Origin of the sequence: Mitsuaria sp. RG, assembly GCF_028369275.1 — a bacterium.
GTDB classification, from domain to species: domain Bacteria; phylum Pseudomonadota; class Gammaproteobacteria; order Pseudomonadales; family Pseudomonadaceae; genus Aquipseudomonas; species Aquipseudomonas peradeniyensis.
In genome coordinates this window covers 1-115343 of sequence record NZ_JAQMYQ010000015.1, presented here as the reverse complement: position 1 = coordinate 115343, position 115343 = coordinate 1, and the positions used below count along the sequence as shown (strand labels likewise).

The 115343-nt window shown below is 65.1% G+C and carries 88 protein-coding genes and 1 pseudogene (1 of these 89 running past the window's edge); 44 read left to right on the top strand and 45 right to left on the bottom strand.

Features of this window, described 5'->3' with window-relative positions; translation table 11 throughout:
- From POF53_RS11235 to pip, 6 genes and pseudogenes are all read right to left on the bottom strand, one after another.
- Nucleotides 1–747: the 5' portion of an amino acid ABC transporter permease gene (locus POF53_RS11235; protein ID WP_254465336.1), read on the bottom strand. The gene continues 216 nt to the left of window position 1, outside the view; 747 of the gene's 963 nt are visible here — the first part of the coding sequence; the start codon lies at nt 745–747; the stop codon falls past the left edge of the window.
- Between the two features lie 237 nt (nt 748–984).
- Entirely contained in the window at nt 985–1785 is an 801-nt protein-coding gene (locus tag POF53_RS11230) for a transporter substrate-binding domain-containing protein (protein ID WP_269806666.1), read from the bottom strand.
- 229 nt (nt 1786–2014) lie between these two features.
- Nucleotides 2015–4582, bottom strand: a complete 2568-nt coding sequence (gene mdoH / locus POF53_RS11225) for a glucans biosynthesis glucosyltransferase MdoH (protein ID WP_475860557.1) — start codon at nt 4580–4582, stop codon at nt 2015–2017.
- A 244-nt stretch (nt 4583–4826) separates the two neighbouring features.
- Nucleotides 4827–6245: pseudogene (locus POF53_RS11220) on the bottom strand (glucan biosynthesis protein G); the annotation flags it as partial.
- A 320-nt stretch (nt 6246–6565) separates the two neighbouring features.
- Nucleotides 6566–7003, bottom strand: a complete 438-nt coding sequence (dtd, locus tag POF53_RS11215) for a D-aminoacyl-tRNA deacylase (protein WP_050707270.1) — start codon at nt 7001–7003, stop codon at nt 6566–6568.
- Nucleotides 7000–7905, bottom strand: a complete 906-nt coding sequence (pip, locus tag POF53_RS11210) for a prolyl aminopeptidase (protein ID WP_498967727.1) — start codon at nt 7903–7905, stop codon at nt 7000–7002. Before pip ends, dtd begins: the two co-directional genes overlap by 4 nt.
- Between pip and POF53_RS11205 the strand changes: the two genes are divergently transcribed.
- The gene (locus POF53_RS11205; protein ID WP_498967721.1) at nt 7849–13728 is read left to right on the top strand and encodes a dermonecrotic toxin domain-containing protein; all 5880 of its coding nucleotides are present in this window, start codon (nt 7849–7851) and stop codon (nt 13726–13728) included. The two genes, pip and POF53_RS11205, sit on opposite strands and share 57 nt — an antisense overlap.
- Nucleotides 13729–13731: 3 nt before the next feature.
- On the opposite strand, the gene hutG is transcribed toward POF53_RS11205, so the two are convergent.
- The 7 genes from hutG to hutC all read right to left on the bottom strand — a co-directional run bounded on the left by hutG (nt 13732) and on the right by hutC (nt 22200).
- Nucleotides 13732–14535, bottom strand: a complete 804-nt coding sequence (gene hutG, locus POF53_RS11200) for an N-formylglutamate deformylase (protein ID WP_498967719.1) — start codon at nt 14533–14535, stop codon at nt 13732–13734.
- Between the two features lie 112 nt (nt 14536–14647).
- Complete coding sequence (hutI, locus tag POF53_RS11195; protein WP_498967717.1) at nt 14648–15853, bottom strand: imidazolonepropionase; 1206 nt, start codon at nt 15851–15853, stop codon at nt 14648–14650.
- A gap of 18 nt (nt 15854–15871) precedes the next feature.
- Nucleotides 15872–17275 (bottom strand): amino acid permease, encoded by a 1404-nt coding sequence (locus POF53_RS11190; RefSeq protein ID WP_498967715.1) that lies wholly within the window; start codon nt 17273–17275, stop codon nt 15872–15874.
- A 150-nt stretch (nt 17276–17425) separates the two neighbouring features.
- Nucleotides 17426–18958 (bottom strand): histidine ammonia-lyase, encoded by a 1533-nt coding sequence (gene hutH, locus POF53_RS11185; RefSeq protein ID WP_498967713.1) that lies wholly within the window; start codon nt 18956–18958, stop codon nt 17426–17428.
- Between the two features lie 87 nt (nt 18959–19045).
- Nucleotides 19046–20719 carry a urocanate hydratase gene (hutU, locus tag POF53_RS11180; protein ID WP_203648367.1) on the bottom strand — a complete coding sequence of 558 codons (1674 nt, stop codon included), beginning with the start codon at nt 20717–20719 and terminating at the stop codon, nt 19046–19048.
- A gap of 201 nt (nt 20720–20920) precedes the next feature.
- The gene (locus tag POF53_RS11175; protein ID WP_498967711.1) at nt 20921–21493 is read right to left on the bottom strand and encodes a HutD/Ves family protein; all 573 of its coding nucleotides are present in this window, start codon (nt 21491–21493) and stop codon (nt 20921–20923) included.
- Nucleotides 21490–22200 (bottom strand): histidine utilization transcriptional repressor HutC, encoded by a 711-nt coding sequence (gene hutC / locus POF53_RS11170; protein ID WP_203652717.1) that lies wholly within the window; start codon nt 22198–22200, stop codon nt 21490–21492. Before hutC ends, POF53_RS11175 begins: the two co-directional genes overlap by 4 nt.
- A gap of 144 nt (nt 22201–22344) precedes the next feature.
- On the opposite strand from hutC, the gene POF53_RS11165 reads away from it, so the two are divergent.
- Nucleotides 22345–23709, top strand: coding sequence for a formimidoylglutamate deiminase (locus POF53_RS11165; RefSeq protein ID WP_498967709.1), 1365 nt, complete (start codon nt 22345–22347; stop codon nt 23707–23709).
- A gap of 146 nt (nt 23710–23855) precedes the next feature.
- Here the strand turns inward: POF53_RS11165 and POF53_RS11160 are convergent, their stop codons facing one another.
- Both POF53_RS11160 and bamE read right to left on the bottom strand, forming a co-directional pair.
- Complete coding sequence (locus POF53_RS11160) at nt 23856–24428, bottom strand: lipocalin family protein (RefSeq protein WP_203648371.1); 573 nt, start codon at nt 24426–24428, stop codon at nt 23856–23858.
- Nucleotides 24425–24679 (bottom strand): outer membrane protein assembly factor BamE domain-containing protein, encoded by a 255-nt coding sequence (gene bamE, locus POF53_RS11155; RefSeq protein WP_028688397.1) that lies wholly within the window; start codon nt 24677–24679, stop codon nt 24425–24427. Before bamE ends, POF53_RS11160 begins: the two co-directional genes overlap by 4 nt.
- A gap of 223 nt (nt 24680–24902) precedes the next feature.
- On the opposite strand from bamE, the gene POF53_RS11150 reads away from it, so the two are divergent.
- On the top strand, nt 24903–26795 hold the full coding sequence (locus POF53_RS11150; RefSeq protein WP_498967706.1) for a methyl-accepting chemotaxis protein: 1893 nt from the start codon (nt 24903–24905) through the stop codon (nt 26793–26795).
- A gap of 122 nt (nt 26796–26917) precedes the next feature.
- Here POF53_RS11150 and POF53_RS11145 read toward each other — a convergent pair whose 3' ends face one another.
- The 3 genes from POF53_RS11145 to POF53_RS11135 form a co-directional block, all read right to left on the bottom strand.
- The gene (locus tag POF53_RS11145) at nt 26918–27514 is read right to left on the bottom strand and encodes a DUF924 family protein (protein WP_110735218.1); all 597 of its coding nucleotides are present in this window, start codon (nt 27512–27514) and stop codon (nt 26918–26920) included.
- Between the two features lie 3 nt (nt 27515–27517).
- Complete coding sequence (locus POF53_RS11140; protein ID WP_203648374.1) at nt 27518–28528, bottom strand: class 1 fructose-bisphosphatase; 1011 nt, start codon at nt 28526–28528, stop codon at nt 27518–27520.
- A gap of 182 nt (nt 28529–28710) precedes the next feature.
- Nucleotides 28711–31176: a glycogen/starch/alpha-glucan phosphorylase gene (locus tag POF53_RS11135; protein WP_498967703.1), complete on the bottom strand. Its 2466-nt coding sequence runs from the start codon at nt 31174–31176 to the stop codon at nt 28711–28713.
- Between the two features lie 198 nt (nt 31177–31374).
- Between POF53_RS11135 and POF53_RS11130 the strand changes: the two genes are divergently transcribed.
- A complete protein-coding gene (locus tag POF53_RS11130) occupies nt 31375–31779 on the top strand; it encodes a YkgJ family cysteine cluster protein (protein ID WP_203648377.1) in 405 nt (134 codons plus the stop codon).
- 200 nt (nt 31780–31979) lie between these two features.
- Here the strand turns inward: POF53_RS11130 and typA are convergent, their stop codons facing one another.
- Nucleotides 31980–33800 carry a translational GTPase TypA gene (gene typA, locus POF53_RS11125; protein WP_203648379.1) on the bottom strand — a complete coding sequence of 607 codons (1821 nt, stop codon included), beginning with the start codon at nt 33798–33800 and terminating at the stop codon, nt 31980–31982.
- A gap of 127 nt (nt 33801–33927) precedes the next feature.
- The gene (thiI, locus tag POF53_RS11120) at nt 33928–35382 is read right to left on the bottom strand and encodes a tRNA uracil 4-sulfurtransferase ThiI (protein ID WP_234562252.1); all 1455 of its coding nucleotides are present in this window, start codon (nt 35380–35382) and stop codon (nt 33928–33930) included.
- A 491-nt stretch (nt 35383–35873) separates the two neighbouring features.
- Here thiI and glnA point away from each other — a divergent pair, with 491 nt between their 5' ends.
- The 3 genes from glnA (at nt 35874) to ntrC (ending at nt 40193) form a co-directional block, all read left to right on the top strand.
- Nucleotides 35874–37280 carry a type I glutamate--ammonia ligase gene (gene glnA / locus POF53_RS11115; RefSeq protein WP_203648383.1) on the top strand — a complete coding sequence of 469 codons (1407 nt, stop codon included), beginning with the start codon at nt 35874–35876 and terminating at the stop codon, nt 37278–37280.
- Nucleotides 37281–37674: 394 nt separating this feature from the next.
- Nucleotides 37675–38760 carry a nitrogen regulation protein NR(II) gene (gene glnL, locus POF53_RS11110; protein WP_110735235.1) on the top strand — a complete coding sequence of 362 codons (1086 nt, stop codon included), beginning with the start codon at nt 37675–37677 and terminating at the stop codon, nt 38758–38760.
- Nucleotides 38757–40193 (top strand): nitrogen regulation protein NR(I), encoded by a 1437-nt coding sequence (ntrC, locus tag POF53_RS11105; RefSeq protein ID WP_232854939.1) that lies wholly within the window; start codon nt 38757–38759, stop codon nt 40191–40193. The genes glnL and ntrC overlap by 4 nt, the downstream gene beginning before the upstream one ends.
- Before the next feature lie 109 nt (nt 40194–40302).
- On the opposite strand, the gene POF53_RS11100 is transcribed toward ntrC, so the two are convergent.
- Nucleotides 40303–41076 carry an RHS repeat-associated core domain-containing protein gene (locus POF53_RS11100; protein WP_232854938.1) on the bottom strand — a complete coding sequence of 258 codons (774 nt, stop codon included), beginning with the start codon at nt 41074–41076 and terminating at the stop codon, nt 40303–40305.
- A 317-nt stretch (nt 41077–41393) separates the two neighbouring features.
- On the bottom strand, nt 41394–41831 hold the full coding sequence (locus POF53_RS11095) for a hypothetical protein (protein ID WP_232854937.1): 438 nt from the start codon (nt 41829–41831) through the stop codon (nt 41394–41396).
- Between POF53_RS11095 and trmL the strand changes: the two genes are divergently transcribed.
- On the top strand, nt 41830–42291 hold the full coding sequence (gene trmL / locus POF53_RS11090; RefSeq protein WP_203648400.1) for a tRNA (uridine(34)/cytosine(34)/5-carboxymethylaminomethyluridine(34)-2'-O)-methyltransferase TrmL: 462 nt from the start codon (nt 41830–41832) through the stop codon (nt 42289–42291). The genes POF53_RS11095 and trmL overlap by 2 nt on opposite strands.
- A gap of 265 nt (nt 42292–42556) precedes the next feature.
- Here trmL and secB read toward each other — a convergent pair whose 3' ends face one another.
- The 3 genes from secB to POF53_RS11075 are packed head-to-tail and all read right to left on the bottom strand — an operon-like array spanning nt 42557 to nt 43748.
- Nucleotides 42557–43039: a protein-export chaperone SecB gene (gene secB, locus POF53_RS11085; protein ID WP_203648402.1), complete on the bottom strand. Its 483-nt coding sequence runs from the start codon at nt 43037–43039 to the stop codon at nt 42557–42559.
- Nucleotides 43040–43078: 39 nt separating this feature from the next.
- Nucleotides 43079–43333 (bottom strand): glutaredoxin 3, encoded by a 255-nt coding sequence (gene grxC, locus POF53_RS11080; protein WP_003249204.1) that lies wholly within the window; start codon nt 43331–43333, stop codon nt 43079–43081.
- A 1-nt stretch (nt 43334) separates the two neighbouring features.
- A complete protein-coding gene (locus tag POF53_RS11075; RefSeq protein WP_028688411.1) occupies nt 43335–43748 on the bottom strand; it encodes a rhodanese-like domain-containing protein in 414 nt (137 codons plus the stop codon).
- Between the two features lie 206 nt (nt 43749–43954).
- On the opposite strand from POF53_RS11075, the gene gpmI reads away from it, so the two are divergent.
- The 5 genes from gpmI to POF53_RS11050 all read left to right on the top strand — a co-directional run bounded on the left by gpmI (nt 43955) and on the right by POF53_RS11050 (nt 50973).
- Nucleotides 43955–45490 carry a 2,3-bisphosphoglycerate-independent phosphoglycerate mutase gene (gene gpmI, locus POF53_RS11070; RefSeq protein ID WP_498967696.1) on the top strand — a complete coding sequence of 512 codons (1536 nt, stop codon included), beginning with the start codon at nt 43955–43957 and terminating at the stop codon, nt 45488–45490.
- Between the two features lie 225 nt (nt 45491–45715).
- Nucleotides 45716–47014 (top strand): murein hydrolase activator EnvC family protein, encoded by a 1299-nt coding sequence (locus tag POF53_RS11065; protein WP_186711971.1) that lies wholly within the window; start codon nt 45716–45718, stop codon nt 47012–47014.
- A gap of 249 nt (nt 47015–47263) precedes the next feature.
- Nucleotides 47264–48592 carry a S41 family peptidase gene (locus tag POF53_RS11060; protein ID WP_062572581.1) on the top strand — a complete coding sequence of 443 codons (1329 nt, stop codon included), beginning with the start codon at nt 47264–47266 and terminating at the stop codon, nt 48590–48592.
- A 9-nt stretch (nt 48593–48601) separates the two neighbouring features.
- On the top strand, nt 48602–49366 hold the full coding sequence (locus POF53_RS11055; RefSeq protein ID WP_203648408.1) for a divergent polysaccharide deacetylase family protein: 765 nt from the start codon (nt 48602–48604) through the stop codon (nt 49364–49366).
- 212 nt (nt 49367–49578) lie between these two features.
- A complete protein-coding gene (locus tag POF53_RS11050; RefSeq protein WP_475860513.1) occupies nt 49579–50973 on the top strand; it encodes a trypsin-like serine peptidase in 1395 nt (464 codons plus the stop codon).
- Between the two features lie 40 nt (nt 50974–51013).
- On the opposite strand, the gene POF53_RS11045 is transcribed toward POF53_RS11050, so the two are convergent.
- The gene (locus tag POF53_RS11045) at nt 51014–55684 is read right to left on the bottom strand and encodes a dermonecrotic toxin domain-containing protein (RefSeq protein WP_498967692.1); all 4671 of its coding nucleotides are present in this window, start codon (nt 55682–55684) and stop codon (nt 51014–51016) included.
- A gap of 135 nt (nt 55685–55819) precedes the next feature.
- Nucleotides 55820–57823, bottom strand: a complete 2004-nt coding sequence (locus tag POF53_RS11040) for a BCCT family transporter (RefSeq protein ID WP_203648412.1) — start codon at nt 57821–57823, stop codon at nt 55820–55822.
- A gap of 478 nt (nt 57824–58301) precedes the next feature.
- Here POF53_RS11040 and betI point away from each other — a divergent pair, with 478 nt between their 5' ends.
- The 7 genes from betI to trxC all read left to right on the top strand — a co-directional run bounded on the left by betI (nt 58302) and on the right by trxC (nt 69769).
- Nucleotides 58302–58958, top strand: coding sequence for a transcriptional regulator BetI (gene betI / locus POF53_RS11035; protein WP_110735256.1), 657 nt, complete (start codon nt 58302–58304; stop codon nt 58956–58958).
- Nucleotides 58959–58996: 38 nt separating this feature from the next.
- On the top strand, nt 58997–60469 hold the full coding sequence (betB, locus tag POF53_RS11030) for a betaine-aldehyde dehydrogenase (RefSeq protein ID WP_046853877.1): 1473 nt from the start codon (nt 58997–58999) through the stop codon (nt 60467–60469).
- A 76-nt stretch (nt 60470–60545) separates the two neighbouring features.
- The gene (betA, locus tag POF53_RS11025) at nt 60546–62243 is read left to right on the top strand and encodes a choline dehydrogenase (protein ID WP_203648422.1); all 1698 of its coding nucleotides are present in this window, start codon (nt 60546–60548) and stop codon (nt 62241–62243) included.
- A gap of 255 nt (nt 62244–62498) precedes the next feature.
- A complete protein-coding gene (locus tag POF53_RS11020; protein ID WP_110735265.1) occupies nt 62499–64241 on the top strand; it encodes a potassium/proton antiporter in 1743 nt (580 codons plus the stop codon).
- Nucleotides 64242–64276: 35 nt separating this feature from the next.
- Nucleotides 64277–67582, top strand: a complete 3306-nt coding sequence (mscK, locus tag POF53_RS11015) for a mechanosensitive channel MscK (protein ID WP_203648424.1) — start codon at nt 64277–64279, stop codon at nt 67580–67582.
- A gap of 135 nt (nt 67583–67717) precedes the next feature.
- Nucleotides 67718–69205 carry a protein adenylyltransferase SelO gene (gene selO, locus POF53_RS11010; RefSeq protein ID WP_498967688.1) on the top strand — a complete coding sequence of 496 codons (1488 nt, stop codon included), beginning with the start codon at nt 67718–67720 and terminating at the stop codon, nt 69203–69205.
- Nucleotides 69206–69334: 129 nt separating this feature from the next.
- Complete coding sequence (gene trxC / locus POF53_RS11005; RefSeq protein WP_254464992.1) at nt 69335–69769, top strand: thioredoxin TrxC; 435 nt, start codon at nt 69335–69337, stop codon at nt 69767–69769.
- Nucleotides 69770–69775: 6 nt separating this feature from the next.
- On the opposite strand, the gene POF53_RS11000 is transcribed toward trxC, so the two are convergent.
- The 3 genes from POF53_RS11000 to POF53_RS10990 all read right to left on the bottom strand — a co-directional run bounded on the left by POF53_RS11000 (nt 69776) and on the right by POF53_RS10990 (nt 71266).
- Nucleotides 69776–70132, bottom strand: a complete 357-nt coding sequence (locus POF53_RS11000; RefSeq protein ID WP_110735277.1) for a helix-turn-helix domain-containing protein — start codon at nt 70130–70132, stop codon at nt 69776–69778.
- Nucleotides 70122–70430 (bottom strand): type II toxin-antitoxin system HigB family toxin, encoded by a 309-nt coding sequence (locus POF53_RS10995; protein ID WP_050707314.1) that lies wholly within the window; start codon nt 70428–70430, stop codon nt 70122–70124. The genes POF53_RS11000 and POF53_RS10995 overlap by 11 nt, the downstream gene beginning before the upstream one ends.
- 62 nt (nt 70431–70492) lie before the next feature.
- Nucleotides 70493–71266 carry a ParA family protein gene (locus POF53_RS10990; protein ID WP_198745742.1) on the bottom strand — a complete coding sequence of 258 codons (774 nt, stop codon included), beginning with the start codon at nt 71264–71266 and terminating at the stop codon, nt 70493–70495.
- A 317-nt stretch (nt 71267–71583) separates the two neighbouring features.
- Between POF53_RS10990 and POF53_RS10985 the strand changes: the two genes are divergently transcribed.
- The 21 genes from POF53_RS10985 to POF53_RS10885 are packed head-to-tail and all read left to right on the top strand — an operon-like array spanning nt 71584 to nt 90080.
- Complete coding sequence (locus POF53_RS10985) at nt 71584–72306, top strand: beta-ketoacyl synthase chain length factor (protein WP_234561600.1); 723 nt, start codon at nt 71584–71586, stop codon at nt 72304–72306.
- Nucleotides 72282–73100, top strand: a complete 819-nt coding sequence (locus POF53_RS10980) for a lysophospholipid acyltransferase family protein (RefSeq protein WP_498967684.1) — start codon at nt 72282–72284, stop codon at nt 73098–73100. Before POF53_RS10985 ends, POF53_RS10980 begins: the two co-directional genes overlap by 25 nt.
- The gene (locus POF53_RS10975) at nt 73069–73341 is read left to right on the top strand and encodes a phosphopantetheine-binding protein (RefSeq protein WP_186711983.1); all 273 of its coding nucleotides are present in this window, start codon (nt 73069–73071) and stop codon (nt 73339–73341) included. The genes POF53_RS10980 and POF53_RS10975 overlap by 32 nt, the downstream gene beginning before the upstream one ends.
- A gap of 9 nt (nt 73342–73350) precedes the next feature.
- Nucleotides 73351–73605: an acyl carrier protein gene (locus POF53_RS10970; protein WP_234561599.1), complete on the top strand. Its 255-nt coding sequence runs from the start codon at nt 73351–73353 to the stop codon at nt 73603–73605.
- Nucleotides 73602–74147, top strand: coding sequence for a COG4648 family protein (locus POF53_RS10965; protein ID WP_203648436.1), 546 nt, complete (start codon nt 73602–73604; stop codon nt 74145–74147). Before POF53_RS10970 ends, POF53_RS10965 begins: the two co-directional genes overlap by 4 nt.
- Complete coding sequence (locus tag POF53_RS10960; protein ID WP_234561598.1) at nt 74144–75814, top strand: ApeI family dehydratase; 1671 nt, start codon at nt 74144–74146, stop codon at nt 75812–75814. The genes POF53_RS10965 and POF53_RS10960 overlap by 4 nt, the downstream gene beginning before the upstream one ends.
- Nucleotides 75807–76541 carry a glycosyltransferase family 2 protein gene (locus tag POF53_RS10955; protein ID WP_498967681.1) on the top strand — a complete coding sequence of 245 codons (735 nt, stop codon included), beginning with the start codon at nt 75807–75809 and terminating at the stop codon, nt 76539–76541. The genes POF53_RS10960 and POF53_RS10955 overlap by 8 nt, the downstream gene beginning before the upstream one ends.
- Entirely contained in the window at nt 76538–77476 is a 939-nt protein-coding gene (locus POF53_RS10950; RefSeq protein ID WP_498967679.1) for a lysophospholipid acyltransferase family protein, read from the top strand. The genes POF53_RS10955 and POF53_RS10950 overlap by 4 nt, the downstream gene beginning before the upstream one ends.
- Nucleotides 77463–79001, top strand: coding sequence for an HAL/PAL/TAL family ammonia-lyase (locus tag POF53_RS10945; RefSeq protein WP_498967724.1), 1539 nt, complete (start codon nt 77463–77465; stop codon nt 78999–79001). The genes POF53_RS10950 and POF53_RS10945 overlap by 14 nt, the downstream gene beginning before the upstream one ends.
- Nucleotides 78994–79419, top strand: coding sequence for an acyl-CoA thioesterase (locus POF53_RS10940; RefSeq protein ID WP_186711988.1), 426 nt, complete (start codon nt 78994–78996; stop codon nt 79417–79419). The genes POF53_RS10945 and POF53_RS10940 overlap by 8 nt, the downstream gene beginning before the upstream one ends.
- Nucleotides 79416–80105 carry an outer membrane lipoprotein carrier protein LolA gene (locus tag POF53_RS10935; protein WP_232854924.1) on the top strand — a complete coding sequence of 230 codons (690 nt, stop codon included), beginning with the start codon at nt 79416–79418 and terminating at the stop codon, nt 80103–80105. The genes POF53_RS10940 and POF53_RS10935 overlap by 4 nt, the downstream gene beginning before the upstream one ends.
- A complete protein-coding gene (locus POF53_RS10930; RefSeq protein WP_498967676.1) occupies nt 80095–82410 on the top strand; it encodes an MMPL family transporter in 2316 nt (771 codons plus the stop codon). Before POF53_RS10935 ends, POF53_RS10930 begins: the two co-directional genes overlap by 11 nt.
- A gap of 2 nt (nt 82411–82412) precedes the next feature.
- A complete protein-coding gene (locus tag POF53_RS10925; protein ID WP_498967674.1) occupies nt 82413–83570 on the top strand; it encodes a cation:proton antiporter in 1158 nt (385 codons plus the stop codon).
- The gene (locus POF53_RS10920; protein ID WP_498967672.1) at nt 83557–84804 is read left to right on the top strand and encodes an NAD(P)/FAD-dependent oxidoreductase; all 1248 of its coding nucleotides are present in this window, start codon (nt 83557–83559) and stop codon (nt 84802–84804) included. Before POF53_RS10925 ends, POF53_RS10920 begins: the two co-directional genes overlap by 14 nt.
- Complete coding sequence (locus tag POF53_RS10915) at nt 84801–85532, top strand: class I SAM-dependent methyltransferase (protein ID WP_050707329.1); 732 nt, start codon at nt 84801–84803, stop codon at nt 85530–85532. Before POF53_RS10920 ends, POF53_RS10915 begins: the two co-directional genes overlap by 4 nt.
- Nucleotides 85529–86014: a hypothetical protein gene (locus POF53_RS10910; protein WP_475860479.1), complete on the top strand. Its 486-nt coding sequence runs from the start codon at nt 85529–85531 to the stop codon at nt 86012–86014. Before POF53_RS10915 ends, POF53_RS10910 begins: the two co-directional genes overlap by 4 nt.
- Nucleotides 86011–87204 (top strand): beta-ketoacyl-[acyl-carrier-protein] synthase family protein, encoded by a 1194-nt coding sequence (locus POF53_RS10905; RefSeq protein ID WP_498967670.1) that lies wholly within the window; start codon nt 86011–86013, stop codon nt 87202–87204. The genes POF53_RS10910 and POF53_RS10905 overlap by 4 nt, the downstream gene beginning before the upstream one ends.
- A complete protein-coding gene (locus POF53_RS10900; RefSeq protein ID WP_203648469.1) occupies nt 87201–87671 on the top strand; it encodes a hotdog family protein in 471 nt (156 codons plus the stop codon). Before POF53_RS10905 ends, POF53_RS10900 begins: the two co-directional genes overlap by 4 nt.
- Nucleotides 87664–88392 carry a 3-oxoacyl-ACP reductase FabG gene (gene fabG / locus POF53_RS10895; RefSeq protein ID WP_203648471.1) on the top strand — a complete coding sequence of 243 codons (729 nt, stop codon included), beginning with the start codon at nt 87664–87666 and terminating at the stop codon, nt 88390–88392. Before POF53_RS10900 ends, fabG begins: the two co-directional genes overlap by 8 nt.
- Nucleotides 88392–89618, top strand: coding sequence for a beta-ketoacyl-ACP synthase (locus POF53_RS10890; protein ID WP_232854917.1), 1227 nt, complete (start codon nt 88392–88394; stop codon nt 89616–89618). Before fabG ends, POF53_RS10890 begins: the two co-directional genes overlap by 1 nt.
- Nucleotides 89619–89645: 27 nt before the next feature.
- Entirely contained in the window at nt 89646–90080 is a 435-nt protein-coding gene (locus tag POF53_RS10885) for a hypothetical protein (protein ID WP_050707335.1), read from the top strand.
- 40 nt (nt 90081–90120) lie between these two features.
- Here the strand turns inward: POF53_RS10885 and POF53_RS10880 are convergent, their stop codons facing one another.
- Nucleotides 90121–91026 carry a LysR family transcriptional regulator gene (locus tag POF53_RS10880; RefSeq protein WP_232854916.1) on the bottom strand — a complete coding sequence of 302 codons (906 nt, stop codon included), beginning with the start codon at nt 91024–91026 and terminating at the stop codon, nt 90121–90123.
- A 206-nt stretch (nt 91027–91232) separates the two neighbouring features.
- On the opposite strand from POF53_RS10880, the gene POF53_RS10875 reads away from it, so the two are divergent.
- Nucleotides 91233–92390, top strand: coding sequence for an MFS transporter (locus tag POF53_RS10875; protein ID WP_498967666.1), 1158 nt, complete (start codon nt 91233–91235; stop codon nt 92388–92390).
- Between the two features lie 80 nt (nt 92391–92470).
- Here POF53_RS10875 and POF53_RS10870 read toward each other — a convergent pair whose 3' ends face one another.
- The 11 genes from POF53_RS10870 to pilM form a co-directional block, all read right to left on the bottom strand.
- Nucleotides 92471–92818, bottom strand: a complete 348-nt coding sequence (locus POF53_RS10870) for a YgiW/YdeI family stress tolerance OB fold protein (RefSeq protein ID WP_028689103.1) — start codon at nt 92816–92818, stop codon at nt 92471–92473.
- A 115-nt stretch (nt 92819–92933) separates the two neighbouring features.
- Nucleotides 92934–93998, bottom strand: a complete 1065-nt coding sequence (gene hemE, locus POF53_RS10865) for a uroporphyrinogen decarboxylase (RefSeq protein WP_110735319.1) — start codon at nt 93996–93998, stop codon at nt 92934–92936.
- A gap of 238 nt (nt 93999–94236) precedes the next feature.
- On the bottom strand, nt 94237–95655 hold the full coding sequence (locus POF53_RS10860; protein ID WP_232854914.1) for an FAD-dependent oxidoreductase: 1419 nt from the start codon (nt 95653–95655) through the stop codon (nt 94237–94239).
- A gap of 105 nt (nt 95656–95760) precedes the next feature.
- A complete protein-coding gene (gltB, locus tag POF53_RS10855) occupies nt 95761–100206 on the bottom strand; it encodes a glutamate synthase large subunit (protein ID WP_475860469.1) in 4446 nt (1481 codons plus the stop codon).
- 374 nt (nt 100207–100580) lie between these two features.
- The gene (locus POF53_RS10850) at nt 100581–102203 is read right to left on the bottom strand and encodes an AAA family ATPase (RefSeq protein WP_232854912.1); all 1623 of its coding nucleotides are present in this window, start codon (nt 102201–102203) and stop codon (nt 100581–100583) included.
- Between the two features lie 15 nt (nt 102204–102218).
- On the bottom strand, nt 102219–103316 hold the full coding sequence (aroB, locus tag POF53_RS10845) for a 3-dehydroquinate synthase (RefSeq protein ID WP_203648491.1): 1098 nt from the start codon (nt 103314–103316) through the stop codon (nt 102219–102221).
- A 94-nt stretch (nt 103317–103410) separates the two neighbouring features.
- On the bottom strand, nt 103411–103902 hold the full coding sequence (aroK, locus tag POF53_RS10840) for a shikimate kinase AroK (protein WP_189656848.1): 492 nt from the start codon (nt 103900–103902) through the stop codon (nt 103411–103413).
- 31 nt (nt 103903–103933) lie between these two features.
- On the bottom strand, nt 103934–105193 hold the full coding sequence (locus tag POF53_RS10835; protein ID WP_498967661.1) for a type IV pilus secretin PilQ: 1260 nt from the start codon (nt 105191–105193) through the stop codon (nt 103934–103936).
- Nucleotides 105114–106130: a pilus assembly protein PilP gene (locus tag POF53_RS10830; protein ID WP_498967659.1), complete on the bottom strand. Its 1017-nt coding sequence runs from the start codon at nt 106128–106130 to the stop codon at nt 105114–105116. The genes POF53_RS10835 and POF53_RS10830 overlap by 80 nt, the downstream gene beginning before the upstream one ends.
- The gene (locus POF53_RS10825) at nt 106127–106594 is read right to left on the bottom strand and encodes a PilN domain-containing protein (RefSeq protein ID WP_498967657.1); all 468 of its coding nucleotides are present in this window, start codon (nt 106592–106594) and stop codon (nt 106127–106129) included. Before POF53_RS10825 ends, POF53_RS10830 begins: the two co-directional genes overlap by 4 nt.
- 68 nt (nt 106595–106662) lie before the next feature.
- Complete coding sequence (gene pilM / locus POF53_RS10820) at nt 106663–107559, bottom strand: type IV pilus biogenesis protein PilM (RefSeq protein WP_498967655.1); 897 nt, start codon at nt 107557–107559, stop codon at nt 106663–106665.
- Between the two features lie 298 nt (nt 107560–107857).
- Here pilM and POF53_RS10815 point away from each other — a divergent pair, with 298 nt between their 5' ends.
- Nucleotides 107858–110179 carry a penicillin-binding protein 1A gene (locus POF53_RS10815; protein ID WP_498967653.1) on the top strand — a complete coding sequence of 774 codons (2322 nt, stop codon included), beginning with the start codon at nt 107858–107860 and terminating at the stop codon, nt 110177–110179.
- A 188-nt stretch (nt 110180–110367) separates the two neighbouring features.
- Here POF53_RS10815 and POF53_RS10810 read toward each other — a convergent pair whose 3' ends face one another.
- From POF53_RS10810 to rpmE, 3 genes are all read right to left on the bottom strand, one after another.
- The gene (locus tag POF53_RS10810; RefSeq protein ID WP_234561580.1) at nt 110368–111636 is read right to left on the bottom strand and encodes a malic enzyme-like NAD(P)-binding protein; all 1269 of its coding nucleotides are present in this window, start codon (nt 111634–111636) and stop codon (nt 110368–110370) included.
- A gap of 179 nt (nt 111637–111815) precedes the next feature.
- Nucleotides 111816–112583: a thermonuclease family protein gene (locus POF53_RS10805; protein ID WP_498967651.1), complete on the bottom strand. Its 768-nt coding sequence runs from the start codon at nt 112581–112583 to the stop codon at nt 111816–111818.
- 56 nt (nt 112584–112639) lie between these two features.
- Complete coding sequence (gene rpmE, locus POF53_RS10800; RefSeq protein WP_110735343.1) at nt 112640–112855, bottom strand: 50S ribosomal protein L31; 216 nt, start codon at nt 112853–112855, stop codon at nt 112640–112642.
- Nucleotides 112856–113024: 169 nt separating this feature from the next.
- Between rpmE and POF53_RS10795 the strand changes: the two genes are divergently transcribed.
- Nucleotides 113025–115244, top strand: coding sequence for a primosomal protein N' (locus POF53_RS10795; RefSeq protein WP_498967649.1), 2220 nt, complete (start codon nt 113025–113027; stop codon nt 115242–115244).
- Nucleotides 115245–115343 lie beyond the last annotated feature (99 nt).

Sequence of the window (115343 nt, the reverse complement as noted above, 5' to 3'; positions counted from 1 at the left end):
TGGCAGCACGCGCTTGAAGGCCTGGGGCAGGATCACATGGCGCATGGACTGGGCGCCATTGAGGCCCAACGAACGTGCCGCCTCGTTCTGGCCTTTGGCGATCGACTGCACGCCGGCACGGACGATCTCGGCCACGTAGGCGCCGGTGAACAGTGCCAGCGCCGCCACCCCGGCGAACTCGCGGGACAGGTTGAGCACGGTGCCGATGAAGAAGTAGAAGATGAAGATCTGCACCAGCAGCGGCGTGCCGCGTACCAGCTCGACATACACCGTGGACAGGTCACGCAGGGTGGGGTTGCTCGACAGCCGGCACAGCCCGGCGAACAGGCCGATCACCAGGCCCAGGGCGCCGGAGATCACCGAGATCCACAGCGTGGTCCACAGGCCCCAGGCCAAGGGGCCAGCGGCCCAGTGGCGGGTGACGCCAATGGCATCGCCCTCGGCGACGTCGTCACCACGGGCCAGCAGCATGCTGTCCTTGGCCACTTCGACGACCTGGGTGTCGCCGCTCTCATCCTTCAGGGTGACCCGGGCGTTGTCGCCGGACACCACGATTTCCTCGACCGTGCCCGGGTTGGTGGCACGCTGGGTTTCCTCGGCCTTGTAGGCGAAGTATTGCGGAACACGGTTCCAGCGCCACTCGTAGGAAATCATCGAGGTGGCCAGGTACAGGCTGATCGCCAGGCCCACCAGGACCAGCGCGGTCAGCCCATGCCAGGGCCACTGTGCTTTCTTGTGTTTGATCACTTGGGGTACTTCCACAAAAAAAGAAACGCGCCGGGTGGAGCTTTAGCGATAGCCCGTGGAGCGTGCGTTGTACTTGCCGGCCTCTTCGCGGGTAAACCCGCTCCCACAGATGTAGCCAAACCCTGTGGGAGCGGGTTTACCCGCGAAGAGGCCAGCGAAAACATCCGCTGTCCTCGATCTACCGCCCTCAGTCCAACCTGCGCGTCGGGATCAAAGTCTAGGCTTTTGGCCCGACCCTTATTCCATTTCCTTCAGCCATTCCTTGCTCTTGAACCACTTGTCGTGAATACGATCGTAGGTCCCGTCATGCTTGATCTGGTGCAGGAAGTTGTTGATGTAGTTGATGCTGTCGTAGTCGCCTTTCTTCAGGCCGAAGGCCAGCGGCTCGTAGGTGAAGGGCTCTTCCAGGAACACCAGCTTGCCGGCGCCGGCCTTCTCCACCGCCACCACGTTGTAGGGCGAGTCATAGACGAAGGCGTCGGCCTTGCCGTTGACCACGTCCATCACCCCTTCCTGCTCGTTGTCGTAGCCGTGGTACTTGGCCTTGCCGATCAGCTTCTTCGCGACCATCTCGCCGGTGGTGCCGAGCTTGGAGGTGAGGCGGTACTTCTCGTTGTTCAGGTCCTTGTACGACTTGATCTCGCCCGCCAGCTCCTTGCGGATCAGCAGGGTCTGGCCGACCACGATAAAGGGTTCGCTGAAGTTCAGGCGCAGGTTGCGCTCCTGGGTCAGGGTCATGCCACTGCCGATGAAGTCGAACTTGTCGGTCATCAGGGCCGGGATGATGCCGTCGTAGGCGGTGGAGACCATCTCCAGCTTGACGCCCATGGACTTGGCCATGGCCTTGAGGATGTCGACTTCGAAGCCGATGATCTCACCGCGCTTGTTGGTCATTTCGAACGGCATGTAGGTCGGGTCCATGCCCACGCGCAGGGTGCCACGCTTGACCGCGTCATCGATGGCGCCGGCCTGGGCGGCGGTCACCGCGATCAGGGCGGTCGCACCTACCAGCAGTCGCGACAGGTATTTCTTAATCATCACCAAGTCCCCTAGCAAGAAGTACGCAGATTTTTCTTGTAAGCACGGTCCGACAGACCGATGCGCAATATCGGGACGGATGCTAACGCATGCGCGGCGCCGGACCTAGAGCCGGGGGGGACTTTGTTGGCCAAAATCGACCAGAAAGCATCGCGGGGCCAGCCCGCTCCCACGCACCGTTGAGATGGCGTGGGAGCGGGCTGGCCCCGCGATTATCCGAGCAACGGACTCAAGCCAGGGCTGGCTGGGCCACGTTCTCCGGGTGCAGCGGCAGCAACGGCGAGTGCGGATCGTTGGCGATGGACGCCCGCCACACATCGATCCACGCCGTGTTGTGCCCGGCCCACACCTGCTCGTGCAGGCGCGACAGCGCCACCGGGTCGCTGAGCAGCGCCAGGCGGGTGTTCAGGTCCAGGCCTTTCGGGCCGACTTCCAGGGCCTTGGCCACGCGCTCGGCGCGCAGCGCCTCGATCGGGGCCGCCTGACCGTGACGCGCCGTGGCCATGGCACAGGCCAGGGCGTTCTGGCGCGGGTCGACCACGGCACGGACGAAACCGTCGTGCAAGGCGTGCCAGCGGTTCTCGTGGGTGTACTGGTCGGTCGCCAGCAGCTCTTGCGGCGTAGCGTATTCCTCGGGGATGAGGAACAGCTTCTCGTCCTTGGCCGCCAGGCCCAGGCGCGTGCGGCTGGAGATCACCGACACCGGGATCGACAGCACCAGCGAGCCGACGATCGGCGCCAGCCACCACAGGAAGCTCGGGTTCAGCCAGGCCACCAGCCCAGCCCAGGCGATACCCAGCAGGGTCTGCGGACCATGGCGACGCACCGCTTCGCTCCACGGCGTGGAGTCGTCGTCACGCTGCGGCGAGTTCCAGGTCGCGGCCCAGCCGAGGAACGCGGCCAGCACGAAGCGGGTGTGGAAGATCATCCGCACCGGTGCCAGCAGCATGGAGAACAGCATCTCCATCAGCATCGACAGGGTGACCTTGATGCGCCCGCCGAACTCGGTGGCGCCCTTGGCCCAGATCAGGATGATGCTGAGCAGCTTGGGCAGGAACAGCAGCACGATGGTGGTGGAGAACAGCGCAATGGCCTTCTCCGGATGCCACTGCGGCCACAGCGGGTAGAGCTGGAACGGCTCGATGAAGTACTGCGGCTCCATCAGGGTGTTGGTTGCCAGCAGCGCCGTCGACAGCACCAGGAACAGGAACCACAGCGGCGCCGACAGGTACGACATCACCCCGGTGAGGAACACCGCGCGGTGCACCGGGTGCATGCCCTTGACCAGGAACAGGCGGAAGTTCATCAGGTTGCCGTGGCACCAGCGACGGTCGCGCTTGAGCTCGTCGAGCAGGTTTGGCGGCAGCTCTTCGTAGCTGCCCGGCAGATCATAGGCGATCCACACGCCCCAACCGGCACGGCGCATCAGCGCGGCTTCGACGAAGTCGTGGGAGAGGATAGCACCGGCGAACGCGCCCTTGCCCGGCAACGGCGCCAGGGCGCAGTGCTCGATGAACGGCTTCATGCGGATGATCGCGTTGTGACCCCAGTAGTGCGACTCGCCCAACTGCCAGAAGTGCAGGCCGGCGGTGAACAGCGGGCCGTACACGCGGGTGGCGAACTGCTGCATGCGCGCATACAGGGTGTCCATGCCCGAGGCTTTCGGTCCGGTCTGGATGATACCGGCGTCCGGGTTGGCCTCCATCAGGCGCACCAGGCTGCTCAGGCACTCGCCGCTCATGACGCTGTCGGCGTCGAGCACGACCATGTACTTGTACTCGCCGCCCCAGCGACGGCAGAAGTCGTCGAGGTTGCCGCTCTTGCGCTTCACCCGGCGCCGACGGCGGCGGTAGAAGATACGGCCAAAGCCTTTGGTTTCACGGCACACGTCGAGCCAGGCCTGTTGTTCGGCGACGGCGATGTCGGTGTCGTTGGTGTCGCTGAGCACGAAGAAGTCGAAGCGGTCGAGGTTGCCACTGGCAGCGACCGACTCGAAGGTGGCGCGCAGGCCGGCGAACACCCGTGGCACGTCTTCGTTGCAGATCGGCATCACCAGCGCGGTGCGCGCCTCGGGCGCGATCGGCTCGTTGCCGGCGCTGCTGCCGGAAATCTTGTACTTGTCACGCCCGGTGAGCAGCTCGAGGAAGCCCATCAGGGCGGTCCAAAAGCCCGCCGACACCCAGCAGAACAGGATGCCGAACAGGACCAGGATCGAGGTCTGCAGCGCATACGGCCACACCTGCACCACCGTGTCCCACAGCGGCTGGCTGAGGATCTCGTCGAAATCGACGAACGACCAGCCCTGGTACGGCAGGATGCCCTTCATGTACCAGCCGGCAACGAGGGTCTGGCCGATCATCAGGGTCAGCAGGATGTAGCGGCGGATCGAGCCGACCGTGCGCCAGCGCGCCGGCGGCAGCTCGCGCTTGGGCGGCTGCGGGGCGTTGGTGCGGCCGGTCATGCGCCGCCACATGCGGATCAGGATGTTGGTGCGCCACGGCTCGGGCACGACCTTGGTGCGCTTGATCGGCGGGGCGATCTTCAGGCACAGCCGCCCACCGGCATCGACGCCGAGCATCTCGGCGTCTTCCAGCTCGGCGGCGCTGCCGACAGTAAGACGGGCGCCCACCGAAGCCTGGGCGGCCTCGGCGGTGCCGGCGGCCGGTTGGGCCGCCAGGTGTTGGTGCAGCTCGCTGAAGGAGGTGCAGCGGGCGAGTTCCGCACGCTGCTCGTCGCTCAGGGGAAGGTGGGCCAGGTACTCGCTCAGCGATTCCGGCCTTGCGCTTGAGTTACTCATCGGCAGGCAACTGATAGCTCCAGGTCTCGGTCAGCACTTTCTCGGTGGTGGCCGGGGTCCCGTTGGTGGATGCCGCATCGGCGGCGGGTTGCTCGGCAGCCTTCTCGGCCTTGGCTTTCTCGGCCTTGGCGTGAGCATGCTTGGCTGCGGCCTTGTCCTGCTTGGCCGGCTTGGGCTGTTCGACCGGTACGTCGCGCAGCAGCGCGGCGCGCATCTCGGTGGATTTCTTCGGATCCTGCACCTTCAGGCGCAGGGTCAGGCGCCAGCCTTTGGTTTCCGGGTTATAGCGCAGGTTGTTCTCGACCACTTCGGCGTTGTCGCCGACGCTGACCTGGCTGCGCACGGCGGTGTCGGCCGGCAGCGTGGCCAGGTTCGGGCCGATGAAGTCGACCAGGAAGGCCACGGTGCCATCGGTCTGACGGATCAGGTTGGACTGCTTGACGTCGCCGGTGGAGCGCAGGGTCTGCTTGACCCAGCCCAGTTCCTGAGAATGCAGTTGGTCTTCCTTGATGGTCCAGCGCAGGCGGTAGTCGTACTCGAACGGCTTGCCCACCTCAGGCAGTTTTTCCGGGCTCCAGAAGGCCACGATGTTGTCGTTGGTCTCGTCGGCGGTCGGGATCTCGACCAGGTCGACGGTGCCCTTGCCCCAGTCGCCCTTCGGCTCGATCCAGGCGCTCGGGCGCTTCTCGTACTCGTCGTCGAGGTCTTCGTAGTCGCTGAAGTCGCGCTGGCGCTGCAGCAGGCCGAAACCACGCGGGTTCTCGACGCTGAAGTTGCTCACGGCCAGGTGTTTCGGGTTGTTCAGCGGACGCCACAGCCACTCGCCGTTGCCCGCGTGGATCGCCAGGCCTTCGGAGTCATGCAGGGCCGGACGGTAGTTCATGACCTTGGATGGCTGGTTGGGGCCGAACAGGTACATGCTGGTCAGCGGGGCGATGCCCAGGCGGCTGACGTTGTCACGCAGGTAGACCCGCGACTTGACGTCGACCAGAGTGTCCTCGCCCGGACGCAGGGTCAGCTTGTAGGCGCCGGTGGAGCGCGGCGAGTCGAGCAGCGCGTAGATCACCAGGTGCTTGTCGTTCGGCTTGGGCTTCTCGATCCAGAATTCGCGGAAGCGCGGGAATTCCTCACCAGACGGCAGCGCGGTGTCGATGGCCAGGCCACGGGCCGACAGGCCGTAGCGGTGGCCCTTGCCGACCACGCGGAAATAGCTGGCGCCAAGCAGGGTCATGATCTCGTCCTGCTTGTCGGCCTTGTTGATCGGGTAGAGCACGCGGAAACCAGCGTAGCCGAGGTTCTTGGTGGCTTCGGCGTCATGCGGCACGTCGCCGAACTCGAAGCGGCTCGGGTCGTACTTGATTTCCTTGACCTTGTTGGCGGTGATCTCGTTGATGGTCACCGGCGTGTCGAAGTGCATGCCCTGGTGGTAGAACGAGAGCTTGAACGGCGTCTTGTCCTTGGCCCACTCGGCCTTTTCCTGCAGGAAGCGGATCTTCTGGTAGTCGGCGTACTTCATGTCGCGGAACACCGGCGGCAGGTTGCTCTTCGGTGCCTCGAACTTCTGACCGGCCAGATCCTTTGCCTTGGCTGCAACGTCGTCCAGATTGAATGCCCACAGCTGGCCCGCGCTCAACAGGCCGACCAGTGCCACGCCGGCCAGCATGGCCTTGCGCAGCCGGGTACCGGGGATTCTAGGTGCAATACAGGGGCTTACAATCACGAGCAATCCTCGCCGAAAACAGATCATGAAACCAACGGCCAGCGACCAATGCCGGGTTGGCGAGCACTGTTCGGACCCCGTGAGGGCGTAATGATTCCCCAAACGGATCCTGACAATGCTCGAGTCAAAGTGAAACGAACCTGCGAACGCAGGTTCATGCAGCGCGCGATTATCCAGCAGGTCGCGTTACAACGCATCAGGCTGAACAAACTATTTATCGTACAAAACCCCTTGTTTTTCGACAAACAAGGGGTTTTTTGACCTCATATTTGTAACATAAATGTTACCGGGCCATCATTGACCAGATGCACCTGCATGTCTGCACCGAAGCGACCACTGGCCACCAGCGGGTGCCGGGCCTGTGCCTGGCGCAGCAGGTAGTCGAACAGCTCGGCGCCGAGGGCCGGTGGCGCCGCCGTGGAAAAGCTCGGGCGCATGCCGTTGCGGGTGTCGGCGGCCAGGGTGAACTGCGACACCAGCAGCAGGCCGCCACCGACATCCTTGAGCGAGCGGTTCATCTTGCCCTGCTCGTCGCTGAACACCCGGTAGTTCAGCAGTTTGTGCAACAGCTTGTCGGCATGCTCGGGCGAATCTTCAGGCTCGACCGCCACCAGCGCCAGCAACCCCTGGTCGATGGCGCCGACAATCTCCCCTGCCACTTCCACCCGCGCGCCACGCACACGCTGGATCAGCCCCTTCATGCTTCTTCCAGGGGCAGGTCGAGCAGCCGCCGGGCCATCTGGTCAGCGGCGCGCACCAGGGCGTCGGTGATGCCGGGCTCGGAGGCGGCGTGGCCGGCGTCGCGGATCACCTTCAGCTCGCTGTTCGGCCAAGCCTGGTGCAGCTCCCAGGCGTTGTCCAACGGGCAGATCACGTCGTAGCGGCCATGCACGATCATCGCCGGCAGGTGAGCGATCTTCGGCATGTCGCGGATCAGCTGGTCTGGCTCGAGGAAAGCGTTGTTGGTGAAGTAATGGCACTCGATGCGAGCGATCGACAGGGCGCGCTGCGGCTCGGAGAAGCGGTCGACCACCAGCGGGTTCGGGCGCAGGGTCGCGGTGCGGCCCTCCCAGGTGGACCAGGCCTTGGCGGCATGCATCTGGGCGATCTGGTCGTTGCCGGTCAGGCGCTTGTGGAAGGCGTTGACCAGGTCGCCGCGTTCCTCCGGCGGGATCGGTGCGATGTAGTCCTGCCAGTAGTCGGGGAACAGGCGGCTGGCGCCTTCCTGGTAGAACCAGTGGATCTCCTGCGGGCGGCACAGGAAGATGCCGCGCAGGATCAGGCCATGCACCCGCTCGGGGTGCTTCTGGGCGTAGGCCAGGGCCAGGGTGGAACCCCAGGAACCGCCGAACAGCACCCACTTGTCGATGCCGAGGTGCTCGCGAATGCGCTCCAGGTCCTCGACCAGGTGCCAGGTAGTGTTGTTCTCCAGGCTCGCGTGCGGCGTGGAGCGGCCGCAGCCGCGCTGGTCGAAGGTGACGATGCGGTACAGGTTGGGGTCGAAGTAGCAGCGGCTCTGGGCATCGCAGCCCGCGCCCGGGCCACCGTGGATGAACACCACGGGCAGACCTTCCGGCGAGCCGCTCTCATCGACATACAGCACATGCGGCGCTTCCACGGCCAGATCGTGCCGGGCGTAGGGTTTGATCTGCGGGTAGAGGGTCTGCATCGCGCACTCCGTGTGAGGATATTGTCTGCCGCCTGGCATCATAAACCTGAATTGCGCTTTGAGCATGCTCTCGTGCTGGGTGCGATGCATGCGGACGGGTTCTACGGCCAGATCATGTTATGTCCTTGGTCGGCGGCACAGTCCATACCATCCGGGCCTCCCTTCCATCGAGGCCCCACCATGAGCGTCAACAACAACGGCGTCGCTGGCGCGCCAGTAACGGACGAACCCATAGGTTCACTGTCGAAGCGGCTGATCGCCGACCAGATGCCTGACTGGCTGAAGCACGTCGCAAAGCCGGCCCATGCCCACATGCGCAATGCCCTGAGCCAACCAAACGCCTGGTTCGACAAGGCTTGCCTGGCGCACCCGGACATCGCCCGACAGCTGGTACAGGAATATGGCACCCATCGACAGACCCAGGATGAGGTGGCCAGGCGGCTCAAGCAGCTACCCGATCTACGGCAGTTCGCCACGCAGCAGCTGACCCAGGCGATCAAGCAGCGCTTCCATCTGCAACTGGACGTGAACAAGACCTATCTGTTTAACGCCCGCCGGGCCGAGGCTTATCAGGACGCCTCCCGCGGCGACCCGATCGTTCAGGCAGCACGGTCGTTCAGACGAGCCACGCAGTCCTTGCTGCACAGCGCCTTGCAGAACTTCGAGGCCGAACAGGCGCTGCCTGGTGGGCTGGATACCGCCAGGCTCAGCTCAAGGGTGCTCGACAGCAATGCGTTCGTGGGCGTGGTGCCCAGCGGCAACCAGGTCGAGATCTCGCCGAGCGAATTCGCGGCATTATCCCGCGAGCTGGATATCGGTGGTCAGTACCAGGCGCTGATCGAAACGGCCTGCCAGGCGGATCCGCAGACGGCCAAGGTATTCGGCGACGCGGAACTGAGCACCCTGCGCCTGGAGCTGCACAGGGCTTATCTGGGCGAAAGGCTCGAACAGCCGCTGTATAAGGCCTTGCTCAAGCTGGTCGAACACGGCGAGGCCGAGTACGAAGGCCGTCCGCTGGGCGCGACCTTCCTGCAGCTGTTCGGCAGCTCGGTAACAGGCGCCTTGATCTTCGGTGTAGAAACGGGCCCCAGCCTGCCGTCGCGCTACCCTGCGTTCCAACTGCCCTTCCAGGGTTGGCTGGTCACCTATCTGCCCGGCGCGCGAATCCCCTTGAAGCATCACGCCACCGCCGAGGCGCTGCAGGCCTACCTGCGCGAACAGCTGGGGTCCATGACCCGCCGGCAACTGCTCGACAGCGTACCGGCACGCGACAGCAATGCCTTTCTCACCCAGTTGCTGGACTGCCTGCAACCGGTGGACTGGAGTACCTCAAAGGTCTTTCCGGGCCAGTACGGCGGTACGGTAAACCGTGTGCGCGATCCAGACGCCCGAGTGACGGTGGCACAGCAGCCCTTCGGGCAAGGCCTGCGCGAGGCGCTGGTCGCGCAGAAACGTCAAAGGTTCAGGGACGATGCCCTGTTCCACGCGGTCCCCACCGCGACGGAGGATCAGATAACCGCGCAGAAACAACTGGCGTACTACACCGGCCTGGCCTTCAACGCCCTGGCCTTGGGCAGCTTCTTCGTACCGGCCCTTGGTCCGGTGATGCTGGGACTGACGGCACTGCAACTGGGGCATGAAGTATACGAAGGGTTCGCCAGCTGGGCGCAGGGCGACAGGCAGCAGGCCCTGGCCTACCTGGTGGACGTGGTTGAAAACGTTGCCCAGTTGGCGGCTCTCGGGGTCTGGGAGGCGAGCAGCGGAAAACCTGCCATCGAGAAAATCACCGCCGAGACGCCTTCATTTGTCGAAGAACTGGAGCCGGTGCGCAGGCCTGACGGCGAGGTCCGCCTCTGGTCCCCGGACCTGAAGCCATTTGCCCATGACATCGTGCTGCCTGCAGGCTTGAAAGCGGATGAGTTCGGCTTGTACCACCACGCAGGCAAGATCTGGTTGGCGCTGGAAGACCGCCTGTTCTCGGTCAAACCCATTGCTGCGCCCCACGCCTACGTCATCGAAAAACCACAAAGTCCCCAAGGCTACCAGCCTCGATTGCGCCACAATGGTGCAGGCGCCTGGCTGCATGAACTGGACCGACCACAGGCATGGCCATTGAAGCAGTTGGCCGGTCGGGCAGGACAACTGACCGCTGGGTTCGACGAAGCCACCCTGACCCGGATCCTCGACGTCAGCGGCACGGATGAGTCCATGTTGCGTCGAACCGTCAGCCAGAACCTGCGCTTGCCGGCGTTGCTGGAAGACACGCTGTCTCGTTTCAAGCTGGATCAGGAACTGCGCACCTCGGTGACGGAGCCAAACATGCTGCGCAAGACGTTCCAGAAGCGCTACGACCTTTTGTACGCCAGGCCCACCGCCCGCGGCGCCACCCTGCGGCAACGTTATCCACAGCTGCCGCTTCCGGTCATCGAAGAGCTGTTGCGCAATGCCAGCCTGGAGGAGCTGCAGGGTCTGGATAAAGGCAGGGTCCACGCCCGCCTTGGTGCAGAGGCTCGCACCTACCAGCAGCAGGTGCGCCTGGCCCGCGCCTATGAAGGGCTATATCTAAACACGGTGCGCAACTGGGACACTGACCGCTTGATCTTGCATACGCTGGAACAGCTTCCCGGCTGGCCCGCCGATACGGTCATCGATCTTGAGCAACACCTGCACTGGCCCGCCGAGCGCACACGAATCGGAGCACAGACCGCCGAGCCCAACGCCACCATTTTCAGCACGACCAATGGATACATCGTTGACGGCAGCAGTGCCCCAGAAGCCTCGGAGAGGCTTCACGACACGCTCTACAGTGCGCTGATGAAAGCCCTGCCGACACCCGCAATCAGCGTACTGGGTAACCTGGGAGTGAGCTACACGCAAGCACTCAAGCGCCTGCTTCGCCAGATGCCTCGACTTTCGCGCGAGGCGTTGCGCAAGGTGTTGCGCATGCAGCCCGTGCGCCAGGGCTTCCACTCGCCGATGCGTCTGGCCGACGGCCGCCTGGGATACCCGATGGGCGGCCATGGCGGCACTGGAGGCGGCTTCACCCGCCACACCCTGCTGCGCATGATCAGGGAAACCGGCCTGCCCGTGCATACGACGCGTACGGCCGACCAGATACTGGCCGACCTGGAAGGCAGCGGACTGAGCCGAAGCGAGATAAACATACGCCTGCAGGCATTGCTGGAGCGGCACACGACCTTGCGCGACACGCTGGCCGCATGGCGACGAGCGACAACCGCCACAGCCGGGCAGGACAGCGAAGCGATCGACACGCTGCATGAGCGGATCATCCAGCACTGGTATGACAATGCCCTGCCTGTGACACCCCACGAGGCGACACCATTGCGTCTGGAGCAGATCGCACTGGACACCTTCCCGTCCGACCTGCCCACGTTCTTTGGCGAAAGTGTCAGGCATCTTCAGCTCATCGACCCGTCCCACGGCAGCGCTTCGAGCCTGGGACGGCGCGAGCGCCAGCTGACCAGTCTGTTCCAACAGTTCCCAGGCTTACGCTCGCTGGAGGTGACCCGACCTTATGTCGACAACGCACCCGCCTCCAACTTCCTGTACGACCTCAGCTCGATCACCCGCCGCCTTCCGGCGCTCGAATCCCTCAGCATCACCAACCTGAACCTGGCATTGTCGAGCAGGGAGATCGAAAGCCTGAGAGCGTTGCCCCACCTTCGGCGCCTCATGCTGGACGGCAATCGGCTGTTATCGCACAGCTACCAGGCCTTCGAAGGCCTGACGCTGGACTACCTGGGCCTCGAACGCATGGACCTCGACCACTGGCCCCAGGGACTGAGGCCACGCCCTTTGACCCGCATCAGGGAGGTCTCGCTACGCGACAACCGTATCCGCTCACTGCCGAGCTTTCTCATGAGCAACGAACCGGACCTTGCCACCCACTCGGTCATTGCCCTGGAAGGCAATCCCATCATCGAGGATCAGCTGCTGCGCATCCTGCTCAATCAACAGGGCCTGGCCGGACGGATCCATGCCGACATTTCATCGTCCCTGAACGCCCGCCTGCGCCGCTACACTCAGCAGCGTGAAGCACTGCGCGACGCCCTCGACAGCTGGGCCAACGCATCAAGTTCGACGGCGCCGCTGAGCCAGGCCGCCATGGCCATGCGCAACCGGATCGGGGTCAGCATCAACAACTTCTGGCGCAACCAGGAACTGGGCATGCGCCAGACCACTCTGCGCCTGGAAAACATCGCCCTGGAGCATTTCCCGTCGCAACTTCCGTCCTTCTTCCACGATCGCGTGCGCAGCCTGTCGCTAGCCCGGATCAGCAGCACGAGCGCCCAGCTGGATGATTTCCTGCGACGCTTCCCCCTGGTGGAAAACCTCAGCCTCGTCGAACACACCCAGCCGAACCAGGCGCTGCCGACAGCACTCCTGCGCCTGCCCCGGCTCGTCTACCTGTCCTTGCGCGACATGGGGCTGATGATCGATGACAACGTGCTCGCCATCTTCGGCGCACTGGGCAACCTCAGCACACTGGAACTGGCCGGCAACCGCCTGGGCACAATCACCCAGGTGCCCGAGACCTTGCGCAACCTGACTCGGCTCGAGCTGAACAACATGGGTATCGAACAGTGGCCCGCCTGGCTGGACAGCCTGCTGCCGCTGGAACTGCTCGACCTGAGCGAGAACCGCTTGACCGAGTTGCCCGATCACATCTTCAGTAACCTCGATCACGACTTCCCCGTGTCGTCGATCGCCCTGTTCGACAACCCATTGAGCCGCAGCACCATGTTCCGTGCGCGCACCTCCTCGGACACCCAGCGCAACTTCACCTTCGCCATGAGCCTGCCCGATGACTTGCTGACCGCGACGTCTTCGGATGAAGAACTGGCGGGGGGGCACCTGCATAATCCAATCCTTCCCCTTGCCGATGACCAGCCACGCCTGGAGGCCTGGCTGCAAGGCGCACAGCTGGAAAACGAAGCACTGCGCGATACCTGGCAGCAACTGGAACAGGCAGGCGATGCGGGCAACCTGCTGTCGCTGGTCGGACGCCTGCAGCAGTCAGCGCCCTTTCGCAATGGCGCCAGCCGGCCGTCCTTCTGCCAGCGCGTGCGCATGGTCCTGATCAAGGCGCTGGTCAGGCCGGAAGAACGCGTACTGTTCAACGCCATTGCGCAGGAGGCACTGGTGCAACCGGACACCGGCAGCCAGACCTGCCACGACGGGGCACTACTGGTGTTCCAGAACATCGAGCTGCTGATCGACAGTCGTAGCCTGCTGAGAACCGCAGGCGATACGGAACACACGCTTTACCAGGAGCTCACGCGCCTCTATCGCCTGTACCGACTGGATGAGATCGCCCGCGACAAAGCCAAGGGCCGGGACGAGGCGGAGGTGCGCCTGGCCTATCGCCGCGGGCTGAATCAGGAGCTGAAACTGGGTGTGCCCGACGACAACATGCTCTACGAGGCCTTTGCCGATGTCAGCCGCAGCGAGCTGACAGCGGCGATGGACCAGGTCCACCGGGATGAGCAGGGTGAGTCGTTCCTGGGGTATGCCGCGAACAATGACCAATGGTGCCGATACCTGCGACTGACCTACGCAGCACGCTTCGACGCCATCGAGCAGCAGTACAGGGCGCAGGTCAGCGCCCTGGACGAGTCCCCGCAAAGCCTCGATGAACTGGCGCCCGAGTACGAAGCGCTGGAGAACGACAAGCAGGCACGGGAACGGCACCTGATCCGTGAACTGACCACACTGGCCAATCCGGATCGCAGTTGAGCGCTAGCGCCCGTATCGCTCCCGGCCCCACGTAAGGACCGTCTCCAGCAACCGTCTCAGGACCGCCTGGGTCGGTTGTGCCAGGTCCTGGCGATAGGCGAACGGCTCGACTTCATTCATGTACGTGCTCTGCGCCAGCTCCAGTTGCACGGCATGGATCTGTCGGGACGGGTCACCGTAGTGGCGGGTGATGTGTCCACCCTTGAAGCGGCCGTTGAGCACATGGCTGTAGTGCGGGAACTCGGCGCACACGCCCTGCAGCCGCTTGGCCAGCTCGGGATCGCAACTGGCGCCGTTGAAGGTACCGAGGTTGAAGTCCGGCAGTTTGCCGTCGAACAGATGCGGGATCAGCGAACGGATCGAATGGGCGTCCCACAGCAGCGCATAGCCGAACTCTGCGCGCAGACGCTCCAGCTCGCGACGAATCGTGTCGTGGTACGGGCGCCAGATCCCTTCCAGGTACGTCGCCCGCTCGTCGGCGCTCGGCACCTGGCCATCCTTGAACAACGGCTCGCCGTCGAACAATGTCGCCGGGTACAGGCCGGTGGTGGCGCCGGCGTACAGCGGCTTGTCGTCGTCCGGGCGGTTCAGGTCGATGACGAAGCGCGAATACTCCGCCGCCACTACACTTGCGCCCAGGTCACGGGCGAAGTCGTACAGGCGTGGAATGTGCCAGTCGGTGTCCGGCAGGCTGCGTGCCTGGTCGACCAAACCGTCACGCACCTTGTCGGTCAGACCCAGCCCGGCGTGGGGCATGCTGATCAGCAATGGCAACCGGCCCTGGTGGAAACTCAATACCTTGTCCATATGACTCCTACAGCGTATCTGATTGACCTTCGTGGGAGCGGGCTTGCCCCGCGATGAAGGGCACCGGCCTCGCCGGTATCGCGGGACAAGCCCGCTCCCACGAAGCTACCCTTCAGTTGGATATTTCATGGCCCAGGCGTACCACGCGCTTGGGCAGGTCGCCGCCGAGCCAGTAGCTGAGGTCGGCCGGGCGTTCGATTTGCCAGGCGATGAAGTCCGCCACCTTGCCCACTTCCAACGAGCCGTGGCTGTCGCCCAGCCCCAGCGCCGTGGCGGCATGCACGGTGACGCCGGCCAGGGTTTCCTCGGGGGTCATGCGGAAACAGGTGCAGCCCATGTTCAGCATCAGACGCAGCGACAGACCCGGCGAAGTGCCGGGGTTGAGGTCACTGGCCAGGGCGATCTTCACGCCGTGTCGGCGCAGGGCGTCCATCGGTGGCAACTGGGTTTCGCGCAGGAAGTAGAACGCCCCTGGCAGCAGCACCGCGACGGTGCCGGCCTCGGCCATGGCGATGGCGTCTTCCTCGGTCATGAACTCCAGGTGATCGGCCGACAGCGCCTGGTAGCGGGCCGCCAGGCTCGAGCCGTGCAGCGACGACAACTGCTCGGCGTGCAGCTTGACCGGCAGCCCCAGCTCACGCGCCTTGATGAACAAGCGCTCGACCTGGACCGGGGAGAACGCCAGGTGTTCGCAGAAGGCGTCCACCGCGTCCACCAGCCCCTCGGCGGCCAACGCCGGGAGCATCTGCTCGCAGATATGGTCGATGTAGTCGTCCGCCCTGCCCGCGTATGCCGGCGGCAGCGCGTGGGCGGCCAGGCAGGTACTGCGCACGGTGACCGGCAGCTCCTCGCCCAGGCGCCGGGCGACGCGCAGCATCTTGCGTTCGTTCTCAAGGTCCAGGCCGTAGCCGGACTTGATCTCGATCGTGGTCACGCCGTCGCGCATCAGCGCCTGAACCCGCTGGCGGGCACTGGCCAGTAGCTCGTCCTCGCTGGCCGCGCGGGTGGCCCGCACGGTGCTGGCGATACCGCCGCCCTGGGCGGCGATTTCGGCATAGCTGACGCCCTGCAGGCGCTGCTCGAACTCGCCGCTGCGGTTGCCGCCGAACACCGCGTGGGTGTGGCAGTCGATCAGCCCGGGGGTGACCCAGGCACCGCCCAGGTCGACGACGCGGTCGGCTTCGACCGGCGGCACATCAGCGCGGGGACCGATCCACTCGATCAGGCCAGCGCTGGTGACGATCGCCGCGTCCTCGATGACCGCGTAGCGGCCCTCGGTCATGGTCGCGGCGTGGCAGTGCTGCCAGAGGGTTCTCATCAGGATCTCCTTGTAAGCTTAACGGTGCAGCTCGGCAGGCTCCCGGAGCGGCTCGCCACCACCCGCGCGCGGCTTGCACCACAGCAGGTAGGACGCCACCAGGAACACCACCCAGATCACCCCGACGATCAACGCCGCCTGGGTATCGGGGAAGTAGCCGAGCACACCGAAGATGAACACCATGAAGGCAATGGCCAGGGCCGGGCCATAGGGCCAGAAGGGTACCGGGAACTTGAGCTGGGCGACCTCCTCGCGGCTCATGCTGCGGCGCATGGCGACCTGGGTGACCAGGATCATCAGCCACACCCACACGGTGGCGAAGGTGGCGATCGAGGCAATCAGCAGGAACACGTTTTCCGGGATCAGGTAGTTGAGCAGCACACCGACCAGCAGCGCCGCGCCCATCACCACCACGGTCATCCATGGCACGCCGTGTTTCGACAGTTTGCCGAAGCCACGCGGTGCCTGGCCATGCTGGGCCAGGCCGTACATCATGCGCCCGGCACCGAAGATGTCGCTGTTGATCGCCGAAATCGCCGCCGAGATCACCACGATATTGAGCACGGCCGCGGCTGAGCCGATCCCCAGGTTGCTGAAGATCTGCACGAACGGGCTGCCCTGGCTGCCAATCTGCGGCCATGGGTACAGGCACATCAGCACGAACAGGGTGAGCACGTAGAACAGCAGGATGCGCAGCGGCACGGCGTTAATTGCCTTGGGGATGACGCGCTGAGGGTCTTTCGCTTCACCTGCGGTGACGCCGATGATCTCGATGCCGCCGAAGGCGAACATCACCACCGCGAACGAGGCGATCAGGCCACTGACGCCATTGGGCATGAAGCCGCCATGGTCGAACAGGTTGCTCACCCCGACCGCGTGCCCGGTGCCCACCTGGCTGAAGCCGAAGGCCATGATGCCAAGGCCCGCGACGATCATCGCGACGATGGCACCGACCTTGAGCAGCGACAGCCAGAACTCCATCTCGCCGAAGACCCGCACGTTGCACAGGTTCAGGCCGCCGATCAGGAACACGATGCCCAGCACCCAGATCCAGCGGGCGACCTCCGGGAACCAGAAGCCCATGTAGATACCGAAGGCGGTGACGTCGGCAATGGCGACGATGACCATCTCGAAGGCGTAGGTCCAGCCGAGGATGAAGCCGGCCATGGGGCCTAGGTAGGTGCTGGCGTAGTGGCCGAAGGAGCCGGCCACCGGGTTGTGCACGGCCATCTCGCCGAGGGCGCGCATGACCATGAACACGGCAGCGCCGCCGATCAGGTAGGCCAACAGCACGGCCGGGCCGGCCATCTGGATGGCCGAAGCCGAACCGTAGAAAAGCCCGGTACCGATTGCCGAACCGAGCGCCATGAAACGGATATGCCGGGCCGATAGCCCGCGCTTGAGACCTTGAGCTTGTTGCATGTCACGTCCTTATTGTTGTTCTGGTCGTGAGAATGAGGGGGGCTGCTGCGCAGCCCATCGCGGCACAAGGCCGCTCCTACAGGGGAACGCATTGCCTGTGTAGGAGCGGCCTTGCACCGCGAAAGGGCCGCAAAGCGGCCCCCGACGGTGTTACAGGCTAGGCAGGACCCCAGCCGGCAGCAGGCCGGTCAAGGTACCTTTGGCCAGCAGCTCGGACGCCACCTCGATATCCGGTGCGAAGAAACGGTCGCGGTCATAGTGCGGCACGTCCTTGCGCAGCGCCTGGCGCGCCTGCTCCAGCTTGACCGAAGTCTTCAGCCCCTTGCGCAGGTCCAGGCCCTGGCAGGCGCCCAGCCATTCGATGGCCAGCACGCCACGGGTGTTCTCGGCCATTTCCCACAGGCGCTTGCCGGCGGCCGGGGCCATCGACACATGGTCTTCCTGGTTGGCCGAGGTTGGCAGGCTGTCAACGCTGTGCGGGTGCGACAAGGCCTTGTTCTCGCTGGCCAACGCGGCGGCGGTGACCTGGGCGATCATGAAGCCGGAGTTGACCCCGCCGTTTTCCACCAGGAACGGCGGCAGCTGGGACATGTGCTTGTCCATCATCAGCGAGATGCGGCGCTCGCTCAGCGAGCCGATCTCGGCGATCGCCAGGGCCAGGTTGTCGGCGGCCATGGCCACAGGCTCGGCGTGGAAGTTGCCGCCAGAGATCACGTCGCCTTCGGCGGCGAACACCAGCGGGTTGTCCGACACGGCGTTGGCTTCGATACCGAGCACTTCGGCGGCCTGGCGGATCTGGGTCAGGCAGGCACCCATGACCTGTGGCTGGCAGCGCAGGGAGTACGGGTCCTGGACCTTGTCGCAGTTCTTGTGCGACAGCGACACTTCGCTGGTGTCGCCCAGCAGGTCGCGGAAGCAGGCGGCGGTGTCGATCTGGCCGCGCTGGCCACGCACTTCATGGATACGTGCATCGAACGGCGAGCGCGAACCCAGTGCCGCTTCCACGGTCAGGCCGCCACAGGCGATGGCTGCGGCATACAGGTCTTCGGCCTGGAACAGGCCGCGCAGGGCGTAGGCGGTGGACGCCTGGGTACCGTTGAGCAGGGCCAGGCCCTCTTTGGCGGCCAGGGTCAGTGGCTCCAGGCCAGCGACGGCCAGGGCCTCGGTGGCAGGCAGCCACTGGCCCTTGTAGCGGGCCTTGCCCTCGCCCAGCAGCACCAGCGACATGTGCGCCAGCGGTGCCAGGTCGCCGGAAGCGCCGACCGAGCCCTTGAGTGGGATGTGTGGATAAACTTCGGCGTTGACCAGGGCGATCAGCGCGTCGATCACCTTGCGACGGATGCCGGAGAAACCGCGGCTGAGGCTGTTGATCTTCAGCACCATGATCAGGCGCACCAGGCTGTCGTCCAGCGGCGCGCCGATACCGGCGGCGTGGGACAGCACCAGCGAGCGCTGCAGATTCTCCAGGTCATGGCTGGCAATGCGGGTCGAGGCCAGCAGGCCGAAACCGGTGTTGATGCCGTAGGCGGTGCGGTCTTCGGCGATGATCTGCTCGACGCAGGCAACGCTGGCGTCGATGGCCGGCGCGGCGCTGGCATCCAGCTGCAGGCGCACGGGGGCGGCATGGATGGCGCGCAGCTGGGCCAGGGTCAGGGTGCCGGGCTTGAGGGTCAATTCGGTCACTTCGCTACTCCAATCGCTTGGGGCCACGCGGGGCCCCTTCTTGTTGTTCAGTATCACCCGTGAAGGGTGCGATCCAAAGCGCGGCGATCAGCCGGTGATCATCGGCAGGTCCAGGCCCTGCTCCTTGGCGCAGTCGATGGCGATCTGGTAACCGGCATCGGCGTGGCGCATCACGCCGGTCCCCGGGTCGTTGGTCAGCACGCGGGCGATACGCTCGGCGGCTTCATCGGTACCGTCGCAGACGATGACCATGCCCGAGTGCTGGGAGAAGCCCATGCCCACGCCACCGCCGTGGTGCAGCGAAACCCAGGTGGCGCCGCCCGCAGTGTTGAGCAGGGCGTTGAGCAGCGGCCAGTCGGAGACCGCGTCGGAGCCGTCGCGCATGGCTTCGGTTTCGCGGTTGGGGCTGGATACCGAGCCCGAGTCCAGGTGGTCGCGACCGATCACCACCGGCGCCGACAGCTCGCCGCTGCGCACCATTTCGTTGAACGCCAGCCCCAGCTTGGCGCGCAGGCCCAGGCCGACCCAGCAGATACGCGCCGGCAGGCCCTGGAAGCTGATGCGCTCGCGGGCCATGTCCAGCCAGCGGTGCAGGTGGGCGTCGTCCGGGATCAGTTCCTTGACCTTGGCGTCGGTCTTGTAGATGTCCTCGGCGTCGCCGGACAGCGCGGCCCAACGGAACGGGCCGACACCGCGGCAGAACAACGGGCGGATGTAGGCCGGTACGAAGCCCGGGAAATCGAAAGCGTTTGCCACGCCTTCTTCCTTGGCCATCTGGCGGATGTTGTTGCCGTAGTCGAAAGTCGGGATGCCTTGCGCCTGGAAGTCGAGCATGGCCTTGACGTGCACGGCCATCGATTGCTTGGCGGCCTTGACCACCGCAGCCGGGTCGGTCTGGGCGCGGTCGCGGTATTGCTCCCAGGTCCAGCCGGCCGGCAGGTAGCCGTTGAGCGGGTCGTGGGCGCTGGTCTGGTCGGTGACCATGTCCGGGCGCACGCCACGCTTGACCAGCTCCGGCAGGATTTCGGCGGCGTTGCCATGCAGGGCGATGGAGATGGCCTTGCCTTCGGCGGTGTACTTGGCGATGCGCGCCAGGGCGTCGTCCAGGTCCTTGGCCTGCTCATCGACGTAGCGGGTTTCCAGGCGGAAATCGATGCGGCTCTGCTGGCACTCGATGTTCAGCGAGCAGGCGCCGGCCAGGGTCGCGGCCAGTGGCTGGGCGCCGCCCATGCCACCGAGGCCCGCGGTCAGTACCCACTTGCCTTTCAGGCTGCCGTTGTAGTGCTGGCGACCGGCCTCGACGAAGGTTTCGTAGGTGCCCTGGACGATGCCCTGGCTGCCGATGTAGATCCAGCTGCCGGCGGTCATCTGGCCGTACATGGCCAGGCCCTTGGCGTCCAGCTCGTTGAAGTGTTCCCAGTTGGCCCAGTGCGGCACCAGGTTGGAGTTGGCGATCAGCACGCGCGGGGCGTTGCTGTGGGTCTTGAACACGCCGACCGGCTTGCCCGACTGCACCAGCAGGGTTTCGTCGTCTTCCAGGCGGGTCAGGGTCTCGACGATCTTGTCGTAGCACTCCCAGTTGCGCGCGGCGCGGCCGATGCCGCCGTACACCACCAGCTCTTTCGGATTTTCGGCAACCTGCGGGTCGAGGTTGTTCATCAGCATGCGCAGCGGGGCTTCGGTCAGCCAGCTCTTGGCGGTCAGCTTGTTGCCACGCGGGGCACGGATTTCTACGTCACGGTATTTGTTGTTGTCAGTCACGGGGATGTCCTCTGCGGTCGTCCGACGGCATGTGTGTGTGTCGTGGCGACTATACAAACACACCTTTACTTGTATGTACAAGCATAGGCAACCAAAAAACCGGACCATTCCTCCGAAAAGCATCGCGGGGCAAGCCCGCTCCCACGCCGGACAAGATCTGGCGTGGGAGCGGGCTTGCCCCGCGATGTACTTGCGACAGAATCAGCTTGGTGTCAGCTCGATCAGGCAGAATCGCCCCTGTACATCCAGCTCCAGCAACCCCTCGTTACCATCGATCCGCAGGCAGTCATACCGCCCAAGCTGCTGCGTGCCCTGCCCAGCCAGCCCCACCTCGACATGATTGCCGGCGGCAAACAGCAACAGCGTCGACGCCGAACTGAATATCTGGTTGCCGCCATCGAACCACTGCAACCGCGCCCGATAGCGCTGCGGCGCATAGATCAGGTTGAAATCGCGAATCGCCCCACCCAGCAGCTTGCAACTGACCTGGCTCTCGCCACTGAAGGCGAACGCATCGAACGGCAACAGCGGCCGGCTGGCCTGGCCGTCGACCAGCAACCGCATGCCGTTGCCCTGCAATACGGTGATGATCCGCTGGTACCCGGCAAAGGTGGAAAAGCCACCGGACTCCTCGATATCGGCAATCGACAGGCGCCAGCCGAAACCGTCCAGGCTGTCGCCGACATCGCGGGTGATCTCTTCGGTGAAGCCACCACCGTTCTTCCAGGGCATGCGCGGATAATCCCGCGCACGCAACAGCTGCAACTGAGTCATTTGCTGAATCGTCCTTCCAGACGGTGACGGGAACCGGGGTGGATCAGGCGCGCGGCGGTCACCGGCTGGCGTCCCGACCAGGTGCGGCGGCGGATCAGCAGGCACGGCTCGCCCCGCTCGATCTGCAACAGCGTGCATTCTTCAGGCTCGGCGAGGATGGCCTCGACCACATGCTCGCCTTCGGTGAGCGGCGCGACCTGCGACAGGTAGGCGTAGGGCGTCTGCCGGGTAAAATCCTGCTTGAGGTAGTCCGGGGCGATGGCGGCGTTGACGTAGCGGTCCTCGATCTGCACCGGCACGCCGTTCTCGTAATGCACGATCAACGAGTGGAACACCCGCTGGCCTTCGCGCATGTCCAGGGCCAGGGCGCGCTCGGAGCCAGCGGCCTCCTCGGCCAGGGTGATCACCTGGCAGCTATGCTGGTGGCCACGGCCGGCGATTTCGTCGGCGATGTTGTTGACCTCGAACAGCGCCGAGCGGGTCTTGGGCTCGGCGACGAAGGTGCCGACACCCTGCATGCGCACCAGCAGGCCCTCGGCGGTCAGCTCGCGCAGGGCGCGGTTAATGGTCATGCGGCTGAAGCCCAGCTCGCTGACCAGTTCGCTCTCCGAGGGCACCCGATGATGAGGCGGCCAGCTGCCGCTCTCGATCTGCTGGATGATCATCTGTTTCACCCGGGCGTAGAGCGGCGCCGGCCCTTCGCCCATCTGGGCAACCAGCGCGGAGACAGGAAGTGTCGGCACGGCGTTGAATCCTTGTGCGGTTGGAGTGAACGGTAGCTTGCCGGAGTTTACCCGGCAGGCAAACGGCTGTATATGTATATACAAGTTAACAATAACAGGATTTCACCGATGTCCGCCTACTTCGCCGAACGCGCCCTGCTGCCCTCGGGCTGGGCCCGCAATGTCCGCCTGGAGGTCGCCGCCGACGGCCGACTGGCCTCAATCGAGGCCGATGCCAGCGCCGATGGCGCCGAGCGCCTGGCCGGGCCGTTGCTGCCGGGCATGCCCAACCTGCACTCGCACGCGTTCCAGCGGGCCATGGCGGGGCTGGCGGAAGTGGCCGGCAACCCCAACGACAGCTTCTGGACCTGGCGCGAGCTGATGTACCGCCTGGTCGGCCGGATCACCCCGGAGCAGTTGCAGGTGATCGCCCGCCAGCTGTACATCGAGATGCTCAAGGCCGGCTACACCTCAGTGGCCGAGTTCCATTATGTCCACCATGACCAGAACGGCCAGGCCTATGCCGACCCTGCCGAGCTGTCACGCCGCATCAGCGCCGCCGCCAGTGCCAGCGGCATCGGCCTGACCTTGCTGCCGGTGCTGTACAGCCATTCCGGCTTCGGCGGCCAGGCCCCCAACGACGGTCAGCGACGCTTCATCAATTCCACCGAGCAGTACCTGCGCCTGCAACAGCAGCTTGTACCCTTGCTGGCGCAACAACCGGCGCAGGCGCTGGGACTGTGCTTCCACTCCCTGCGCGCGGTGACGCCGGGCCAGATCGCCGATGTGCTGGGCGCCAGTGATGCGGCCTGCCCGGTGCATATCCACATTGCCGAGCAGCAGAAGGAGGTCGATGACTGCCTGGCCTGGAGCGGCCGCCGTCCGCTGCAGTGGCTGTATGAGCATGTCGAAGTCGATCAGCGCTGGTGCCTGGTCCACGCCACCCACGCCGAAGCCGACGAAGTTGCCGCCATGGCCCGCAGCGGCGCGGTGGCAGGGCTGTGCCTGACCACCGAGGCGAACCTGGGCGACGGGATCTTCCCGGCGGTGGACTACCTGGCCCGGGGCGGGCGCATGGGCATCGGCTCGGACAGCCATGTGTCGCTCAGCGTGGTCGAGGAGCTGCGCTGGCTGGAGTATGGCCAGCGCCTGCGCGACCAACGGCGCAACCGCCTGTATCGCGCAGACCAGCCGATGGTGGGCCGTACCCTCTACGATGCCGCGCTGACTGGCGGCGCCCAGGCGCTGGGGCAACCGATCGGCGAGCTCGCCGTGGGCAAGCGCGCGGACTGGCTGGTGCTCGATGGACAGGATCCGTATCTGGCCGTGGCGGACGGCGATGCCATCCTCAACCGCTGGTTGTTTGCGGGCGGCGACCGCCAGGTGCGTGATGTGATGGTCAACGGGCAGTGGGTGGTGCGCCAGGGGCGGCATGGGCAGGAAGAGGAAAGCGCGGTGGCGTTTGTGGCAGTCCTGCGTCAGCTTCTGGCCTGAACACGGTCCCTGTAGGAGCGGCCTTGCGCCGCGAAAGGGCCGCGAAGCGGCCCCAGGTTCAGTGTTGACGCAAAGATCGCCGGGGCCGCTTTGCGGCCCTTTAGCGGCGCAAGGCCGCTCCTACAGGGATCGCAACCACCTGGATCTCAATGCCTGGCAACAATCTGCTTGTCGGACACTCGCCAGATCAGCCGATTGGTGTCATACCCCTGCTGCCGCGCCTTGGCCAGCAGGTTCTCGCGCTCCCAGGCCGGCAGCGAAGGCGTACGCGAAAGAATCCACAGGTACTTGCGATCCGGGCTGCCGACAATCGCCGTACGGTAGCGCTCGTCGACGAACAGGATCCAGTAGTCGCCCTTGGCCACGCCCGGCACCAGGCGGGTGAACCAGTTGTCGAACTCCACCCACAGCTTGTCGGTGTGCCCGGCCTCCTGCGGCGTGGCATGGCCTTCGGCGCGCAGCCACTCGTCGCCCATGGTGCGGCAGCGATTGAGCACGCCGACCGTGCCGTCGGGCTTGAGGTTGTAGTGGGCTTCAGATTGGGCACAGCCATCCTGGTACTTCATCGGCAGGCGCGCCAGCTCGAACCATTTGCCCTGGTAACGCTTGAGGTCGACCGCACCTGCGGTCTTCGGCGCCAGCGGGTCGGTGGCCGAGGTGGCGCAGCCACCCAGCAGCATCACCAGGCACACGCCCAGCAGCAGGTGCAGACGCCTCATTTGAGGCCCTGCCCGGAATACATCAGGACCTTGTCCGCCGCGTACTGCACGCTGATGAAGCTCTTCTCGTCACCCCAGGTGCAGCTGCTCATGCCCAGCGCCCCGGAGCACTCCTTGGGCGAGCCGAGCAATTGCTCGACCTCGGCCTTGTTCATGCCGGCCTTGAGCTTGGAATAGTTTTCCTGGTTGATCTTGCTGCAGGCGGTCAGGACGACGCACAAGGACAACAGGGCGAGGGAACGCAACGACATGAAGGGACACTCCTGGAGGTGGATACGCAGGTACGAAGGCCTGCAGGGAGCTTAGAAGGGAAAAAGGCTCCGCGGTTCCCTGGCGGCCCAGGTTTCGTTGTGCGCCGTTGGTCGCCTGGCGCGCAAACGATTAATGTTTTATTCCTGCGCGTCGACATAGAGCGGTGGTATGGCCTTTTGCCGCACCCCTCCCCTTCGTGCCCGTGCGCAGATTCCAAGAAAAATGACCAAGAACCTCAAGTTCAGCCACAAGATCCTGCTGGCCGCCGCCCTCGTGGTGGCCGTCGCCTTCACCTGCTTCGTCCTGTTCAACGACTACAGGCAGCGCCAGTCGCTGCGCAGCGACACTGAATCGACGTTGCAGTCACTGGGCAACCTGACCGCGGGCAACATCCGCACTTGGCTCGACAGCCGCATCCAGCTGGTGAGCTCGGTGGCCCAGCAGATCGCCGTCGACGGCCCGGCCAAGAACAGCCTCGACCGCATCCTGGCGTTGCCGGTGTACAGCGGCAACTTCATCCTCACCTACTTCGGCGGCCAGGACGGCAGCATGCAGTCGGTGCCGGTGGGTAACCGCGCCGCCGACTACGACCCGCGCGTGCGCGGCTGGTACAAGGCGGCCAGCACGGCGGGCCAGACCATCGTCACCGAGCCGTACATCTCGGTCTCGGCCGGCAAGCTGGTGATCACCCTGGCCACCCCGGTGCAACAGGGCGGGCGCATGATCGGCGTGAGCGGTGTCGACACCGACCTGCAGACCATCAGCAACCTGATCAACACCCTCGACTTCGGCGGCCACGGCCATGCCTTCATCGTCAACGGCGAAGGCAAGGTGCTCATCCATCCCAAGGGCGAACTGGCGCTCAAGACCCTGGCCGATGTCTACCCCGGCAGCGACCTGCGCATCGGCAGCGGCCTGAAAGAGGTCGAGGTCGAGGGCCGCCGGCAGTTCATCAGCTTCACCCACGTCGACGGCGTGCCGTCGGCGGACTGGTACGTGGCGCTGGTGCTGGACCAGGACGCGGCCTTCGCCATGCTCGGCGAGCTGCGCACCTCGGCAGTGGTGGCGACGCTGATCGCGGTGGTGGTGATCATCGCCCTGCTCGGCCTGCTGATCCGTGTGCTGATGGAGCCGCTGCACGTCATGGGCCGCGCCATGCGCGACATCGCCGAGGGCGAGGGCGACCTGACCCGGCGCCTGAACATCCACGCCCAGGACGAGTTCGGCAGCCTGGCGCAGTCGTTCAACCGTTTCGTCGAGCGGATCCACGAGTCGATCCGTGAAGTGGCCTCGGCCACCGGCCAGGTGAATGCCGTGGCCAGCCAGGTGGTCAACGCCTCCAACGCCTCGATCCATAACGCCGACCAGCAATCGAGCCGCACCAGCAGCGTGGCCGCGGCGATCAACCAGCTCGGCGCCGCCGCCCAGGAAATCGCCCAGAACGCCGCCCTCGCCTCGCAGCACTCCAGCGCCGCCCGCGGCCTGGCCGAGGAAGGCCAGCAGGTGGTCGGCGAGACCATCGACGTGATGAACCAGCTGTCGGCGCGCATCAGCGACGCCAGCGGCAATATCGAGACGCTGAACAACCACACGGCGAACATCGGCCAGATCCTCGATGTGATCAGCGGCATCTCGCAGCAGACCAACCTGCTGGCGCTCAACGCCGCCATCGAGGCCGCCCGTGCCGGCGAGGCCGGGCGCGGCTTCGCGGTGGTCGCGGACGAGGTGCGCAACCTGGCCCACCGTACCCAGGACTCAGCGCAGCAGGTGCAGCGCCTGATCGAGGAGCTGCAGGCCGGCGCCCAGGTGGCGGTCAGCACCATGAACCAGAGCCAGCAGCACAGCGATCGCAGCGTGGGCATCGCCAACCAGGCCGGCGAGCGCCTGGGCAGCGTTACCCAGCGCATCGGCGAGATCGACGGCATGAACCAGTCGGTGGCCACCGCCACCGAGGAGCAGACGGCCGTGGTCGAGTCGATCAATGTCGACATCAACGAGATCAATACGCTGAATCAGGAAGGGGTGCACAACCTGCAGAGCACGTTGCGTGCCTGCACCGACCTTGAGCATCAGGTCGAGCGGTTGAAGCATCTGGTGGGGAGTTTCAGGATCTGATTCGAAGGCCCTGGGGGCCGCTTTGCGGCCCATCGCGGCACAAGGCCGCTCCTACAGGGGGATGCGATTCCCTGTAGGAGCGGCCTTGTGCCGCGAAAGGCCTGCGCAGCAGGCCCGGCTATTCAGAAGCGGGACCCAGGCTCCAGCAAGAAATCCATCTCCTCGCTGGTACTCGGCCGCTCCAGCACCAGGTTGCGGTGCGGGAAGCGCCCGAACCTGGCAATCACCCGCTGGTGCTGCTCGGCATAGTCGAGGAAGCCTTCGAACAACCGGCGATTGGCCTCGGGCTGTTCAGCCAGCAGCATCTGGTAACGCTCGACACACAGGTTCTGCCAGTCCAGCACCTCGGCGTGCTCCAGCACCAGCAGCACGAACACCCGCTGGATCGGCAGCAACTGGTAGTCCCAGCCCTTTTGCAGGCCCTGCATCGCCACCACCTGCGCCCGCCGGTCGCCCTCGAAGGCGCGCGGCGTGTCGCGGTGGATCATGCGTGGCAACTGATCCAGCAGGATCAGCAGGCCAAGCCAGCCCTGCGGGCTCTGCTGCCACTCGTCGAGCCCGCCCGAGAGGGCCTGCTCGACCAGGTGGCCGAACTGGGCCTGGGCTTCGGCGTCATGGTGCTTGCCGAACCACAGCGTGTTCTTCTCGTCAGCCACGGCCTGGGCACTGCTGCCCCAACCGAACCACCACTCCAGCAACGGCTGCCAAGGTGCGAGCATGACTTACTCCTTGTGATAGGCGGTGACGCGCTCGACCTCTTCCTTCGAGCCGAGGATCACCGACACGCGCTGGTGCAGGCTCTCCGGCTTGATGTCGAGGATGCGCTCGTAACCGTTGGTGGAGGCGCCGCCAGCCTGTTCGATGATGAAGGACATCGGGTTGGCTTCGTACATCAGGCGCAGCTTGCCCGGCTTGCTCGGCTCGCGGGCGTCGCGCGGGTACATGAACAGGCCGCCACGGGTCAGGATGCGGTGCACATCGGCCACCATCGAGGCGATCCAGCGCATGTTGTAGTTCTTCTTCAGCGGACCGGTCTCGCCGGCCAGCAGCTCGCCCACGTAGCGCTGCACCGGGGCTTCCCAGTGACGCTGGTTGGACATGTTGATGGCGAACTCGGCGGTGGTTTCCGGCACGCGGATGTTCTCGTGGGTCAGGACGAAGCTGCCCAGCTCGCGGTCCAGGGTGAAGCCCTTGACGCCGTTGCCCAGGGTCAGGATCAGCATGGTCTGCGGGCCGTAGATGGCGTAACCGGCGGCGACCTGCTCGGTGCCTGGCTGCAGGAACGCTTCTTCGTTCAGGCTTTCGTTCTGGCTCAGGTACTGGTTAGGGCAACGCAGTACCGAGAAGATGGTGCCGACCGAAACGTTGACGTCGATGTTCGACGAGCCGTCCAGCGGGTCGAAGACCAGCAGGTAGGCGCCTTTCGGGTATTTGCCCGGGATCTGGTAGGCGTTGTCCATTTCCTCGGACGCCATGCCGGCCAGGTGGCCGCCCCACTCGTTGGCCTCGAGCAGGATGTCGTTGGAGATCACGTCGAGCTTCTTCTGCACTTCGCCCTGCACGTTTTCGGTGCCCATGCTGCCCAGCACGCCGCCGAGGGCACCCTTGGACACGTGGTGGCTGATCTCCTTGCACGCACGCGCCACCACCTCGATCAGGAAGCGCAGATCGGCAGGGGTATTGTTGCTGCGGGTCTGCTCAATCAGATAGCGACTCAGGGTAACGCGGGACATGTATGGCTCCGAAAGGAATAGGGGGAGAAAATCCCCCGCAGTTTACAGGGAGAGTTGCGGGCTAGCGAGCAAAGAGACTTGCCTGGGCTGTCAGACGGCACATTAGGTCGGTAGTTCAGCCCGCGCCAGGCCGATAGTCGGCATCTGCCTCATTCGCGGGTTTACCCGCGAATGGCCTCACCTCAATCCAGCGCCTTCCAGATCTCGGTCGCATACTCGCGGATGGTCCGGTCCGACGAGAACCAGCCCATCCGCGCGGTATTGAGCACTGCCATGCGCCACCAGTCCTGCGGCGCGTGCCACAGCTCCTCGACCCGCCGCTGGGCGTCCCAGTAGGCATCGAAGTCGGCGCATACCAGGAAGCGGTCATAGGCGATCAGTCCGTCCACCAGCCCGGCGTAGCGCGCCGGGTCGTCCGGCGAAAACACCCCGCTGCGGATCGCCTGCAGCACATCGCCCAACCGATGGGAGGCGGCAATCGCCGCGGCGGCGCCGAAATCGCCGCTGCGCTTGCGCGCCTCCACCTGCTGGGCGGTCAGGCCGAAGATGAACATGTTTTCGGCGCCCACCTGCTCGCACATCTCGACATTGGCGCCATCCAGGGTGCCGATGGTCAGCGCGCCATTGAGGCCGAACTTCATGTTGCTGGTACCGGACGCCTCATAGCCAGCAGTGGAAATCTGCTCGGACAGGTCCGCTGCCGGGATGATGCTCTCGGCCAGGCTGACGTTGTAGTTGGGCAGGAACACCACCTTGAGCTGGTCACGCACCGTGGGGTCGTTGTTGACCACCCGGGCGATGTCGTTGGCCAGCTTGATGATCAGCTTGGCCTGGTGGTAGCTGGCCGCCGCCTTGCCGGCGAAGATCTTCACCCGCGGTACCCAGTCGGTCCCGGGGTCATTGCGCATCGCCTGGTACAGCGCCACCGTATGCAACAGGTTGAGCAGCTGGCGCTTGTACTCGTGGATGCGCTTGACCTGGACGTCGAACAACGCCTGCGGATTGACCGTCACCCCCAGCCGATCCTGGATGATGCTGGCCAGGGCGCGCTTGCTGTGCAGGCGCTGGGCGGCGAACTGCTTGCGGAAGGTGGCCTTGTCGGCGAAAGGCGCCAGCCCCTTGAGCTTGCCCTCCGGGTCGTCCAGCACCTGCGGACCCAACGCCTCGATCAGCATCGCCGTGAGCTGCGGGTTGGACTGGTACAGCCAGCGACGGAAGGTGATGCCGTTGGTCTTGTTGTTGATCCGTTGCGGGTAAAGCTTGTGCAGTTCGGCGAACACCGTGCTCTTCATCAGCTTGCTGTGCAGCGCCGACACGCCGTTGACGCTGTGCGAGCCGAGATACGCCAGGTTGCCCATGCGTACCCGCCGGCCATTGTCCTCCTCGATCAGCGACACCGCGCGCAGCACATCGAAGTCGTGCAGGCCTTTGGCCCGCAGGGCATCGATATGGTAGGCGTTGATCAGGTAGATGATCTGCATGTGCCGCGGCAGCATGCGCTCCATCAGCGCCACCGGCCAGGTTTCCAGGGCCTCGGGCAGCAGGGTATGGTTGGTGTAGGCCAGGGTTCCGACGGTCAGCTCCCAGGCTTTGTCCCAGGGGATTTCGTGCTGGTCCACCAACAGGCGCATCAACTCGGCCACGGCGATCGACGGGTGGGTGTCGTTGAGCTGGATCGCTGCGGCATCCGGCAGGTTGAGCAGGTCTTTATGCATGTTCAGGTGGCGGCGCAACAGGTCCTGCAGCGAGGCCGAGACGAAGAAGTATTCCTGGCGCAGGCGTAGCTCCTGGCCGGCCTCGGTGCTGTCGGCCGGGTACAGCACCCGCGAGATGCTCTCGGCGCGGGCCACCTCGGCCACTGCGCCCAGGTGGTCGCCGGCGTTGAAGCGCTCCAGGTGCAGTTCTTCCAACGCCCGGGCCCTCCATAGGCGCAGGGTGTTGACGCTGGCGCCGCGCCAACCGACCACCGGTGTGTCGTAGGCCACCGCCCGCACCGTCTCGCCCGGCCACCAGACCTGGCGCTGCTGCCCATTGCCCTCGTGCACGGTTTCGACACTGCCGCCGAAGCTGATCGGATAGATCACCTCGGCGCGCTCGAACTCCCAGGGGTTGCCGAAATCCAGCCAGTTCTCGGTCTGCTCCTGCTGCCAGCCATCGACTACCGCCTGGCGGAACAGGCCATGCTCGTAGCGGATGCCGTAACCATGGGCGGCGATGCCCAAAGTCGACATGCTCTCCATGAAGCACGCCGCCAGGCGCCCGAGGCCGCCATTGCCCAGCGCCGCATCGGGCTCGAGCAGGCGGATGCGCTCAAGGTCCACGTCCAACCCCTGCAACGCCTCACGGGCGATCTCCAGGTAGCCGAGGTTGCTCAGGCTGTCGTACAGCAAGCGGCCGATGAGGAATTCGAGGGAGAGGTAATAGACACGCTTCTGGCTGCGTCGGTAGGCCCGCCGGGTATGGTCCATCCAGTGATCGACCATGTGGTCGCGGGCGGCCAGGGCGATGGCCTCGAACCAGTCGTGGTCGAAAGCGTGTTCCGGGTCCTTGCCGACCGCGTAGGTCAGCTTGGCCAGCACGGCGGCGCGAAAGGCCGCCACCTCTGCACTATGGTCCTTTTCGTCACGGGCTTCGGTTTCCTGGGACATGAGGCATCCTCGGGCAAATGGGCGAAAGCGCAGGGAGATTGTTCAGCCTAGACGCTCTGACACGGAGCGACAGCGACGGTTCGCGGTTTTCATCCACCGCTGGCGAAACCGGCAAAAGGTTGTTCACAAATTGAACAACTCCGGTATCATCGCGCGCCCCAAAACCGTGATTTCCCTTGCAAGAATAAAACCGCAACCATGAAACCGACCCTGATCGCCGCCGCCGAAGTCGACCGCCTGGAGACCTGGCAGCGCTATGCCAGCCACATGTGCGGTGGCTGCCACTCGACCTGCTGCACCCTGCCGGTGGAGGTGAAGATCAAGGATCTGATCCGCATCGGCGTGGTGGACGAGTTCGAAAAAGACGAACCCCCGAAAAACGTGGCCAAACGCCTGCAGAAGGAAGGCATCATCGAGCGTTTCAACCAGAAGTCGGGGATCTTCACCCTGACCCGGATGAGCAACGACGACTGCATGTATCTGGACCGCAAGAGCCGGCTGTGCACCATTTATGACAAGCGCCCGGACACCTGCCGTAATCACCCGAAGATCGGGCCGCGGCCGGGGTATTGTGCGTACAAGCCCAAGGTGGCTACCCGCTGATCCTGCTTTACCTTTGAAATTCTGGGGCTGCTTTGCAGCCCATCGCGGCACAAGGCCGCTCCTACAGGGGACCGCGATCTCCTGTAGGAGCGGCCTTGTGCCGCGAAAGGGCCGCAAAGCGGCCCCTGAATTCTGAAGGCAAACAAAAACGCCCCCGGCCTTTCGACCGGGGGCGTTTTCATTCAGCCTGAACTAATGACTCAGTTCTTGGCTTTCTTGGCAGCGCGGGTACGCTCGCCTTCGTCGAGGATCTTCTTGCGCAGACGGATCGACTTCGGCGTGACTTCGCACAGCTCGTCGTCCTGGATGAATTCCAGGGCCTGCTCGAGGGTGTGGCGAACCGGCGGAACCAGGGCGATGACTTCATCCTTGCCCGAAGCACGCATGTTGTCGAGCTTCTTGCCTTTGGTCGGGTTCACGCCCAGGTCGTTGTCACGGCTGTTCAGGCCGATGATCTGACCGTTGTAGATCTCCTGGCCGTGTTCAACGAACAGCTTGCCGCGAGCCTGCAGGGTTTCCAGCGAGTAGGTCAGTGCCTTGCCGGTCTCGACCGAAACCAGGACACCGTTCAGGCGGCCGGACATCTGGCCCGACTTCATGGTGTCGTAGCGATCGAAGATCGAGGTCAGGATGCCTGCACCGTTGGTCAGGGTCAGGAACTGGTTACGGAAACCGATCAGACCACGGGCTGGAATGTTGTATTCCAGGCGCACACGGCCCTTGCCATCCGGAACCATGTTGGTCAGGTCGCCTTTACGCAGGCCCATCTCTTCCATGACCTTGCCCTGGGATTCCTCAGGGATGTCGATGGTGACGTTCTCGAACGGCTCCTGCTTGACGCCGTCGACTTCGCGGATGATCACTTCAGGACGGCCTACGGCCATCTCGAAGCCTTCACGGCGCATGGTTTCGATCAGTACCGACAGGTGCAGCTCACCACGGCCCGATACCTTGAACTTGTCAGGGGAATCGGTTTCCTGAACGCGCAGGGCAACGTTGTACAGCAGCTCCTTGTCCAGACGGTCCTTGATGTTACGGCTGGTGACGAACTTGCCTTCTTTACCGCAGAACGGCGAGTCGTTGACCTGGAAGGTCATCGAAACGGTTGGCTCGTCAACGGTCAGCGGCTTCATCGCTTCTACCGCATCCGGGGCGCACAGGGTGTCGGAGATGAACAGCTCGTCGAAGCCGCTGATGCAGACGATGTCGCCAGCCTGGGCTTCTTCGACGTCCACACGGTGCAGACCGTGGTGACCCATCAGTTTCAGGATACGGCCGTTACGCTTCTTGCCGTTGGTGTCGATGGCGACAACCGGGGTGTTCGGCTTGACGCGACCGCGGGCAATACGGCCAACACCGATAACGCCGAGGAAGCTGTTGTAGTCCAGTGCGGAGATCTGCATCTGGAACGAGCCTTCACGGTCAACGTCCGGCGCCGGTACGTTGTCGACGATCGACTGGTACAGGGCGGTCATGTCTTCGCCCATGGCGGTGTGGTCCAGGCCGGCAATGCCGTTCAGGGCCGAGGCATAGACGACTTTGAAGTCCAGCTGTTCATCGGTGGCGCCGAGGTTGTCGAACAGGTCGAAGATCTGGTCCAGAACCCAGTCAGGACGCGCGCCCGGACGGTCGACCTTGTTGATCACGACGATCGGCTTCAGGCCGGCTTCGAAGGCCTTCTTGGTCACGAAGCGGGTTTGCGGCATCGGGCCGTCTTGCGCGTCGACCAGCAGCAGCACGGAGTCGACCATCGACATTACACGCTCGACCTCGCCACCGAAGTCGGCGTGGCCGGGGGTGTCGACGATGTTGATGTGGTAGCCGTTCCAGTTGATGGCGGTGTTTTTCGCCAGAATGGTAATGCCGCGCTCTTTTTCCTGGTCGTTGGAGTCCATGACGCGCTCGTCGTTGAGCTCGTTACGCTCCAGGGTGCCGGACTGGCGCAGGAGTTTGTCGACCAGGGTGGTTTTACCATGGTCAACGTGGGCAATGATGGCGATGTTACGCAGATTTTCGATCACAACTGTATCTCGATCAGAGGATTCGGTTGCCGCCAGTGTAGGCGGCCAATATGTACTGTTTAAGGCTCAGCGGGCCCGGCGGTCGGGAGGGCGATGGCGGATGCTGCCGCCATACAGCCCTGGCGTCTTATGTCGGACGATAAACACGCACATTGGCATGTCCCTCACTGAGCAGGTGGTGTGCGTGCAGACGGCTCATCACACCCTTGTCGCAATACAGCAAGTACTGGCGCGTGGGATCCAGATGCTTGAACTTGCTGTTGATCGCATAGAACGGCATGGCCTGGACTTCGATACCTTCCAGCGCCAGGGGTTCGTCTTCCTGGGCATCAGGGTGACGAATGTCGATGACGATCTGGCCTGGCAGCGCTTCGGCCACCTCCTCGACTTCGATGTCCTTGCCCAGTTCATCGATCACGTGGTCAATGGAAATGAACCTGGCGCGCTCCAGGGCACGCTCCAGCACTTCCATCTCGAACTGCTTCTCTTCGTGCTCCATGCGGTGACGCTTGGCATGGGTGGTCGGGTTCACCGAGATCACGCCGCAGTACTCGGGCATGTGCTTGGCGAAATCGGCGGTGCCGATCTCGGTAGCCTGGTCGATGATGTCCTGCTTGTGGCTGGCCAGCAGCGGGCGCAGCACCAGCTTGTCAGTGGCCGAGTCGATGATCGACAGGTTCGGCAATGTCTGGCTGGACACTTGGGAAATCGCCTCGCCAGTCACCAGGGCGTCGATCTGCAGGCGGTCGGCCATGCGCGCAGCCGCGCGCAGCATCATGCGCTTGAGCGTGACGCCCATGTAGCTGTTGTCGACCTTGTTGAGGATTTCGCCGACCACTTCCTCGAACGGCACGCTGATGAACAGCACGCGCTGGCTGCTGCCGTACTTCTTCCACAGGAAATGGGCCACTTCCATCACACCCAGTTCGTGGGCGCGACCACCGAGGTTGAAGAAGCAGAAGTGAGTCATCAGGCCCCGGCGCATCATCTGGTAGGCCGCCACGGTGGAGTCGAAGCCACCGGACATCAGCACCAGGGTCTGCTCCAGGGCGCCCAGCGGATAACCACCGATGCCGTTGTGCTGGTTGTGGATCACGTACAGGCGCTGGTCGCGGATCTCGATGCGCACCAGGACTTCCGGCTTCTTCAGCTCGATGCCGGCGGCGCCGCACTGCTGGCGCAGCTGGCTGCCGACGTAGCGGTCGACGTCCATCGAGGTGAAGTCGTGGTGGCCGCCGCGCTTGCAGCGCACGGCGAAGTGCTTGCCGGCCAGCAGGTGGCCGAAGTGGTGCTTGCACTTGGCGACGATGTCGTCGAAGTCGCCCAGCGGGTATTCCTCGACCTGCAGGAAGTGGGTGATACCCGGGGTGCAGGACAGGCGCTCGATCATCTCACGCTGGATCTTCTCGTCCTCGACGCGGGTGACCACCTCGAGATTGTCCCAGACACCGTCAACCGCGAGCTCGGGATCCAGGTCCTTGAGCACGTTGCGGATGTTCTTGGCGAGCTGGCGGATGAAGCGCTTGCGCACCGGCCGGCTCTTGATGGTGATCTCTGGGAAGACTTTGACGATAAGTTTCATTGGTTTAACAGCGCGCGCAGGGCCTGCCAAAAATAGGGGGCGCGAATTATAGCGGAAATCGCTCAAGGTTTGAGCAACTTTTGATCAGAAGCTTTGCGATGAATGCAGCAGGGGGCTTGTGCAGCACCTGTACCGGCCCTTTCGCGGGTAAACCCGCTCCCACAGGGATCGCACAATCATTGAAGCCAGTGAAGATCCTGTGGGAGCGGGTTTACCCGCGAAAGGGCCCACGAAAGCAGCACAAGGCCTCACGCGCGCACCAAAACAGTGCATGGCATTCAAAAAGTGCCTTTTAAGGGTGCGTTCATTCCACCCCGCCACCTCGCAAAAGCCCGCCAACGCCCCCTTTCATCCCGCCCTCGCCATTTTTGGGCACTGGCATGCAATTTGCTCCCTTGTGAGGCAGGTACGCTTGGTCGACTATCCGCGCCCAGCGACACCCTTTTTCCAGGGCAGCGGCCAACTGCGCCCTAGACCATCCGGAGGACAACATGTCGAAGTCGGTTCAACTCATCAAAGATCATGACGTCAAGTGGATTGATCTGCGTTTCACGGACACCAAGGGCGTTCAGCATCACGTGACCATGCCGGCGCGCGATGGCCTGGACGAAGACTTCTTCGAAGTCGGCAAGATGTTCGACGGTTCCTCCATCGCTGGCTGGAAAGGCATCGAAGCCTCCGACATGATCCTGATGCCGGTCGACGACACCGCCGTGCTGGACCCGTTCACCGAAGAGCCGACCCTGATCATCACCTGCGATATCGTCGATCCGTCGAGCATGCAGGGCTACGATCGCGACCCGCGCGGCATCGCCAAGCGCGCCGAAGAGTACCTGAAGAGCACCGGCATCGGTGACACCGTGTTCGCAGGCCCGGAGCCTGAGTTCTTCATCTTCGACGAAGTGAAGTTCCAGTCGGACATCTCTGGCTCGATGTTCAAGATCTTCTCCGAGCAAGGCTCGTGGATGACCGGCGCTGACGTCGAAGGCGGCAACAAAGGCCACCGTCCGGGCGTGAAAGGCGGCTACTTCCCGGTTCCGCCGTTCGACCACGACCACGAAATCCGCACTGCCATGTGCAACGCCCTGGAAGAAATGGGCCAGACCGTCGAAGTCCACCACCACGAAGTGGCGACTGCCGGCCAGAACGAAATCGGCGTCAAGTTCAACACCCTGGTGAAGAAAGCTGACGAAGTACAGGCCCTGAAGTACGTCGTGCACAACGTTGCCGACGCTTACGGCCGTACCGCCACCTTCATGCCCAAGCCTCTGTACGGCGACAACGGCTCGGGCATGCACGTGCACATGTCGATCTGGAAAGACGGCAAGAACACCTTCTCCGGCGAAGGCTATGCCGGCCTGTCCGATACCGCCCTGTACTTCATCGGCGGCATCATCAAGCACGGCAAGGCCCTGAACGGCTTCACCAACCCGTCGACCAACTCCTACAAGCGTCTGGTCCCAGGTTTCGAAGCCCCGGTGATGCTGGCCTACTCGGCGCGCAACCGTTCCGCCTCGATCCGTATTCCTTACGTCGGCAGCCCGAAAGCCCGCCGTATCGAAGCACGCTTCCCGGACCCATCGGCCAACCCGTACCTGGCCTTCGCGGCCTTGCTGATGGCCGGCCTGGACGGCATCCAGAACAAGATCCACCCAGGCGATGCCGCCGACAAGAACCTGTACGACCTGCCGCCTGAAGAGGCCAAGGACATCCCGCAGGTGTGCGGCAGCCTGAAGGAAGCCCTGGAAGAGCTGGACAAGGGCCGTGCGTTCCTGACCAAGGGCGGCGTGTTCTCCGACGACTTCATCGATGCCTTCATCGAACTGAAGAGCGAAGAAGAGATCAAGGTCCGCACCTTCGTGCACCCGCTGGAATACGAGCTGTACTACAGCTGCTGATCTGATCGGCGCCCCGCGTCGATGACATCAGGACGGCCTCCCTCGGGAGGCCGTTTTCATTTCCGGATCGAATCCCTCGCGGGCAAACCGCACGCCCTCTGTGGGAGCGGGTTCACCCGCGCGGAGGCCATTGGCTCCCAGCCAAAATCAAAACCTCACCCTCCGGGCTATGCTCTATATTGGTGCACTATTTTCGGGCATGCCCCGTGATGCACCCCAATATGGTTCAAGTGAAACGTTTAACCTGGACTTTCTGTTCCGAATTTGCGCAATAACAGGTGTTTATCCGGGTTTCTCGCTTCTTTTCGGAGCCTTGGTTTGTTTCTTGCATTTTCACGGTACCAAGCGCACCACCCGCGCCAGCCCATGTGCCAAAAGAGGTCAACGACGCCCCATGACCATCAGCGATGCACAGCACCGTCTGCTTCTGGACAACCTGACCACGGCCACGCTGCTGCTCAATGCCGAACTGCGCCTGGAGTACATGAACCCGGCGGCGGAGATGCTGCTGGCCGTCAGCGGCCAGCGCAGCCACGGGCAGTTCATCAGCGAGCTGTTCACCGAATCGACCGAGGCGCTCAATTCGCTGCGCCAGGCGGTGGAGCAGGCGCACCCGTTCACCAAGCGTGAAGCGCAGCTGACCTCGCTGACCGGCCAGACCATCACCGTCGACTATGCCGTGACCCCCATCCTGCACCTGGGCCAGACCCTGCTGTTGCTGGAGGTGCATCCTCGCGACCGGCTGCTGCGCATCACCAAGGAAGAGGCCCAGCTGAGCAAGCAGGAGACCACCAAGATGCTGGTGCGCGGCCTGGCCCACGAGATCAAGAACCCTCTCGGCGGTATCCGTGGTGCAGCACAACTGCTGGCCCGTGAACTGCCGGAAGAAAGCCTGCGCGACTACACCAACGTGATCATCGAGGAAGCCGACCGCCTGCGTAACCTGGTCGACCGCATGCTCGGCTCGAACAAGCTGCCGTCGCTGGCCATGACCAACATCCACGAAGTGCTCGAGCGCGTGTGCAGCCTGGTCGAGGCCGAGAGCCAGGGCTGCATCACCTTGGTGCGCGACTATGACCCGAGCCTGCCGGACGTGCTGATCGACCGTGAGCAGATGATCCAGGCCGTGCTCAACATCGTGCGCAACGCCATGCAGGCCATCGGCGGGCAGAACGAACTGCGCCTGGGCCGCATCACCCTGCGCAGCCGCGCCGTGCGCCAGTTCACCATCGGCCATGTGCGTCACCGCCTGGTCGCCAGGATCGAGATCGTCGACAACGGCCCCGGCATCCCAGCGGAACTGCAGGACACCCTCTTCTATCCCATGGTCAGCGGCCGTCCGGACGGTACCGGGCTGGGCCTGGCCATCACCCAGAACATCATCAGCCAGCACCAGGGCCTGATCGAGTGCGAGAGCCACCCCGGCCACACCACCTTCTCGATCTACCTGCCCCTGGAACAAGGAGCCACCGCCCCATGAGCCGAAGTGAAACCGTCTGGATCGTCGATGATGATCGTTCCATCCGCTGGGTCCTGGAAAAGGCCCTGCAGCAGGAAGGCATGACCACCCAGAGCTTCGACAGCGCCGACGGAGTCATGGGCCGCCTTGCCCGCCAGCAGCCGGACGTGATCATCTCGGACATCCGCATGCCGGGCGCCAGCGGCCTCGACCTGCTGGCCCAGATCCGCGAGCAGCACCCGGGGTTGCCGGTGATCATCATGACCGCTCACTCCGACCTGGACAGCGCCGTGGCCTCGTACCAGGGCGGCGCCTTCGAGTACCTGCCCAAGCCGTTCGATGTCGACGAGGCGGTGTCGCTGGTCAAGCGCGCCAACCAGCATGCCCAGGAGCAGCAAGCCCTGGAAGTGCCCCAGGCGCTGGCCCGCACGCCCGAGATCATCGGCGAGGCGCCGGCGATGCAGGAGGTATTCCGCGCCATCGGTCGCCTCAGCCACTCCAATATCACCGTGCTGATCAACGGTGAGTCCGGCACGGGTAAAGAGCTGGTGGCCCACGCCTTGCACCGCCACAGCCCGCGTGCGGCATCGCCGTTCATCGCCCTGAACATGGCGGCGATCCCCAAGGACCTGATGGAATCCGAGCTGTTCGGCCATGAGAAAGGCGCCTTCACCGGCGCCGCCAACCTGCGTCGCGGCCGTTTCGAGCAGGCCGACGGCGGCACGCTGTTCCTCGACGAGATCGGCGACATGCCCGCCGACACCCAGACCCGCCTGCTGCGGGTGCTGGCCGATGGCGAGTTCTACCGGGTCGGCGGCCATGTGCCGGTGAAGGTGGATGTACGCATCATCGCCGCCACCCACCAGAACCTCGAGTCGCTGGTGCAGGCCGGCAAGTTCCGTGAAGACCTGTTCCACCGCCTCAACGTGATCCGCATCCATATCCCGCGCCTGGCGGATCGGCGCGAGGACATCCCGGCCCTGGCCCGCCACTTCCTCGGCCGCGCTGCCCAGGAGCTGGCGGTGGAGCCCAAGCTGCTCAAGCCCGAGACCGAGGAGTTCATCCGCAACCTGCCGTGGCCGGGCAACGTGCGCCAGCTGGAGAACACCTGCCGCTGGATCACGGTGATGGCCTCCAGCCGCGAAGTGCTGGTCGGCGACCTGCCGCCGGAGTTGCTCAACCTGCCCCAGGACGCAGCACCCGTGACCAACTGGGAGCAGGCCCTGCGCCAGTGGGCCGACCAGGCCCTGGCCCGCGGCCAGTCGAGCCTGCTCGACAGCGCCGTGCCCAGCTTCGAGCGGATCATGATCGAGACCGCGCTCAAGCATACGGCTGGGCGTCGTCGTGATGCGGCGTTGTTGCTGGGGTGGGGGCGCAATACCTTGACGCGCAAGATCAAGGAATTGGGGATGAAGGTGGATGGGGGGGATGAGGACGAAGGGGACGAGCACTGAGACAGTCAAAAAATATGACCCATGAGGCCGACCATGGCCTCATGAGGCTCACATAGTTATTCCAACTGAAACCTTTCTCATATTATGATTAATTTGTAAAAAAGCAAAACTACGCAAGGTCATCCAAACTCTGCCCTCTAAGTTTATGCGCATCCTCAGTGGGTGCCTGCTGCTTCAAAAGCCCCAAGTTTGTTAGAACCCTCTTAGCCAACTCTGGGTCGTAGAAATTATTCATGAAGGACTTCCACTCCACCTTTAAGTCTGGCCGCCTAAAACCTTCACGATCCTCTGCAAACTTCTTAGCAAACCATAAAGTAAGAGTCGCCGTTGCAGCAATTTGGTCAAATTCTTGCGGCATCTCGCCACCCACCAGACTACTAACCTCCTTGACAGCCGCATGCGCAGCGAAAATAGCCGTGGCACCTTCTAAAGCCGTTATAAGCTTACTGGGCTTATTGACCTGACCTGGGGCAGGGAACATCGTGCTGTCGACCCTATCTACAAAAGTTTTAAGACTCTCTAGAGATGCGAAAGAGGCAAGGAACAGTTTCGCTGCGGTTTCCGCTACCTGCCCATAATTCCGCCCATCAGGATCATGCCTATTTACTGGGTCGTCACCACAATAAACATAGGCATTAATCCCGCCCTTACCAAACGGGCTCAATTGGTCAGACGAAATGAAGCGCCTCAGGCATGGAGAATAATAGCGATGGCCATTACCTAATGGATACAAATCGATCAGCGATTCTTTACGCTGCCCGCAGAAACCAAGGGTCGGCCCCCCTGTACCTGTAAAAGCACCGTAAGGCGTATACACCCTGGAGAAATTGCTACTCCCGAACGGCGATCGCTGGTGATCGAGCATCGGCAAATACACGCTCATGAACAGTCACTCCCGCAAGACCATAAGTCATGAGCCGAAAGCTAACCGAGACTGGCAGTGTCCGATACTGGCAAAATTATCAGGTTCAGCAGGTGCCACCGCGCCTACTTCACCACCCCACATCCTAGATAGAGCCATTTGCACCGTTGCTGTGCTGCGCGCACCAGCAAAAGGCAAATTTGCCTTCAAAAGCCCTCAAAGAATGGCCGGAACACCGCATTCTTGGGCCTATACCAGACCTGGCACGCTCCCTGCTAAGTACTCAGCACCTCCAGTTTTGGGGACCTCGGTACAGGCAGGCCGGGAAATCCCCTCTTTTATTCGTGCAGCCTCACCTGCACCCGCCAGCGCCCCGCCTCCTCCGTCGCGTTCCACTCGCCACGCAGGGGGCGGGCGGCCACCACGGTCAGTACCAGCCCTTCCTCGCTCTTCTGCAGGCGCCAGCCCACCGGTTTGTCCTGCAGCGTCAGCTGACCACGCTGGGTCTTGCCCTGGGCCTCGAACACGATGGCCACGGTGCCCTGGACGTTCTCGCCATGCAGCCTGGGCTCTTCGTTGAACCACAGGTCCAGGCCATCCTGCACCACCTGCACCTGCTCGAGCACCCGTTCTTCCGGGGTGGTCAAACGCCCGATCATCATGCCGACCATCAGCCCGACAAGGGCCAGCGACAGGATCACCCGCGGGAAGGCCTTCGAACGCGGGTCGGGTTCGGGGGTAGAATGCCCGTCATCTTCATGCTTGGAGCCGTGCATGTTTCACGTCATCCTTTTTCAACCAGAAATTCCGCCGAATACCGGCAACATCATCCGCCTGTGCGCCAACAGCGGCTGCGACCTGCACCTGATCGAGCCGATCGGCTTCGAACTGGACGACAAGCGCCTGCGCCGGGCAGGGCTGGACTACCACGAGTATGCCACGCTCAAGCGTCACCAAAGCCTGGCCGACTGCCTGGAAAGCCTGAATCAGCCAAGGCTGTTCGCCTTCACCACCAAGGGCTCGCACCCGTTTCACGAGGTCGAGTACCAGCCTGGCGACGCCTTCCTGTTCGGGCCTGAAAGCCGTGGCCTGCCGGCCGAGGTGCTGGACAGCCTGGCCCCCGAGCAGCGCCTGCGCCTGCCGATGCGGCCGGGGTGCCGGAGCCTGAACCTGTCCAATACCGTGGCGGTGACAGTGTACGAGGCGTGGCGGCAGCAGGGGTTTGCCGGTAGCTGATGCGCTGCCTGTACCGGCCCTTTCGCGGGCAAGCCCGCTCCCACAGGTATTGCGGGGTTGCCAAGAGCAGCACATTACCTGTGGGTGCACAGATATTGTGTGGTTGCTGAGAACAGCACAAATCCTTTGGGAGCACAGGTACTGTGTGATTGCTGAGAGCAGCATAAATCCTGTGGGAGCGGGTTTACCCGCGAAAGGGCCGGGGCAGGCGACACACCATGAAAAAGGCGACCACGAAGGTCGCCTTTATCTTTACCGGCAGCAATCACTGCACAGTTGGCACTTCACCGGCTTCCTGCATGCGCTGCATCTCTTGCGCGTACAGGGCGTCGAAGTTGACCGGCGACAGCATCAGCGCCGGGAACGAGCCACGGGTCACCAGGCTGTCCAGGGTCTCGCGGGCGTACGGGAACAGGATGTTCGGGCAGAACGCGCCGAGGGTGTGGCTCATCGAGGACGCGTCCAGATTGGCGATCAGGAAGATGCCAGCCTGCTGCACTTCGGCGATGAAGGCCACTTCGTCACCATTCTTGACGGTCACCGACAGGGTCAGCACGACTTCGTGGAAGTCGCCTTCCAGGGCTTTCTGACGGGTGTTCAGGTCCAGCGAGACGCTCGGCTCCCACTGCTGGCGGAAGATCTGCGGGCTTTTCGGGGCCTCGAATGACAGATCGCGCACGTAGATGCGCTGCAGGGAGAATTGTGGAGCGGTGGCGTCAGTGGCGCCGTTGGTCTGTTGCTCGGTCATGGCAGATCCTTTTCCTAATGTTCTTGAATGCAGTGCGAATCAGGCCGCCAGCAGCGCGTCGAGCTTGCCCGCGCGCTCCAGGGCATAGAGGTCATCGCATCCACCGACGTGCGTGCTGCCGATCCAGATCTGCGGCACCGAGGTACGGCCGGCCTTCTGGCTCATTTCGGCGCGAACCTGGGGCTTGCCGTCGACCTTGATCTCCTCGAACGCCACGCCCTTGCTCTCGAGCAGGTACTTGGCGCGCATGCAGTAGGGGCAGTAGTCGCTGGAATAGACGATGACGGGCTTCATATCACTTCACCAGGGGCAGGTTATCGGCTTTCCAGCTGGAAACGCCACCGCTGAGCTTGGCGGCGGTGTAACCAGCCTTGAGCAGCTCGCGGCACAGGGTGCCGGACTGCTGGCCCATCGCGTCGACGACGATCAGGGTCTTCTCTTTGTGTTTTTCCAGCTCGCTCATGCGGCCGGCGACTTTGTCCTGGGGAATGTTCAGCGCACCGACGATATGCCCGGCCGAGTATTCCTTGGCGGTACGGATATCGATCACTACGGCCTTGTCGGCGTTGACCAGGGCGGTCAGCTGGCCGTTGCTCAGGCTCTGGCCGCCACGGCGGACTTCATTGATCAGCAGCAGGACCAGCAGGACGACGAAAATGGCCACCAGGATGTAGTGATCTGTCGCGAATTGAATCAGGTGAGCAACCATCAGGGGTGTTCCAGGCGATTGAAAATGGCGGCCAGTATACACAGCGCCCCATGACCGCCAAAGCCCGCTGGGCTGGCGGTAAACGCGTCTTCATGTTGCATGCCCGACCGCGCCTGTCGGGCAAGGGGAGGAATATTCGCCGTCGCTGGCGGATTTGCCCTAAAATGCGTGTCTTTATCATCTTTGAACAACCGTGAGTTTGATTGATGACGAGTACGCCTAAACCCCTGGTCCTGATCATCCTGGATGGCTTCGGTCACAGCGAAAGCCCCGAATACAACGCCATCTTCGCTGCCAACACGCCGGTCTACGACCGCCTGCGCGCCACCCAGCCGCACGGTTTGATCTCCGGTTCCGGCATGGACGTGGGGCTGCCCGACGGGCAGATGGGCAACTCCGAAGTCGGTCACATGAACCTCGGCGCCGGCCGCGTGGTGTACCAGGACTTCACCCGGGTGACCAAGGCCATCCGTGACGGCGAGTTCTTCGAGAACCCCGTGCTCGGCGGCGCGGTGGACAAGGCCGTCGGCGCCGGCAAGGCCGTGCACATCCTCGGCCTGCTCTCCGACGGCGGCGTGCACAGCCACCAGGACCACCTGATCGCCATGGCCGAGCTGGCCGCGCAGCGTGGCGCCGAGAAGATCTACCTGCACGCCTTCCTCGACGGCCGCGACACCCCGCCGCGCAGCGCCCAGTCGTCCATCGAACTGCTCGACGCCACCTTCGCCCGCCTGTGCAAGGGCCGCATCGCCAGCCTGATTGGCCGCTACTACGCCATGGACCGCGACAACCGCTGGGATCGCGTACAAGCCGCCTACAACCTGATCGTCGACAGCACCGCCGAATTCACCGCCGACAGCGCCCTCGCCGGCCTGCAAGCCGCCTACGCCCGCGAGGAGAACGACGAGTTCGTCAAGGCCACGCGCATTGGCGAAGCCGTCAAGGTCGAGGATGGCGACGCGGTCATCTTCATGAACTTCCGCGCCGACCGTGCCCGCGAGCTGTCCCGTGCGTTCGTCGAAGCGGACTTCAGCGAATTCCCACGCGCACGCCTGCCCAAGCTGGCGGCGTACATCGGCCTGACCCAGTATTCGGCGAAAATTCCGGCGCCTGCCGCGTTTGCCCCGTCCAGTCTGGACAATGTCCTGGGCGAATACCTGGCGAAGAACGGCAAGACCCAGCTGCGTATCGCCGAGACCGAGAAGTACGCCCATGTCACCTTCTTCTTCTCCGGTGGTCGCGAAGAGCCGTTCGAAGGCGAAGAACGCATCCTGATCCCGTCGCCGAAGGTCGCCACCTACGACCTGCAGCCGGAAATGAACGCTCCCGAGGTCACCGACCGCATCGTCGAGGCCATCGAGCAGCAGCGTTATGACGTGATCGTGGTCAACTATGCCAACGGCGACATGGTCGGCCATACCGGCGTGTTCGAAGCGGCGGTCAAGGCCGTCGAAGCCCTGGACATCTGCGTCGGCCGTATCGTCGAAGCCCTGGACAAGGTCGGCGGCGAAGCGCTGATCACCGCTGACCACGGCAACGTCGAGCAGATGGAAGACGAGTGCACCGGCCAGGCGCACACCGCCCACACCAGCGAGCCGGTGCCGTTCATCTATGTCGGCAAGCGCCAGGTCAAGGTCCGCGAAGGCGGCGTGCTGGCCGATGTGGCGCCGACCATGCTCAAGCTGCTGGGGCTGGAAAAGCCGGTCGAGATGACCGGCACCTCGATCCTGGTCGATGCTTGATGCTTGTACGGGGCCGCTTTGCGGCCCTTCCGCGGCACAAGGCCGCTCCTACAGGTGATCGCACATAACCTGTAGGAGCGGCCTTGTGCCGCGAAAGGGCTGCGCAGCAGCCCCGAAATACCTGAATTCCAGACCAACGCCCCGCCGCGCATGCCGCGGGGCGTTTTTTTTGCAGGCCCGCAAGGGCATACTAGGCCAGTCTCCATCCCCGGTACGCCAAACCCCATGCTCCGCGCCCTCTTCTTACTAGCCCTGTCATGCCTGCTCACCCCGGCTTTCGCCGACGAGCGCGCACAGACCCAGCAACAGCTGGACGCCACCCGCCAGGACATCGCCGAGCTGAAGAAGATGCTGGGCAAGCTCCAGGAGGAGAAAGCCGGCGTGCAGAAAGACCTCAAGTCCACCGAGACCGACATCGGCACTCTCGAGAAACAGGTGGAGGCACTGCAGCAAGAACTAAAAAAGACCGAGGGCGAGCTGGAGCGCCTTGATCACGAGAAAAAAAAACTCCAGAGCGCCCGCGTTGAACAGCAACGCCTGATTGCCATCCAGGCCCGTTCGGCCTACCAGAACAATGGCCGCGAGGAATACCTCAAGCTGCTGCTGAACCAGCAGAACCCCGAGAAGTTCGCCCGCACCCTCACCTATTACGACTACCTCAGCAAGGCGCGCATGGACCAGTTGCGCGCCTTCAACGAGACCCTGCGCCAGCTGGCCAACGTCGAGCAGGACATCGCCCGCCAGCAGGAACAGCTGCTGACCCAACGCGCCGACCTCGACGGTCGCCGCCAGGCGCTCGTGGCCGAGCGCGACAAGCGCCAGCAGGTGCTGGCCAAGCTCAACAGCGACATGAAAGAGCGCGACCAGAAGCTGCAGAGCCGCGAGCAGGACCAGGCCGACCTGGGCAAGGTGCTCAAGACCATCGAGGAAACCCTGGCCCGCCAGGCCCGCGAGGCCGAAGAGGCGCGCCAGCGCGCCCTGCTGGCCAGGCAGGAAGAAGAGAAACGCCGCAAGGAGCAGGCCCTGGCTGCGGCAGCCCGTGCCCAGGAGCCCGAGGAGGCGCCGAAAAAGGCCCGCACCACCCTCGGCCCGGTGGTTTCCAGCGATGGCGCCAGCTACGGCGGCGCTTTTTCTGCGGCCCGGGGCAAACTTCCATGGCCGGTCAATGGTCGATTGCTGGCACGCTTCGGCGATACCCGCGGCGGCGACGCCCGGGCCAAATGGGACGGAGTGATGATCGGCGCCAGCGCCGGCACCCAGGTGCGCGCCGTGCATGGCGGGCGCGTGGTGTTCGCCGACTGGTTGCGCGGCGCTGGACTTCTGGTCATTCTCGACCATGGCAATGGCTACCTGAGCCTGTACGGCCACAACCAGAGCCTGCTCAAGAGCGCCGGCGATATCGTCAAGGCCGGCGATGCCATCTCCACCGTCGGCGACAGCGGTGGCCAGGACAACGCCGGCCTGTACTTCGCGATTCGCCAGCAGGGCCGGCCCACCGACCCTGCGCAATGGTGCCGAGGCTAGTGTCCTGTCTCGGAAATACGTTCTCTTTTGGCGAGTGGCTTGGGTGTTCGGCCAAGGCGCCGCGACGAGTCATAGCAGGGCTATGGCGAGGAGTGGCAACGCCGGCCGGGCGCCCAAGACGCCGCCAAAAGTGAACAGCTTATTTCCGAGACAGGACACTGGATAATGCTACTTTTACGGCGCCGCCCACGAAACGGCGGCGCCGATGCTCCCGACGGGAGCACCAACAGGATCAGGAGTTCGTTCGACATGCTGCACTCGCCTCGCCTCACCCAGCTGGCCCTGACCATCGCCCTGGTCATCGGCGCGCCCCTGGCCGTTGCTGCCGAGCCGGCCAAGCCAGCGGCCAAGCCGGCTGCGGTGCCGGCCACCGAGGTGACCGCCAAGGCGCCGCTGCCGCTTGAAGAGCTGCGCACCTTTGCCGAGGTCATGGACCGCATCAAGGCCGCCTATGTGGAGCCTGTGGACGACAAGACCCTGCTGGAGAACGCCATCAAGGGCATGCTCAGCAACCTTGACCCACACTCTGCCTACCTCGGCCCCGAGGATTTCCAGGAGCTGCAGGAAAGCACCAGCGGCGAGTTCGGCGGCCTGGGCATCGAAGTGGGCATGGAAGACGGCTTCGTCAAGGTGGTCTCGCCCATCGACGACACCCCGGCCTCCCGCGCCGGCATCGAGGCCGGAGACCTGATCGTCAAGATCAACGGCGCGCCGACCCGTGGCCAGACCATGACCGAGGCCGTGGACAAGATGCGCGGCAAGATCGGCGAGAAGATCACCCTGACCCTGGTGCGCGACGGCGGCACGCCGTTCGACGTGACGCTTGCCCGCGCGGTGATCCAGGTCAAGAGCGTCAAGAGTCAGCTGCTGGAGAACGACTACGGCTACATCCGCATCACCCAGTTCCAGGTCAAGACCGGCGACGAGGTGGGCAAGGCCCTGGCCAAGCTGCGCAAGGACAACGGCAAGAAGCTGCGCGGCGTGGTCCTGGACCTGCGCAACAACCCCGGCGGTGTGTTGCAGTCGGCGGTGGAAGTGGCCGACCATTTCCTCACCAAGGGCCTGATCGTCTACACCAAGGGCCGCATCGCCAACTCCGAGCTGCGCTATTCCGCCGACCCGGCCGACGCCAGCGAAGGCGTGCCGCTGGTGGTGCTGATCAACGGCGGCAGCGCCTCGGCCTCGGAAATCGTCGCCGGCGCCCTGCAGGACCAGAAGCGCGCCGTGCTGATGGGCACCGACAGCTTCGGCAAGGGCTCGGTACAGACCGTGCTGCCGCTGGCCAACGACCGTGCGCTGAAGCTCACCACCGCACTGTATTTCACCCCCAACGGCCGCTCGATCCAGGCCCAGGGCATCGTCCCGGACATCGAGGTGCGTCCGGCCAAGCTTACCGCCGAGGCCGACAACGACAACTTCAAGGAAGCCGACCTGCAGGGCCACCTGGGCAACGGCAACGGCGGTGCCGACCGCCCAAGCGGCAGCAGCAAGCGCAAGGATCGCCCACAGGACAACGACTTCCAGCTCAGCCAGGCCCTCAGCCTGCTCAAGGGCCTGAACATCACCAAGGGCGACTGACCGCTTCCCATGCGTTACCTGCTGTTCACGCTGTTCTGCCTCATGCTCGGTACCGCCCAGGCGGCGCCGGGCAAGGCCTACATGAGCATCATCATCGACGACCTGGGACAGAGCAGCGAGCGTGACAGCCGCACCCTCGCCCTGCCCGGGCCGGTCACCATGGCGATCATGCCCGACACCCCGCACGCCACCGAGTTCGCCCGCCAGGCCCACAAGGCCGGACGCACGGTGATCCTGCACATGCCCATGGACCCGGCTACCGGTCCCTACGCCTGGCACCCCGGCACGCCGATCGAGGAGCTGGCCCGACGCCTGGACGCTGCCTTGGCCAAGGTGCCTTACGTCGCGGGTATCAACAACCACATGGGCAGCCGCATGACCGCCCAGCGCGAACCGATGCGCTGGCTGATGGAAGAGCTGCAACGCCGCCACCTGTTCTTCGTCGACAGCCGCACCAGCGCCGCCACTGTGGCGGCGGCAGAGGCCCAGGCATTGGGCTTGGCCCATGTCTCACGGGATGTGTTCCTCGATGACGTGCGTACCACGGAGGCGATCAGCGGACAATTGCAGCTGGGTATCGCCCAGGCCCGCAAACAAGGCTCTGCGGTACTGATCGGCCACCCCTACCCGCAGACGCTTGAGGTACTGGCCCGTGAAATCCCCCGACTCAAGGCCCAGGGCATCGAGTTGATCGGTCTACCGCAGATGATCGCCGAACGCGGCAATCAGGCCATGCCCGCCCATGGTCACCAGGGTCGCTACAGCAATCGCTGAGGCGTCGCCCGATCCAGACCAACCTGGGAGCGGGCTAGCCCCGCGATCACCGGCTAGGCCGGTGCTGGCAGGGCATCGCGGGCCAAGCCCGCTCCCACGCTGGTGATACCTATGCCGCCACAGCCAACGTACCGCGCATATCCATAAGCACCACCTGGCGCCCCTTCCCCGCAGGCACGCTCGCATCGGTAATCCATACAGGAGCTCAACCGATGTCGACCAAAGCCACCTCTCTGCTTGCCCTGACGATGCTCTGGGCCGCGACCGAAACCCTCGCCGCCACCAGCGACACACCCACACTGCTGAAAAACGCCCAGGGCGAGCACGCCCATTGGAGCGGCATCGGCCGCCTTAACATGGAGCGCGGCCGCCAATGCATCGCCACGCTGATCGACAGCCGCGGCCCCGCATCCACCACGACAGGCCCCGCTTACCTGCTGACCAGCGGCCACTGCCTGGAGACTCGCAATGGCCGGATCATCCACGATCAGCCGGCGCAGGGCAGCATCACCTTCAACTACTTCGCCGACACCCCGGATGCTCGCCCGACATTCGCCCTCAAGCGCACGCTGTGGAGCAGCATGCAAGGCAGCGACCTGGCGCTGCTGGAACTGGACGCCAGCCTCGCTCAGGTGATGGCCGCAGGCATCCAGCCGCTGGCGCTTGGCGTCAGTCCAGCATCAGGCAGCGCGGTGGTGATGGTGGGCGAGGCCGGCAGGCCAGACCTCGGACTGCGCGCGGCCCAATGCACAGAACGGGACCAGGCCAGCGTGACCGAGTTTCCCTGGGTATGGCGCAGGCTCAAGGTCAATGACTGCCCCTCCGGCGGCAAAGGCGCATCAGGCAGCGCGGTGATCGACCAGGTCAGCGGACACTTGGTCAGCGTCGTCAACAGCGTGCCTGTCGGAGCGACGCAAAACAATTACGCCATCCCGGTCCAGCGTGTACTCGGTTGCTTTCACCAAGGCCACGCCGATCTGAGCCTCGAACGCTGCATCCTGCTGCCCGCCTTCCAAATCACTCAGAAAGGGCGGGCCCGCTTGCTCAGGCGGCTCGGCAACGGCTCATCCGCCGCCACCTGGGACCTGGCCCTCGACATCGACACCCCGCGCTACCGCTACAAGCAGGTACGCGATGCACTCGAGTGCGAGGACGCGGCCGGCTACAGCGGCACGATCCCCGCCAGCGAACGGCGCATCGACAACCCGATCGCCAGCGAGCCGGGCCGCTACTACCTGTGTCTGGTCGGCGTGCAATCGCCGGATCAGCGTCCCTACCCGGCCCTGCTGGCCAACGCCCTTAGCCTGCCTGTCGAGGTGATTCCGGCAGGTCTTCCGCAAATCCGCTACACCCTTGATCGCCACGAGCAAGGCCACGTCATGCTCAACTGGCAGACCAGGCAGCCCTACCTGAGCCACTACCTGGTCAAGTACGGCGCCGCGGACCGGATGGACTGCGACAACGCCTTCGGTTACCGCCGCGCCCTGACACCCGCCCAGGTCATCCCGGCCTCACGCCTGCCGGCCACGCTCTGTAGCCGCGCCATCGACATCGACGGACAGGTGGCGTCGACCCACAGCGAACTGCTGCCGGTGCACGGCCATTGATTTCAGGCCCTGCCTGCGCCGCTCAGGCAGGGCCGCCCCCTCAAGCCAAGGGAATGATCCCTGCCACATCGCTGGCAGTCAGGCGCCCCCTGTGCACCCGCTCACCGCTGACGGCCTCGTACTGCCTGCCCAGAAAACGCTGGCTCCAGACCTTCAGGTGCCCATGGGTGAACGCCTCGAGCGGCGCTGCCTGGGAGGCCAGGTGGAAATGCGCCGCCCAGAGGCTGCGCCCCCTGGTTTCCCCCGGGGCTTCCAGGCGGGTGACCCTGAACTCGTCGAACGGGCTGGTAGTGGTCGAGGTATCACGCCTGACGTAGTCCACCTGGATCAACCCCTGAGCATGGAGAAAACGCAGCCCGTGCGCAGAGGGATAGCGGGTCTTGTCGTACAGCTCGGTCAGCAGGCGCTTCATCTGCGCCTGCAGGTCGCTCACCGCGGCATTCAAGGCGTCCACCAGCGCTTCAGCCGCTCCCTGCCCGGCCAGGAGCGCGGCCGTACCTTGCAAGCGGTCGGCCTGGCGGTTGAGCAAGCGCTCCAGCATGCGCCCATTGACGTCATCCTTCACATAGGCCCAGGCGATGGCCAGCACGTCTTCGCTATCCTTCAGCAGCCCCTGCACCAGAGCCTTGGCTTGCTCCGTGCCCTCTTCCTCGGCGCCGGCCTTTGCCCCATCGCCTTCGCGCTCCACCCAGTCACCGTCCTTGAAGTCGAAGACCTGCAGGACCGCCTTGCTGATCGGGTCACGCACCTCGAGCAGTGTCCCCGCCTGCCCCTGCACTTCAGTCCCGATGACCAGCAGGCCTTCACGGGTGCGCACGGCCCGCTGCAACTCCTCGGTGCGCGGATAAGGCACTCGCTTGATCAACCCTGGCGCGCCGTCCTGCTCCGCAAGGGCATCCACCAGACGGCGCCCGGCATCATCCTTGAGCAGTTGCATATGGGTCCGGTAGCGCTGAAGCCGGTCGACTTCCACCAGGTCGCCGCCCGTGCGCTCCAGGTGCAGCGCATTGATGATCGCCGCCGCATAGGCGTCCCACGCTTCCTGGAGAATGCTGATGCGATCGGCCACGCCCAGGTTGGACATCAGCGACTCGCCATGGGCCGTGGCGGCGCTCCTGAGTGTGGTGCCCGCCAGATCGTCGCGGTACCTCAGCAGTTGATGCCGGCCATTTTGCGAGTCCAGGTGCAATGCCAGGTCTGCCAGGTTCAGGGCGTGATGGAAGCGAAGATCGACAACGGTGAAGGTACGCTCGGCTATCAACCGGGCGACCGTTCGCCGGGTTCCGGCAATGCCGAAGTCAAGGTCGTCGGGGACCTCGGCCAGCAACTCATCCAGGCCACCTTGCGCGACCAGCATGCGCTCCTGGAGGTCGACGACCTTCGCCAGCTCCACGCGAAAATGCCGGTACTCGTCGCGCACATGGGCGCCTACACCGTCATCGAACTGCGCCGCCAACTCGGTCATGCGCGGAAAGTTCGCAAGGTGCTGCAGCTCACCCAGGATGAAATCGCTGTTGCGCAGCAGCGCAGCCGTCAGCGTGGCCCGATGCAGGCCGAGGGTCTGTGCGAAGCCCGGCTTGCGGAGGCTGCCGTACTTGGGCTCGAGCATGCTCTGCAGGACACCGCAGTGCTCGCGATCCAGGCGGACCACCGCTTCGGCCTGGGCGACGGCTTGCAGGCGCTTGGCGTCCAGTTCGCCAGCGAGCGCGGCGATGCGCTGATCATAAGACGCCATGATCCGGTCGGAGGCGGCCCTGTCGAACGTGTCATCTTCGTGCTCCTCAGCTGCGAGTCGCCTGCCCCTTTCCTGAATCCTCAACCTTTCCAGATGCTGAAGACGCTCCTGGACCGTGACGACTTCCTGGCTAAAGCGGCCGAACGTTTGCAGCTCCCGGTTTGCCTGATCGGTCAATTTGTGGGTGGCGACTCGCAGCCTGGCGAACTGCCGCTCGAGACGCCCGCCGGGCATGCCACCACCGAGGCGCAGCCGGGTATCGATGCGCCAGGCACCTTGCTCGAAGACCAGCCACGGCCCCGGCTGCCGCGCGCCGTCGACAATCCGGATGTCATCGCCTTCCACACTGACGGCGAAGACCTCCCCCAGCATCGAGACATAGTGCCGCCCGTCGACCGTGTACAGCCCGGCTAGCGAGGGCTGCAAGCCCGCCAGCGGAACACTCGCACGCATGGCCATCAAGGCGTTGCGTTGCTCCGGGGCAAGCCAGTTGAACCCTTGGTTGCCGCGCCAGCTCAGGTCGAGCTGCAAACCCGTGGCGGCACGCGGCAGTGGCCCCGGCATACCCACCTTGCCTTGGGCCGGCTCGACCCTTGCCGCCGCGTAGCCACCGTCCTGGGTGGGAGGCCCTTCGAAACCGGCGGCCTGGAGCAAGCGCCGCGGCACTGCCTGGCGGCCTTTCGGCGGTCGCGCATGCAACAGCGCCATGCCCAGGTTGATGACCAGGTCGACGGCGGCCGTGGAGCGCTCGAACGCGCCACCTTGCGCCAGCGCCTGGCCATCGCCACGCAGGCTATCAAGGGTCTGGATCAACCAGGCAACCGTAGCGATCGGCCCACTCATCAGCACCGTGGCGGTATCGAACAGCAGCCAGGCGCCTTTGCCGAGCACCGCCCAACGGCTTTCGGCAGTGGACGTGCTCTGCTTCTCGGCCAGGTCCAAAAGTAGCGCCCGATTTGCCGCGTACAATTTTTCATCCACATCGTCTAGCCACAGCACCCCGTCCAACCGGGCCGGCTCGGGCCTTTCGGGTAGTTGGAAAGGATCAATACCAAGATGCACGACGTGGGGCTCTGCAAACCCACCCTTGTCGTAGATCGGCCGAGCATGCTCATCCATCCAGGCCAGGATGCTCGCCTGCAGCGGGCCCGATTCGCGGATGGCCGCCATCAGCGCATCGAGGCTGGAGAACTGCCGTAGCGGTTCATCCGCGTACAGCGGGCGGTAGAGCAGCACCACACGGGGCTCGGTCGAAAACAGTACGAACATGCCCTGGACCCGATCATGCCGGCTGGAAGTCGGCTGCCGCTTGAAGGTGAGCGGCATCAGGCCGCTTGCCTTCAAGCTCTTGTCGCCAAGGTCTTTGCACAGATCGATGACACACTGCAGGCCCGCTTCGCTGAGCTTGTGATCGAGTTTCGCCTGCAAGGCGCTGAAACGCAGCGCCTGGCGCCACTCCCGGGCAAAGCGGCGAGTGCGCTCGGGGCGGGCCGCCGGGTCATCCAGGGCGTCGGCCACGTACTTGGGATAACGGCCACCGATATCGACCTTGCGCACCAGTGCCTTCACGTAGTCGATAGTCATCCAGGGCATGATCAGCTGACCGTTGGCATGCCTGATGTTTTGGATGAAGGCATCACCCAGTGAGCTGAGATTGGCGATGGCGAACTCGGTCAGGGTCAGCTCGCCCGCCGACTCCAGCGGTTCGCCACCACCGGTGCCTGCTCCTGCGCCCCCCGGAACTCCGTTGGCGACCTGAAGCGCCAGGATCAGTTCATCGGAGAAATAGTTGGCTTCCAACGGATAGTCCTCGAGCATCTGCATGCGTAGTTGCTGGCGGGCATAAGCCTGCAGGTCGAGTATCCCATCCAGCGCCGCCACGCCCTTTGCGTCAATCTGGTCCAGCGCCATATCCAGCAACGCCGACTGATAGGCGAAGCTGGTGCTGGCCGACGAATCGGCTATGCCTGGCGGTATCGCGGGCGCACCCGTTTCTTCGACGAAGTAGCCCGCCACCAACCACTGCGCGGGGTCGCTCAGCTCGGCGAACAGCGCCTCCATTTGCGCCAGTGTCAGCCCCTGCAGGCGCAGTTGCCCGATGCGCTCGAGCATGTGCCCGAGCAGCAAGGCGCTCCACTGCGCGAATACATCGCCCTCGAGTTCGTGGCGATCCCAGGTCAGGGCAGTGAACCGGTAGCGCAGCGCAAGTTCGTCACGCAGCGCCAGGGCGAAATCGTCCAGCGAATCGAAGGCCCTGACCTGGCCCGACGGCTCGAACCAGAGCACAACCGCTCGCTCGTCCCACTCGGCCGTCACCAGCAAGCCGGGCTGGAGCCGTCTGAATTGCTGCTGATCCGCACGCAGGCTGGCCTGGACGACGAACACCGCAGGCTGATCATCACCTCCCCGAATCAGGCCACGCACACAAGCCTGCTGCTGGTCGTCCAGATCCTGCAGGGGCAGGTTGCGCAGCAACGCCATTTTCAACAGCAACTGCAACCAGCTATCGCGGCGCTTGCCGGATGTACCCAGCCCGTTCCAATAGCTCACCTGAGCCTGGCTGAAGTGCTCGATCAGTCGCGCCAGCAGCCTGTTGAGCACAGGCGTGATGCCCGTCAGACGACGTGTATCCCAGGCACCGCGCGAGCCGGCGAAGCGGTGAGACCCCGCCAGGCCCAGATTGTGATGGCGTTCGCCGATGGCCTCCAGGTCCAACGGCGTACCATCGAGCATCGCCTGCAGCACAACCTCCACCAGCGGGGCGGTCGTCCAGTAGTGGGTGTCTGGATCCGGGCTGTCCAGGATCAACGGATCGGCGGACTCCAGCGCCGGCTCGACGAAGGCCAGCCATGGCAGCTCCCTGAGCAGCACGTGCAGCAGCTGCTCGCTGACCACCTGGCGCAAGGTCGGCCGACTGGCGAATTGCCGGGCGACGGCGTTCTTGAAGTCGAAGATCGGTGTTGAGGTGTTGGTCATGGAAAAGGCCCCGTTCATTGATGAGCCACCACCATGCCCCCGCACCCGCACACCACTGGCACTACATATTACCCCCCGGATACGACAAGGGGCCCGACACTTGCGCGCCGGGCCCCTTGTTCACATCAGCCGTGATCAGCTGTACACACGCCCCAGCAACTGGCGGTGGCTTTCGAACTGATCGAGCACGTCACGCACGATCTGCTCGCGGGTGAAGCCCATCAGGTCGTATTCCTGGCTGCCATCGTGCAGGTACACCTCGGCACGGTAGAAGCGCTGGCGCACTTCCGGCTCGCCTTCGACCGGCGCCTCGCTCGGCGCGGCCATGTAACCGTCCAGGCTGGCTTCGTAGACGAACGGGTTGCCCTCTTCCATCATCACCCGCAGGCCCATCATGTTGCGCGACTGGCCAACACGGGTCTCGACTTCGAAGCCCAGGGTGCGCAGCTGCTCGGCGGCTTCTTTCAGCGCCGGGCTGACCTGCTTGTCCATGAAGCGCTGGACCACGGCCTGGGTCGGCTGCAGGTCCAGCTGGCTGAGGCGCTCGCTGAAGCCGCGACGGCCACGGGCGGCCAGTTCGGCGCGCTCGCTCTCGACCGCGACGTCCTGCTTCATGGCTTTCATCAGGCCGAACATGAACAGCACCAGGACCACCGAGAACGGCAGGCCGGCCAGTACCACCATGGTCTGCATGGCTTCGAAGTTACCGGCGAACAGTAGGCCGATGGTGACCAGGGTGATGACCACCGACCAGAACACCACCATCCAGTGCGGGGCGTCTTCGTCGACCTTGCCGCCTTTGCACGACAGGTTGGCCATCATCACCGCGCCGGAGTCGGCCGGGGTCAGGAACAGCACGAAGCCGACGAACACCGCCACACCGATGACGATCTTGGCGGCCGGGAAGAATTCCAGCAGCTGGTAGATCGACATCGACGGCTGTTCGAGCGCGGTCTTGCCCAGCTCGACGGCGCCCTGGTTGATCACCAGGTCCAGCGCGGTGTTACCGAAGATCGACAGCCAGGCCAGGGTGAAGCCCAGCGGGATCAGCAGCACGCCGCTGACCAGCTGACGCACGGTACGGCCCTTGGAGATACGGGCTATGAACATGCCGACGAACGGGCCCCAGGAGATCCACCAGGCCCAGTAGAACACGGTCCACAGGCCCAGCCAGCGCTCGGACTTGTCGTTGTCGCCTTCATAGACATACAGATCGAAGGTCTTCAGCACGACACCGTTGAGGTAGTCACCGACGTTCTGCACGAAACCGTTGAGCAGGTGCAGGGTGTTGCCGGCCAGCAGCACGAAGATCAGCAGGCCGCTGAACAGCAGGATGTTCAGGTTGGACAGGCGGCGGATGCCGTTCTCCACGCCCGACACCGCGGCCACGGTGGCAACGCCCGCCATGACCAGGATCACCACCAGCAGGTTGGTCTTGCTGTGGTCCATGCCGAACAGGTATTCCAGGCCCGAGGCCACCTGCATCGAACCGATGCCGAGGTTGGTCACCAGGCCCAGCAGGGTAACGAACATGCCGAAGATGTCCACGGCATGGCCCGCGCCGCCCTTGACCCAACGCTCACCGACCAGCGGGTACAACGCCGAACGCAGTGCCAGCGGCTGGTTGTGACGGTAGGCGAAGTAACCCACGGCAAGACCGACCAGGGCGTAGATCGCCCAGCCGTGCAGGCCCCAGTGCAGGAAGGTCAGCTGCAGGCCCTGGCGTGCGGCCTCGAGGCTGGCAGGAGTGCCTTCTGGTGGGTTGAAGTAATGGTCCAGCGGCTCGGAGGCGCCGAAGTACAGCAGCGAGATACCGATGCCCGAGGAAAACAGCATGCCGGCCCAGGCGCCGTAGCTGAAGTCGGGGGTGTCGTCCTTGCCGCCAAGCTTGAGCTTGCCGTAGTCGGAGAAGGCCAGGTAGACGACGAACAGCAGGTAACCGCAGATCACCAGCATGTAGTACCAGCCGAAGGTACGGGTCAGCCATTTCTGGGCGACGCCCAGCGCCTGGCCGGCGGCTTCGGGGACAGCGATCAGCAGGGCAGTCAGAACAAGGATCATCAGCGCCGAGGTGTAGAACACCACGCGGTTGACCCGTACCCGCTCGGCGGGGGGGGTTGTCAGGGAGGCAGAACTCATTGCACGAATGCTCCGGGCAGTGCGGCAGTGGAGGCTATACAGTTATTTCCCGCGCAATTGGTGCAATAGCCCTACTGCGCAAGGTGTTATAAAAGGCACCTGGAAACCGTGATCCCGAATCGAAACGCTGCAAAAAAAACAGACCGGCCGCCTGTCGCCTTGCCACGCACTCAGCAGAAGGTGCGCGCATTCGCCACAGACCACCTGGCCCGCTCCAAGGGCCGACCGCGCAGTCCATGACCGCTCGGCAGAATCTGTCCTTTGCATCGCTCATGCCCGTCAACGCCTTGTATTCCGGGGGTTACACGATTTCCTGGGGTGTCGATTCGTGTCCTCTTGACCGTCCTGAAAACTGTCAATGGCACAAATTGTCGCAGAGCTTATTCTTTATTGATTGAACGTTCAATCAAAACAAAATAGACTGGCCTCGCCGAGGTAGCCGCTTGTCGTCTGCCCGCAGGCCTGAGGAGATAGCAAGATGCCCAAGGTCGGTATGCAACCCATCCGCCGCCAGCAGTTGATCGAAGCCACATTGCAGGCAGTCGATCAGGTCGGACTGGGCGATGCCAGCATTGCGCTGATTGCCCGTTTGGCCGGTGTGTCGAACGGCATCATCAGTCACTACTTTCAGGACAAGAACGGCCTGATCGCAGCGACGATGCGCTACATCATGAACATGCTCAACGAGGGTGTGATCGCGCGTCGTCAGGCACTCACGGACGACAGCCCGCGTGCCCACCTGAAGGTGATCATCGAAGGCAACTTCGATGCGAGCCAGGTGAATGGCCCGGCAATGAAAACCTGGCTGGCCTTCTGGGCCTCCAGCATGCACCAGCCGTCTTTGCACAGGTTGCAGCGGATCAACGATCACCGCCTGTATTCCAACCTGTGCTGCCAGTTCCGCCGCGTCCTGCCGCTCTACCATGCGCGCAAGGCTGCCCGCGGGCTGGCAGCCCTGATCGACGGCCTGTGGCTGCGTGGCGCCCTGTCGGGAGATGCATTCGACACCGACCAGGCAATACGAATTGCTTACGAATACATGGATCTACAACTGGCTAAACAGCAGTCCCTGGGCACAACCGACCAGGCCTCTGAACAGCCGCGCGCAGCGACCAGCCAACCGGCAGGAGCGTGACGCGGCAGCCAACCACACACTGCACTTGCGAGGACACTATGGCCCGTTTCGGAACGCAAAAACTCTACATTGATGGCGCTTACGTCGACGCTGGCAGCGACGCCACCTTCGAAGCCATCAACCCGGCCACCGGCGAAGTCCTCGCTCACGTGCAGCGCGCGACCCAAGCCGACGTCGAGAAGGCCGTCGAAAGCGCCGAGCGCGGCCAGAAAGTCTGGGCCGCGATGACCGCCATGCAGCGTTCGCGCATCCTGCGCCGCGCCGTCGACATCCTGCGCGAGCGCAACGACGAACTGGCCATGCTGGAAACCCTGGACACCGGCAAGTCGTACTCCGAGACCCGCTACGTCGACATCGTCACCGGCGCCGACGTGCTGGAGTACTACGCAGGCCTGGTACCGGCCATCGAAGGCGAGCAGATCCCGCTGCGCGAATCGTCCTTCGTCTACACCCGCCGCGAGCCGCTGGGCGTGACCGTCGGTATCGGCGCCTGGAACTACCCGATCCAGATCGCCCTGTGGAAATCCGCCCCGGCCCTGGCCGCCGGCAACGCGATGATCTTCAAGCCGTCGGAAGTCACCTCGCTGACCACCCTGAAACTGGCCGAGATCTTCACCGAGGCCGGCCTGCCGAACGGCGTGTTCAACGTCCTGACCGGCAGCGGCCGCGAAGTCGGCACCTGGCTGACCGAGCACCCGCGCATCGAAAAAGTCTCCTTCACCGGCGGCACCACCACCGGCAAGAAAGTCATGGCCAGCGCCTCCAGCTCCTCGCTGAAGGAAGTGACCATGGAACTGGGCGGCAAGTCGCCACTGATCATCTGCGACGACGCCGACCTGGACAAGGCCGCCGACATCGCCATGATGGCCAACTTCTACAGCTCGGGTCAGGTCTGCACCAACGGCACCCGCGTGTTCATCCCAGCCGCGATGAAAGCCGCCTTCGAAGCCAAGATCGCCGAGCGCGTCGCCCGCATCCGTGCCGGCAACCCGGAAGACGAGAACACCAACTTCGGCCCGCTGGTCAGCTTCCAGCACATGGAAAGCGTGCTGTCGTACATCGCCAAGGGTAAAGAAGAAGGCGCCCGCGTGCTGTGCGGCGGTGAGCGTCTGCTGGACGGCGACTTCGCCAAGGGCGCATTCGTGGCCCCGACCGTGTTCACCGACTGCACCGACGACATGACCATCGTCAAGGAAGAGATCTTCGGCCCGGTAATGAGCATCCTCAGCTACGAGACCGAGGAAGAAGTCATCCGTCGCGCCAACGACACCGAATACGGCCTGGCCGCCGGCGTCTGCACCAACGACATCAGCCGCGCCCACCGCATCATCCACAAGCTCGAGGCCGGCATCTGCTGGATCAACGCCTGGGGCGAGTCGCCGGCGGAAATGCCGGTTGGCGGTTACAAGCAGTCGGGCGTCGGCCGTGAGAACGGTGTCAGCTCGCTGGCTCAATACACTCGCATCAAGTCGGTCCAGGTCGAGCTGGGCGGCTACAACTCGGTTTTCTAAACCCCGTTTAGCCACGCCCGTGCCTTCGCGCACGGGCGTTTCCGCTCCCTGACCACCGCCAACGAGGGTACTTTTCATGTCCCAAGAATTCGATTACATCATCGTCGGTGCCGGCTCCGCCGGTAACACCCTGGCCACCCGCCTGACCGAAGACGCCAGCGTCACCGTGCTGCTGCTGGAAGCCGGCGGCCCCGACTACCGCTTCGACTTCCGCACCCAGATGCCGGCCGCCCTGGCCTTCCCGCTGCAGGGTCGCCGCTACAACTGGGCCTACGAGACCGATCCGGAGCCGCACATGGACGGCCGCCGCATGGAATGCGGTCGCGGCAAGGGCCTGGGCGGCTCGTCGCTGATCAACGGCATGTGCTACATCCGTGGTAACGCCATGGACTTCGACGGCTGGGCTGAACTGCCGGGCCTGGAAGACTGGACCTACCTGGACTGCCTGCCGTACTTCCGTAAAGCCGAAACCCGCGACATCGGCCCGAACGACTACCACGGCGGCGAAGGCCCGGTCAGCGTGGCCACGCCGAAAGCCGGCAACAACCCGCTGTTCCACGCCATGGTCGAGGCCGGCGTGCAGGCCGGTTACCCGCGCACCGAAGACCTCAACGGCTACCAGCAGGAAGGTTTCGGCCCGATGGACCGTTCGGTGACCAAGAACGGCCGTCGCTCCAGCACTGCCCGTGGCTACCTGGACCAGGCCAAGAAGCGCCCGAACCTGACCATCGTCACCCACGCCCTGAGCGATCGCGTGCTGTTCGACAACAAGCGCGCCGTTGGCGTGACCTACCTGGTGGGTGACAGCGAAGAGCGCGTCGAAGCCCGCGCCCGCAAGGAAGTGATCGTTTCCTCCGGCGCCATCGCCTCGCCGCAGCTGCTGCAGCGTTCCGGCGTCGGCCCGCGCGCCCTGCTGGAAAGCCTCGACATTCCGGTGGTCCACGACCTGCCGGGCGTCGGCGAGAACCTGCAGGACCACCTGGAACTGTACCTGCAGTACGCCTGCACCCAACCGGTGTCGCTGTACCCGTCGCTGCTGTGGTGGAACCAGCCGAAAATCGGTGCCGAGTGGCTGTTCAACGGCACTGGCATCGGCGCCAGCAACCAGTTCGAGGCCGGCGGTTTCATCCGCACCCGTCCTGAGTTCAAGTGGCCGAACATCCAGTACCACTTCCTGCCAGTCGCGATTAACTACAACGGCTCCAACGGCGTGAAAGAGCACGGCTTCCAGGCGCACATGGGCTCCATGCGCTCGCCGGCCCGTGGTCGCATCCAGGCCAAGTCGAAGAACCCGCGCCAGCACCCGAGCATCCTGTTCAACTACATGTCCACCGACCAGGACTGGCAGGAATTCCGCGACGGCATCCGCCTGACCCGCGAAATCATGGCCCAGCCGGCGCTGGACGCGTTCCGTGGTCGCGAGATCAGCCCGGGCGCTCACGTGCAAACGGATGAAGAGCTGGACAAGTTCATCCGCGAGCACGCCGAAACCGCCTTCCACCCGTCCTGCTCGTGCAAGATGGGCACCGACGACATGGCAGTGGTCGACGGCGAAGGTCGCGTGCATGGCATGCAGGGCCTACGCGTGGTCGACGCATCGATCATGCCGCTGATCATCACCGGCAACCTGAACGCCACCACGATCATGATCGCCGAGAAGATCTCGGACAAGATCCGTGGCCGCAAGCCGCTGCCGCGCAGCACCGCCAAGTACTACGTGGCGGGCGATGCACCGGTGAAGGGCAAGCCGATGCGTGAAGTGAAGCAGGCCTGATCAGGCCCGTGGGAGCGGGCTTGCCCCGCGATAGCGAGAGATCTGCTGACATCGCTGTTCTGACGGACACCATCGCGGGGCAAGCCCGCTCCCACGCTCCCACCCTGATCCAAAAGGCACCTCTCGAGGTGCCTTTTCTACATCTGCAGAAACGCTTTACAGCCTGCCAATTCATCAGGTTAGAATCGATTGGCACGCGACCTGCTAGTTCACGCTACAAGTCCCTTTTCTCTGCGATGTCCCGGAGTACCGCCTTTGGATGCGAGCACCATCAACAGCCTGTTCCTGATCGGCGCCCTGCTGGTCGGGGCCAGTATCCTGGTCAGCTCGCTGTCTTCGCGCCTGGGCATCCCCATTCTCGTCATCATCCTCGCGGTCGGCATGATCGCCGGGGTCGATGGTGGCGGCATCATCTTCAACAACTACCCAACCGCCTACCTGGTGGGCAACCTGGCGCTCGCCGTGATCCTGCTCGACGGCGGCCTGCGCACCCGGGTGGCGAGCTTCCGCGTGGCGCTGTGGCCGGCCCTGTCGCTGGCCACGGTCGGCGTGCTGATCACCACCGGCCTGACCGGCATGGTCGCCGCCTGGCTGTTCGACCTGAGCCTGATCCAGGGCCTGCTGATCGGCGCCATCGTCGGCTCCACCGATGCCGCGGCAGTGTTCTCGCTGCTCGGCGGCAAGGGCCTGAACGAGCGGGTCACCGCCACCCTGGAGATCGAGTCGGGCAGCAACGACCCGATGGCGGTGTTCCTCACCGTCACCCTGATCGACATGATCGCCAGCGGCCAGACCGGCCTGCACTGGAGCCTGCTGACCCACCTGCTGCGCGAGTTCGGCATCGGCGGGCTGATGGGCCTGGGTGGAGGCTGGCTGATGCTGCAACTGGTCAACCGCATCAACCTGGCCGGCGGCCTGTACCCGATCCTGGTGGTGGCCGGCGGCCTGGTGGTGTTCTCCCTGACCAACGCCCTGCACGGCAGCGGCTTCCTCGCCGTGTACCTGTGCGGCCTGGTGCTGGGCAACCGGCCGATCCGCAGCCGCCACGGCATCCTGCACATGCTCGACGGCATGGCCTGGCTGGCGCAGATCGGCATGTTCCTGGTGCTGGGCCTGCTGGTCACCCCCCACGACCTGCTGCCCATCGCCCTGCCCGCCCTGGGCCTGGCGCTGTGGATGATCCTGGTGGCCCGCCCGCTGTCGGTGGTGGCCGCCCTGCTGCCGTTCAAGGCCTTCCATGGCCGCGAGAAGGGCTTCATCAGTTGGGTCGGCCTGCGTGGCGCGGTACCGATCATCCTCGCGGTGTTCCCGCTGATGGCGGGCCTGCCCCAGGCCCAGCTGTTCTTCAACCTGGCCTTCTTCATCGTGCTGGTGTCGCTGCTGGTGCAGGGCACCAGCCTGCCGTGGATGGCCAAGCTGCTGAAGGTCACGGTACCGCCGGACCCGGCGCCGATTTCCCGCTCCGCGCTCGAGGTGCACGTCACCAGCGAGTGGGAGCTGTTCGTCTACCGCCTGGGTGCCGAGAAATGGTGCATCGGCGCCGCCCTGCGCGAGCTGAAGATGCCCGAGGGCACGCGCATCGCCGCGTTGTTCCGCGGCGAGCAACTGCTGCACCCGTCGGGCAGTACCGTGCTGGAAGTCGGCGACATGCTCTGCGTGATCGGCCACGAACATAACCTGCCGGCGCTGGGCAAGCTGTTCAGCCAGGCGCCGCAACGTGGCCTGGACCTGCGTTTCTTCGGCGACTTCGTCCTCGAAGGCGATGCCGAGCTGGGTGCGGTGGCCGCACTTTATGGCCTGAAACTCGACGGTCTGGACGCAAATATGCCGCTGGCGCAGTTCATCCGACAGAAGGTCGGAGGCGCGCCAGTAGTAGGCGACCAGATCGAATGGCACGGCACGATCTGGACCGTCGCGGTCATGGACGGGAACAAGATCCAGAAAGTGGGCGTCAGATTCCCCGAAGGTACCCGCCCCGGCCCCGGGCTGTTCCTCTAAACTCCGATTTGCCGCGTAACACAAGAACTCTGCCTATGTCCCTGCGTGACCATTGCCGCGCAGCCCTGCTGGGGCTGTGCCTGACCCTCTCGTTCGCCGCCGGCGCGGTGGAAATCCCGACCACCCCGGGCATCCAGAGCAGCCTGAGCAAGATCGCCGAGCGCAAGCTGCCGGAAACCGAGCAGAAAGCCGTGCAACAGGTGCTGGAACAGACCCTGGCGCTGCTCAACGCCCGCGACGACAGCGAGAGGAAGCTCGAAGCCCTCAAGCAGCAGTTGGCCAATGCTCCCCAGGAGATCCGTGACAGCCAGCGCGAGCTGATCAAGCTCAAGGCCAGCAACGCCGTGCCAGTGGCGCAGCGCTACGCCAGCCTGACGGTGCCGCAGCTCGAACAGATGCTCAGCGAACGCAGCACCCAGCAGGGCGACCTGCAGAAGGCGCTGTCCGAAGCCAACAGCCTGATCATCAACTCGCAGACCCGCCCTGAACGCGCCCAGGCCGAGATCAGCAGCAACCAGATGCGCGTGCAGCAGATCAACAACAGCCTCAAGAGCGGCAAGGACAACGGCAAGTCGATCAACGCTGACCAGCGCAACCAGCTCAACGCCGAACTGGCCTCGCTCAACGCCCTGACCCTGCTGCGCCGCCAGGAACTGGCCGGCAACAGCGTGCTGCAGGACCTGGGCAACGCCCGCCACGACCTGCTGATCGAGCGCGCCACCCGCCTGGAGCAGGAAATCCAGGACCTGCAGACGCTGATCAACGAAAAGCGCCTGGCCCAGTCGCAACAGGCCGTCACCCGCCAGTCGATCGAGGCGCAGAAGGCCGGCGGCAGCAACCTGCTGGCCACCGAGAGCACCGCCAACCTGCAGCTGTCCGACTACCTGCTGCGCAGCACCGACCGCCTCAACGAGGTGACCCAGCAGAACCTGCGTACCAAGCAGCAGCTCGACAGCCTCACCCAGGCCGACCAGGCCCTGGACGAACAGATCAACGTGCTCAAGGGCAGCCTGCTGCTGTCGAAGATCCTCTACAAGCAGAAGCAGGCCCTGCCGCACCTGAAGCTTGACCGCAACCTGGCCGACCAGATCGCCGATATCCGCCTCTACCAGTTCGAGATCAACCAGGAACGCGAACAGATGAGCAGCCCGTCCACCTATGTGGACAAGCTGCTGGCCAGCCAGCCCGAGGAAGATGTCACCCCGCAACTGCGCAAGGCCCTGCTGGAAGTGGCGATCACCCGCAGCGACCTGCTCGAGCGGTTGAACCGCGAGCTGTCGGCGCTGCTCAACGAATGCATCACCCTGCAACTGAACCAGAAGCAACTGTTGAGCACCGCCCAGAACCTGCGCACCACCCTGGAAGAGCAGATGTTCTGGATCCCCAGCAACAAGCCGCTGGACTGGCAATGGCTGCGTGAAGTACCCGAGCGCCTGACCACTCAGGTGGCCAGCCTGCCCTGGGGCGCGGGCATCAAGGAACTGGCTGACGGCCTGGTGCAACAGCCGCTGCTGTTCCTGCCGCTGATTCTGGTGATCGGCGCCCTGCTGTGGCGGCGCAAGGCGCTGTACCGGCGCCTGGGCAAGGTCCACCAGGATATCGGCCACTTCAAGCGCGACAGCCAGTGGCACACGCCCCAGGCGATCCTGATCAACATCCTCCTGGCCCTGCCGGTGGCCCTGGCCCTGACCCTGGGCAGCTACGCCCTGCAGCTCGACGCCCGCGGGCAGAACGCCAACCTCGGCGCCGCCCTGTGGCAGATCGCCCAGGCCTGGCTGGTGTTCTACACCGCCTACCGCATCCTCGCCCCGGGCGGCGTGGCCGAGATCCACTTCCGCTGGCACAAGCCACAGGTCGAGTTCCTGCGCGGCTGGGTGCGCCGACTCGGCACCGTGGTGCTGGCCCTGGTCGGCGTGGTGGCGGTGGCTGAACACCAGCCGTCGGCACTGGCCGAGGACGTGCTGGGCATCGGCGTGGTGCTGACCTGCTACGCCCTGATGGCCTGGCTGCTCAGCCGCCTGCTGCTGAGCAGCCCGGCGCACCAGAACACCTCGCTGTTCCGCAAGGCCGTCGGGGTGGCCTTCACCGCTCTGCCCATCGCGCTGTTCGTGGCGGTGTGCTTCGGCTACTACTACACCGCCCTCAAGCTCACCGACCGGCTGATCTACACCCTCTACCTGCTGCTGTTCTGGCTGGTGATCGAGGCCGCGTTCGTGCGCGGCCTGTCGGTGGCGGCACGGCGCCTGGCCTACCAGCGCGCCCTGAGCAAACGCCAGGCGGCCAAGGAAGGGCTGGACGGCGAAGTGGTGGTCGAGGAGCCGACCCTGGACATCGAGCAGGTCAACCAGCAGTCCCTGCGCCTGATCCGCCTGGCCCTGCTCGGCGGCTTCATCGGCGGGCTGTACTGGGTATGGGCGGACCTGATCACGGTGTTCGCCTACCTCAACAACATCACCCTCTACGAGTACAGCAGCGGCACCGGCGCGGCGGCCAGCATGGTGCCGATCAGCCTCGGCGACCTGCTCGGCGCCATGGTCATCGCCGGTATCGCCGTGGCCCTGGCCAGCAACCTGCCGGGCCTGCTCGAAGTGCTGGTGCTGTCGCGCCTGAACCTGGCCCAGGGCAGCGCCTACGCGATAACTACGTTGCTGTCCTATGTGATTGCCGGCGTCGGCATCGTCAGCACCCTGGCCACCCTCGGGGTCAGCTGGGACAAGCTGCAATGGCTGGTGGCGGCACTGTCGCTGGGCCTGGGCTTCGGCATGCAGGAGATCTTCGCCAACTTCATCTCCGGCATCATGATCCTGTTCGAGCGCCCGGTGCGCATCGGCGACACCATCACCATCGGCAACCTGTCCGGCACGGTGAGCAAGATCCGCATCCGCGCCACCACCATCACCGACTTTGACCGCAAGGACATCATCGTTCCCAACAAGACCTTCATCACCGGCCAGTTGATCAACTGGTCGCTGACCGACACGGTCACCCGGGTGACGCTGAAGCTGGGCATCGACTACGGCTCGGATCTGGACCTGGTGCGCGACCTGCTGCTCAAGGGCGCCCACGAAAACCCACGGGTGCTCAAGGATCCGGAGCCGCTGGTGTACTTCCTCAACTTCGGCGAAAGCTCGCTGGACCACGAACTGCGCATGCACGTGCGCGACCTGGGTGACCGCAACCCGACGCTGGACGAACTGAACCGCTATATCAACCGCGAGTTCAAGGCGCACAACATCAAGATTTCGGTGCGCCAGGTGGAGGTGTTCCTGATGGATACCAAAGGTGGCAAGCAGCAGTTGATCCCGATGGAGCGCAAGCCGGACAGCACGCCTCCCGTCTGAGTGGACGTCAAAGGGGTAACCGCCCAGAATGCCGGCGAGGGCTTCGCCCTCGTTCGCGGGTAAACCCGCTCCCACAGAGCAAGCGCGACCCCTGTGGGAGCGGGTTTACCCGCGAAGGGCCGCACAGCGGCCCCAATGGCATCGAATCCAGGAGCAGGCCCCGTGAAGTCCCTCGACCAACTCACCTTCGACAACCGCTTCGCCCAACTCGGCGACGCGTTTTCCACCCAGGTCCTGCCCGACCCGATCGCCGATCCACGCCTGGTCGTCGCCAGCGAATCGGCCATGGCCCTGCTCGACCTCGACCCGGCCCAGGCCAAACTGCCGGTGTTCGCCGAGCTGTTCAGCGGCCACAAGCTCTGGGAAGAGGCCGACCCTCGGGCGATGGTGTATTCCGGCCACCAGTTCGGCTCCTACAACCCGCGCCTGGGTGACGGCCGCGGCCTGCTGCTGGGCGAAGTCCTCAACGAGGCCGGCGAGCACTGGGACCTGCACCTCAAGGGCGCCGGCCAGACGCCTTATTCGCGCATGGGCGACGGCCGCGCCGTGCTGCGCTCGTCGATCCGCGAATTTCTCGCCTCCGAGGCCCTGCACGCCCTGGGCATTCCCAGCAGCCGCGCATTGTGCGTGATCGGCTCAAGCACCCCGGTATGGCGCGAAGCCCGCGAGAGCGCCGCCATGCTCCTGCGCCTGGCCCAGAGCCACGTGCGCTTCGGCCACTTCGAATACTTCTACTACACCAAGCAACCGGAACAACAGCGGGTGCTGATCGACCATGTGCTGGAGCAGCACTACCCCGAGTGCCGCGACGCCGAGCAGCCCTACCTGGCCATGTTCCGCACCATCGTCGAACGCAACGCCGAACTGATCGCCCGCTGGCAGGCCTATGGCTTCTGCCACGGGGTGATGAACACCGACAACATGTCGATCCTGGGCATCACCTTCGACTTCGGCCCCTACGCCTTCCTCGACGACTTCGACGCCAACTTCATCTGCAACCATTCCGATGACCGGGGCCGCTACAGCTACGCCAACCAGGTGCCGATCGCCCACTGGAACCTCAGCGCCCTCGCCCAGGCCCTGACCACGGTGATCGAGGTCGAGCCGCTGAAGGAGGCGCTGGGACTGTTCCTGCCGCTGTACCAGGCGCACTACCTGGACCTGATGCGCCGCCGCCTGGGCCTGACCACCGCCGAGGACGACGACATGGCACTGGTCGAACGACTGCTGCAGTGCATGCAGCGGGGTGGCGTGGATTACACCCTGTTCTTCCGCCGTCTGGGCGAGCAGCCCGTGGCCGAGGCCCTGCAGGTGCTGCGGGATGACTTCATCGACCTGGCCGGCTTCGACGCCTGGGGCATCGAGTACCAGGCGCGCTGCGAACGCGAGCCGGGCAACGCTGAAGGGCGGTGTGAGCGCATGCATGCGGTCAACCCGCTGTACGTGCTGCGCAACTACCTGGCGCAGAAGGCCATCGAAGCCGCCGAGGCGGGCGACTACAGTGAAGTGCGGCGGCTGCATCAGGTACTGGGCAAGCCGTTCGAGGAGCAGCCCGGGATGCAGGCCTATGCCGAGCGTCCGCCGGAGTGGGGCAAGCACCTGGAGATCAGTTGCTCGTCATGAACCCCGGGGTCGCTGCGCGGCCCTTTCGCGGCACAAGGCCGCTCCTACAGGAAAACGCATACCCCTGTAGGAGCGGCCTTGTGCCGCGAAAGGGCTGCACAGCAGCCCCAGCAATATCAAGGAGATAAAATGTCCGAACCCCTGGTAATCCCCTGCCCCCACTGCAACGGCCTCAACCGCCTACCCGCCGAGCGCCTGGGCGACAGCCCCAAATGCGGCCGCTGCAAGCAGGACGTGCTGCTCGCTCAGCCCTTCGACCTGAACGAGAGCACCTACGCCGCCCAGATCAAGGGCGACCTGCCGTTGCTGCTGGATGTCTGGGCCGACTGGTGCGGCCCCTGCAAGAGTTTCGCCCCGGTGTTCGAACAGGCCGCGCGGCAGCTCGCCGGCCGCTGCCGCCTGGCCAAGCTCGACAGCGAGGCCAACCGTAACCTCGCCGGCCAGCTCGGTATCCGCTCGATCCCCAGCTTGATCCTGTTCAGGAATGGCCGTGAAGTGGCGCGCCAGGCTGGGGCGTTTCCGCTGCAGTCGTTGCTGGAGTGGTTGCGCGGGCAAGGAGTCTAGATACGCTCACACACTGGCCAGAAGGGACTCATAGGGAATCCTCAGACCATCATGCAAGCGCTTGATCATCGAGAGGCTCAAGCCTCGCTTGCCGTTCAATACTTCGGAAACGCGACCGCTCGGACCGATATAGCGCTCAAGATCACGCGGCGTCAGCCCTTGCTGGTCCATGCAGAACTTGATCGCCTCGATCGGGCCCGCTGAATGAATCGGATAGTGCTTGTTCTCATAAACTTCGATCAATGTCACAAGCACTTCCATTTCATCCGCCTCCGGCGTCCCGGCTTCGGCCTGGAAAATGGCTTCCAGCCGCTTGAAGGCGGCCTGCAGGTCATCATCACTGCGAATGGGCTTAATATTCATTGATCGTCTCCACGTCGATCTCGTCATAGCGCTTGTGCGTTCCGACGAATTTCACCCAGGCAATACCTGCCCGATACTGCATTTCCACCACGAGCCGATACTTGTTGCCGCCGATGTTGAACACCACACGATTGTTCGCGCAGATGCTGGCATTGCCGATCTGCGCCTTCACGTCCTGTGGAGAACACCAATCGGCCTTGAGCACCAGGTCATGCCAGCTTTCCAGGGGCGCCTTGGCATCCTCATGCCCGGGCAGCTCCCAGAACCGGACCAACGATCGCTTTGCAATAATACGCATCCCGGCGCAATCTCCCGTTTTGGGAGATTTTAGTCAGGATCGGTACTGCTCGCAAGTACCGTCTAGGCGCTGCGCTCCAGCAGATCATGCAACTCGACGAACTGCTGGGTCAGCTTGTGCCGTGGCTCCAGGTGGATCAGCGGCAGGCTGGCATGGTGGGACTCGCGCATCTTCACCGAGCTGCCCAGGTAAACCGGCAGCACCGGCAGGCCTTCGGCCAGCAGCTCGTCGAGCATCTGCTGGGGCAGGCTGGCCCGTGACTGGAACTGGTTGACCACGATGCCCTCGACCATCAGCTCGTCGTTGTGGTCTTCCTTGAGTTCGTCGATCTCGGCCAGCAGGCCGTACAGCGCCTGGCGCGAGAAGCTGTCGCAATCGAAGGGGATCAGCACGCGATCGGCAGCGATCAGCGCGGAAACCGCGTAGAAGTTCAACGCTGGCGGCGTATCGATGTAGATCCGCTCGTAGTCTTCATCCAGCTCGTCGAGCAGTTTGCGCAGCTTGTTGATCTTGTGCTTGGCCTCGAGCTTGGGCTGCAGGTCGGCCAGCTCCGGGGTGGCGGTCACCACGTGGAGGTTGTCGAAGGGGGTTTCGTAGATGTCGACCTTGTTCTTCTTGGCGAACGGCCCGCTGGACAGCGACTGCTTGAAGAAGTCGGCGATGCCCATGGGAATGTCGTCGCCGGTCAGGCCGGTGAGGTACTGGGTCGAGTTGGCCTGGGCATCCAGGTCGATCAGCAGGGTCCGATAGCCTTCGCTGGCACTGACCGCCGCAAGATTGCAGGCAATGCTCGACTTGCCCACGCCACCTTTCTGATTGAACACCACGCGCCGCATGACAGACCTCCGTGTATCAACGAATGCCCGAGTATGTGGCGCCGCACCGCTTATGGCCAGCACTTCACTCAAGTTGGGCGGCCAGCGACCGACAACCTGTCACTGACCAGCCGTCGGAAAACCCTTACGCAGCAGATTCGATTCGATACTTCTGCGCAAATGCAATGTCTGACTGACAGGAATGTAACGACTAATTGCTACACACCTCCGTCACCGGGATAATGCGCGCCACTCGGCAAAGCGCCACCCTGCAAGGTCTGTGTTCCGAGTCATCCCCAAGGCAAGGAAGTCCCACAGGGCGGGAAGTAACAAGCACCGTGATCACCTTTGATATCAGCCAATGGCGCGCCTGGGCGCCCGGCCTGCAGACGCCCGACGACTGGCAGTCCTGGGCCGACCATGACCTGCACCCATGCGCCGTGGAGCAGGTGCCGGACGTCTCGTTCCTGCCCGCCATGCAACGCCGCCGCCTGAGCCCGCTCGCACGCATGGCGTTCGCCGTGGGCTGGCCACTGGCCGAGGATTGCGAACCGATGCCACTGGTGTTCGTCTCGCGCCACGGCGAAACGCCGCGCACCTTCTCGATCCTCAGCGACCTGGCCGCACAGCAGCCGCTCTCGCCCACCCAGTTCAGCCTCTCGGTGCACAATGCCGTGATCGGCCTGTGGTCGATCCTGCGCGGCGAGACGTGCGAGATGACCGCTCTGGCCGCGGCCGGCGACGGTTTCGAGCAAGGCCTGCTGGAAGCCGCGGCCTTGCTGCGCGAAGGGGCGCCGGCGGTGCTGCTGATCATCGCCGAGGAACAACCGCCGTCGGTCTACGGCCCCTGGATCGACGACGTGCCATTTGGCTACGCGCTGGCATTGCGCCTCACGCCTGGGCGACAATGGCAACTGGCACTAGGCCACCCCTCATCGCCCGATGCTCCCCGCCCCCCGCTGCCCCACGCCTTGAGCTGGCTGCAAGCCACGCTGGGCGGTGCCCGATCCCTTTCCCACACCTGGAACCGCCGCACATGGAACTGGCAACGACAGCCATAGAGCGCCCCCGGGACGCCTACCTGTGGCGCCTGCTGGCAACCGCCCTGAGCTTTGGCCTGTTCGGCCTGGGTGGTCTGTGCCTGCGTCTGCTGGTGTTCCCCCTGCTCGCCTGCCTGCCGGGTGACGCCACGCGCCACCGCCAGCGCGCCCGGCGCACCATCGGCTGGCTGTTCTGGCGCTTCATCCGCTTCATGCAGGTGACCGGCGTGCTCACTTATGAGATCAAGGGTGCCGAGCGCCTGGGCAGCCCCGGGCAGATGATCATTGCCAACCACCCCTCGCTGATCGACGTGGTGTTCCTCATCGGCCTGGTGCGCCAGGCCAACTGCGTGGTCAAGCACAGCCTGTTCGCCAACCCGTTCACCCGCGGCCCGGTGCGCGAGGCCCAGTACATCGGCAACGACGGCAGCATGGACATGCTCGACAGCGCCGTCGCCGCCTTGCAGCAAGGCCAGCCGCTGATCATCTTCCCCGAAGGCACGCGCACCGCGCCCGGCCATGTCCCCGCCTTTCATCGCGGCGCCGCGGCCATCGCCCTGCGGGGTGCGAAGATCATCACACCCGTGACCATCCGGGTCAGCCCCACCACCCTGACCAAGAACGAGCCCTGGTACCGCATTCCCTGCCGCCGTGTGCACTTCTGCCTCAGCGTCGGCGCCGACATCGACCTCCAGGCCTTCGCCGCCATGGGCCCGGCGCCGATCGCGTCGCGCCGACTCAACGATTTCCTGCACCAGCACTATACAAAGGAGCTCGCCGCCGATGAGCGATCCACAGCAAGACCTGAACCGTGACCTCAAGCAACTGATCATCGACGCCCTGGGCCTGGAAGACATCAGCGTGCAGGACATCGACGACCAGCAGACCCTGTTCGGCGAAGGTCTGGGCCTGGACTCGGTGGACGCCCTCGAGCTCGGCCTGGCGATCCAGAAGCGCTACGGCATCAAGATCGACGCCGACGCCAAGGACACCCGCAACCATTTCAGCAACGTCGCCACCCTCGCGGCGTTCGTCACCGCTCGTCAGGCAGCCTGAGACCGCACCATGCAAACCCGTGAAGACATCTTCAACATCCTGCGCGACGCCCTGGTCGAGCTGTTCGAACTGCAACCGACCAGCATTTCCCTGGAGTCCAACCTGTACCAGGACCTGGAAATCGACAGCATCGACGCCGTCGACCTGATCGACCACATCAAGCGCCAGACCGGCAAGAAGATCGCCGCCGACGACTTCAAGTCGGTACGCACCGTGGGTGACGTGGTCGAGGCGGTGCACCGCCTGGTCAACCCGGCGGCATGAAACGCCTGATCGGCCTCGGCCTGCTGCTGGCCGGGCTGCTGTACCCCTTCGCGGTGCACTTCGGCATGGCCCATTTCGCCCCCTGGCAATTCGGCCTGCTGCTCGGCGGCCTGTGGCTGGCCCGTGCCCTGAGCACGCCGCGCCGCCCGGGCAGCCTGTGGATGGCGCTGGCGGCGCTGGCGTTCTGCGCCCTGCTGGGGCTGTCCGACAGTCCGCATCTGCTGCGCTGGTACCCGGTGCTGATCAGCGCCTTCATGCTGGCCCTGTTCGGCGCCAGCCTGCTGCGCGGCATGCCGGTGGCCGAACGCCTGGCGCGCCTGCGCGAGCCCGATCTGCCGCCCCATGCGGTGCGCTACACGCGGCGGGTGACGCAGGTGTGGTGCCTGTTCTTCCTGGCCAATGGACTGGTCGCCGCGGGCCTGACCCTGTGGGCGCCGCTGGCCTGGTGGACCCTGTACAACGGGCTGATCGCCTATGCCGCGATGGGCCTGCTGTTCGCCGTCGAATGGCTGATAAGACAACGTGTGCGAGGACGCTCATGAACTGGATCAACCTCGAACACCTGCTGCGCCCGCTGGACGCCCCGCGCCAGGTGACCCACGCACCATCCCTGGACCACGCCCAGCTCAGCCTGCAGGCCCTGCGCCTGGCCGGCGGCCTGCGTGAGCGCGGGATCCGCCGCCTGGCCGTGCACCTGGAAGACGCCGCGTCGCTGGCCATCGCCCTGCTCGGCGCCTGGCGCGCTGGCGCCGAGGTGCTGCTGCCCGCCGACCTGCAACCCGCCACCCGTGAGCGCTGGCAGGCCCAGGTCGACCTGTGGCTGACCACCGACGAGCAGCTAGACGACCTGCTGGATGAGGCCCTCGCGCCTGCCGACCTCGACCTCGACACCTGCCGCGTCAGCCTGTGCACCTCCGGCTCCAGCGGTGAGCCCAAGCGCATCGACAAGCAGCTGCGCCAGCTGGCCAACGAGGTCAATGCCCTGGAGCAGCTCTGGGGCAAGGACCTCGGCACGGCCTGGATCATCGGCAGTGTCGCCACCCAGCACATCTACGGCCTGCTGCTGCGCGTACTCTGGCCACTGTGTGCCGGGCGCGGCTTCGAGCGCCGCCAACTGCCATTTCCCGAAGACCTGCAACGCGCCAGCCGCGAGCACCCGGCGTTCGCCTGGGTGGCCAGCCCGGCACTGCTCAAGCGCATGGGCGACAACCTCGACTGGCCGGCCCTGAGCCCGGTGCGCAGGGTATTCTCCTCCGGCGGTGAACTGCCGCCAGCCGCCGCCGAAAGCCTGCAACAACGCCTGGGACAATGGCCCACCGAGATCCTCGGCAGCTCCGAGACCGGCGGTATCGCCTGGCGTCAGGGCGAACCGCTGTGGCAACCCTTTGCCGACGTGCAGTTGAGCCAGGATGAACGGGGCGCCCTGCGCATCGCCTCGCCCTACCTGCCCGCCGGTCATGTCGAACAGAGCGCCGACGCCGCCGAGTTCAGCGACGACGGGCGCTTCCGCCTGCTCGGCCGGCTGGACCGCATCGTCAAGCTCGAAGAGAAACGCATCTCGCTGCCCATGCTCGAACAGGCCCTGTGCGCCAATGCCTGGGTCGCCGAAGCACGCCTGGGGATGATCGAGGAAGGCCGCGCCTACCTCGGCGCCCTGGTAGCCCTGACCCCGGCCGGGCTGCACGCCCTGCGCAACCAGGGCCGCCGCGCCGTGATCGACGGCCTGCGCCAGCACCTGGCCGGCCATTGCGAGGCGCTGGCCCTGCCACGCCGCTGGCGCCTGGTGCGCCAGTTGCCTCTCAATACCCAGGGCAAGCTGCCCCAGGCCGATCTGCAGGCGCTGCTGCTGGCCTCGCGCAGCATGGCGCCGGAGGTGCTGGAGCACAGTCGACAAGGCGAAGAGCTGCACCTGCGCCTGGCGGTGCCCCTGGATCTTGCCTGCTTCCCCGGTCACTTCCCGCAGACGCCCGTGCTGCCGGGCGTGGTCCAGGTCGACTGGGCGCTCGCCCTGGCCACGTCGCACTTGCACCTGGCCCAGCGCTTTGCCGGCATGGAAGTACTCAAGTTCCAGCAACTGGTGCGCCCCGGTGACGAGCTGCTGTTGACCCTGCGTTTTGATGCCGAGCGCGGCAAGCTGTACTTCGCCTACACCTGCGCCGGGCAGCCCTGCTCCAGCGGTCGCATCGTGCTGGAGGCCGCCTGTGCATAAGCCTTGCGCGGTGATCCCGGTGTACAACCACGAGCAGGCGCTGCCCAGGGTGGTCGACGACCTGCTGCGCGCCGGCCTGCCTTGCGTGCTGGTCGACGACGCCAGCCACGCGGCCTGTGCCCGGGTACTGGGCCAGCTGGCCGAGCGCGACGACGTTCACCTGGTCACCCTGGCGGTCAACCAGGGCAAGGGCGGCGCGGTGATGGCCGGCCTGCGCGAAGCCGCGCGGCTGGGCTTCAGCCACGCCCTGCAGGTGGATGCCGACGGCCAGCACGACCTGGCCGATGTCAGCCACTTCCTGAACCAGTCGCAGGCTTATCCACAGGCGCTGGTGTGCGGTTATCCACAGTACGATGCCAGCGTGCCCAAGGGCCGCTTGTATGCCCGCTACCTGACCCACGTGTGGGTGTGGATCAACAGCCTGTCGCTGCGCATCCCCGATTCGATGTGCGGCTTTCGCGTCTACCCGCTGCCCGCGACCCTGGCGCTGATCGACAGCGTCAACCTCGGCCGGCGCATGGACTTCGACCCGGAGATCCTGGTGCGTCTGGCGTGGCGCAACCAGCCGATGCGCTGGTTGCCGACCAAGGTCCACTACCCCCAGGACGGCCTGTCGCACTTCCGTCTGTTCCACGACAACGCACTGATCTCGAAGATGCACGCCAAGCTGTTCTTCGGCATGCTCGTGCGCGCCCCGCTGATCCTCTGGCGCAGGTGGCACGCATGAGCGAGCGTCCGCAACACTGGGCCGAGCACCAGGAACGCGGCAGCTTCTGGCTGATGAAGCTCACCGCCACCCTGGCCCGCCTGCTCGGGCGGCGCGTGCTCAGCCCGCTGATCCATGTGATCGTCGCCTACTTCTTCGTCTTCGGCGGCCGCGCCCGGCGCAGCGCCTTGCAGTACCAGCAGCGCTTGCACCGCTGGAGCGCCGGCCAGGTCCAGGCCCCCGGCCAGTGGCGCGTATTCCGCCAGTTCATGTCATTTGCCGAAGCCCTGCTGGACAAGCTCGACGTATGGAATGGCCGACTGGCCCTGTCGCAGATCGACATCGTCGACCCGGCCAACCTGCGCCAGCAGTTGCGCGGCGAACGCGGGCAAATGCTGGTGGGCGCACACCTGGGCAACCTGGAAGTATGCCGGGCCCTGGCCGAGATCGGCGAAAAAGTGACCATGAACGTGCTGGTGCATACCCGCCATGCCGAACACTTCAACCGCCTGCTGGGTGAAGCCGGGGCCAGCCACCTGCGGCTGATCCAGGTCAGCGAGCTGGACCCGGCGGTGATGCTGCAACTGTCCGAGCGCCTGGAGCGCGGCGAGTGGCTGGCGATCGCCGGCGACCGTGTGCCGCTGCATGGCGGTCGCACCGTGGAGGTGGACTTCCTCGGCTACCCGGCGGCCTTCCCCCAGGGGCCGTGGCTGCTGGCCGGGCTGCTCGGCTGCCCGCTCAACCTGCTGTTCTGCCTCAAGCTTCAGGGCCGCTACCAGGTCACCCTCGAGCCGTTCGTCGAGCGCCTGCAGTGGCGCCGTGGCCAACGCGACGCGGTGATCGCCGAATGGACCGCCCGCTACGCCGAACGCCTGGGCCACTACTGCGCCCAGGCGCCGCTGCAATGGTTCAATTTCTACCCCTTCTGGAAGACCGATGACGATGCATCCGCATGAGCCTGTAACCTTCGGCGAAGCGCCGCTGGCGATCGAAGACGTCCTGGCCCTGGCCGAGCGCCGCGCGCCGTCGCGCCTGCAGGCTGACGCCGCCTACCGCGAGCGTATTGCCCGTGGCGCGCGCTTCCTCGACACCTTGCTGGACAAGGAAGGGGTGATCTACGGCGTAACCACCGGCTACGGCGACTCCTGCGTGGTGGCCGTGCCGCTGGAACACGTCGAGGCCCTGCCCCGGCACCTCTACACCTTCCACGGCTGCGGCCTGGGCCGGCTGCTCGACGCGCCGGCGACCCGCGCCGTGCTGGCGGCGCGCCTGCGCTCGCTGAGCCATGGCGTGTCCGGCGTGCGCCTGGAGCTGCTGGAGCGCCTGCAGGCGTTCATCGAGCATGACATCCTGCCGCTGATCCCCGAAGAAGGTTCGGTCGGCGCCAGCGGCGACCTGACACCGCTGTCCTACGTGGCCGCAGCCCTGTCGGGCGAGCGCGAAGTCATGTACCAGGGCGAGCGCCGCAGCAGCGCCGACGTGCACCGCGAACTCGGCTGGCAGCCCCTGGTGCTGCGCCCCAAGGAAGCGCTGGCGCTGATGAACGGTACTGCGGTGATGACTGGCCTGGCCTGCCTGGCCTTCGCCCGCGCCGACTACCTGCTCAAGCTGGCCACGCGCATCACCGCGCTCAATGTCGTCGCCCTGCAGGGCAACCCCGAGCACTTCGACGAGCGCCTGTTCGCCGCCAAGCCGCACCCCGGCCAGACCCAGGTCGCCGCCTGGCTGCGCCAGGACCTGGCCATCGAGGCCCCGCTGCCACCGCTGCATCGCCTGCAGGACCGCTACTCGCTGCGCTGCGCGCCCCATGTGCTGGGCGTACTGGCCGACAGCCTGGGCTGGCTGCGCAGTTTCATCGAAACCGAACTCAACAGCGCCAACGACAACCCGATCATCGACGGTGATGCCGAGCGCGTGCTGCACGGCGGGCACTTCTATGGCGGGCACATCGCCTTCGCCATGGACAGCCTGAAGAACCTGGTGGCCAACGTCGCCGACCTGCTCGACCGCCAGCTCGCCCTGCTGGTGGACGTGCGCTACAACCACGGCCTGCCGAGCAATCTTTCGGGCGCCGAGGCCGAGCGCGCCATGCTCAACCACGGTTTCAAGGCCGTGCAGATCGGCGCCAGTGCCTGGACCGCCGAGGCACTCAAGCAGACCATGCCGGCCAGCGTGTTCTCTCGCTCCACCGAGTGCCACAACCAGGACAAGGTAAGCATGGGCACCATTGCCGCCCGCGACGCCCTGCGCGTGCTGGAACTGACCGAACAGGTTGCCGCCGCCACCCTGCTGGCCGCCAACCAGGGGGTCTGGCTGCGCCAGCGCCTGGCCGACGCGCACGCCCTGCCGCCGGCCCTGGCGCAGATGCACGCGGCCTTGCTGGAGGACTTCGCCCCGGTCATCGAGGACCGCGCCCTGGAGCAAGACCTGCGCCTGTGCCTGGCCCGTATCGGCCAGCGCCACTGGAGGCTGCATGCGTAATCCCGGGGTGTTCCACGTCGACAGCGAGATCGTCGTGCCATTCTTCGACGTCGACAGCATGCACATCGTCTGGCACGGCCACTACGTCAAGTACCTGGAAGTCGCCCGCTGCGCGCTGCTCGACCGCCTGGAGCACGACTACCTGCGCATGCAGGCCAGCGGCTATGCGTGGCCGGTGATCGACCTGCAGCTGCGCTACATCCGCGGCGCCACCTTTGGCCAGCGCCTGACCGTGCGCGCCAGCCTGGTGGAATGGGAAAACCGTCTGAAAATCCACTACCTGATCAGCGACGCCGCCAGCGGCGAACGCATGACCCGCGCCAGCACCGTGCAGGTGGCGGTGCACATCGAAAGCGGCGAAATGCAACTGGCCTCGCCCCAGGCGATGCTCGATGCCGTTGCCAAGGTGCTGCCATGAGCGCCGCGCTGTGCACTGGCATTGCCAGCCTCTTCGCGGGTAAACCCGCTCCCACAGGCACCGCGAAACCTGTGGGAGCGGGTTTACCCGCGAAGGTCCCGACACTGCTCGCCCTGTTGCTGCTGTTCATCAGCCCCCTGACCCTGGCCTTCACCCTCGACGACCTGCAAAAGCAGCTCAGCGAACCTGCCGTGGTCAGCGGCCCGTTCATCCAGGAAAAACACCTGCGCGCCCTGCCCCAGCCACTGACCAGCAAGGGCCGCTTCGTCCTGGCCCGCGACCACGGTCTGCTCTGGCTGCTACAGACCCCGCTGAGTCAGGACTACCGCATCGACGCAAAGGGCATCGCCCGCCGCGACCCGAGTGGCTGGCAAACGTTACCCGCACGCAGTGCCGGCGCCGAACAGAACCGCCTGTTCTTCGCCGTGCTGCAAGGCGACAGCAGCGGCCTGCAACGCGATTTCGAACTGGCGCTTTCAGGCGACGCCGCGCACTGGCAATTGCGCCTGACCCCACGCTCGCTGCTGCTCAAGCAAATCTTCACCCGCATCGACATCGCCGGCGGTCGCTATGTCGAGCGCATCGAACTGAGCGAAACCCAGGGCGACAGCACCGTGCTGCGCATGCCCGAAAGCCGTGGTGCCAGCGCCCTCAGCGACGCGGAGCGCAGCGATTTTGCCGACTGAACGCCTGCTGCCGCGCCTGTTCGCGGGCCTGCTGCTGATCATGCTTGCCGTGGCCGGCTGGCAATGGCATCGCGGTGCGCCGCTGTCGGCCGACCTGATGACCCTGGTGCCCGGCGCCACCCAGGACCCACTGGTCAAGCAAGCCGAGCAACGCATGCAGGAGCCGCTCAACCGCGAGCTGCTGGTGCTGGTCGGCCATTCCCAGCGCGAGCAGGCCGTCGCCCTGGCCCAACGCCTGGCCGGTCAATGGCAGGCCAGCGGCCTGTTCGAGAAGGTGCAATGGAGCCTGCAGACCGACCTGCAAGCGCTACGCAGCCAGTTGCTGCAGGGCCGCGTGGCCATGCTCTCGACCCACGACCGGCAATTGCTGGCCGAGCAGCCCGACACCTTTGTCGAGCAACGCCTGCAAAGCCTGTTCGACCCCTTCGCCGGCTTCAGCCTGGTGGCCAGCCAGGATGACTGGCTCGGCTTGAGCGGCCGCATCCAGCAGAGCCAGCCCAAGCCGGTCAACGTGCAACTGGACACCGCCAGCGGCGCGCTGGTGGCCGAAGCCGACGGCCAACAATGGGTGCTGCTGCGCGCCCGCACCCTGGGCAATGCCTTCGACATGCACCTGCCCTTGCAGGTGGCCGACCTGCTGGCCCGCGCCCGCGACGAAGCCGGCCAGCAAGGTGCCCGACTGCTGGCGGCCAGCGGCCTGCTGCATGCCGCGGCCGGCCAGCAACAGGCCAGCCGCGAGATCACCTGGGTCGGCGGCGGCGCCACTGTCGGCATCCTGCTGCTGTTGCTGCTGGCCTTCCGCCGCTGGCGCGTGCTGCTAGCCTTCGTGCCGGTGCTGGTGGGCATGCTGTTCGGCTCGGTGGTGTGCGTGGCGTTGTTCGGGCAGATGCACGTGATGACGTTGGTGCTCGGCTCCAGCCTGATCGGCGTGGCCGTCGACTACCCGCTGCACTACCTGTCCAAGAGCTGGAGCCTGCAACCCTGGCGCAGCTGGCCGGCCGTGCGCCTGACCCTGCCGGGGCTGAGCCTGAGCCTGGCGACCAGTTGCATCGGCTACCTGGCCCTGGCCTTCACGCCGTTCCCCGCGCTGACCCAGATCGCCGCGTTCTCGGCCGCCGGCCTGGTCGGCGCCTATCTCAGCGCCGTGTGCCTGCTGCCGGCGTTGCTCGGCGGTGTCGAGCTGCGCCCGGCCCAGTGGCCACTGCGCGTCGCGCAATGGCTGACCGAACTGCGCGCCGGCCTGCTGCGCCGAGTCCCCAGCGCTGCGCTGCTGGCCCTGCTGGTGCTGTTCTGCGCCGCCGGGCTGTGGCGCCTGGACAGCCGCAACGACGTGCGCCAGTGGGTCGGCAGCCCGCCGCAACTGCTGGAGGAAGCCCAAGCGGTGGCACGCATCACCGGCTACCAGCCCACCAGCCAGTTCTACCTGGTACGTGGCGCCGACCCACAGCAATTGCTGGAACGCCTGGCGGCGCTGTCGGAAAAACTCGACGAGCTGGTCGACCTGGGCAAGCTCAAGGGTTACATGTCCCTCGATCGGCTGGTCGCCAGCCCCGCCGAGCAGACGCGCACGCTGCAGGCGCTGGATCGCCTGCCCGGACACTGGCAACCGCTGCTGGCCCAGGGCGTGCCGGAAACCGCGCTGCTGGCCGAACTCAAGCAATTGCACCAGTTGCCTATCCAGTCCATCGACGATGTCCTCGCCGGCCCCCTGGGCGAAGCCTGGCGCCCCTTGTGGCTGGGCCAGGTGGACCAGGGCGTGGCCGCCATCGTCAGCCTTCAGGGGCTGAACGACACCGCCTTGCTGCGCCTGCAGTCCGAGGGTCTGCCTGGCGTGCAGCTGGTGGACCGGCTGGGTGAGCTGAACCAACTGTTTGCCGCCACCCAGGTCAGCGCCGCCGAGCTCAAGCTGCTGTCGTGCGTGTTGATCCTGGTGTTGCTGGTGCTGCCGTTCGGCCTGCGCGGTGCCTTGCGCATCGTCGCCCTGCCGCTGCTCGCCGCGCTGTGCAGCCTGGCCCTGCTGGGCTGGCTCGGGCAGCCGCTGACGCTGTTCAGCCTGTTCGGCCTGCTGCTGGTGACTGCCATCGGCGTCGATTACGCGATCCTCATGCACGAGCGCGTCGGCGGTGAGGCGGTGAGCCTGCTGGGCACCCTGCTGGCGGCGCTGACCACCTGGCTGTCGTTCGGCCTGCTGGCGCTGTCGAGCACCCCGGCGGTGAGCAATTTCGGCCTGGCGGTGAGCCTGGGCCTGGCAATGAGCTTCATCCTGGCCCCCTGGGCCGCGCCGCGCCAAGGAGCGCACAGCTGATCATGAGCGTGTTGTTGTTCTGGGCCATGGCCCTGCTGCTGTTCGCCCTGGCCTGTGCGCTGGGCAAACGCGTGGGGCTGATCCCGATCGTCAGCCAGCTGCTGCTGGCGACCCTGGCACTGCCGCTGCTGATGCTGCTGTGGGTCGAGCCGCACTGGCAGCTCGACGGCGCCGCGCTGGTCGCGCCGAGCTGGCTCAAGACGCTGTATGGCTGCAGCTTCGCCCTGCTGCTGGGGCATATCCTCAGCGACGTCGCCGAGCTGCGCATCGACCGACAGGCGCTGAAACTCGCCGTGCCCAGCTTCCTGGTGCCCTTCATCTGCGGCCTGGCCTGCGCGCTGTGGTTGCTGGATCAGGGCGGCCTCACCGCGCTGGCCCTGGGCCTGGTGTTCGCCATCACCGCGATCCCGGTGTTGTACCTGTACCTGCGCGCCATCGACTACCCACCCGCGGCCAGCAGCCGGCTGCTGCAGGCGGCGATCCTCATCGACCTGGCCTGCTGGCTGCTGCTGGGCCTCGGCCAGGGCAGCCTGCAACCGGGCAGCCTGGCCTGGCCGCTGCTGGCGGCGATCCTGCCCGTGCCGCTGAACTTCGCTGGCCTGCGAGCGCCCAGGGTGTATGGCGCGCTGTTCCTGGCGCTGCTGTTCGTCGCCGAGCACTACCGGCTCAATGCCTTGGTCTTCGGCATCGGCTACCTGGCTTGCCTGGCCTGGCTCAAGGTCCCGGTGCGCATGCTGCTGTCCGAGGCCTGGAGCCGCCGCCTGCAGCAAGGCTTGGCAGTGCCGCTGATCCTCACCTACGGCGTGGTGCAGATCGACGTGCACCATGCCCTGCAAGGCTTCGATGCGCTGCAGCTGGCCGCCCTGCTGGCCCTGCCGATCGCCAGCAAGCTGCTGGGCAACTGGCTGGGCCTGTGCTGGGCCGCGCCATCGTTCCCCGGCGCGAGCAAATGGCGCGAGAGCCTGCTGCTGAACATCCGCGGCCTGAGCGAAATCGTCTTTCTCAACCTGTTGCTGCAACAGGGGCTGATCGGCCCGGCGCTGTACTTCGCCCTGATGCTGATGAGCCTGGTCGCCACCCTGATGCCGGCAATGGCCGGCCTGCACCGGATTCCCCTGAATACTGTCCCGACGCCAAGGAGGCCTCATGCCGAACTGTGAACTGCAACAACGCCAGGTGCTGGTGATCGGCGCAGGGCCTTCCGGCGCCATCGCCGCCGCCCTGCTCAAGCGCAAGGGCCACGATGTGCTGGTAATCGAGCGCCAGCGTTTCCCACGCTTCTCCATCGGCGAGAGCCTGCTGTCCCACTGCCTGGACTTCGTCGAGGAGGCCGGGATGCTCGAAGCCGTCGAGGCCGCGGGCTTCCAGCACAAGAACGGCGCCGCCTTCGCCTGGGGCGAGGAATACAGCGCGTTCGACTTCGGCCTGACCTTCTCCCAGGGCAAGCCAAATACCTTCCAGGTGCAACGTGCGCAGTTCGACCAGTTGCTTGCCGACCAGGCCCAGGCCCAGGGCGTGGAGATCCGCTATGAGCACGAGATCGTCAGCGTCGACATGGGCGGTGACTGCCCGCGCGTGCGGGTGCGCCGCCCCGAGGGTGACGAATACGATGTGGAAAGTGCCTTCGTGCTCGACGCCAGCGGCTACGGCCGCGTGCTGCCGCGCCTGCTGGAGCTGGAAGCACCGTCGAACTTCCCGGTGCGCCAGGCGGTGTTCACCCACATCGAGGACCGCATCGACCACCCCGGCTTCGACCGCGACAAGATCCTCATCACCACCCACCCCGAACACCGTGACATCTGGTTCTGGACCATCCCGTTCAGCAACGGCCGCACCTCCTTGGGCGTGGTCGCCGCCGCCGAGCGCTTCGCCGAGGCGCCGGCCGACCTGGACGCCTGCCTCAAGCACTTCGTGGCGCAGACCCCGAGCCTGGCCAAGGTGCTGGCCAATGCCGTTTGGGACACGCCGGCGCGCACCATCGGTGGCTACTCGGCCAACGTCAGCACCCTGCACGGCCCGGGCTTTGCCCTGCTGGGCAACGCCGCCGAATTCCTCGATCCGGTGTTCTCCTCGGGGGTGACCATCGCCATGCGCTCGGCGAGCATGGCCGCCAACCTGCTGCACCGCCAGCTGGAAGGCGAGGCGGTGGACTGGCAAACCGAGTTCGCCACGCCGCTCAAACGCGGCGTCGATACCTTCCGCGCCTATGTCGAAGGCTGGTACGACGGCAGCTTCCAGGATGTGATCTACCACCCCGGCAGCTCGCCGGAGATCCGCGCCATGATCAGCTCGATCCTCGCCGGCTATGCCTGGGACCTGCGCAATCCGTTCGTCGCCGAACCCCAGCGCCGCCTGCGCACCCTGGCCGAGCTGTGCGCGAGGACGCCAGCATGAGCCAGCAGCCGTACCTGAGCGACACCTACGTCGAAGAAACCCGCATCGGCTTCTGGTTCCTGCGCAGCCACACCTGGCAGCACCATGTGCTGCGCGTGGCCATCAATGACCTGCGCCGCCTGTTCGACGGCGAGCCGCCCCAGGCGCCGGTGCTGCTCGATGCCGGCTGCGGCCAGGGCAAGTCGTTCAAGCACCTGCTGCAGGTGTTCGCCCCGTCGCGCCTGCTGGGCACCGACGCCGACCCGCACAGCCTGGCGCTGAGCGCCGCCGAGGCACAACGGCTGGGTGTCGAGGTGGAGCTGCGCGGCAGCGACTGCGCGGCGCTGCAGTTTCCCGACGCCAGCGTCGACATCCTGTTCTGCCACCAGACCTTCCATCACCTGGTGGAACAGGAGAAGGCCCTGGCCGAGTTCCATCGGGTGCTCAAGCCTGGCGGCTACCTGCTGTTCGCCGAGTCCACCGAGGCCTACATCGACACCTGGGTAATCCGCTGGCTGTTCCGCCACCCCATGCACGTGCAGAAGAGCGCCGAAGGCTACCTGCAGATGCTGCGTGACCAGGGCTTCGAGTTTGCCGCACGCAACGTGTCCTACCCTTATCTGTGGTGGAGCCGCTCAAAGGACTTCGGCCTGCTCGAACGCCTGGGACTGCGCAAGCCGCCACCGGTTGGCCAGCGCGAGGAAACCCTGGTCAACGTAGTGGCGCGCAAGCCCCTGGAGCAACCATGAAACACCTGCTGGCGCTGTGCCTGTGCCTGCTGCTCGGCGCCTGCGCCGCGCGCCCGCCCCTGCCCGAGACGCTGCCCACGCTGACACTGCCGCGCCAGTTGCACGTGCAGCGCGAGCAGGACGGCCAACGCCAGGACTGGCTGCTGGTGATCCAGGACGAAGACCACCGTCTGCGCTGGTCGCTGCTCGACCTGCTGGGCATCCCCCAGGCGCGCCAGTTGCTCGATGGCAGGCAATGGCAGGCCGACGGCCTGCTGCCGCCCAACCCGGCGGCGCGCGAACTGTTCGCCGCCGTGCTGTTCGCCCTGACGCCGTCCGGGCAACTGCAGCGTCTCTATCCACAGGCGCGCCAGCAGGATCAACGACGCTGGCTGGGCGACCGCTGGCAGGTCAGCTATCGGGCCAGCGAGCATTTCACCTTGAACCTGGGCCAGGGCCTGCGTTATGAAGTCAGCCCATTGCCCAGCGAGAACACACCATGACCGCCTATCTCAACGCCCTGGGCCTGGTCTGCGCCCTTGGCCGCGGCCAGGCCGAGGTGGCCGCTCGCCTGTTCGCCGGTGACTGCTCCGGCATGCTGCCCCAGGAGGGCTGGGTGCCGGACCGACGTCCTGCGGTGGGTGCGGTCAGTGGCGAACTACCCGCCGTGCCGCTGCCTGAACAGCACAGCCGCAACAACCAGCTGCTCTACTGCGCGGCCTTGCAGATCGAACCGGCGATCCGCCAGGCGATTGCCGATTTCGGCCCGCAACGGGTGGGCGTGGTGCTGGGCACCAGCACCTCGGGAATTGCCGAGGCCAGCGCCGACATTGCCCACTACCTGCACGAAGGTGTGCTGCCAGGCAGCTACCGCTACGACCAGCAGGCACTGAGCGCTCCCGCCGAGTTCCTCGCCGACTGGCTGCAACTGAGCGGCCCGGCCTACGTGATCTCCACCGCCTGCACCTCCAGCGGCCGGGCGCTGCTGAGCGCGCGTCGCCTGCTCGACCTGGGCCTGTGCGACGCCGTGCTGTGCGGGGGCGTCGACAGTCTGTGCGGGCTGACCCTCAACGGTTTCAGCGCCCTGGAGGCGGTCAGCGAACAACGCTGCAACCCGTTCTCGGTGAACCGCAACGGCATCAACATCGGCGAAGCCGCCGCGCTGTTCGTCATGAGCCGAACTCGCCCGGCACAGGGGCCTGCCATCGCCCTGCTTGGCGCCGGCGCCAGTTCCGACGCTCATCACATCTCGGCACCCGACCCCACCGGCAACGGCGCCTTGCAAGCCATGGCCAAGGCCCTGGACAATGCCGGCCTGGCCGCGGCGCAGATCGACTACCTGAACCTGCACGGCACCGCCACCCAGCACAACGACGCCATGGAAAGCCTGGCCGTGCATGCCCTGTTCGGCGCCAGCACGGCGTGCTCATCCAGCAAGCCGATGACCGGCCACACCCTGGGCGCGGCCGGGGCGCTGGAGGCGGCCTTCTGCTGGCTGGCCCTGAGCGAACACAACCCGCACGGGCGGCTGCCACCCCATGTCTGGGACGGCCAGCGCGATCCGCAACTGGCGGAGCTGGCCCTGGCAGATGCTGGCCAGCAGCTGCCCCAGGGCCGCCCGCGTCGACTGATGAGCAATTCGTTCGCCTTCGGCGGCAACAACGTGAGCCTGATTCTCGGAGACACCCCATGATTGCCTGGCCATTGGCCGAACTGCTGCCGCATGCCGGCGACATGATCCTGATCGATCAGGTCGACAGCTGCGACGATGAGCAGATCCACACCCGCGTGACCGTCCGCCCCGGCGGGCTGTTCAACCGCGAGGACGGCAGCCTGCCGGCCTGGCTGGGCCTGGAGCTGATGGCCCAGAGCGTGGCCGCCTACGCTGGCTGCCGCGCACGCCGCCTGGACCAGCCGGTGGAGCTGGGCTTCCTGCTCGGCACCCGCAAGTTCGAATGCGATGTCGAACACTTCCCCGCCGGCGCAGAGCTGCGCATCCACGCGCTGCGCTCGCTGGAGGACGACAACGGCATGGGTGTGTTCGAATGTCACCTGCGCGGCCCCGGCATCAACGCCAGCGCCCGCCTGAATGTCTACCGCCCGCCGCAAGTGGCCAGCTACCTGGCCGAGGCGGGCCCTGAGGAGTCACCCCATGACTGACACCATCCTGGTCACCGGCTCCAGCCGGGGCATCGGCCGGGCCATCGCCCTGCGCCTGGCGCGTGCCGGTTACGACCTGGTCCTGCACTGCCGCAGCGGCCGCGCCGAGGCCGACACCGTCGCCGCCGAGGTCCAGGCCCTGGGCCGGCAGGCGCGGGTGCTGCAGTTCGATGTCGCCGACCGCGAAGCCTGCAAGGCCGTCCTGGAAGCCGACGTTGAGACCCATGGCGCCTACTACGGTGTGGTATGCAATGCCGGCCTGACCCGTGACGGCGCCTTCCCGGCCTTGACCGAGGACGATTGGGACCAGGTCATGCGCACCAACCTTGATGGTTTCTACAACGTCCTGCACCCGCTGACGATGCCGATGATCCGCCGCCGCGCGCCGGGCCGCATCGTCTGCGTCACTTCGGTGTCCGGCCTGATCGGTAACCGTGGCCAGGTCAACTACAGCGCCTCCAAGGCCGGCCTGATCGGTGCCGCCAAGGCCCTGGCGATCGAGCTGGGCAAGCGCCGCATCACGGTCAACTGCGTGGCCCCCGGGCTGATCGACACCGCCATGCTCGACGAACACGTGCCGGTGGACGAGCTGCTGAAGATGATCCCCGCCGGGCGCATGGGCACGCCGGAGGAAGTGGCCGGCGCGGTGAACTTCCTGATGTCGCCCGAGGCGGCCTACATCACCCGCCAGGTGCTGGCGGTCAACGGAGGGCTGTGCTGATGCGCCGCGTCGTCGTCACCGGCATGGCCGGCATCACCGCCCTGGGCAACGACTGGGCCAGCATCGCCGGGCATTTCGCCCAGCAACGCAGCGGCATCCGGCGCATGGACGAGTGGGATCGCTACGAGGAGCTCAACACCCGCCTGGCCGGCCCCATCGATGACTTCAAGGTGCCCGGTCACTGGACCCGCAAGCAGCTGCGCAGCATGGGCCGGGTGTCGCGCCTGGCGGTTGCCGCCGCCGAGCGCGCCCTGGCCGACGCCGGCCTGCTCGACGACCCGAGCATCCGCGACGGGCGCATGGGCGTGGCCTGCGGCTCGTCCACCGGCAGCACCGACGAGATCAAGGCCTTCGGCAACATGCTGCTCAACTCGGTGGCCGACGGCCTCAATGCCAACTCCTACGTGCGCATGATGCCCCACACCACGGCGGCCAACATCAGCATCTTCTTCGGCCTCACCGGGCGCCTGATCCCCACCTCCAGCGCCTGCACCAGCGGCAGCCAGGGCATCGGCTACGCCTACGAGGCGATCAAGTACGGGCGCCTGCCGATGATGCTCGCCGGCGGCGCCGAAGAACTGTGCCCCACCGAGGCCATGGTGTTCGACGCGCTCTACGCCACCAGCCTGAAGAACGACACCCCGCACCTGAGCCCGCGCCCCTACGACCTCGACCGCGATGGCCTGGTGATCGGCGAAGGCGGCGGCATGCTGGTGCTCGAGGAGCTGGAACACGCCCTGGCCCGTGGCGCGCGGATCCACGCCGAGATCGTCGGCTTCGGCAGCAACGCCGATGGCCAGCACACCACCCGTCCGGAGCAGGCCACCATGCGCCGCGCCATGGAACTGGCGCTGGAGGACGCAGGCCTCGCTCCCGAAGCGATCGGCTATGTCAACGGCCACGGTACCGCCACCGAGCAGGGCGACATCGCCGAGACCCAGGCCACCAGCAGCCTGTTCGGCCCACGCATGCCGATCAGCTCGCAGAAGAGCTTCCTCGGCCATACCCTGGGTGCCTGTGGCGCGCTGGAGTCGTGGTTCAGCATCGAGATGATGAACAGCGACCGCTACGTGCCCACCCTCAACCTCGACCACGTCGACCCGCGCTGCGGCGAGCTGGACTACCTGCGCGGCGAGTTCCGCGCGATGAACCATGAGCATGTGATGAACAACAACTTCGCCTTCGGCGGGGTCAACACGTCGTTGATCTTCCGTCGCTGGCCCTGACACCCCCACCCTACTGGAGAGAATGGAATGTCCCCATTGATCCGTGCCGCGGCCCTGGGCCTGGCACTGACCGGCCTGGCCGGCTGCACCTCGAAACCCGTGCTCAACCCGGCCGAGCAACTGACCGCCGGGCACAACTACAGCCAGGCACAAGTCCAGCAGGCGATCCTCAAGGCCGTCGCCGAGCGCGGCTGGACCGCGCGCAACGTCGGCGCCAGCGTGATCCAGGCCGATATCACCGTGCGCAACACCTTCTTCGCGGCGGTCGATATCCACTACAGCCCCAGCCAGTTCCGCATCGCCTACCGCGACAGCCGTGAACTGGGCTACAAGGACGGCCAGATCCACCGCAACTACAACCGCTGGGTCTACAACCTCGACCGCAGCATCCTGCGTGAGCTGAACGCCCTGAACACCCAGCGCATCCTGCAACAGCAAGGCAACGCCAGCGTCTCCAACTGAGCCTGCGCCTGGGCACCGGGGCCGCCAGCGGCACCGGCGCTCAGGGGCTGGATTGGCTGCCTGCCTGGCCTGTCAGCAGCGCGGCGAACGCCCTGGCCATTGCCGACCCGCCGCGCTCGCGCTGCACCAGCCACACTGCCGTGACCGCCTCTTCATCCAGCAAGGTGCGGTACACCACCCCGTCGATGCGCATGCGCTGGAACGACGCTGGCAACACCGAAACCCCGAGCCCCGCCGAAACCAGCCCGATGATGGTCATCGCCTCGCCCGCCTCCTGGGCGAAATGCGGGCTGAAACCCGCCTGGCGCGCCAGGCTCAGCAACTGCGCATGCAAGCCGCTGCCATAGCTGCGTGGAAAGAACACGAATGGCTCGTGGGCCAGCGCCTGCATGTAGAGCCCCTGCTCGCTGCCCTTGGCCAGCGGATGGGAGGCGTTGATCACCGCGACCAAGGGCTCGCGCAACAGCTCGGTGGCCACCAGCCCCTCCGGTAACGGCATCGGCCGCATCAGGCCCACTTCGATGGATTCGTCGAACACCCCTTCGGCCACCTCACGGCTGCTCATTTCCTTGAGGTTCAGGTGTACCGCCGGGAACTGCTGGCGGAACGCGTGCAGGGCCTTGGGAATTTTCGAGGTAAAAGGCGCCGAGGAGGTAAAACCGATCTTCATTTCGCCCAGTTCCCCCAACTGCGCCCGCCGCGCCACGTCGGCGGCTTTCTCCACCTGGGCCAGCACCTGGCGCGCTTCCTCGAGGAACAGGCGCCCGGCCTCGCTCAACTCGACCCGGCGGTTGGTGCGCTCGAACAGACGCGCCCCCAGCTCCTGCTCCAGGGCCTGGATCTGCTGGCTCAGCGGGGGCTGGGAGATACCCAGCTGCTGGGCGGCACGACCAAAATGCAGCTCCTCGGCCACGGCAATGAAATAGCGCAGGTGACGCAGCTCCATAATCGACTCCAAACAGGTCGTAAAACGTCTTAAACAGGTCGAACAATATATTGGATCTAATCATTAGCCAGCTATATGCTTTTTCCATCGCAGCACCGGCCCCAGCGCCCGAGGTACCCTCCGTGAGATCCGCCGCAGTCCCCCTATCTGCCGAGCCCGAGCCTGTCGTCAACGATATCTGGATCGAGAAAGGCTCCCCCGCCTTCATGAAGACCGTGCTGGCCCTGTTCAGCGGTGGCTTCGCCACCTTCGCCCTGCTGTACTGCGTGCAGCCGATGATGCCGCTGCTGTCCCAGGAGTTTTCCATCAACGCCGCGCAGAGCAGTCTGGTGCTGTCGGTGTCCACCGCCATGCTGGCGTTCGGGCTGCTGGTCACCGGGCCGATCTCCGACCGTATCGGGCGCAAGCCGGTGATGGTCTTCGCCCTGCTCTGCGCCGCCCTGTCGACCCTGGCCAGCGCGGTGATGCCGAGCTGGGAGCTGGTGCTGGCGACGCGCGCCCTGGTGGGCCTGTCGTTGAGCGGCCTGGCGGCGGTGGCAATGACCTACCTGAGCGAAGAGATCCACCCGCAGCACATTGGCCTGGCCATGGGCCTGTACATCGGTGGCAACGCCATCGGTGGCATGAGCGGGCGCCTGATCACCGGCGTGCTGATCGACTTCGTCAGCTGGCACACGGCGATGCTGAGCATCGGCGGGCTGGCGCTGGTAGCGGCGCTGGTGTTCTGGAAGGTACTGCCCGAGTCGCGCAACTTCCGTCCCCAGGCACTGAATCCGCGTAGCCTGCTCGACGGCTTCGTCATGCACTTCAGGGATGCCGGGCTGCCCTGGCTGTTCCTCGAGGCCTTCTTGCTGATGGGCGCCTTCGTCACCCTGTTCAACTACATCGGCTACCGCCTGCTGGCCGGGCCCTATCACATGAACCAGGCACTGGTCGGGTTGCTGTCGGTGGTGTATCTGTCGGGGATCTACAGTTCGGCGCAAGTCGGCGCCCTGGCCGACAAGCTGGGCCGGCGCAAGGTGTTCTGGGCCAGCATCGTGGTAATGGCCGGCGGCCTGCTGATGACCCTGGCCAACCCGCTGGCGATGATCATCGTCGGCATGCTGGTGTTCACCTTCGGCTTCTTCGGCGCGCACTCGGTGGCCAGCAGCTGGATCGGCCGCCGGGCGTTGAAGGCCAAGGGGCAGGCTTCGTCGTTGTACCTGTTCTGTTACTACGCGGGATCGAGCGTGGCGGGGACGGCGGGCGGGGTGTTCTGGCATCAGTGGGGCTGGAACGGCATCGGGCTGTTCATCGGCAGCCTGCTGGCGGTGGCGTTGCTGGTGGCGGTGCACCTGAGCAAACTGCCTCCCAAATCAGTGTGAAGCATTCGCGGGTAAACCCGCTCCCACAGGTACGGCGCCGTACCTGTGGGAGCGGGTTTACCCGCGAAAGGGCCGCAGGATCAGTTGATGATCTCGACGATATCCACATCCACCTCACGGCTCATCAGGTGCTTCTCCACCTCGCCGGTCAGCTTGACCTTGGTCTTGTCGTTGAACGGCGTCGGCGGCAGGTCTTCGTCGTCGATCTCGACGGTGATGGTGCCGGTGTTGTCCTTGAACTCGTACTTGTCGTCGTTGTTGATCTTCTTGGTCACGAAGCCCTGCAGCACTACCGGGGTGTCGTCGGCGGCATCGTTGGCGGCGGCGACCGTGGTCACGGCCTGGGCGCCAGGACCGGTGTAGCCGGCGGCCAGGGCGGCGGTGCTGAACAGTGGGGCGAGGATCAGGGGCAGGTAACGGGCTTTCATGGTGATCGGGTCCTGTTTGCGTTTTGATGGGACCAGATTACCGACGATCGCTGAATTGAAACTTAATACAACAAAAAGCCCGGCACTTGGCCGGGCTTCTCGCGTTGCACACCGATTACTGGTGGTACTGCGCCGACAGCTCATGCACGGCGTTGATGAACACGCCGGCGTGCTCAGGGTCAACCTCGGGGGTAATGCCATGCCCCAGGTTGAACACATGGCCACTGCCCTTGCCATAGCTGGCGAGGATGCGCGCCACTTCCTTGCGGATCGCCTCGGGCTTGGCATACAGCACGGTCGGGTCCATGTTGCCCTGCAGCGCCACCTTGTCGCCGACGCGGCGACGGGCGTCGCCGATCTCGCAGGTCCAGTCCAGGCCCAGGGCGTCGGCACCGGCATCAGCAATGCTTTCCAGCCACATACCGCCGTTCTTGGTGAACAGGATCACCGGTATCTTGCGCCCTTCGTGCTCGCGGATCAGGCCGCTGACGATCTTGCGCATGTAGGCCAGGGAGAACTCCTGGTAGGCCGCCGCCGACAGGTTACCGCCCCAGGTGTCGAAGATCTGCACCGCCTGGGCGCCGGCGAGGATCTGGCCATTGAGGTAGCTGGTGACCGACTGGGCCAGCTTGTCCAGCAGCAGGTGCAGGGCTTCGGGGTTGTCGTAGGCCATGGCCTTGGTCTTGCGGAAGTCCTTCGACGAGCCGCCTTCGACCATGTAGGTGGCCAGGGTCCATGGGCTGCCGGAGAAGCCGATCAGCGGCACGCGGCCGTTGAGCTCGCGGCGGATGGTGCTGACCGCGTCCATCACATAGCCCAGGTCCTTCTGCGGATCGGGGATCGGCAGCGCCTCGATGTCCGCCAGGGTGCTGATGACTTTCTTGAAACGCGGGCCTTCGCCGGTCTCGAAGTACAGGCCCTGGCCCATGGCGTCGGGGATGGTGAGGATGTCCGAGAAGAGGATCGCCGCGTCCAGCGGGTAGCGGTCCAGCGGCTGCAGGGTGACCTCGCAGGCGAACTGCGGGTTCATGCACAGGCTCATGAAGTCACCGGCCTTGGCGCGGCTGGCACGGTACTCCGGCAGGTAGCGGCCGGCCTGGCGCATCATCCACACCGGGGTGACGTCTACGGGTTGCTTGAGCAGTGCACGCAGGAAACGATCGTTCTTCAGGGCAGTCATGTCGGCATCCGGAAAAAAAGTGCGGGCATTTTCTCAGACGCGGGCACAAAAGGCACGGCCATGGCCATGCGTTTTGTCTATTGGGTGCCTTGGATCAAGCGTTTTTGTATACAAAAAATGAACCTGGGGCTGCTTCGCAGCCCTTTCGCGGCACAAGGCCGCTCCTACAGGTGAATGCGATCCTCTGCAGGAGCGGCCTTGTGCCGCGAAAGGGCCGCAAAGCGGCCACGACAATCGATCAGACTTCGAGGTAGTCCAGGATCCCCTCAGCGGCCGTGCGGCCCTCGAAAATGGCCGTTACCACCAGATCCGACCCCCGCACCATGTCACCACCGGCAAACACTTTCGGGTTGCTGGTCTGGTGCTTGAACTTGCCCTTCTCCGGCGCCACCACGCGGCCCTGGCTGTCCAGCTGGATGCCATGCTGCTCGAACCACGGCGCCGGGCTCGGGCGGAAGCCGAAGGCGATCACCACGGCATCGGCCGGCAGGATCTCCTCGGAGCCCGGGATCGGCTCGGGGCTGCGGCGGCCACGGGCATCCGGCTCGCCGAGACGGGTCTCGACCACCTTCACGCCTTCGACCTTGTCCTCGCCGACGATGGCGATGGGCTGGCGGTTGTAGAGGAACTTCACGCCCTCTTCCTTGGCGTTCTTCACCTCTTTGCGCGAACCCGGCATGTTGGCTTCGTCACGGCGATAGGCGCAGGTCACGGCCTTGGCGCCCTGGCGGATCGAGGTGCGGTTGCAGTCCATCGCGGTATCGCCACCGCCCAGGACCACGACCTTCTTGCCCTGCATGTCGATGAAGTCTTCCGGCGACTTCTCGAAACCGAGGTTGCGGTTGACGTTGGCGATCAGGAAGTCCAGCGCGTCATGCACGCCCGGCAGGTCCTCGCCCGGGAAGCCGCCCTTCATGTAGGTGTAGGTGCCCATGCCCATGAACACCGCATCGTACTCGGCGAGCAGCTGCTCCATGCTGATGTCCTTGCCCACCTCGGTGTTCAGGCGGAACTCGATGCCCATGCCGGTGAAGACTTCGCGGCGATTGCTCAACACGGTCTTTTCCAGCTTGAACTCGGGGATGCCGAAGGTCAGCAGGCCGCCGATCTCGGGGTTCTTGTCGAACACCACCGGGGTCACGCCCGCGCGCACCAGCACGTCGGCGCAGCCCAGGCCAGCAGGGCCGGCACCGATGATGGCGACGCGCTTGCCGGTGGGCTTGACCTTGGACATGTCCGGGCGCCAGCCCATGGCGAAGGCGGTGTCGGTGATGTACTTCTCCACCGAGCCGATGGTCACCGCGCCGAAGCCGTCGTTCAGGGTGCAGGCCCCTTCGCACAGACGGTCCTGCGGGCACACGCGGCCGCACACTTCCGGCAGGGTGTTGGTCTGGTGCGAGAGTTCAGCCGCGGCCAGGATGTTGCCTTCGGAGACCAACTTCAACCAGTTGGGGATGAAGTTGTGCACCGGGCACTTCCATTCGCAATACGGGTTGCCGCAGCCCAGGCAGCGGTGCGCCTGCTCCACGGACTGCTGCGGCTTGAAGGGTTCGTAGATCTCGACGAACTCCTTCTTGCGCTGGCGCAGCAGTTTTTTCTTCGGGTCCTTGCGGCCCACTTCGATGAACTGGAAGTCGTTGCTCAGACGTTCAGCCATTTTTCAAACCTCTTTACCGCAGTTGCCGGCCTTGGGCCGCAAGCTGCAAGACAATCACTTGAGCAGGACGGGCCCCGCGCACGGGGCCGTCACTTGCAGCTGTTCTTACTGCGGGTTGGCACGGGTACTGGACAGCAGTTGTTTGAGATTGGCCGCCTTCGGCTTGACCAGCCAGAAGCGCCGCACGTAGTCGTCCAGGTTCTCGGAGAGCTCACGCCCCCACTCGCTGCCGGTTTCCTCCACGTACTCGCCCAGGACCCGCGCCAGATGGCTGCGGTAGGCCTCCATCGCCTCACCACTGATACGCTGGATTTCCACCAGTTCGTGGTTGAGCTTGTCGACGAAGCTATTGTCCATGTCGAGCACGTAGGCGAAGCCGCCCGTCATGCCAGAACCGAAGTTGTAACCGGTCTTGCCCAGGACGCAGACAAAGCCGCCGGTCATGTATTCACAGCAGTGATCGCCGGTGCCCTCTACAACAGCGTGGGCGCCGGAGTTACGCACAGCGAAGCGCTCGCCCGCGGTGCCGGCGGCGAACAGCTTGCCGCCGGTGGCACCGTACAGGCAGGTGTTGCCGACAATGGCGCTGTGCTGGGTTTCGAATGGGCTGCCGGCAGGCGGCACGATGGTCAGCTTGCCACCGGTCATGCCCTTGCCGACGTAGTCGTTGGCATCGCCTTCCAGGTGCAGGTTCAGGCCACCGGCGTTCCACACGCCGAAGCTCTGGCCCGCGGTGCCCTTGAAGCGGAAGGTGATCGGCGCTGCAGCCATGCCCTGGTTGCCGTGCAGCCTGGCGATTTCGCCGGAGATGCGCGCACCGATGGAGCGGTCGCAGTTGCAGATGTCGAGGCTGAACTCGCCACCGGCCTGATCGCGGATCGCCGGCAAGGCCATGGCGACCATCTTCTCGGCCAGTTCGCCCTGGTCGAACGGCGGGTTCTTGTCGACTTCGCAGAACTGCGGCTTGTCGGCCGGGATGTGCGAGCTGCCCAGCAGCGGCGACAGGTCAAGGTGATGCTGGCGCTCGGTGTCGCCCGGCAGCACGTCGAGCAGGTCGGTGCGACCGATCAGCTCGCCCAGGCTGCGCACGCCGAGCTTGGCCAGCCACTCGCGAGTCTCTTCGGCGACGAAGGTGAAGAAGTTGATCACCATGTCGACGGTGCCGATGTAGTGATCCTTGCGCAGCTTGTCATTCTGCGTGGCGACGCCCGTGGCGCAGTTGTTCAGGTGGCAGATGCGCAGGTACTTGCAGCCCAGGGCGATCATCGGCGCGGTGCCGAAGCCGAAGCTCTCGGCGCCGAGGATGGCGGCCTTGATCACGTCCAGGCCGGTTTTCAGGCCACCGTCGGTCTGTACCCGCACCTTGCCGCGCAGGTCATTGCCACGCAGGGTCTGATGGGTTTCGGCCAGGCCCAGTTCCCACGGGGCGCCGGCGTATTTGATCGAGGTCAGCGGCGAAGCACCGGTACCACCGTCATAACCCGAGATGGTGATCAGGTCGGCATAGGCCTTGGCCACGCCGGCGGCGATGGTGCCGACGCCAGCTTCGGCGACCAGCTTGACCGAGACCAGCGCCTGCGGGTTGACCTGCTTGAGGTCGAAGATCAGCTGGGACAGGTCTTCGATCGAGTAGATGTCGTGGTGCGGCGGTGGCGAGATCAGAGTCACGCCTGGTACGGCGTAGCGCAGCTTGGCGATCAGGCCGTTGACCTTGCCGCCTGGCAGCTGGCCACCCTCGCCGGGCTTGGCGCCCTGGGCGACCTTGATCTGCAGCACTTCGGCGTTGACCAGGTACTCCGGCGTCACACCGAATCGGCCGGTGGCCACTTGCTTGATCTTCGAGCTCTTGATGGTGCCGTAGCGGGCCGGGTCTTCGCCGCCCTCGCCAGAGTTGGAGCGCGCGCCCAGACGGTTCATCGCCTCGGCCAGGGCCTCGTGTGCCTCCGGCGACAGGGCACCGAGCGAGATACCGGCAGAGTCGAAGCGTTTGAGGATCGCCTCCAGCGGCTCGATCTGGTCCAGTGCCAACGGCTGGTCGGCCACCTTGACCTTGAGCAGGTCGCGGATCATCGACACCGGGCGCTGGTCGACCAGCGTGGTGTATTCCTTGAACTTGGCATAGTCGCCCTGCTGCACGGCGGCCTGCAGGGTGTTCACCACGTCGGGGTTGTAGGCGTGGTATTCGCCACCATGGACGAACTTCAGCAGGCCGCCCTGCTGGATCGGCTTGCGTGCGCTCCAGGCTTCGGCGGCCAGCAGTTTCTGGTCGCTTTCCAGGTCGGCGAAACGGGCACCCTTGATACGGCTCGGCACGCCGCGGAAGCTCAGGCCGACCACTTCCTCGGACAGGCCGATCGCTTCGAACAACTGCGCGCCACGGTACGAGGCGATGGTGGAGATACCCATCTTCGACAGGATCTTCAGCAGGCCCTTGGAGATACCCTTGCGGTAGTACTTGAAGACTTCGTCCAGGTCGCCCAGTACTTCGCCGGTGCGGATCAGGTCGGCCAGCACTTCATAGGCAAGGTACGGATAGACGGCCGAGGCGCCGAAGCCCAGCAGCACGGCGAAGTGGTGCGGGTCTCGGGCGGTGGCGGTCTCGACCAGGATGTTGCTGTCGCAGCGCAGGCCCTGCTCGGTCAGGCGGTGGTGCACCGCACCGACCGCCAGCGAGGCATGCACCGGCAGCTTGCCTGGGGCGATGTAGCGGTCGCTCAGCACCAGCTGGGTCTTGCCGCCGCGCACGGCTTCCTCGGCCTGGTCGGCGATGTTGCGAATCGCCGCTTCCAGGCCGACGCTCTCTTCATAGTTGAGGTCGATCAGCTGGCGGTCGAAACCTTCGCGTTCCAGGTTCATCAGCGAACGCCACTTGGCGGGCGAGATGACCGGCGAGCTGAGGATCACCCGCGAGGCGTGCTCGGGGGACTCCTGGAAGATGTTGCGCTCGGCGCCCAGGCAGATTTCCAGGGACATGACGATCGCTTCGCGCAGCGGGTCGATCGGCGGGTTGGTCACCTGGGCGAATTGTTGGCGGAAGAAGTCGTACGGCGAGCGCACGCGCTGCGACAGCACGGCCATCGGCGTGTCGTCGCCCATCGAGCCGACCGCTTCCTGGCCTTGTTCGCCGAGCGGGCGCAGCACCTGGTCACGCTCCTCGAAGGTGACCTGGAACATCTTCATGTACTGCTTGAGTTGGTCGGCGTCGTAGCTGGCCACGCCCTGGTCGTCGCTCAGGGTCGCCTGGATGCGTGTGGCGTGCTGGCGCAGCCAGCGCTTGTACGGGTGGCGCGACTTCAGGCGGTTGTCGATGGCGTCGGTGTCGAGGATCTGCCCGGTCTCGGTGTCCACGGCGAGAATCTGGCCTGGGCCGACACGGCCCTTGGCCAGGACTTCCTCGGGCTGGTAGCCCCACACGCCGATTTCCGAGGCGATGGTGATGTAGCCATTGGTGGTGGTCACCCAGCGCGCCGGGCGCAGGCCGTTACGGTCGAGCAGGCACACCGCGTGGCGGCCTTCGGTCATGACGATGCCGGCCGGGCCGTCCCACGGCTCCATGTGCATGGAGTTGTATTCGTAGAAGGCGCGCAGGTCGGCGTCCATGGTCTCGACGTTCTGCCAGGCCGGTGGTACCAGCATGCGCACGCCGCGGAACAGGTCGATGCCGCCGGTGACCATCAGCTCCAGCATGTTGTCCATGCTCGAGGAGTCGGAACCGACACGGTTGACCAGCGGGCCAAGCTCTTCGAGATCGGGGATCAGGTCGTTGGCGAACTTGGTGCGTCGGGCCATGGCCCAGTTGCGGTTGCCGGTGATGGTGTTGATCTCGCCGTTGTGGGCGAGGAAGCGGAAGGGCTGGGCCAGCGGCCACTTCGGCAGGGTGTTGGTAGAGAAGCGCTGGTGGAACACGCAGATCGCGGTCTGCAGGCGCTCATCGCCCAGGTCCGGATAGAACGCCGCGAGATCGCGCGGCATCATCAGGCCTTTGTAGATGATGGTCTTGTGCGAGAAGCTGCAGATGTAGTGGTCGGTGTCGTGGGCGTTGGCCACGGACGAACGGCGACGGGCACTGAACAGCTTGATGGCGAATTCCTGGTCACTCAGGCCTTCGCCGCCGATGAACACCTGCTCGATCTGCGGCAGGCGCTCCAGGGCCAGGCGGCCGAGGACGCGGGTGTCGATCGGCACCTTGCGCCAGCCGACCAGCTTGAGGCCGGCGTTGACGATCTCGCGGTCCATGTTGGCGCGGGCGGCCTGGGCTTTGACCGGGTCCTGGTTGAAGAACACCATGCCGACGGCGTACTGCCTGGGCAGCTCGACGGCGAAGTGCTCCTGGGCCACGGCACGCAGGAATTGATCGGGCTTCTGCATGAGCAGACCGCAACCGTCACCGGTCTTGCCGTCGGCGTTGATGCCGCCGCGGTGGGTCATGCAGGTCAGCGCCTGCATGGCGGTTTGCAGAAGGTGGTGACTCGGCTGCCCCGTCATATGGGCGATCAGGCCGAAACCACAGTTGTCCTTGAATTCTTCGGGATGGTACAGACCTGTTTTCATAGACACTTTCTCACCAGGTTCACCTCTCAACCGGAGGCAAATCTCTTTTTTAACAACCACTTACCATCCACGCCGATCAAACGCCAGCTTTTTTGCGGTGGTCATGGAAAACCATTGTTGCACAGCGACAGCGATGCCCACAAATTTTCATGTCTCACCATTGAAAATTTATGTCGCAATTTTGAATGTTTTTGCGCCATGCGCCGTGATAGCGGCTAGGCTGGAGTCTGAAGCGTTTCAGCCATGACTGCAACACAGGGCTTGTGGCCGGCAGTCTGGGACAGAAAAGCCTGCCGCGCTCGGGCGCAGCAGGCTGATCGAAAGCTAGAAGTCGCTCAGCAACTGGGCGGCGGGGTGGTGCCGCCCGGAAGGTATCAGCGGGCCGTGGCCAGCTCTTGTTGGACGCTGCCGACGGTACGTGGCCAAGGTTTACCAGCCTGGACCTTGGCTGGCAAGTTCTTGATTGCCGCAGCGGCGGCGTCGCGGCTGGCGAAGTTGCCGTAGGTGACGACAAACAGCGGCTTGCCCTGCAGGTTTTTCTTGAAGTAGCGATAGTCGCCACCCTGCGCCTTGACGAACGACTGGGCCGACGCCTCGGAGCTGGTGCCGAAGATCTGCACCACGTAATTGCCCGGTTTCTGGCCGGCATACCAGCTGCTGTTACCGGCGCCGCCCGCGGCTGGTTTCTCGACAGGTTTAGCGGCGGGCTTGGCGCTGGCGACCTGGGTCGGAGCCGGAGTCGGCTTTGCAGGTGCAACCGGTTTTGCCGGCTGGGTTGCGACAGGCTTCGACGCAGGCGCAACCGGCTGAACCGGAGCGGTGGTCACCGGCTGGGCAGGGGCCGGTGCCGGGCTGGCGGTGGCACCTTGTGGCGGCGCGATGGTGGTCACGGTCGGCGGCACGGCGGCCGACGGCGCGGCAGGCTGCAGGGCGGTATCGCCCGCTGGCCCACCCTCTTCGCCTTCGCCCATGCCGGCGGCCTGGGCCAGCGGCTCACGCATCACCGGCTGCGACTGGCCGACCAGCGGCAGCGGCATTGGCTGCGAGGAACCGGAGAACTCGATGGCGGGCGCGCCGCCGTTCGCACCCTGTCCGAGCGGCAGCTGGGCCTGGGCGGCCGGTGCCTCGGTCGGGGCCTTGTCACCCTTCTTGGGCATCAGGACCGCCGCGCCAACGGCGACCACGACCACAGCGGACAACGCGAGCACGTGTTTCTTAGGCATTTTGAACCCCATGGATGGTCGCTTGACCGTGGTACGGCTGGCGATCATGGCTTCGATCAAGGTATCGCGGGCAACCTGGTTGATGTTCCCAGGCCAACCGTCGGAGTTTTCGTGGATGTCGACGATCTGCTCGGCGCTGAACACCTCGATGCCCCGGCCGGCGCCCTCCAGGCGCTGCTCCAGGTACTCGCGGGTCTCTTCCTCGCTGTACGGGGCCAACTCGATGACATGGAAGCGCTCGCCATCGGTATTGAGTTCTTCCAGCCCGGCAATCAGCGAAGGCTCGCCGAACAGGAACACATGCGGGCGCCCTTCGGCCACGCCTGCCGCCAACTCCAGCAACGCTTGGAGTGCCGACTCGTCGAGTTGTTCCGCATCGTCCACCAGCAGATAGACTTCCTGGCCGGTCAGCGCCAGCTGCACTACCTGCGACAGGATCGCCTGCACCTCCGGTTGCGCCACGTTCAGCGACTGCGCCACCTGGCCCAGCACGCTGGCTGCGTCACTGGCGCCACGGGCGGACACCACCACGCTCTGCACCGACTGCTTGTTGGTGCTGGCCACCAGGGCCTGGCGCAGCAGGGTCTTGCCGCTGCCCACCGGGCCGCTGACCACCAGCATCAGCTGGCTGTAGCGCGCCAGGTGGTGCAGCTGGCCGAGCACGGGTTTGCGCTGGGCGGGGAAGAACTTGAAGCCGGGCACTCGCGGTGCGAACGGATCGTGGCTCAACTGGTAATGGTCGAGGAACGCCTCATCGGCATGCAGACTGGTCATTGCGTTGTCACAACCTCAAAGCTGGGCCACGATCGCGCGGTAATCCGCCGCCAGGGTGGCCTGTAGAATCTCTGTCGAATAGTCGTCGGTGACGACGGCCTCGCCCAGCTGGCGCAACAGCACCAGGCGCAGGCGCCCGTCGAGCACTTTCTTGTCGACCGCCATGTGCTCCATGAAATGCGCCGGGGTCATTTCCTGTGGTGGCACCACCGGCAATCCTGCGTCCTGCAGCAGGCGAATTCCGCGATCACGCGCCGGCTGGTCGATCCAGCCCAGGCGCATGGACATTTCCAGGGCCATGACCGTACCCGCCGCCACGGCTTCGCCGTGCAGCCAGACGCCATAGCCCATGTGTGTTTCGATGGCATGGCCGAAGGTATGGCCAAGGTTGAGCGTGGCACGCACGCCCGATTCGCGCTCGTCGGCGCCGACCACGGCGGCCTTGGCCGCGCAGGAGCGGCGGATGGCCTCGGTCAGGGCGACGCAATCCAGGGCGCGCAGCGCCTGCATATTGTCTTCGAGCCAGGCGAGGAACGGCTTGTCGCAGATCAGGCCGTACTTGATGACTTCGGCCAGGCCCGCGGACAGCTCGCGTCCGGGCAGGGTCTTCAGGCTGGTGGTGTCGATCAGCACCGCGTTGGGCTGATAGAAGGCACCCACCATGTTCTTGCCCAGCGGGTGGTTGATGCCGGTCTTGCCGCCCACCGACGAGTCCACCTGGGACAGCAGCGTGGTCGGCACCTGGATGAAGTCGACGCCGCGCTGGTAGCAGGCCGCGGCAAAGCCGGCCATGTCGCCGATCACGCCGCCCCCCAGGGCGACCACGGTGGTGCGACGGTCATGGCGGGCGGTGAGCAGCGCATCGAAGATCAGCTGCAGGGTTTCCCAGTTCTTGTGGGCCTCGCCGTCCGGCAACACCACGGGCAGCACCGAGTAGGCACCCAGGGTCTTGCTCAGGCGTTCGAGGTACAGCGGCGCGACGGTCTCGTTGGAGACGATGGCGACCTGCCGTCCGGCAATGTGCGGCGCCAGCAGCTCGGGCTGGTCCAGCAGGCCTTCGCCAATGTAGATCGGGTAGCTACGTTCGCCCAGGTCGACCTTTAGTGTCTGCATGTATCCCCACAATGTGCTTGGACGCGCGGCGGTGCGGCCCCGCGCGGTGACGTTCAACCCCGTCTCGGCGTTGGTCGCCGAGGATAGACCCCGCTCAGCGGGGCGGCAACTTCTGCAGGCGCTCGAGAATGTCGAGCACCACCATGCGTGGTGGCCGTTCGTCGGTTTCCACCACCAGGTCAGCGATTTCGCGATAAAGCGGGTCGCGTGTCTCCAGCAGGGCGCGCAACGTGGCTTCCGGGTTGGCGGTGCGCAACAGCGGCCGGTTGCGATCACGTGAGGTACGCCCCACCTGCTGCTCCACCGAGGCGTGCAGGTAGACCACCCGCCCGCCGGCACGCAGCGCCGCACGGTTGGCGTCGCGCATCACCGCGCCGCCGCCGGTGGCCAGGACCACGCCATCGAGCGCGCTGAGCTCGGCGATCATCGCCTGCTCGCGGTCACGAAAGCCCGGTTCGCCTTCCTTGTCGAAGATCCACGGGATGTTGGCGCCGGTTCGCAGTTCGATTTCCTTGTCGGAATCCTTGAACAGCAGGCGCAGCTCTTTGGCCAACAGGCGCCCGATGGTGCTTTTACCAGCGCCCATGGGCCCCACAAGTATCAAATTTCGCACAGAATCAACGACTCACAGCAATCGCCTGGTCACTCATGATACGCGGAGTCAGGAAGACCAGCAGCTCGGATTTTTTCTCTTGTAATGCATCGCGTCGAAACAGCCGTCCAACATACGGCAGATCGCCGAAAAATGGCACCTTGTCGACCACTTTGTTCTGCGACGTCGAGTACACGCCACCAATCACAATGGTCTGCCCATCGGTTACCCGCACCTTGGCGTTGACCTCGTTCTTGCGAATCGGCGGCACATCGTTGAGGGCATTGATGAAGTCCGGCTCGTCCTTGGTCACCCGCACCGCCATGATCACCTTGCCGTCCGGCGTGATCTGCGGGGTCACCTCCAGCGACAGGGACGCCTCGCGGAAGGAAACCGACGTGGCGCCGCTGCGGGTGGTTTCCTGGTAGGGCACTTCGGTGCCCTTGAGGATGCGCGCGGTTTCCTTGTCGGCCGTGACCACCTTGGGCTGGGAGATGATCTCGCCATTGCCGCTTTTTTCCATGGCGCTGAGCTCCAGGTCGAGCAGGATATCGCTGCGCAGCAGCCCCACCCCGAGCCCGGCACCGGCCCGCTCGACCCCGAGGTCGACGAACAGGTTGCTGCCCAGCCGGCGCTCCGCGCCATACAGCGGTCCACCCCAGCGCACGCCCAAGGCCTTATCGTAATCGACATTGGCCTCGACGATCCGTGCCTCGATCATGACCTGGCGCACCGGCACATCCAGCTGTGTGACCAGCCTGCGCAGTTCGGCGAGCCGGGCGGCAGGCTGGGTGGCGACCAGTGTATTGGTGCGTGCATCCACACTGAGGCTGCCACGCCCGGCCAGGGCACCGTCGTCAGCCAGGCTCGCCAGCAACAGCTCCGCCAGCTCGCCGGCCTTGGCATGGAACACAGGGATCAATTCACGCTGCAGGGGCTCCAGCAATACCTCCTGACGCATGCCCTGGGCTTGCCCGGCGAGTTCGGCCAGGGGAGCGACCAGCAGCACATTCCCCTCCTGGCGCCTGCCCAGCCCCTTGCTGCGCAACACCAGGTCAAGCGCCTGGCCCCAGGGCACATCCTCCAGACGCAGGCTTATCCGCCCCTGCACCGAATCGCCGGCCACCAGGTTGATGCCCGCGTGGTCGGCCATGACCTGGAGCACCGAACGCAGTTCGACATCCTGGAAGTTGAGCGACATCGGCTCACCCTGAAACGTCTCGGCCTGCGCCATCTGCAGCCCCAGCATCAATAGCGCGCCGCTCCACCCTCTCGTCGGTCTCATCCCTGACCTCTCCTTGCACATGCTTTCCAAGAACCAGATACCTGGGGCGCGCCTGCCAGCGCCCATCGATGTAGAACCGCTCGTGGACCTCCACCCGGTCGAATTCGATGGCTACCACGACACCCCCTTCGAGCCCCAACCGCTCGCCCTGCGCAATCCGATACAGGCGACCTCCCGAGCGCAGCAAGGCCTGTCGCCACCCTGCCCGCGATAGGCTGCCGACCATCTCCAGCCGTGCCAAAGGAACATGCGCCAGGTCACCGCCCTCTCTGGGAGGCGACCAGGCCCGGAACGGATCGAATGCCGTCTTCTTCGACAAGATTGCCTGGGCCGGCTCATCCGCCAATGACGCCGGGACCGGCAGCTCTTCTCCGGGGTGGTAGGCATGTAGTCGTAGCTGAGCATCAACTCGCCCAATCCCCTCATCCTTCAGGGCCAGCCTGAGCCGCTCCACGCTCAACAGACGCAATTGCCGCAGCCATTGCTCCAGCCACAGGCGCAGCGCCGGATACTGTCCCGACACCGCGATTTCCAGCGGTTGCACCCGATACACTGAAGCCTGCTGTGCCTCCTTCACTTCGACTCGCTCGAATACCAGGCCATGCTCATGCCCCGATAACGCCAGCTGATCGAGCAGCTCGCTCATGCCCTCTCCCGCGGCCAGCCGCCATCGTGCCGCCTGCAAAAGCACCCGTGCGTGCTCGAGCGCCTGCTGCTCGACACCCAGTTCGACGAGGCGCGCCCCGCGCTCCTCCAGTTCGTCCTGTAGCTGGAGCTGCAGTCGGACAGACTCGACATGCCCCTGAACCGGATCACGCAGACGAACCAGGTAGCCCACGCCAGTAACCATGAGCACGAGCGACAGGCACACCATGGCCCTCACCACTCCCGACCGGCCAGCCAACGCCTGCCAGTCAAGGGGCCAGAGGCGGTTCACGACTCGCCCGCCAGCAATCGCGCCGCCAGCAGGAACTCGTCCCCCTGGACATGGCGCCTGAGGTGAACGAGCTCGAGGTTCCGCACCATGCCCACTTGCTCCAGATCGCGCATGAACCGGGCGACCACCGACGCGGAGGCCGCCAGGCCGCCCAGGCGCAGGCGCCCCGCCTCAACATCCACTTCCGTCAAGCGAGCGCCTTCTGGCAGGGCCTGCTCAAGGGCGAGGAACAGGCCGGGCATCTGCGATCGCCCGGCGTCCAGTGCGGACACTGCGGCATGCTCGGCCTGCAACGCCGCCCGCCTGCCGCGCAGCTGATCGACCTGCCTCAAGGTGGCATCGAGCCGCTCAAGCTCCGCCTGATGCGAGGCGACGACCAGTGATTGCCTGGCCAGACGCGACCGCGCCATCTGATCGAGCCATATGACCCCGCACAGTGCCACTACCAGGGCGACAACCAGCATGATCTGAAATCGTCGCACAACCCTGGCCCTACGCTGCTCGCGCCAAGGCATCAGGTTCAGTCTCGCCATCATGCCCGGCCTCCCATGGCCAGCCCGCAGGCCAGGACCATCGAAGCTGCGCGCAGGCCATCCCTCTCCAGCAGGCCGGCCAGAGGGAGTGGGCAACCCACCTGGCATTTCACACCCAAGTGCTCTCGCAAATACGCCGCCCGGTCCTCATCAGCAGCGCAGCCGAACAGGACAACTTCCTCTACGGGCGCCCGTTCACCCAACCGCCAGAGATCATCGACAGCCTCACTCCATTGCGCCGGCGAGCCCAGGGCGAGCCGCTGTCGTTGCGGCGCGGGGCTGCCGTGCCAGCGGTGCATGACCACTTCGCCCGGCTCCAATTGCAGCAGTACCGCTCCACGAGCCGGCACCTCAGGCAGCAATGCTCGCCGTAGCGCGAAGCTGTCTACCTCCACGGCCTCAAGCTGCAATCCGGCCCTGGCGAACACCCGCTCCAGCGGATCGAGCTGGCTTTGCCGGCAGGCCACTACCAGTACCTCGAACTGTCCGGGATCGTCAGCGCATGCACCCTGCACCCAGAAGTCCAGGGCGAGATCCTCCAGCGGAAAAGGGAACAGCTGTTCGGCCTGAACCAGCACGGCGGCCTCGACATCAAGGTCGGTCAGCCCGGCAGCTACCCGGCACACCTTGCAGATCACCTGGGAGGCGGGCAATGCCAGGGCGATCCGGAACTGCCTCGTCCGACATTGATCATGGGCCCGCCGCAATCCCATGACCAACCGCTCTGCCTCGTCGGATGCGGCGCTGTCAGGCAGCGCAGGCTCGAAGCGCTCCTGCGCCCAGCCCTGCACACGCCAACCGCCGCGCTGGCGGTGCAGATGCAGCATTCGTATGGAGTCGGAGGCAATTTCCACCCCCAGCAGCGAACCGGTGTCCCTACCAAAGCGTCCAAGCATGGCTGTTTCTTCCTGGTCATCGGCAGCCCGCGCCGTTGCGGCGCGAGCGCTCGTCCCGCGTCCCGGGCGGTCACCCGGCGGGACGAAAAATGCTTATAATGGCCAGCGTTTTTCTGTCCGCCGGCCCCGCGCGCAATCCACTCCTCAACCTGGACACCCAAAAGCCTTGATACGTCTGCTGAAGTTCTTCTGGTGGTCTCTCGTCGCCGTCATCTGCGCGCTCGTGCTCGGTGTGAGCGGTGCGTTTCTGTATCTTAGCCCCAGCCTGCCCTCGGTCGACTCGCTCAGAAGCGTCCAGTTGCAAATCCCCCTGAGGGTGTACAGCAGCGACGGCAAGCTGATTGCCGAGTTCGGCGAAATGCGGCGCTCGCCGATCAAGTTCCAGGAAATTCCCCCACAGTTCATCCAGGCGCTTCTGTCCGCCGAAGACGACAATTTCCTCAACCATTACGGGGTCGATCCGAGCAGCCTGATGCGCGCGGCATCGCAGTTGCTCAAGTCCGGGCATATCCAGACCGGCGGCAGCACCATCACCATGCAGGTGGCGAAGAACTTCTTCCTCAGCAGCGAGCGCAGCTTCTCGCGCAAGACCAACGAGATCCTGCTGGCCCTGCAGATCGAACGCGAGCTGACCAAGGACGAGATCCTCGAGCTCTACGTCAACAAGATCTACCTCGGCAACCGCGCCTATGGCATCGATGCCGCAGCGCAGGTGTACTACGGCAAGTCGATCCGCGACGTGAGCCTGGCGCAGATGGCGATGATCGCCGGCCTGCCCAAGGCGCCATCGCGCTTCAACCCGCTGGCCAACCCGGTACGCGCCAAGGAGCGCCGCGACTGGATCCTCGGGCGCATGTACAAGCTCGGCAAGATCGACGAAGCCAGCTACCAGGCGGCCCTGGCCGAACCGCTGAACGCCAGCTACCACGTGCCGACTCCGGAGGTGAACGCCCCCTACGTCGCCGAGATGGCCCGCGCCGAGATGGTCGGCCGCTACGGCAGCGACGCCTATACCGAAGGCTTCCGCGTCACCACCACGGTCCCGAGCGACATGCAGCAGATGGCCAACAGCGCGGTGCTCAACGGCCTCAGCGAGTACGACGAGCGCCACGGTTACCGCGGCCCCGAGGCACGCTTCCCGGGCAAGACGCGCGCGGCCTGGTTGCAGGAGCTGGGCAAGCAGCGCACCCTCGGCGGCCTGGAGCCGGCCATCGTCACCCAGGTCGAGAAGACCGGCCTGAAGGTGATGAGTCGCGGCGGCCTGGAAGAGAATGTGGCCTGGGACACCATGAAATGGGCGCGCCCGTACCTCAACAGCAACTCGCAGGGGCGCTCGCCGCAGTCGCCGGCCGACGTGGCTCAGGTCGGCGACCTGGTACGCCTGCAGCGCCTGGAGGATGGCAAGCTCAAGTTCAGCCAGGTGCCCGGCGCCCAGAGTGCCCTGGTCACCCTCGACCCGTACAACGGCGCCATCCGCGCCCTGGTCGGTGGTTTCTCCTTCGAACAGAGCAACTACAACCGCGCCATGCAGGCCAAGCGCCAGCCGGGTTCGAGCTTCAAGCCCTTCGTCTACAGCGCCGCGCTGGACAACGGCTACACCGCCGCCAGCCTGGTCAACGACGCGCCGATCGTGTTCGTCGACGAGTACCTGGACAAGGTCTGGCGCCCAAAGAACGACACCAATACCTTCCTTGGCCCGATCCGCATGCGCGAGGCGCTGTACAAGTCGCGCAACCTGGTCTCGATCCGCCTGCTGCAGGCCATGGGCGTGGACCGCACCATCGACTACATCGCCAAGTTCGGTTTCAACAAGCAGGACCTGCCGCGCAACCTGTCGCTGGCACTGGGCACCGCGACCCTGACGCCGATGGAGATCGCCACCGGCTGGAGCACCTTCGCCAACGGCGGCTACAAGATCAGCCCCTACCTGATCGAGCGCGTCGAAAGCCGCAACGGCGAAACCCTGTTCACCGCCAACCCGGCACGGGTGCCCCAGGGCAGCCAGGACCAGGCCGGCCTCGCCGCCCCCGAGCAGGCGATCAGCGTCGCGCCGATGCCGGGCGAAGCACCGTCGACCCTTGGCCAGGTCGCCCCGGCACCACAGGTACCCGCCGTGGCCGAGCAGATCATCGACGGCCGCACCTCGTACATTCTCACCAGCATGCTGCAGGATGTGATCAAGCGCGGCACCGGCCGTCGCGCCCTGGCCCTCGGCCGTGCGGACCTGGCGGGCAAGACCGGTACCACCAACGAGTCCAAGGACGCCTGGTTCTCCGGCTACAACGCCGACTACGTCACCACCGTCTGGGTCGGCTTCGACCAGCCGGAAACCCTGGGCCGACGCGAGTACGGCGGCACCGTGGCGCTGCCGATCTGGATGAGCTTCATGGGTGCGGCGCTGAAGGACAAGCCTGAGCACGCCCCGGCCGAACCTGAAGGCATTCTCAGCCTGCGCGTCGACCCGGTCAGCGGCCGCGCCGCCACGCCGGGCACGCCGAATGCCTACTTCGAACTGTTCAAGGCCGAGGACTCGCCACCGTCCGTGGACGAGCTGGGCAATGGCGCGGCACCTGGCAGCCCGCTGCCGGCGGACGAAGCGGCGCCGATGGACCTGTTCTGACCAGGTAAACGACAAACCTCAAAGGCAACTTCGATCCTGTGGGAGCGGGTTTACCCGCGAAGGCTTCAGCGAAGCCAACGATGCTTTCGCGGGTAAACCCGCTCCCACAATGGCTTCGGTGAATCCAAAAGCAAACAAAAAGCCCCGACTCTCACGAGCCGGGGCTTTTTCATGACGCTACGACCGGATCAGCCGTTGAACACGTCATCCACGCTTTTCAGCGGGTAGTGCTTCGGATACGGCAGGGTAGCCACGCCGGATTCGATGGCGGCCTTGGCCACGGCATCGGAAACCACGGTGATCAGGCGAGCATCCAGCGGCTTCGGAATGATGTACTCACGACCGAACTCCAGGGCCTGCACGCCGTAGGCGTCGCAGACTTCCTTCGGTACCGGCAGTTTGGCCAGGTCCTTCAGGGCGACGGCGGCGGCAATTTTCATTTCTTCGTTGATGCGCTTGGCGCGAACGTCCAGGGCACCGCGGAAGATGAACGGGAAGCCCAGTACGTTGTTGACCTGGTTCGGGTAGTCGGAACGACCGGTGGCCATGATCACGTCGCTGCGGGTGGCGTGAGCCAGTTCCGGGGCAATTTCCGGGTCCGGGTTCGAGCAGGCGAACACGATCGGGTTGGCGGCCATCGACTTCAGGCCTTCGGCGCTCAGCAGGTTCGGACCGGACAGACCGACGAACACATCAGCGCCATCCAGGGCATCGGCCAGGGTGCGCTTGTCGGTGGCGTGGGCGAACTGGGCCTTGTACTGGTTCAGGTCGTCGCGGCCAGCGTGGATCACGCCGCTGCGGTCGATCATGAAGATGTTCTCGACCTTGGCACCCATGCTCACCAGCAGCTTCATGCAGGAGATGGCGGCGGCGCCGGCGCCCAGGCAGACGATCTTCGCCTCCTCGAGCTTCTTGCCGGCGATTTCCAGGGCGTTGATCATGCCCGCGGCGGTAACGATGGCGGTACCGTGCTGGTCATCGTGGAACACGGGAATGTCGCACTGCTCGATCAGGGTGCGCTCGATCTCGAAGCACTCAGGTGCCTTGATGTCTTCCAGGTTGATGCCGCCGAAGGTGATGGAGATGCGGCGAACGGTGTCGATGAAGGCCTGTGGGCTCTCCGACTCGACTTCGATATCGAACACGTCGATACCGGCGAAACGTTTGAACAGAACACCTTTGCCTTCCATCACCGGCTTGGAGGCCAGCGGGCCGAGGTCGCCCAGACCGAGGATGGCGGTGCCATCGGAGATCACCGCAACCAGGTTGCCCTTGCCGGTGTACTTGTAGGCCAGCTCCGGATCACGGCCGATCTCGCGCACGGGTTCGGCGACGCCTGGGCTGTAGGCCAGGGCGAGGTCACGGGCGGTGGCGGTGGGCTTGGAGAGCTCGACGCTCAGTTTCCCCGGACGGGGCTGGGCGTGGTATTCGAGAGCGGCGGTTTTCAGGTCTGACATGATGGGCATTCCGCTGTTTACTGTTCTGACGGACCGCCGAGGATACGCAAAGAGCCGGGGGGCGACAAGACTGCCCGGTCACTATGTGTCAAGGCCTTTGGCCTACGACTTTACGCTATAACCCACGGGGCTTACGGAAGCCAGTGTGTACAATCCAGCATAAGAATGTCTACAACTATTTAGCCTGGAACAGTCGCCAGCATGCTCGGATCGGTCAATGGCAACAGCCAGCGTCGCTGCCCAGGCTTGAGCCCGCCCTTGCGGGATCGATCCAGCACCCAGCCACGCGCCTCGACCTGGCGTCCCTTGAGGTTAGCGAAGAAGCTGGCGGGAAAGCGCTGCTGCAGACGAGCGGGGATCTGCAGCACTACCGCATCGTCGAGCTCCAGCCAGATACCGCCGCGGTTGCGCTCGATACCCTTGATCTGGCCGCCGATCACGGCAAAACCGGACTGCCTGACATCCCCCGCACGTACAACCGGCGACTGTCGCCACAACCCGGTTCCGGCGTTGCGCGCCTGCTGCTCGGCCTGTTGCTGACAGGCCGACAAGGCCACGTTGGGGGCGATGGCAACCCGGTAGCCGAGGCCTTCGCTGAGCAGTTGTGCTTCGAGATTGTCGCCAGTACGGCTATAAATGTGCGCCAGGGTACGACCGTACTTGTCCCTGGGCTCTTCGCCCGGGACCAGGCCGACGCGGCCATCGCTGGCCTCGACCAGCGCCTGCAGACGCCGCTTCGCTGCCTCGGCGTAGGGCTCGCTGGTGCGGCCCTTGCGACCGATCTCGGGCGCATTGATGCCGATCAACCGCACATTGCGCCCGTCACTCAGGCGCAGGGTATCGCCATCGACCACCTGGCGCACCGTCACCTGCTGCGGCTGCTCGGACAACGGACAGAACGCCAGGGCCGGAAAATGCCAGATCGCGCCCACAAAAAAGGCGCCCACAAGGGGCGCCTTCTTTTGCAGCAACGCGAACCTCGAAAGATTCGCCATGCGCATGATTACTTCTTGGCACCGAACATGCCGAAGCGATCGGCGAACTTCTGTACGCGACCACCGGTGTCCAGGACTTTCTGCTTACCGGTGTAGAACGGGTGGCACAGGTTGCAAACGTCGATCGCCAGGACGCTGCCCAGGGTCGAACGGGTTTCAAACTTGTTGCCGCAGCTGCAGGTGACTGCAACTACTTCGTAGTTCGGATGAATATCTGCTTTCATGGTCACTTCCTCGAGCTGCGTGCCGCCACCCAACACCTATTGTTGAATACCGCACGTAATTAGGCGGCGAATAATACCAGAGCGCGGCTGCAGCGCAAGTTGTCGCTTGCACCGACCGTCGTCTGCTAGGCTCGTCTGCTTTGTGAAACGCCCTCCAGAGACTTTCCGCGTGTCCGACGTCATCCTGCGCCTTGCCCTGCCCTCGCCCCTGCGTCGCCTGTTCGACTACCGGGCGCCCGCGAGCATGGCCCGCCAGGCGTTGACTCCAGGCATGCGCATCCGCGTGCCGTTCGGTCGCCGCGAGATGATCGGCGTGCTGGTGGAGGTCGCCACGCACAGCGAAGTCCCCGCCGACAAGCTCAAGCCGGCCAGCGCCCTGCTCGACCCGGTTTCGCCCGTGCCGCCTGCGCTGTTCAAGCTGTGCCTGTGGACAGCCCAGTACTACCAGCACAGCCTGGGCGACACCTTGAGCTGGGCCCTGCCGACCCTGCTGCGCCAGGGCGAACTGGCCGAGGCGCGCCAGGAGCGCTTCTGGCACGTCGCCCCCGGCGCACGCCTGGAGGACCCGCGCATCGCCCGCGCCCCGCGCCAGCGCGATGCCCTCAAGACCCTGTCGCAGCACCCTCACGGCGTGGCCCACAGCCTGTTGAGCAAGCTCGGCCTGAACAAGGACAGCCTCGACCTGCTGCTGGCCAAGGAACTGGTGACCGTCGAGATCCGCCGTCACCTGCCCGCCGCACGCCACGAGCACTGGCTGGCCCAGCCGGAGCTGCCGCTCAACGAGGAGCAGCGCGCGGCGTTCGAGGCGGTGCGCGCAGGCTTCGGCGCCTTCCACGCCTACCTGCTGGCCGGCGTTACCGGCAGCGGCAAGACCGAGGTCTACCTGCAGCTGATCCGCGAAACCCTCGAAGCCGGCAAGCAGGCGCTGATCCTGATCCCCGAGATCAATCTCGGCCCGCAGACCCTGCAACGCTTCGAGCAGCGCTTCAACGCCCGCATCGCCCTACTGCACTCGGCGGTGGGCGACCGCGAGCGCCTGGACGCCTGGCTGGCGGCCCGCGACGGCGACGCCGACATCATCATCGGCACCCGCTCGGCGCTGTTCACGCCAATGGAGAACCCGGGCCTGATCATCATCGACGAGGAGCACGACGGCTCCTATAAACAGCAGGAAGGCCTGCGCTACCACGCCCGCGACCTGGCCGTGGTCCGCGCCCATCAGGAGAACATCCCGATCCTGCTGGGCTCGGCCACACCGTCACTGGAAAGCCTGCACAACGCCCATAGTGGCCGCTACGGCCTGCTGCGCATGAACCAGCGCGCCGGCGGTGCCAAGGCACCACGCTTCCTGCGCCTGGATGTGCGCAGCCTGCCGCTGGACAGCGGCATCAGCGGCCCGCTGCAACAGGCTATCCGCCAGACCCTGGAGGCTGGGCAGCAGGTGCTGGTGTTCCTCAACCGCCGCGGCTTCGCCCCGACGCTGCTGTGCCATGACTGCGGCTGGCTGTCCGAATGCCCGCGCTGCGATGCGCGCATGACCGTGCACCAACGCTCTGCCGTGCTGCGCTGCCACCATTGCGGCTACGACGAACGCCTGCCGTTGCAGTGCCCACAGTGCGCCCACGTCGACCTGCGCCCGGTGGGGGCCGGTACCGAGCGTGCCGAAGAGCGGCTCAAGGTGCTGTTCCCCGACTACCCGATCCTGCGCGTGGACCGCGACAGCACCTCGCGCAAGGACGCCATGCACAACCTGTTCGCCACCATCCAGCGCGGCCAGCCGAGCATCCTGGTGGGCACCCAGATGCTAGCCAAGGGGCACCACTTCCCCCGCGTCACCCTGGTGGCGATTCTCGATGCCGACGGCGGACTGTTCTCCGGCGACTTCCGCGCCAGCGAGCGCATGGCCCAGCTGATCGTCCAGGTCGCCGGTCGCGCCGGACGCGCCGAGGAACCGGGCAAGGTCATCGTGCAGACCCACCTGGCCGACCATCCGCTGCTGGTGCAATTGACCGAGCAGGGCTACTTCGCCTTCGCCGAGCAGGCCCTGAGCGAACGTCGCGCCGCCGGCCTGCCGCCGTTCGCCCACCTGGCCCTGCTGCGTGCGGATGCGCACAAGCCGGGCCAGGCCGAGAGCTTCCTCGACGAAGCCTGCGCCGCCGCCGAGCGGGTCATGGCCGAACAGGGCCTGCACGGCATCGAGCTGCTGGGGCCGGTCCCGGCGCCCATGGAACGACGGGCGGGCCGCTTCCGCGCGCAACTATTGCTCCAGGCCAATGCCCGGGCTCAGTTGCATCGACTGATCAGTGCCTGGTTGCTAGTGTTGGAGCAGATGCCATCGGGGCGGCAGGTGCGCTGGTCGCTGGATGTCGATCCGGTGGACCTGTACTGAGAGATTGAACGGTCCGTGGGGGGGGGGGGGGGGGGGGGGGGCGGGGGGGGCGGGGGGGGGGCGGGGGGGGGGGGGGGCGGGCGCCCCCCGCGATGAGCC

Bases quoted from the DNA above. Each gene is read 5' to 3' on its own strand.
- trmL (WP_203648400.1), top strand. From the start codon at position 41,830: ATGTTTCACGTCATCCTTTTTCAACCAGAAATTCCGCCGAATACCGGC.
- POF53_RS11055 (WP_203648408.1), top strand. From the start codon at position 48,602: ATGCGTTACCTGCTGTTCACGCTGTTCTGCCTCATGCTCGGTACCGCC.
- POF53_RS10935 (WP_232854924.1), top strand. From the start codon at position 79,416: ATGAGCGCCGCGCTGTGCACTGGCATTGCCAGCCTCTTCGCGGGTAAA.
- POF53_RS10905 (WP_498967670.1), top strand. From the start codon at position 86,011: ATGACCGCCTATCTCAACGCCCTGGGCCTGGTCTGCGCCCTTGGCCGC.
- betA (WP_203648422.1), top strand. From the start codon at position 60,546: ATGTCCCAAGAATTCGATTACATCATCGTCGGTGCCGGCTCCGCCGGT.
- bamE (WP_028688397.1), bottom strand. From the start codon at position 24,679: ATGTCGTTGCGTTCCCTCGCCCTGTTGTCCTTGTGCGTCGTCCTGACC.
- POF53_RS11095 (WP_232854937.1), bottom strand. From the start codon at position 41,831: ATGCACGGCTCCAAGCATGAAGATGACGGGCATTCTACCCCCGAACCC.
- betB (WP_046853877.1), top strand. From the start codon at position 58,997: ATGGCCCGTTTCGGAACGCAAAAACTCTACATTGATGGCGCTTACGTC.
- mscK (WP_203648424.1), top strand. From the start codon at position 64,277: ATGTCCCTGCGTGACCATTGCCGCGCAGCCCTGCTGGGGCTGTGCCTG.
- POF53_RS10850 (WP_232854912.1), bottom strand. From the start codon at position 102,203: ATGACCAGTCTGCATGCCGATGAGGCGTTCCTCGACCATTACCAGTTG.
- POF53_RS10890 (WP_232854917.1), top strand. From the start codon at position 88,392: ATGCGCCGCGTCGTCGTCACCGGCATGGCCGGCATCACCGCCCTGGGC.
- aroB (WP_203648491.1), bottom strand. From the start codon at position 103,316: ATGCAGACACTAAAGGTCGACCTGGGCGAACGTAGCTACCCGATCTAC.
- POF53_RS11160 (WP_203648371.1), bottom strand. From the start codon at position 24,428: ATGAGGCGTCTGCACCTGCTGCTGGGCGTGTGCCTGGTGATGCTGCTG.
- glnL (WP_110735235.1), top strand. From the start codon at position 37,675: ATGACCATCAGCGATGCACAGCACCGTCTGCTTCTGGACAACCTGACC.
- mdoH (WP_475860557.1), bottom strand. From the start codon at position 4,582: ATGAGTAACTCAAGCGCAAGGCCGGAATCGCTGAGCGAGTACCTGGCC.
- trxC (WP_254464992.1), top strand. From the start codon at position 69,335: ATGTCCGAACCCCTGGTAATCCCCTGCCCCCACTGCAACGGCCTCAAC.
- POF53_RS10965 (WP_203648436.1), top strand. From the start codon at position 73,602: ATGAAACGCCTGATCGGCCTCGGCCTGCTGCTGGCCGGGCTGCTGTAC.
- betI (WP_110735256.1), top strand. From the start codon at position 58,302: ATGCCCAAGGTCGGTATGCAACCCATCCGCCGCCAGCAGTTGATCGAA.
- hemE (WP_110735319.1), bottom strand. From the start codon at position 93,998: ATGACTGCCCTGAAGAACGATCGTTTCCTGCGTGCACTGCTCAAGCAA.
- POF53_RS10940 (WP_186711988.1), top strand. From the start codon at position 78,994: ATGCGTAATCCCGGGGTGTTCCACGTCGACAGCGAGATCGTCGTGCCA.
- aroK (WP_189656848.1), bottom strand. From the start codon at position 103,902: ATGGGCGCTGGTAAAAGCACCATCGGGCGCCTGTTGGCCAAAGAGCTG.
- POF53_RS11040 (WP_203648412.1), bottom strand. From the start codon at position 57,823: ATGAGTTCTGCCTCCCTGACAACCCCCCCCGCCGAGCGGGTACGGGTC.
- POF53_RS10915 (WP_050707329.1), top strand. From the start codon at position 84,801: ATGAGCCAGCAGCCGTACCTGAGCGACACCTACGTCGAAGAAACCCGC.
- POF53_RS11150 (WP_498967706.1), top strand. From the start codon at position 24,903: ATGACCAAGAACCTCAAGTTCAGCCACAAGATCCTGCTGGCCGCCGCC.
- POF53_RS11165 (WP_498967709.1), top strand. From the start codon at position 22,345: ATGTCCGCCTACTTCGCCGAACGCGCCCTGCTGCCCTCGGGCTGGGCC.
- dtd (WP_050707270.1), bottom strand. From the start codon at position 7,003: ATGAAGGGGCTGATCCAGCGTGTGCGTGGCGCGCGGGTGGAAGTGGCA.
- POF53_RS10980 (WP_498967684.1), top strand. From the start codon at position 72,282: ATGGAACTGGCAACGACAGCCATAGAGCGCCCCCGGGACGCCTACCTG.
- POF53_RS10900 (WP_203648469.1), top strand. From the start codon at position 87,201: ATGATTGCCTGGCCATTGGCCGAACTGCTGCCGCATGCCGGCGACATG.
- POF53_RS10970 (WP_234561599.1), top strand. From the start codon at position 73,351: ATGCAAACCCGTGAAGACATCTTCAACATCCTGCGCGACGCCCTGGTC.
- POF53_RS11075 (WP_028688411.1), bottom strand. From the start codon at position 43,748: ATGGTTGCTCACCTGATTCAATTCGCGACAGATCACTACATCCTGGTG.
- POF53_RS10870 (WP_028689103.1), bottom strand. From the start codon at position 92,818: ATGAAAGCCCGTTACCTGCCCCTGATCCTCGCCCCACTGTTCAGCACC.
- POF53_RS10885 (WP_050707335.1), top strand. From the start codon at position 89,646: ATGTCCCCATTGATCCGTGCCGCGGCCCTGGGCCTGGCACTGACCGGC.
- hutI (WP_498967717.1), bottom strand. From the start codon at position 15,853: ATGAGAACCCTCTGGCAGCACTGCCACGCCGCGACCATGACCGAGGGC.
- POF53_RS10975 (WP_186711983.1), top strand. From the start codon at position 73,069: ATGAGCGATCCACAGCAAGACCTGAACCGTGACCTCAAGCAACTGATC.
- glnA (WP_203648383.1), top strand. From the start codon at position 35,874: ATGTCGAAGTCGGTTCAACTCATCAAAGATCATGACGTCAAGTGGATT.
- grxC (WP_003249204.1), bottom strand. From the start codon at position 43,333: ATGAAGCCCGTCATCGTCTATTCCAGCGACTACTGCCCCTACTGCATG.
- fabG (WP_203648471.1), top strand. From the start codon at position 87,664: ATGACTGACACCATCCTGGTCACCGGCTCCAGCCGGGGCATCGGCCGG.
- POF53_RS10995 (WP_050707314.1), bottom strand. From the start codon at position 70,430: ATGCGTATTATTGCAAAGCGATCGTTGGTCCGGTTCTGGGAGCTGCCC.
- POF53_RS11145 (WP_110735218.1), bottom strand. From the start codon at position 27,514: ATGCTCGCACCTTGGCAGCCGTTGCTGGAGTGGTGGTTCGGTTGGGGC.
- POF53_RS11230 (WP_269806666.1), bottom strand. From the start codon at position 1,785: ATGATTAAGAAATACCTGTCGCGACTGCTGGTAGGTGCGACCGCCCTG.
- selO (WP_498967688.1), top strand. From the start codon at position 67,718: ATGGCATCGAATCCAGGAGCAGGCCCCGTGAAGTCCCTCGACCAACTC.
- gpmI (WP_498967696.1), top strand. From the start codon at position 43,955: ATGACGAGTACGCCTAAACCCCTGGTCCTGATCATCCTGGATGGCTTC.
- POF53_RS11140 (WP_203648374.1), bottom strand. From the start codon at position 28,528: ATGTCCCGCGTTACCCTGAGTCGCTATCTGATTGAGCAGACCCGCAGC.
- POF53_RS10875 (WP_498967666.1), top strand. From the start codon at position 91,233: ATGAAGACCGTGCTGGCCCTGTTCAGCGGTGGCTTCGCCACCTTCGCC.
- POF53_RS11045 (WP_498967692.1), bottom strand. From the start codon at position 55,684: ATGACCAACACCTCAACACCGATCTTCGACTTCAAGAACGCCGTCGCC.
- POF53_RS10835 (WP_498967661.1), bottom strand. From the start codon at position 105,193: ATGAGACCGACGAGAGGGTGGAGCGGCGCGCTATTGATGCTGGGGCTG.
- gltB (WP_475860469.1), bottom strand. From the start codon at position 100,206: ATGAAAACAGGTCTGTACCATCCCGAAGAATTCAAGGACAACTGTGGT.
- POF53_RS11130 (WP_203648377.1), top strand. From the start codon at position 31,375: ATGAAACCGACCCTGATCGCCGCCGCCGAAGTCGACCGCCTGGAGACC.
- POF53_RS11135 (WP_498967703.1), bottom strand. From the start codon at position 31,176: ATGTCCCAGGAAACCGAAGCCCGTGACGAAAAGGACCATAGTGCAGAG.
- secB (WP_203648402.1), bottom strand. From the start codon at position 43,039: ATGACCGAGCAACAGACCAACGGCGCCACTGACGCCACCGCTCCACAA.
- ntrC (WP_232854939.1), top strand. From the start codon at position 38,757: ATGAGCCGAAGTGAAACCGTCTGGATCGTCGATGATGATCGTTCCATC.
- hutG (WP_498967719.1), bottom strand. From the start codon at position 14,535: ATGGACAAGGTATTGAGTTTCCACCAGGGCCGGTTGCCATTGCTGATC.
- POF53_RS10990 (WP_198745742.1), bottom strand. From the start codon at position 71,266: ATGCGGCGCGTGGTGTTCAATCAGAAAGGTGGCGTGGGCAAGTCGAGC.
- rpmE (WP_110735343.1), bottom strand. From the start codon at position 112,855: ATGAAAGCAGATATTCATCCGAACTACGAAGTAGTTGCAGTCACCTGC.
- POF53_RS10960 (WP_234561598.1), top strand. From the start codon at position 74,144: ATGAACTGGATCAACCTCGAACACCTGCTGCGCCCGCTGGACGCCCCG.
- hutC (WP_203652717.1), bottom strand. From the start codon at position 22,200: ATGGGCGAAGGGCCGGCGCCGCTCTACGCCCGGGTGAAACAGATGATC.
- POF53_RS10825 (WP_498967657.1), bottom strand. From the start codon at position 106,594: ATGCTGGTTGTCGCCCTGGTAGTGGCACTGTGCGGGGTCATATGGCTC.
- POF53_RS10920 (WP_498967672.1), top strand. From the start codon at position 83,557: ATGCCGAACTGTGAACTGCAACAACGCCAGGTGCTGGTGATCGGCGCA.
- pilM (WP_498967655.1), bottom strand. From the start codon at position 107,559: ATGCTTGGACGCTTTGGTAGGGACACCGGTTCGCTGCTGGGGGTGGAA.
- thiI (WP_234562252.1), bottom strand. From the start codon at position 35,382: ATGAAACTTATCGTCAAAGTCTTCCCAGAGATCACCATCAAGAGCCGG.
- POF53_RS10810 (WP_234561580.1), bottom strand. From the start codon at position 111,636: ATGTCAGACCTGAAAACCGCCGCTCTCGAATACCACGCCCAGCCCCGT.
- POF53_RS11100 (WP_232854938.1), bottom strand. From the start codon at position 41,076: ATGAGCGTGTATTTGCCGATGCTCGATCACCAGCGATCGCCGTTCGGG.
- POF53_RS10950 (WP_498967679.1), top strand. From the start codon at position 76,538: ATGAGCGAGCGTCCGCAACACTGGGCCGAGCACCAGGAACGCGGCAGC.
- POF53_RS10860 (WP_232854914.1), bottom strand. From the start codon at position 95,655: ATGGCTGAACGTCTGAGCAACGACTTCCAGTTCATCGAAGTGGGCCGC.
- POF53_RS11190 (WP_498967715.1), bottom strand. From the start codon at position 17,275: ATGCAACAAGCTCAAGGTCTCAAGCGCGGGCTATCGGCCCGGCATATC.
- POF53_RS10925 (WP_498967674.1), top strand. From the start codon at position 82,413: ATGAGCGTGTTGTTGTTCTGGGCCATGGCCCTGCTGCTGTTCGCCCTG.
- POF53_RS10880 (WP_232854916.1), bottom strand. From the start codon at position 91,026: ATGGAGCTGCGTCACCTGCGCTATTTCATTGCCGTGGCCGAGGAGCTG.
- POF53_RS11065 (WP_186711971.1), top strand. From the start codon at position 45,716: ATGCTCCGCGCCCTCTTCTTACTAGCCCTGTCATGCCTGCTCACCCCG.
- POF53_RS11060 (WP_062572581.1), top strand. From the start codon at position 47,264: ATGCTGCACTCGCCTCGCCTCACCCAGCTGGCCCTGACCATCGCCCTG.
- POF53_RS11050 (WP_475860513.1), top strand. From the start codon at position 49,579: ATGTCGACCAAAGCCACCTCTCTGCTTGCCCTGACGATGCTCTGGGCC.
- POF53_RS10910 (WP_475860479.1), top strand. From the start codon at position 85,529: ATGAAACACCTGCTGGCGCTGTGCCTGTGCCTGCTGCTCGGCGCCTGC.
- POF53_RS11000 (WP_110735277.1), bottom strand. From the start codon at position 70,132: ATGAATATTAAGCCCATTCGCAGTGATGATGACCTGCAGGCCGCCTTC.
- POF53_RS11175 (WP_498967711.1), bottom strand. From the start codon at position 21,493: ATGACTCAGTTGCAGCTGTTGCGTGCGCGGGATTATCCGCGCATGCCC.
- POF53_RS10945 (WP_498967724.1), top strand. From the start codon at position 77,463: ATGCATCCGCATGAGCCTGTAACCTTCGGCGAAGCGCCGCTGGCGATC.